Origin of the sequence: Vibrio sp. V01_P9A10T6 (assembly GCF_963877065.1) — a bacterium.
GTDB lineage: Bacteria > Pseudomonadota > Gammaproteobacteria > Enterobacterales > Vibrionaceae > Vibrio > Vibrio anguillarum.
Genome location: NZ_CAWNTB010000156.1, coordinates 1 through 108,861, shown reverse-complemented (window position 1 = coordinate 108,861; position 108,861 = coordinate 1). Strand labels below are relative to the sequence as shown.

At 45.6% G+C, this 108,861-nt stretch carries 85 protein-coding genes and 2 tRNA genes; 48 read left to right on the top strand and 39 right to left on the bottom strand.

The window, feature by feature from the left end; translation table 11 throughout:
* Together trmD and rplS are read left to right on the top strand one after the other, a co-directional pair.
* The coding region (trmD, locus tag AACQ21_RS10765) for a tRNA (guanosine(37)-N1)-methyltransferase TrmD (RefSeq protein ID WP_105977518.1) at positions 1 to 591 on the top strand (591 nt) is incomplete at its 5' end.
* A gap of 41 nt (positions 592 to 632) precedes the next feature.
* Positions 633 to 986, top strand: coding sequence for a 50S ribosomal protein L19 (rplS, locus tag AACQ21_RS10760; protein ID WP_010319525.1), 354 nt, complete (start codon positions 633 to 635; stop codon positions 984 to 986).
* A gap of 80 nt (positions 987 to 1,066) precedes the next feature.
* Here rplS and yacG read toward each other — a convergent pair whose 3' ends face one another.
* From yacG to nadC, 8 genes are all read right to left on the bottom strand, one after another.
* Positions 1,067 to 1,264 (bottom strand): DNA gyrase inhibitor YacG, encoded by a 198-nt coding sequence (yacG, locus tag AACQ21_RS10755; RefSeq protein WP_105977516.1) that lies wholly within the window; start codon positions 1,262 to 1,264, stop codon positions 1,067 to 1,069.
* Positions 1,265 to 1,353: 89 nt separating this feature from the next.
* Positions 1,354 to 2,094 carry a cell division protein ZapD gene (gene zapD / locus AACQ21_RS10750; protein ID WP_013857689.1) on the bottom strand — a complete coding sequence of 247 codons (741 nt, stop codon included), beginning with the start codon at positions 2,092 to 2,094 and terminating at the stop codon, positions 1,354 to 1,356.
* 32 nt (positions 2,095 to 2,126) lie between these two features.
* Positions 2,127 to 2,735 (bottom strand): dephospho-CoA kinase, encoded by a 609-nt coding sequence (coaE, locus tag AACQ21_RS10745; protein ID WP_105977515.1) that lies wholly within the window; start codon positions 2,733 to 2,735, stop codon positions 2,127 to 2,129.
* The gene (locus AACQ21_RS10740; protein ID WP_105977514.1) at positions 2,726 to 3,607 is read right to left on the bottom strand and encodes a prepilin peptidase; all 882 of its coding nucleotides are present in this window, start codon (positions 3,605 to 3,607) and stop codon (positions 2,726 to 2,728) included. The genes coaE and AACQ21_RS10740 overlap by 10 nt, the downstream gene beginning before the upstream one ends.
* Before the next feature lie 38 nt (positions 3,608 to 3,645).
* Positions 3,646 to 4,872 carry a type II secretion system F family protein gene (locus AACQ21_RS10735; protein ID WP_105977513.1) on the bottom strand — a complete coding sequence of 409 codons (1,227 nt, stop codon included), beginning with the start codon at positions 4,870 to 4,872 and terminating at the stop codon, positions 3,646 to 3,648.
* A gap of 42 nt (positions 4,873 to 4,914) precedes the next feature.
* Positions 4,915 to 6,603: a type IV-A pilus assembly ATPase PilB gene (pilB, locus tag AACQ21_RS10730; RefSeq protein ID WP_105977512.1), complete on the bottom strand. Its 1,689-nt coding sequence runs from the start codon at positions 6,601 to 6,603 to the stop codon at positions 4,915 to 4,917.
* A 9-nt stretch (positions 6,604 to 6,612) separates the two neighbouring features.
* Positions 6,613 to 7,050 (bottom strand): type IV pilin protein, encoded by a 438-nt coding sequence (locus AACQ21_RS10725; protein ID WP_181185596.1) that lies wholly within the window; start codon positions 7,048 to 7,050, stop codon positions 6,613 to 6,615.
* A 258-nt stretch (positions 7,051 to 7,308) separates the two neighbouring features.
* Positions 7,309 to 8,196: a carboxylating nicotinate-nucleotide diphosphorylase gene (gene nadC, locus AACQ21_RS10720; RefSeq protein ID WP_105977510.1), complete on the bottom strand. Its 888-nt coding sequence runs from the start codon at positions 8,194 to 8,196 to the stop codon at positions 7,309 to 7,311.
* A gap of 124 nt (positions 8,197 to 8,320) precedes the next feature.
* On the opposite strand from nadC, the gene ampD reads away from it, so the two are divergent.
* On the top strand, positions 8,321 to 8,872 hold the full coding sequence (gene ampD / locus AACQ21_RS10715; protein ID WP_234911145.1) for a 1,6-anhydro-N-acetylmuramyl-L-alanine amidase AmpD: 552 nt from the start codon (positions 8,321 to 8,323) through the stop codon (positions 8,870 to 8,872).
* A 21-nt stretch (positions 8,873 to 8,893) separates the two neighbouring features.
* Here ampD and fldB read toward each other — a convergent pair whose 3' ends face one another.
* The gene (gene fldB, locus AACQ21_RS10710; RefSeq protein WP_105977508.1) at positions 8,894 to 9,412 is read right to left on the bottom strand and encodes a flavodoxin FldB; all 519 of its coding nucleotides are present in this window, start codon (positions 9,410 to 9,412) and stop codon (positions 8,894 to 8,896) included.
* A 152-nt stretch (positions 9,413 to 9,564) separates the two neighbouring features.
* Here fldB and xerD point away from each other — a divergent pair, with 152 nt between their 5' ends.
* The 7 genes from xerD (at position 9,565) to lpdA (ending at position 20,580) form a co-directional block, all read left to right on the top strand.
* Positions 9,565 to 10,473 carry a site-specific tyrosine recombinase XerD gene (gene xerD, locus AACQ21_RS10705; RefSeq protein ID WP_094133217.1) on the top strand — a complete coding sequence of 303 codons (909 nt, stop codon included), beginning with the start codon at positions 9,565 to 9,567 and terminating at the stop codon, positions 10,471 to 10,473.
* 13 nt (positions 10,474 to 10,486) lie between these two features.
* On the top strand, positions 10,487 to 11,260 hold the full coding sequence (locus AACQ21_RS10700) for a thioredoxin fold domain-containing protein (RefSeq protein WP_013857678.1): 774 nt from the start codon (positions 10,487 to 10,489) through the stop codon (positions 11,258 to 11,260).
* A gap of 41 nt (positions 11,261 to 11,301) precedes the next feature.
* The gene (recJ, locus tag AACQ21_RS10695; RefSeq protein WP_105977507.1) at positions 11,302 to 13,041 is read left to right on the top strand and encodes a single-stranded-DNA-specific exonuclease RecJ; all 1,740 of its coding nucleotides are present in this window, start codon (positions 11,302 to 11,304) and stop codon (positions 13,039 to 13,041) included.
* Between the two features lie 412 nt (positions 13,042 to 13,453).
* Positions 13,454 to 14,221, top strand: coding sequence for a pyruvate dehydrogenase complex transcriptional repressor PdhR (gene pdhR, locus AACQ21_RS10690; RefSeq protein ID WP_013857676.1), 768 nt, complete (start codon positions 13,454 to 13,456; stop codon positions 14,219 to 14,221).
* Between the two features lie 53 nt (positions 14,222 to 14,274).
* Positions 14,275 to 16,950, top strand: a complete 2,676-nt coding sequence (gene aceE, locus AACQ21_RS10685) for a pyruvate dehydrogenase (acetyl-transferring), homodimeric type (protein WP_105977506.1) — start codon at positions 14,275 to 14,277, stop codon at positions 16,948 to 16,950.
* Between the two features lie 18 nt (positions 16,951 to 16,968).
* The gene (gene aceF / locus AACQ21_RS10680) at positions 16,969 to 18,852 is read left to right on the top strand and encodes a pyruvate dehydrogenase complex dihydrolipoyllysine-residue acetyltransferase (RefSeq protein WP_088731724.1); all 1,884 of its coding nucleotides are present in this window, start codon (positions 16,969 to 16,971) and stop codon (positions 18,850 to 18,852) included.
* A 300-nt stretch (positions 18,853 to 19,152) separates the two neighbouring features.
* Entirely contained in the window at positions 19,153 to 20,580 is a 1,428-nt protein-coding gene (gene lpdA / locus AACQ21_RS10675; protein WP_013857673.1) for a dihydrolipoyl dehydrogenase, read from the top strand.
* Positions 20,581 to 20,681: 101 nt separating this feature from the next.
* Here lpdA and AACQ21_RS10670 read toward each other — a convergent pair whose 3' ends face one another.
* Positions 20,682 to 21,299, bottom strand: a complete 618-nt coding sequence (locus AACQ21_RS10670) for a LuxR/HapR/OpaR family quorum-sensing transcriptional regulator (RefSeq protein WP_017043694.1) — start codon at positions 21,297 to 21,299, stop codon at positions 20,682 to 20,684.
* 371 nt (positions 21,300 to 21,670) lie between these two features.
* Between AACQ21_RS10670 and hpt the strand changes: the two genes are divergently transcribed.
* Complete coding sequence (hpt, locus tag AACQ21_RS10665; protein WP_010319544.1) at positions 21,671 to 22,201, top strand: hypoxanthine phosphoribosyltransferase; 531 nt, start codon at positions 21,671 to 21,673, stop codon at positions 22,199 to 22,201.
* A gap of 84 nt (positions 22,202 to 22,285) precedes the next feature.
* On the opposite strand, the gene can is transcribed toward hpt, so the two are convergent.
* Positions 22,286 to 22,954 carry a carbonate dehydratase gene (gene can, locus AACQ21_RS10660; RefSeq protein ID WP_013857670.1) on the bottom strand — a complete coding sequence of 223 codons (669 nt, stop codon included), beginning with the start codon at positions 22,952 to 22,954 and terminating at the stop codon, positions 22,286 to 22,288.
* A 250-nt stretch (positions 22,955 to 23,204) separates the two neighbouring features.
* Between can and AACQ21_RS10655 the strand changes: the two genes are divergently transcribed.
* The 5 genes from AACQ21_RS10655 (at position 23,205) to AACQ21_RS10635 (ending at position 30,128) form a co-directional block, all read left to right on the top strand.
* Positions 23,205 to 24,872 (top strand): SulP family inorganic anion transporter, encoded by a 1,668-nt coding sequence (locus tag AACQ21_RS10655; RefSeq protein ID WP_094133047.1) that lies wholly within the window; start codon positions 23,205 to 23,207, stop codon positions 24,870 to 24,872.
* A 140-nt stretch (positions 24,873 to 25,012) separates the two neighbouring features.
* On the top strand, positions 25,013 to 25,933 hold the full coding sequence (locus tag AACQ21_RS10650; protein ID WP_026027559.1) for an ABC transporter ATP-binding protein: 921 nt from the start codon (positions 25,013 to 25,015) through the stop codon (positions 25,931 to 25,933).
* A 5-nt stretch (positions 25,934 to 25,938) separates the two neighbouring features.
* Entirely contained in the window at positions 25,939 to 26,709 is a 771-nt protein-coding gene (locus AACQ21_RS10645) for an ABC transporter permease (protein WP_010319547.1), read from the top strand.
* A gap of 426 nt (positions 26,710 to 27,135) precedes the next feature.
* Positions 27,136 to 29,256, top strand: a complete 2,121-nt coding sequence (locus AACQ21_RS10640; RefSeq protein WP_105977505.1) for a pentapeptide repeat-containing protein — start codon at positions 27,136 to 27,138, stop codon at positions 29,254 to 29,256.
* Complete coding sequence (locus AACQ21_RS10635) at positions 29,256 to 30,128, top strand: RelA/SpoT family protein (RefSeq protein ID WP_105977504.1); 873 nt, start codon at positions 29,256 to 29,258, stop codon at positions 30,126 to 30,128. The genes AACQ21_RS10640 and AACQ21_RS10635 overlap by 1 nt, the downstream gene beginning before the upstream one ends.
* A gap of 314 nt (positions 30,129 to 30,442) precedes the next feature.
* On the opposite strand, the gene panC is transcribed toward AACQ21_RS10635, so the two are convergent.
* From panC to sfsA, 7 genes are all read right to left on the bottom strand, one after another.
* A complete protein-coding gene (panC, locus tag AACQ21_RS10630; RefSeq protein WP_010319549.1) occupies positions 30,443 to 31,324 on the bottom strand; it encodes a pantoate--beta-alanine ligase in 882 nt (293 codons plus the stop codon).
* Positions 31,325 to 31,335: 11 nt separating this feature from the next.
* Entirely contained in the window at positions 31,336 to 32,130 is a 795-nt protein-coding gene (gene panB / locus AACQ21_RS10625; protein WP_010319550.1) for a 3-methyl-2-oxobutanoate hydroxymethyltransferase, read from the bottom strand.
* Positions 32,130 to 32,636: a 2-amino-4-hydroxy-6-hydroxymethyldihydropteridine diphosphokinase gene (folK, locus tag AACQ21_RS10620; protein WP_094133041.1), complete on the bottom strand. Its 507-nt coding sequence runs from the start codon at positions 32,634 to 32,636 to the stop codon at positions 32,130 to 32,132. The genes panB and folK overlap by 1 nt, the downstream gene beginning before the upstream one ends.
* Positions 32,633 to 33,994: a polynucleotide adenylyltransferase PcnB gene (gene pcnB / locus AACQ21_RS10615; RefSeq protein ID WP_026028232.1), complete on the bottom strand. Its 1,362-nt coding sequence runs from the start codon at positions 33,992 to 33,994 to the stop codon at positions 32,633 to 32,635. The genes folK and pcnB overlap by 4 nt, the downstream gene beginning before the upstream one ends.
* 107 nt (positions 33,995 to 34,101) lie before the next feature.
* Positions 34,102 to 34,971 (bottom strand): tRNA glutamyl-Q(34) synthetase GluQRS, encoded by an 870-nt coding sequence (gene gluQRS, locus AACQ21_RS10610; protein WP_105977503.1) that lies wholly within the window; start codon positions 34,969 to 34,971, stop codon positions 34,102 to 34,104.
* Between the two features lie 92 nt (positions 34,972 to 35,063).
* Positions 35,064 to 35,510 (bottom strand): RNA polymerase-binding protein DksA, encoded by a 447-nt coding sequence (dksA, locus tag AACQ21_RS10605; RefSeq protein WP_010319554.1) that lies wholly within the window; start codon positions 35,508 to 35,510, stop codon positions 35,064 to 35,066.
* A 139-nt stretch (positions 35,511 to 35,649) separates the two neighbouring features.
* Complete coding sequence (sfsA, locus tag AACQ21_RS10600) at positions 35,650 to 36,390, bottom strand: DNA/RNA nuclease SfsA (RefSeq protein ID WP_105977502.1); 741 nt, start codon at positions 36,388 to 36,390, stop codon at positions 35,650 to 35,652.
* A gap of 55 nt (positions 36,391 to 36,445) precedes the next feature.
* On the opposite strand from sfsA, the gene hrpB reads away from it, so the two are divergent.
* From hrpB to acnB, 4 genes are all read left to right on the top strand, one after another.
* On the top strand, positions 36,446 to 38,914 hold the full coding sequence (gene hrpB / locus AACQ21_RS10595) for an ATP-dependent helicase HrpB (protein ID WP_105977501.1): 2,469 nt from the start codon (positions 36,446 to 36,448) through the stop codon (positions 38,912 to 38,914).
* Positions 38,911 to 41,259: a penicillin-binding protein 1B gene (mrcB, locus tag AACQ21_RS10590; RefSeq protein WP_105977500.1), complete on the top strand. Its 2,349-nt coding sequence runs from the start codon at positions 38,911 to 38,913 to the stop codon at positions 41,257 to 41,259. Before hrpB ends, mrcB begins: the two co-directional genes overlap by 4 nt.
* 88 nt (positions 41,260 to 41,347) lie before the next feature.
* Positions 41,348 to 43,606, top strand: coding sequence for a patatin-like phospholipase family protein (locus AACQ21_RS10585; protein WP_181185597.1), 2,259 nt, complete (start codon positions 41,348 to 41,350; stop codon positions 43,604 to 43,606).
* Positions 43,607 to 43,852: 246 nt separating this feature from the next.
* A complete protein-coding gene (gene acnB, locus AACQ21_RS10580; protein WP_105977498.1) occupies positions 43,853 to 46,450 on the top strand; it encodes a bifunctional aconitate hydratase 2/2-methylisocitrate dehydratase in 2,598 nt (865 codons plus the stop codon).
* 212 nt (positions 46,451 to 46,662) lie between these two features.
* Here the strand turns inward: acnB and AACQ21_RS10575 are convergent, their stop codons facing one another.
* From AACQ21_RS10575 to AACQ21_RS10565, 3 genes are all read right to left on the bottom strand, one after another.
* Complete coding sequence (locus tag AACQ21_RS10575) at positions 46,663 to 47,802, bottom strand: glycerate kinase (protein WP_105977497.1); 1,140 nt, start codon at positions 47,800 to 47,802, stop codon at positions 46,663 to 46,665.
* Between the two features lie 19 nt (positions 47,803 to 47,821).
* The gene (locus AACQ21_RS10570) at positions 47,822 to 49,087 is read right to left on the bottom strand and encodes a GntP family permease (protein ID WP_094163604.1); all 1,266 of its coding nucleotides are present in this window, start codon (positions 49,085 to 49,087) and stop codon (positions 47,822 to 47,824) included.
* A 133-nt stretch (positions 49,088 to 49,220) separates the two neighbouring features.
* Entirely contained in the window at positions 49,221 to 50,366 is a 1,146-nt protein-coding gene (locus AACQ21_RS10565) for a sugar diacid recognition domain-containing protein (protein WP_105977496.1), read from the bottom strand.
* Between the two features lie 81 nt (positions 50,367 to 50,447).
* Between AACQ21_RS10565 and AACQ21_RS10560 the strand changes: the two genes are divergently transcribed.
* The 6 genes from AACQ21_RS10560 to AACQ21_RS10535 all read left to right on the top strand — a co-directional run bounded on the left by AACQ21_RS10560 (position 50,448) and on the right by AACQ21_RS10535 (position 56,529).
* Positions 50,448 to 50,834: a YacL family protein gene (locus tag AACQ21_RS10560; RefSeq protein ID WP_010317535.1), complete on the top strand. Its 387-nt coding sequence runs from the start codon at positions 50,448 to 50,450 to the stop codon at positions 50,832 to 50,834.
* Between the two features lie 191 nt (positions 50,835 to 51,025).
* Positions 51,026 to 51,364 carry a P-II family nitrogen regulator gene (locus AACQ21_RS10555; RefSeq protein ID WP_010317537.1) on the top strand — a complete coding sequence of 113 codons (339 nt, stop codon included), beginning with the start codon at positions 51,026 to 51,028 and terminating at the stop codon, positions 51,362 to 51,364.
* 27 nt (positions 51,365 to 51,391) lie between these two features.
* A complete protein-coding gene (locus AACQ21_RS10550) occupies positions 51,392 to 52,621 on the top strand; it encodes an ammonium transporter (RefSeq protein WP_029189899.1) in 1,230 nt (409 codons plus the stop codon).
* Between the two features lie 140 nt (positions 52,622 to 52,761).
* Complete coding sequence (locus AACQ21_RS10545) at positions 52,762 to 53,775, top strand: Fe(3+) ABC transporter substrate-binding protein (protein WP_105977495.1); 1,014 nt, start codon at positions 52,762 to 52,764, stop codon at positions 53,773 to 53,775.
* A gap of 100 nt (positions 53,776 to 53,875) precedes the next feature.
* On the top strand, positions 53,876 to 55,501 hold the full coding sequence (locus AACQ21_RS10540; RefSeq protein WP_105977494.1) for an ABC transporter permease: 1,626 nt from the start codon (positions 53,876 to 53,878) through the stop codon (positions 55,499 to 55,501).
* Positions 55,501 to 56,529, top strand: a complete 1,029-nt coding sequence (locus AACQ21_RS10535) for an ABC transporter ATP-binding protein (RefSeq protein WP_013857649.1) — start codon at positions 55,501 to 55,503, stop codon at positions 56,527 to 56,529. Before AACQ21_RS10540 ends, AACQ21_RS10535 begins: the two co-directional genes overlap by 1 nt.
* A 106-nt stretch (positions 56,530 to 56,635) precedes the next feature.
* Here the strand turns inward: AACQ21_RS10535 and AACQ21_RS10530 are convergent, their stop codons facing one another.
* The 14 genes from AACQ21_RS10530 to hemL all read right to left on the bottom strand — a co-directional run bounded on the left by AACQ21_RS10530 (position 56,636) and on the right by hemL (position 79,270).
* The gene (locus AACQ21_RS10530; RefSeq protein ID WP_013857648.1) at positions 56,636 to 58,048 is read right to left on the bottom strand and encodes a phosphoglucomutase/phosphomannomutase family protein; all 1,413 of its coding nucleotides are present in this window, start codon (positions 58,046 to 58,048) and stop codon (positions 56,636 to 56,638) included.
* A 62-nt stretch (positions 58,049 to 58,110) separates the two neighbouring features.
* Positions 58,111 to 60,516 carry a GH36-type glycosyl hydrolase domain-containing protein gene (locus AACQ21_RS10525; protein ID WP_029189900.1) on the bottom strand — a complete coding sequence of 802 codons (2,406 nt, stop codon included), beginning with the start codon at positions 60,514 to 60,516 and terminating at the stop codon, positions 58,111 to 58,113.
* 93 nt (positions 60,517 to 60,609) lie between these two features.
* A complete protein-coding gene (locus AACQ21_RS10520) occupies positions 60,610 to 62,523 on the bottom strand; it encodes a beta-N-acetylhexosaminidase (protein WP_105977493.1) in 1,914 nt (637 codons plus the stop codon).
* A gap of 9 nt (positions 62,524 to 62,532) precedes the next feature.
* On the bottom strand, positions 62,533 to 63,408 hold the full coding sequence (locus AACQ21_RS10515) for an N-acetylglucosamine kinase (RefSeq protein WP_105977492.1): 876 nt from the start codon (positions 63,406 to 63,408) through the stop codon (positions 62,533 to 62,535).
* Positions 63,405 to 65,132, bottom strand: coding sequence for a glycoside hydrolase family 9 protein (locus AACQ21_RS10510; protein ID WP_017049769.1), 1,728 nt, complete (start codon positions 65,130 to 65,132; stop codon positions 63,405 to 63,407). Before AACQ21_RS10510 ends, AACQ21_RS10515 begins: the two co-directional genes overlap by 4 nt.
* A 148-nt stretch (positions 65,133 to 65,280) precedes the next feature.
* Entirely contained in the window at positions 65,281 to 66,273 is a 993-nt protein-coding gene (locus AACQ21_RS10505; protein WP_013857643.1) for an ABC transporter ATP-binding protein, read from the bottom strand.
* Between the two features lie 37 nt (positions 66,274 to 66,310).
* A complete protein-coding gene (locus AACQ21_RS10500) occupies positions 66,311 to 67,294 on the bottom strand; it encodes an ABC transporter ATP-binding protein (RefSeq protein ID WP_013857642.1) in 984 nt (327 codons plus the stop codon).
* A gap of 2 nt (positions 67,295 to 67,296) precedes the next feature.
* Positions 67,297 to 68,322, bottom strand: a complete 1,026-nt coding sequence (locus AACQ21_RS10495) for an ABC transporter permease (RefSeq protein WP_013857641.1) — start codon at positions 68,320 to 68,322, stop codon at positions 67,297 to 67,299.
* A gap of 2 nt (positions 68,323 to 68,324) precedes the next feature.
* On the bottom strand, positions 68,325 to 69,311 hold the full coding sequence (locus tag AACQ21_RS10490; RefSeq protein ID WP_013857640.1) for an ABC transporter permease: 987 nt from the start codon (positions 69,309 to 69,311) through the stop codon (positions 68,325 to 68,327).
* A gap of 166 nt (positions 69,312 to 69,477) precedes the next feature.
* Positions 69,478 to 71,148 carry an ABC transporter substrate-binding protein gene (locus AACQ21_RS10485; protein ID WP_013857639.1) on the bottom strand — a complete coding sequence of 557 codons (1,671 nt, stop codon included), beginning with the start codon at positions 71,146 to 71,148 and terminating at the stop codon, positions 69,478 to 69,480.
* A 744-nt stretch (positions 71,149 to 71,892) separates the two neighbouring features.
* Complete coding sequence (locus AACQ21_RS10480) at positions 71,893 to 75,285, bottom strand: response regulator (RefSeq protein WP_105977517.1); 3,393 nt, start codon at positions 75,283 to 75,285, stop codon at positions 71,893 to 71,895.
* A 199-nt stretch (positions 75,286 to 75,484) separates the two neighbouring features.
* Positions 75,485 to 76,528 carry a 16S rRNA (guanine(1207)-N(2))-methyltransferase RsmC gene (gene rsmC / locus AACQ21_RS10475; RefSeq protein ID WP_017048383.1) on the bottom strand — a complete coding sequence of 348 codons (1,044 nt, stop codon included), beginning with the start codon at positions 76,526 to 76,528 and terminating at the stop codon, positions 75,485 to 75,487.
* Between the two features lie 83 nt (positions 76,529 to 76,611).
* Complete coding sequence (locus AACQ21_RS10470) at positions 76,612 to 77,697, bottom strand: AI-2E family transporter (RefSeq protein WP_017045856.1); 1,086 nt, start codon at positions 77,695 to 77,697, stop codon at positions 76,612 to 76,614.
* A gap of 277 nt (positions 77,698 to 77,974) precedes the next feature.
* The gene (gene hemL, locus AACQ21_RS10465; protein ID WP_026028237.1) at positions 77,975 to 79,270 is read right to left on the bottom strand and encodes a glutamate-1-semialdehyde 2,1-aminomutase; all 1,296 of its coding nucleotides are present in this window, start codon (positions 79,268 to 79,270) and stop codon (positions 77,975 to 77,977) included.
* A gap of 322 nt (positions 79,271 to 79,592) precedes the next feature.
* Between hemL and erpA the strand changes: the two genes are divergently transcribed.
* The 3 genes from erpA to AACQ21_RS10450 all read left to right on the top strand — a co-directional run bounded on the left by erpA (position 79,593) and on the right by AACQ21_RS10450 (position 84,274).
* Positions 79,593 to 79,934 carry an iron-sulfur cluster insertion protein ErpA gene (erpA, locus tag AACQ21_RS10460; protein ID WP_026027518.1) on the top strand — a complete coding sequence of 114 codons (342 nt, stop codon included), beginning with the start codon at positions 79,593 to 79,595 and terminating at the stop codon, positions 79,932 to 79,934.
* 126 nt (positions 79,935 to 80,060) lie between these two features.
* Positions 80,061 to 81,167: an efflux RND transporter periplasmic adaptor subunit gene (locus tag AACQ21_RS10455; protein WP_105977491.1), complete on the top strand. Its 1,107-nt coding sequence runs from the start codon at positions 80,061 to 80,063 to the stop codon at positions 81,165 to 81,167.
* A gap of 8 nt (positions 81,168 to 81,175) precedes the next feature.
* Complete coding sequence (locus AACQ21_RS10450) at positions 81,176 to 84,274, top strand: efflux RND transporter permease subunit (protein WP_017048385.1); 3,099 nt, start codon at positions 81,176 to 81,178, stop codon at positions 84,272 to 84,274.
* Positions 84,275 to 84,325: 51 nt separating this feature from the next.
* On the opposite strand, the gene AACQ21_RS10445 is transcribed toward AACQ21_RS10450, so the two are convergent.
* Entirely contained in the window at positions 84,326 to 85,618 is a 1,293-nt protein-coding gene (locus AACQ21_RS10445; protein ID WP_017048386.1) for a peptidoglycan DD-metalloendopeptidase family protein, read from the bottom strand.
* 129 nt (positions 85,619 to 85,747) lie between these two features.
* On the opposite strand from AACQ21_RS10445, the gene tyrS reads away from it, so the two are divergent.
* Positions 85,748 to 86,935 (top strand): tyrosine--tRNA ligase, encoded by a 1,188-nt coding sequence (gene tyrS / locus AACQ21_RS10440; protein ID WP_017045386.1) that lies wholly within the window; start codon positions 85,748 to 85,750, stop codon positions 86,933 to 86,935.
* Positions 86,936 to 87,423: 488 nt separating this feature from the next.
* The gene (locus AACQ21_RS10435) at positions 87,424 to 88,269 is read left to right on the top strand and encodes a magnesium transporter (protein ID WP_064624449.1); all 846 of its coding nucleotides are present in this window, start codon (positions 87,424 to 87,426) and stop codon (positions 88,267 to 88,269) included.
* On the opposite strand, the gene dacB is transcribed toward AACQ21_RS10435, so the two are convergent.
* Positions 88,248 to 89,690 carry a serine-type D-Ala-D-Ala carboxypeptidase gene (gene dacB / locus AACQ21_RS10430; RefSeq protein ID WP_105977489.1) on the bottom strand — a complete coding sequence of 481 codons (1,443 nt, stop codon included), beginning with the start codon at positions 89,688 to 89,690 and terminating at the stop codon, positions 88,248 to 88,250. The two genes, AACQ21_RS10435 and dacB, sit on opposite strands and share 22 nt — an antisense overlap.
* A gap of 99 nt (positions 89,691 to 89,789) precedes the next feature.
* Positions 89,790 to 90,755: a porin OmpU gene (gene ompU, locus AACQ21_RS10425; RefSeq protein ID WP_105977488.1), complete on the bottom strand. Its 966-nt coding sequence runs from the start codon at positions 90,753 to 90,755 to the stop codon at positions 89,790 to 89,792.
* 557 nt (positions 90,756 to 91,312) lie between these two features.
* Here ompU and greA point away from each other — a divergent pair.
* Positions 91,313 to 91,786, top strand: coding sequence for a transcription elongation factor GreA (gene greA / locus AACQ21_RS10420; RefSeq protein WP_013857625.1), 474 nt, complete (start codon positions 91,313 to 91,315; stop codon positions 91,784 to 91,786).
* Positions 91,787 to 91,874: 88 nt separating this feature from the next.
* Here the strand turns inward: greA and yhbY are convergent, their stop codons facing one another.
* Complete coding sequence (gene yhbY, locus AACQ21_RS10415) at positions 91,875 to 92,171, bottom strand: ribosome assembly RNA-binding protein YhbY (RefSeq protein ID WP_010318529.1); 297 nt, start codon at positions 92,169 to 92,171, stop codon at positions 91,875 to 91,877.
* A 119-nt stretch (positions 92,172 to 92,290) separates the two neighbouring features.
* On the opposite strand from yhbY, the gene rlmE reads away from it, so the two are divergent.
* From rlmE to AACQ21_RS10335, 16 genes are all read left to right on the top strand, one after another.
* Positions 92,291 to 92,920: a 23S rRNA (uridine(2552)-2'-O)-methyltransferase RlmE gene (gene rlmE, locus AACQ21_RS10410; RefSeq protein WP_047690104.1), complete on the top strand. Its 630-nt coding sequence runs from the start codon at positions 92,291 to 92,293 to the stop codon at positions 92,918 to 92,920.
* A 98-nt stretch (positions 92,921 to 93,018) separates the two neighbouring features.
* Positions 93,019 to 94,968, top strand: a complete 1,950-nt coding sequence (gene ftsH / locus AACQ21_RS10405; RefSeq protein ID WP_047690106.1) for an ATP-dependent zinc metalloprotease FtsH — start codon at positions 93,019 to 93,021, stop codon at positions 94,966 to 94,968.
* A 58-nt stretch (positions 94,969 to 95,026) separates the two neighbouring features.
* Positions 95,027 to 95,857, top strand: a complete 831-nt coding sequence (folP, locus tag AACQ21_RS10400) for a dihydropteroate synthase (protein ID WP_105977487.1) — start codon at positions 95,027 to 95,029, stop codon at positions 95,855 to 95,857.
* Positions 95,858 to 95,879: 22 nt separating this feature from the next.
* Positions 95,880 to 97,220, top strand: a complete 1,341-nt coding sequence (gene glmM / locus AACQ21_RS10395; protein WP_088720912.1) for a phosphoglucosamine mutase — start codon at positions 95,880 to 95,882, stop codon at positions 97,218 to 97,220.
* A gap of 263 nt (positions 97,221 to 97,483) precedes the next feature.
* The gene (gene secG, locus AACQ21_RS10390; protein ID WP_105977486.1) at positions 97,484 to 97,819 is read left to right on the top strand and encodes a preprotein translocase subunit SecG; all 336 of its coding nucleotides are present in this window, start codon (positions 97,484 to 97,486) and stop codon (positions 97,817 to 97,819) included.
* Between the two features lie 26 nt (positions 97,820 to 97,845).
* A tRNA-Leu gene (locus tag AACQ21_RS10385) sits at positions 97,846 to 97,929 on the top strand.
* Positions 97,930 to 97,983: 54 nt separating this feature from the next.
* Positions 97,984 to 98,060, top strand: a tRNA-Met gene (locus tag AACQ21_RS10380).
* Between the two features lie 210 nt (positions 98,061 to 98,270).
* A complete protein-coding gene (gene rimP / locus AACQ21_RS10375; protein WP_013857619.1) occupies positions 98,271 to 98,726 on the top strand; it encodes a ribosome maturation factor RimP in 456 nt (151 codons plus the stop codon).
* 36 nt (positions 98,727 to 98,762) lie between these two features.
* Positions 98,763 to 100,250, top strand: coding sequence for a transcription termination factor NusA (gene nusA / locus AACQ21_RS10370; protein ID WP_013857618.1), 1,488 nt, complete (start codon positions 98,763 to 98,765; stop codon positions 100,248 to 100,250).
* A 24-nt stretch (positions 100,251 to 100,274) separates the two neighbouring features.
* Positions 100,275 to 102,989: a translation initiation factor IF-2 gene (gene infB / locus AACQ21_RS10365; RefSeq protein WP_105977485.1), complete on the top strand. Its 2,715-nt coding sequence runs from the start codon at positions 100,275 to 100,277 to the stop codon at positions 102,987 to 102,989.
* 105 nt (positions 102,990 to 103,094) lie between these two features.
* Complete coding sequence (gene rbfA, locus AACQ21_RS10360) at positions 103,095 to 103,511, top strand: 30S ribosome-binding factor RbfA (RefSeq protein ID WP_026028089.1); 417 nt, start codon at positions 103,095 to 103,097, stop codon at positions 103,509 to 103,511.
* On the top strand, positions 103,512 to 104,462 hold the full coding sequence (gene truB / locus AACQ21_RS10355; protein ID WP_105977484.1) for a tRNA pseudouridine(55) synthase TruB: 951 nt from the start codon (positions 103,512 to 103,514) through the stop codon (positions 104,460 to 104,462).
* 109 nt (positions 104,463 to 104,571) lie between these two features.
* A complete protein-coding gene (gene rpsO, locus AACQ21_RS10350) occupies positions 104,572 to 104,841 on the top strand; it encodes a 30S ribosomal protein S15 (RefSeq protein ID WP_010318921.1) in 270 nt (89 codons plus the stop codon).
* Between the two features lie 316 nt (positions 104,842 to 105,157).
* Positions 105,158 to 107,284, top strand: coding sequence for a polyribonucleotide nucleotidyltransferase (gene pnp / locus AACQ21_RS10345; RefSeq protein ID WP_010318920.1), 2,127 nt, complete (start codon positions 105,158 to 105,160; stop codon positions 107,282 to 107,284).
* 152 nt (positions 107,285 to 107,436) lie between these two features.
* Complete coding sequence (nlpI, locus tag AACQ21_RS10340; protein WP_181185595.1) at positions 107,437 to 108,357, top strand: lipoprotein NlpI; 921 nt, start codon at positions 107,437 to 107,439, stop codon at positions 108,355 to 108,357.
* 119 nt (positions 108,358 to 108,476) lie between these two features.
* The coding region (locus AACQ21_RS10335) for a MarR family winged helix-turn-helix transcriptional regulator (RefSeq protein ID WP_105977482.1) at positions 108,477 to 108,861 on the top strand (385 nt) is incomplete at its 3' end.

Genomic DNA, 108,861 nt, shown 5'->3' with positions numbered 1-108,861 from the left:
CCTTACGGTGGTGGTCCTGGAATGCTCATGATGGTTCAGCCTTTGCGCGATGCCATTCATGCAGCAAAACAAGCCGCACCGGGAAAGACGAAAGTCATTTACCTTTCTCCTCAAGGTCGAAAACTCGACCAAAAAGGAGTCGAAGAGCTGGCGACGAATGAGAACCTAGTTCTTATTTGCGGACGCTATGAAGGGGTAGATGAGCGTATCATCCAATCAGAAGTTGACGAAGAATGGTCGATTGGTGATTTTGTGATGACAGGCGGCGAACTGCCAGCCATGACGTTGATTGATTCTGTCTCTCGGTTTGTTCCGGGAGTATTAGGAGATTTCGCATCAGCAGAAGAGGATTCTTTTGCAAATGGCTTGCTAGATTGCCCGCACTATACGCGTCCTGAAGTGTTAGATGGAAAAGAAGTACCTGCGGTACTGAAATCCGGTAATCACGAGGATATTCGTCGCTGGCGGCTGAAACAGTCGTTGGGCCGAACTTGGCATAGAAGGCCAGAGCTCCTGGAAAACCTAGCTCTGACTGACGAACAGGAACTATTACTGGTTGAGTTCATCAAAGAAACTCAAATACATCAGTAACCTATTTAATTTAGTATCAGTTTATTCTAGGAATTTTTAAAATGAGTAACATCATCAAGGCTCTTGAAGAAGAGCAAATGAAACAAGGCCTACCTAAATTCGCACCAGGTGACACTGTTGTTGTTCAAGTTAAGGTAAAAGAAGGTGATCGTGAGCGTCTACAGGCTTTTGAAGGCGTTGTAATCGCAATCCGTAACCGTGGCCTACACTCTGCATTCACTGTTCGTAAGATCTCTAACGGTGAAGGTGTTGAGCGTACGTTCCAAACTCACTCTCCAGTGGTTGATAGCATTGAAGTTAAACGCCGCGGTGCAGTACGTCGTGCCAAACTGTACTACCTACGTGAGCGTTCTGGTAAGTCAGCTCGTATCAAAGAGAAACTTGCTAAGAAGTAATGCTATAAACTAGCGTTCTCATAGTAATAAACAGGGGTCGAGTAATCGACCCCTGTTTTTATATGTGTTTTATATGTGCGCTAATATTGATCTTCTGACCAACCATCACTGTCTGACATATCCGGTGCACCGGGAATACTTTTTTCCTCATCGGCCCACTCGCCAAAATCGATCATCTGACACTGTTTGGAACAAAAAGGACGATAAGGGCTCTGTTCTCCCCATTTGACATCGGCTTTGCACTGCGGGCATTTTACAATGGTAATTTTCTTTGACATAACGGACTTCAAGTAACGATGGATAGGCGTAAGTGTATTACCTAACGCAATGGAAAGTAAGAGTCAGTCGGGAATTGAAGCGGAATTGATTAACAGCAGACGGCGAGATCAAACTCGATATCGCGCCCTGTTGCTTGGCCTGATTGGAATTCGATAAACTTAATCGCGAAGCGATTTTTATGTCCTGAGATCATGGGGTATACCCCATACTCAAGTGGGATCGACAAGCGCAAGATATTGGCGTCTTCTGCATCGCTTTGATAAAAACCTAATCGTGCTAGGCGTGCTTTAAAATGGCCCGTTTCGCGGGTTAACTTCAACCAAAGTTGCAACGCATCTGATAACGGTCGCAGCGTTTCCATCCATTGGTGCGCATCTTGGGTCTTCTTTTCTATCGGAATGTGTAGCCAGTAGTGCAGCGCTGGTAGGTCGAAACAGCATGACCCGCCCGGCAAATTAAAGCGTTGGCGAATCGTGCTTAAGAAACGATCTTCTTTGAGTGATTGGCCAAAGCGTTCAGCGCTCATTAAATTACGATGCACCTCGTCGATCTCTTCAAGGAGCGATAGCAACATTTCTTGATCAACACCATCCACATTGAGCCAGCTACGGTAGTTCAAACGCTGTTTTTCAATATCTTTAGCCAACTCGCTTTTGAGTTGGATCTGTTCGAAGATTTCGAGTAAATCAAACAATGAACGAAAGAAGAGTTGGTGTTGAATACCGTCACGAAACTGAGCGGAATGCATCAACTGGTTAAGCAGCGCTTCGACTCTTAAATAGATACGAGTTTTTTCGTTCAGTGGGTGTTCAAACTTATGCGTGGTCATCTAGCTAGCCTTAGGTCCGGTCTGGGTTATTCTTACAGACTTAGGCTGCATATGGCTAGATACTTTTTGTGTAATTCTGTGATTTGAGGCAAAAGTTTTTGGTTTTCTGCGCTATTTTTAATCACATCGTCAGCGTATTGCAATCTTTGCTCACGGCTCGCTTGAGCGGCTAAGATCGAACGGACTTGTTGCTCTGATACCTTGTCTCTTGCCATAGTGCGAGCGATTTGGGTTTTTAGATCAACATCAACCACTAAGATGCGATCGACTAAGGTTTGTAGGTTATTTTCTATCAATAATGGCACAACCAATAAAGCATAAGGCGAGGTGGTTTTTGCTAAATCAGCAATCATTTTTGCACGGATCATTGGGTGAAGAAGCTGATTAAGCCAAGCCTTTTCTTGCTCATCAGCAAAGATCTTTTCTCTTAACGCGGTGCGATCCAATTGTCCATCGGGATTTAATATGGTGAGGCCAAAGTGCGCGCAAATCGCCGTTAATCCTTCACTACCTGGTTCGACGACTTCTCGAGCGATGATGTCAGCATCCACGACATCTATCGAGAAATTCTGCTGAAATAAATGAGCAACGGTGCTTTTTCCGCTGGCAATCCCGCCGGTTAAACCCACCACTAACCCCATGACGATAACCCCATAATTGAACCTAAATACCAACTCATAATATCGTTACCCCACAACAAGGTTAGCCAGCCAGCAATGGCGAGATAGGGGCCAAAAGGAAAGGCTTTGTCGATCCCTTTTTTTTGCAAGCGCAATTGAATTAGGCCAAAGACAATGCCAACCACAGATGACATGAGAATGATGATGGGCAGATATTGCCAGCCCAACCAAGCGCCGAGAGCAGCCAGCAGTTTGAAATCGCCATAACCCATTCCTTCTTTGCCTGTGACGAGTTTAAACAGCCAATAGACCGACCATAAGCTCAGATAGCCAGCAATGGCGCCGATCACCGCATCTTGCAAACTGACTGGGCTAATGTGCATCAATGATAAGCTGAGGCCCGCCCACAGCAGTGGCAGTGTCAGCTTGTCGGGTAACAGCATGGTATCGAAATCGATAAACGTCGCCGCGATGAGCACAAAAGTGAAAAACAATAGCGCTAGTGAAAAATAACTAAAACCGAAGTGGCTAGCCACGACAAAGCTCATAGTGGCGGTGAGCAGTTCAATCAAAGGATAGCGTGCACTGATCGGGCCTTGGCAACGGGAACATTTCCCTTTTAAAAAGAGCCAACTGAGTAGCGGAATATTATCAATAATACGGATTGGCGTATCACAGTGTGGGCAGCTAGAACGAGGGACACTGAGCGTGAGTTGCCCTTCCGGTGGCGCAATGTGATATTCGGGAAAGCAGTCAGCGCACTCTTGTCGCCATTCTCGCTCCATGATTTTGGGTAGACGATAAATGACCACATTGAGAAAACTCCCCACGATTAAGCCAAACAACGCTGCAAAAAGTGGAAAGAGCCAAGGGTAATAAATAAAAACTTCCATGCACAGACTCGATAATTAAAAGATTAGCAGTGCTAATACTATCCTAATACACTCATTAAGTTAAAGATGGGCAAGTACATTGCCACCACTAAACCGCCGACCACCGTACCCAAAAAGACAATGATCAATGGTTCGAGAATTTTGCCTAAGTTATCGACGGTATTATCAACTTCAAATTCGTAAATGGTGGCGACTTTATTGAGCATGTCATCCAATCGGCCTGATTCTTCACCAATCATCACCATTTGCAGCACCATTTCGGGAAAGGCTTCGGTATTACGCATCGCAATATACATTGGCATGCCAGCTGCCGTATCACGATAGACCTCATTAATCGCCGTCTCAAAATGGACATTGCCAGCGGTTTTGGCGGTGGTTTTTAAGCTGGCTAAAATCGGAATGCCTGCACTAAAACTGGTGGCGAGTGTGCGACTGAATTTAGCAATAGAGGCTTTGCCTATCACCCCGCCAAGAATGGGAAACTTTAATCCTAATCGGCTGGTTTTTAAGCGTATTAAAAAAAATTTTTGGCGTACTGCTTTCACGGCAATTGTGGTGAGGATTATGATGATGAGTACCCACAAACTGTAACTTTGCACCCAATGAGAGAGTTTCAATACTTGCTGTGTAAACCAAGGTAATTCGGCTCCGAATCCTTTGAACATGCTTTCAAACTCAGGGATCACCATAGTAAGCATTAAGTAAGAAACACCTAACGCGACCAACACCACCATGGTTGGGTAGATGAGCGCTTTAATGACTTTAGCGCGCAGTTGTTCACTTTTTTCTCGATAAGTCGCTAGCCGCTCAAACACTTCAGCCAAGTTACCTGACTGTTCACCTGTGTGAATGAGATCAACATACAAGGTATCGAAATGGGTGCTGGCGGTACGCATCGCTTTGGAAATTGGCGTTCCGGCTTCAACCCCTTTGGTGACTTGCGACAAAATGGATTTCATTTCGGCTTTGCGATGGTTATCTCCGACCAGTTTTAAGGCTTGCACGATGGGCACGCCCGTGGTCAGCATGGTCGCCAATTGGCGTGTCAGAATGGTGATGTCTCTGGCCTTCACGCGATGAGTCAAGCGGGTGATAAAAGAGACGCCCCCTTTTTTGATTTTTTTGATTTGAATGTGCTGTTCTTTAAGTTTGTCACGCACTTCCAGTTCGGTTAAAGCGAGAGTTTGGCCAGATACTTTTTTGCCCGAACTATTGATGCCTTTCCAACGATAATTTTTGAGTTCTGATTTGATTTTTGTGTTCATACAATAGAGTCACTCAATGGCTAGCTAAGAGGGATCAAAGCGTTAGAAATAGAGCACGCGTTGCAGCTCTTTGAAGCTGGTTACGCCGTTTTTGAGCTTTTCAATGCCTGATTCTTGTAGTGTCTGCATTCCGTTGGTTTTCGCGATCTGCTCTATTTGATGAATGCTTGCTTTTTGCATAATCGCTTCGGCCAGCTGTGGGTTAAACGCCATCACTTCATAAATGCCGACTCGACCTGAATAGCCCCCTGTGCATTCGTTGCAACCATGCGGGTTCGCTTCATAAATGGTTTCTGTCGCTAGCAGCTGAAAATGTTGCTGCAATTGCATTGAGGGCACGACGGCAATTTTGCAGTGCCGACAAAGGCGACGAGCCAAACGTTGGGCAATAATTAAACTGAGTGAAGAGGCTAAGTTAAACGCTTCAATTCCCATATTACTTAAGCGAATCACCGTTTCGGCGGCGGAGTTAGTATGCAAGGTAGAAAGAACTAAATGCCCGGTTTGTGCTGCTTTCACGGCGATTTCGGCAGTTTCTAAATCGCGGATTTCGCCAACCATTACAATGTCGGGATCTTGCCGTAAGAAGGAGCGTAATGCTTGCGCAAAGCCAAAGCCAATTTTTGGCTGCACTTGAACTTGGTTGATACCGGATAAGTTAATTTCTACCGGATCTTCAGCGGTGGAAATGTTCACTTCAGCAGTATTTAAAATGCGTAGCCCCGTATAGAGCGAGACGGTTTTTCCGCTACCCGTCGGGCCCGTCATTAAAATCATCCCTTGTGGTTTTTTCAGCGCAGCTAAGTAGAGTTGTTTTTGCTGGTCGTTATAACCCAACTTGTCGATATCTAAGTTAGCAGCACTGCTATCAAGTAGGCGCAGTACGATTTTTTCACCCCATAAAGTAGGGAGGCTGGAAACGCGCATATCGATGGCGGTGTCTTGATTCAACCGCAGTTTAATTCGTCCATCTTGTGGTAAGCGCCGCTCGGCAATATCGAGTTTGGATAAAATTTTAAGCCGCGCGGCAAGCCGGCGACTTAAGTTGCTTGAGGGACGCTGCGTTTCCACCAAAATACCATCACAGCGCAATCGTACTCGGTAAAGCGCTTCGTACGGTTCGAAATGGATATCGGATGCGCCTTTTCGCACCGCATCAAGCAGGATTTGGTTAATAAAACGGCTGACTGGTGCGTCATCTTGGCTGAGGTCTTCAATCGATTGAATCTCATCATCAGACAGCTTAACTAAGTTCGCCAGTTCATCTTGGCTGATCTCTTTCCCTGAAGAAGAGGATCCTTGAATTGTTCGGCCATACAAGCGCCGGATGGCTGCTTGCAGCGCTTTGTAGTCGGCTAAAACCAGTTCGACTTGTAAGCCTGTCGCGAAGCGAAAATCATCTTCCACTTGTAAATGGGTCGGGTCGGAAACCGCGATGGTCAGGGTTTGGCCATTATGGGCAATCGGCAGTGCTTGGTAACGGGTGATGAGATCACGCAAACCAAGCTGTTGGCAGAGCTGTGGGTAGTCGTAGCGGGTTAAGTCGGTGTCCGGTAAGCCAAAAAGGGTACTTAACTGCTCAGTCAGATCATGAGGATGGAAAAAATCCAAAGCGAGCAAAGCTTCTGGCACACTCGCACCAGACGCTTTGATATGTTCAATAACTGCGTGTTCTTGCGTCGGGCTCAATATCTGAGCCTGACGCAGAATCGCAGGGAGGTTGGTTAGCATTTGTATTTCTTAGCTACAACCTTTAGGTGTAGTGTCAGCAGTGACTGCGGTGGCTGAATTTTTTGTTATCGAGCACACCCATCCATTGGATGATTTGCTGTACTTAATTACTGCAGTGTTTACCGAAGAGTTGTCGAATGTGAAATTTGCACTAGCAGTGCTGACCGTTAAGTCTGCTAATGTTATGTTGCCTAAACCACTCATGGTTTCTGTTGCGCCAATATTAGGCAGACTCATACCAACATAAGTCCCATTTTCTTGATAGTGCATATCTATGTTAGTTAGTAAGCTTCTTAAAGTAGCAGCACCTGTGGCTAATTCGCTTTTAGTTACATAACTTTTATAAGCAGGAACGGCAATCGCAGAGAGTACGCCAATAATTGCCACCACAATCATCAATTCAATTAAGGTAAAACCACTTTGTTTCGTTTTCTTATTTGTGTTCATTATTTGATTTGCTCCGTTTGAACGCATAAGGATGGGCAGAGCATAAGAAGCTTGTGGGTTGGTGGGAATGAGATAAAGAGCAGTGCGCGAGCGATTTGGATTTTTTACCTGTTTAGTTGCATATATCAATCACTGAAATACGACTGACTTAAAAATGCCGTCTTGCTTTTGATACGCAAGCAATAAAAAAGGAAGCTCGTCCAGCTTCCTTAACCATTTGAAATTTTTGATCTTTATTCCAATAATTGATGTAATTAATTACTGAAAGCGCATTGAGAGATCGAGTGCTTTAATGTGCTTAGTCAGCGCGCCGACTGAGATGTAATCGACACCGGTTCGCGCGTAATCGCCAATGGTTTCTAATGTGACGTTACCAGAATTTTCTAAAGCTGCGCGGCCTGCGTTAATTGCTACCGCTTCGCGCATCATCTCAATACTAAAATTATCCAGCATAATGATGTCAGCACCCGCTTGAATCGCCTCTTCTAACTCTTGCAGGCTTTCGGTTTCGACTTCGACGGGTTTACCGGGGTTGAGCTGTTTAGCGGTGCTGATGGCTTGGGTTATACCGCCACAAGCAATGATATGATTTTCTTTAATTAAATAAGCATCAAACACGCCAATACGATGGTTAAAGCCGCCGCCACACGCGACAGCATATTTCAGTGCGCTGCGCAGGCCAGGGATAGTTTTGCGTGTATCAAGTAGTCGGCATTCGGTGCCTTCTAGCTGTTTGGCATACTGAGCAGTAATGCTGGCGCAACCTGACAAGGTTTGAATGAAGTTCATCGCATTGCGTTCACCAGTCAGCAGCGCGCGAGCTGGACCTTCAAGAGTGCACAAAATTTGGTTTGGCTTAACTTGATCACCATCTTGGACATGCCAGTCAATTTTCACTTCACCACCAAGTTGTTTGAAGACTTCCTCTGCCCATGCTTGGCCACAAAATACGCCATGTTCACGGGTGATGAGAGTCGCGCTATTACGCGCATCCGCTGGAATAAGGTTTGCGGTGATATCAGCAGTTGCATCCAAGCTGCCACCGAGATCTTCTCTGAGTGCATCGCTAACGGCACGAGTAATTTCCAATGGGAGTTGCTGTTTCAGATAATCGAGGCGTTGTTGGCTGTTGTGTGTATTTTTCATCGCAAATCTAATATGGTGTTGAACAGAGTGAGAATGATACGCTGAGTTTTACTCAAATTCAGCCACTAATCTCGCATTTCCTCTGGCTAAGGTTCATTTTTGTGTGAGTGTAAGGGGTCAACTGATGATCGATAAAAAGGGTTGGTATCAAAGCGCACGTCGAGTGCCATCGCCGTTTTATGATCAGCGAAGCGATGCGCAAGATATTTCATTGCTGGTGGTACATAATATCAGCTTGCCTCCGGGCCGGTTCGGCGGCCCATATATTGAGCAGTTTTTCACTGGCACGCTTGACCCGAATCAACACCCTTTTTTTCAAACCATCCACCAGATGCGCGTCTCGGCTCACTGCCTCATTCGGCGAGAGGGAGAAGTAGTGCAATTTGTGCCATTTAATGCCAGAGCTTGGCATGCGGGCCAGTCAAGCTTCGCTGGCCGTGCAAAATGCAATGATTATTCGATAGGGATTGAATTGGAAGGGAGCGATGAGACGGCTTATACACCTGCGCAATATCAAGCCTTAGCGACTTTGACGTGTGCATTGCAGCGGCGTTATCCGCTCATCACCAATCAACGCATTACCGGGCATCAATACATTGCACCACTACGCAAAACTGACCCCGGTTTGGTGTTTGATTGGCGTTGCTATCGAGCCTTGTTGGCAGCAAATGGCTAACAACAAATAGCGAACAACGAATTAAATCGAATCGTGATATTCCACTAAAATTTGCTCAACCCAGCATTGAATGCGTTCGTCGCTTTGCTCGTATTGCGAATCTTCATCGAGTGCGAGACCAACAAAGTGGCGGCCATCTTTCGTTAGGGCTTTTGACGCTTCAAAATGGTAGCCTTGGTTGGGCCAGTAGCCAATCAATTGAGCACCAATTTGTTTTAGCTCATCATGCAGCATCCCCATCGCATCGAGGTACCATTCGCCATAACCTTCTTGATCGCCTAAGCCGAATAATGCGACGTACTTGCCGTTTAGCGACACGCCACCGATTTGATCCCATATTGCGCTCCAATCTTCTTGGATTTCGCCAAAGTCCCAAGTTGAGATGCCCAGTATTAAAAGATCATAGTTGCTCATCAAAGAGAGTGGCGTTTCTTTCACATTGTGAATATCCACCAAATCCTCACCGATGAGCGAACGGATCTTCTCTGCTGCCATTTCGGTATAACAAGTTGTTGAGCCGTAAAAAAGACCGATCTTCATAATTTTGTGTTCGTTTTAAATCAAGAATAGTGAATTCTAACCATAAAATGACGCGCTTTGCAGCGATTATCCTGCCGATGATGTTTTTTTATGGTATTAAATCAGTGGCTCACATAACCTGAGCAACTCGATTTTCACCACAGAGGTTTGATGTGTCTGAATATATTTCTCCTGATCAAGGGGTTGTGGAACAGTTTTTAGATGCGATGTGGATGGAGCGTGGTTTAGCTGAAAACACACTCTCATCGTATCGCAATGATCTGACGAAATTGTTGCAATGGATGCAGCACAATAATTATCGCCTCGATTTTATTAGTGTCACTGGTTTGCAGCAGTACCAAACGTGGCTCGCTGATCAAGACTATAAGCAAACCTCGCGGGCGCGCATGTTGTCGGCGATTCGTCGTTTATTTCAATATCTGCACCGTGAGAAACTCCGCGGCGATGATCCGAGCGCGCTCTTAATTAGCCCTAAATTGCCACAGCGCCTGCCTAAAGATTTATCTGAGCAGCAAGTGGAAGATCTATTGAATGCTCCCGATACCAATAATCCTCTAGAATTACGTGACAGAGCGATGTTGGAACTCTTGTATGCAACAGGGCTACGGGTGACCGAATTGGTTTCACTGACCATGGAAAATATCAGTTTACGTCAAGGCGTAGTAAGAGTGATTGGTAAAGGTGGCAAAGAGCGTCTTGTACCGATGGGTGAAAATGCCGTTGATTGGATTGAAACTTTTCTTGAACAAGGGCGGTCTACTCTGCTGGGCGAACAAACGTCGGATGTGGTTTTCCCTAGCCGACGAGCAAGGCAGATGACTCGTCAAACCTTTTGGCACCGAATTAAACACTACGCAGTGATCGCACAAATCGATGTGGAAAAACTCTCTCCACACGTATTAAGGCATGCTTTTGCCACGCATCTACTCAATTACGGTGCCGATTTGCGTGTAGTGCAAATGCTGCTCGGTCATAGTGACTTATCGACCACGCAAATTTATACTCATGTTGCGACTGAGCGACTTAAACAATTACATAGCGAGCACCATCCAAGGGCTTGAAAAGGTGAATTTAATGAGCGTATTACGCCAACTGACTCTTCTTACATTGCCACTTTTTGCTGTGGCGTGTAACGCCGAAACCACAGAGCAAGTGACGTCAACGGCTGTGCAAGCGGCTGCGCTTGATAAAACGGTTTTTGAACAACGTTTTTCTAAACTCGGATTGGAAGTGCTGAGTGTTCAAGCCTCTGATATTCCGGGAGTGATTGAAGTGCAAACTTCCGGTGGCGTGCTGTTTTCTGCGCCTGACGCGAGCCATTTTATCGCCGGAACCTTGTATGAATTAGATAAGAATGGTGGTTATGTCGATGTGTTAGCCAAACGCCAAGCGCCCGTTAATGCGGCGAAGATCGCGCAGTTTGAATCGAGTATGATCGAATACAAAGCCGCTAACGAAAAATACGTGGTGACTGTTTTTACTGATATTACCTGTGGTTATTGCACTCGTTTGCATAGTCAAATGAAAGGGTATAACGACCTAGGGATCACCGTGCGCTACATGGCTTACCCGCGTCAAGGCGTTACGGGGCAGGTAGCTGATCAGATGGCCGCTATCTGGAATGCAGATGATAAAATGGCAGCGATGAATGAGGCAAAAACCAATCATAAGTTGCCAGAAGCAGGGCAGAATATTCAACAGGCTAAGCAGTTGATTACCAAACACTATCAGCTCGGGCGTGAGTTAGGCATCAACGGCACGCCTGCGATTTTCCTACCGAATGGCGAAATGGTTGGCGGTTATTTACCACCAGAGCAATTGTTGCAACGCCTTCAGCAGATTCAATAACTTTAGGAGTCGGGCTTGAGTGTTCTTGAGCCCGCTGATTTATGATTGAAATAAAACAAAGACCAGCCCCCGATCTTTCGCAACTCCCTGACACGATTCCTACACTGCTTAAACGTATCTATATCAACCGTGGTATCACGAACCTTGAACAACTCGACAAGGCCGCGAAAGCACTGCATTCCTACCAACAATTAGGTGGTATAGAGCAAGCGGTACAACTACTTTTTCACGCCATCGAGCAGCAGCAGCGCATCATAGTCGTCGGGGATTTTGATGCTGATGGCGCAACCAGTTGCGCCTTATCTGTTTTGGCGTTGCGAATGTTGGGATCGCACAATGTGGACTATCTCGTGCCTAACCGTTTTGAAGATGGTTATGGCTTAAGCCCTGAAGTGGTCGATCAAGCGATTGAGCTTGGCGCGCAGATGATCATGACGGTCGATAACGGCGTCTCCTCTATCGACGGGGTGCGTTATGCCAAGCAGCAAGGATTGACTGTCTTGGTGACCGATCACCATTTACCGGGACACGAGTTGCCAGAGGTTGATGCGATGGTGAATCCCAATTTGGCTAACTGCCCGTTTCCCTCGAAGGCATTAGCCGGCGTAGGGGTGGCTTTCTATTTGATGATGGCGTTGTGCGTGCATATGCGAAAAAATGGCTGGTTTACTCGACAAGGTACGAGTGAACCCAAGTTGATGGAGCTGATTGACTTAGTCGCACTGGGTACTGTCGCTGATGTTGTGCCGCTCGATGAAAACAACCGCATTTTAGTGCATCAAGGTTTGCAACGCATTCGCGCCGGGCATGCAAGGCCGGGTATTCAAGCTTTGATTGAGGTTGCTAAACGTGACGCGAGGCGTTTAGTTGCCTCGGATTTTGGCTTTGCGTTAGGGCCACGCATCAATGCGGCAGGGCGCTTGGATGATATGTCATTTGGCGTTGAGCTGCTAATGTGCAATGACATTCACGCTGCGCGTAGAATGGCCAGTGAGCTGGATGGCCTTAACCAAACTCGTAAAGAGATTGAAGAGGGGATGAAGCAAGAGGCGCTGGCTTTTTGTGAGCGCTTACAACTGAGTGAAAATAGCGAATTGCCGCACGGTTTAGTGCTGTTTCAACGCGATTGGCACCAAGGTGTGATTGGTATTTTAGCCTCACGTATTAAAGATAAATACCATCGCCCTGTGATTGCGTTTGCCGATGGTGGCGATGGCAGTATCAAAGGGTCATGCCGCTCTGTTGCTGGGTTACACATGCGCGATGTGCTGGATCGCATTGATACACAAAACCCCGGTTTAATCGTCAAATTTGGTGGTCACGCGATGGCGGCAGGTTTAACTATTGCCGAAAAAGAGTTTGAGCGTTTTGCTGAGCTGTTTGATCAAGCCGTACGTCGCGAGTTAGATGAAAGCGCGCTCAAGGGCGTGATTTTATCCGATGGAGAGTTAACTCCTGAAGAGTTCTCGATGCACACCGCTGAAACCTTGCGTTCCGGTGGCCCATGGGGGCAGGCGTTTCCTGAACCTCTCTTTGACGGTGAGTTCAAACTATTGCACCAAAAGCTGGTGGGAGAAAAGCATTTGAAACTGATGCTTGAGCCGTTATTCAAAGGCCACCCAACCAACATTATGATCGATGGTATCGCTTTTAATGTCGATTTAAGACGCTGGCCAGATGCGTCGGTGAAAACGGTGCGTCTTGCATATAAGCTTGATATTAATGAGTTTCGCGGCAATCAGTCACTGCAATTGATGATTGATCACCTCGAAGCGAAGTAACGGCTTGATATTTCTCTTCTTTCGATGCGTGACATGATCTTCCCTCCCCTTTAAGAGGAGGGGTAGGGTGTATCTTTTTATTGATGTTGTGTTTTTCCGAATTACACCCCCTCCCAGCCTCCCCCTAGAAGGGGGAGGAGCCAAAGAATGTTTTCTCTAGAAAGGGTAGATGACAACGAATCTTCCCCCATTTCTAGCCCATCATTTCCCCATCTGTATTCATTTTGTAATTGGTCTGACCAATAATATTGCTGTTTTAATCGACTATTGTTATCAAAGTGTTTAAGCGTGGGCTGTTCTATGATTTAGGTCAACTTTTGGCTGGACAGCTACGTTTTAATTATGTTAATTTCTGCACCAACTTGAAATTGGTATTACCAATTGACTGCAAAGAGTAGAAGAATAATAAATTATGGCTTATCAAAGGATTCGTCAGCCAAAACTCTCTGATGTAATTGAACAGGAGTTAGAAAGGCTGATAGTGGAAGGAACACTCTCTCCGGGGCAACAATTGCCTCCAGAACGAGAACTGGCAAAACAGTTCGAGGTGTCTCGTCCATCCATTCGTGAAGCCATTCAACGCCTCGAAGCCAAGCGTTTATTAACCCGCCGTCAAGGTGGAGGTACGTTTGTCAGTGAGAACATTTGGCAGAGTTTTTCTGATCCTCTGCTAAATTTATTGTCTAGCCACTCTGAAACCCAGCTCGATCTATTGGAATCGCGCCACGCGATGGAAGGTATTTCAGCTTATTTCGCAGCATTGCGTGGTACTGAGGAAGATTTTGCTCGCATTCAAGCCTGTTTGGCGAGAATTGGTGAACAACAAGCGAAAAAAGAGGTCGAAGCAGAAGCGTCTGCGGTGGTCGCGTTTTTAGTCGCTCTCACTGAAGCGGCCCACAACGTGGTGCTTTTGCATATTGTTCGCAGCCTCGCTCCTTTGCTTGAGCAAAATGTTCTACAGAATTTAAAACTATTACACCGCCGCCATGAAGTGGTGGAGAAAGTAAGTAGACACCGAGCTAATATCGTGGATGCGATCGTTTCTGGTCAGCCGGAAAAGGCGCGCGAAATGTCCCATTCTCACTTAGCTTATATCGAAGAAACATTGTTGGATTTGACCAAAGAAGAGTCTCGTCGTGAGCGTTCTTTGCGCCGAATCCAGCAGGGTAATGAGTCGTAACCTACGGCGAATTGCTTGTTTTATAGATCCAACCAATAGAAGGATAGATCGCCATGTCTGACATGAAGCATGACGTAGATGCACTGGAAACTCAGGAATGGCTAGCCGCCCTTGAGTCAGTTGTACGTGAAGAAGGTGTAGAACGCGCTCAGTTCTTACTTGAGCAAATTCTAGATAAAGCACGTCTAGACGGTGTTGATATGCCAACCGGTATTACCACCAACTACATCAACACCATTCCAGCTGCGCAAGAACCAGCATACCCAGGTGACACAACGCTTGAGCGTCGCATTCGCTCAATCATCCGTTGGAACGCGATTATGATCGTTCTACGTGCATCGAAAAAAGACCTCGATCTTGGCGGCCACATGGCGTCATTCCAGTCTTCTGCTTCGTTCTACGAAACATGTTTTAACCACTTCTTCCGTGCGCCTAATGAAAAAGATGGCGGTGACTTGGTTTATTATCAAGGTCACATCTCTCCAGGGATCTACGCACGTGCGTTCGTTGAAGGCCGCCTAACGGCTGAGCAACTTGACAACTTCCGCCAAGAAGTGGATGGCAAAGGTATTCCTTCCTACCCACACCCGAAATTGATGCCTGAATTCTGGCAATTCCCGACCGTATCTATGGGTCTGGGTCCAATTTCTGCAATCTATCAAGCGCGTTTCCTCAAATATCTTGATGGCCGTGGTATGAAAGACACTTCTGAACAGCGTGTATACGCGTTCCTAGGTGATGGCGAGATGGATGAGCCAGAATCACGCGGTGCGATTTCATTCGCCGCTCGTGAGAAGCTTGATAACCTATGTTTCCTTATCAACTGTAACTTGCAACGTCTAGACGGCCCGGTCATGGGTAACGGTAAGATCATCCAAGAACTTGAAGGCCTATTTAAAGGCGCAGGTTGGAACGTTGTTAAAGTGATTTGGGGTAACAACTGGGATTCTCTACTGGCGAAAGACACCACAGGTAAGCTGCTTCAGTTGATGAACGAAACCATCGATGGTGACTACCAAACATTTAAAGCGAAAGATGGTGCTTACGTGCGTAAACACTTCTTTGGTAAATACCCAGAAACAGCGGCGCTTGTTGCTGACATGACTGACGATCAAATTTTCGCGCTTAAGCGTGGTGGTCACGAGTCTTCTAAACTGTACGCAGCCTTTACTAATGCTCAAGACACGAAAGGCAAGCCAACCGTGATTCTGGCGAAGACCGTTAAAGGTTACGGCATGGGTGAAGCGGCAGAAGGTAAGAACATCGCTCACCAAGTGAAGAAAATGGACATGACTCACGTGCTGCAACTGCGTGATCGTCTTGGTCTACAAGATCTTCTGACGGATGAAGCTGTGAAAGAGTTGCCATACCTAACATTGGCAGAAGGCTCGAAAGAGCACGAATATTTACACGCTCGCCGTAAAGCGCTAAAAGGTTACACACCTCAACGCTTGCCTAAGTTCACTCAAGAACTTGTGATTCCAGCGGTTGAAGAGTTCAAGCCTCTGCTTGAAGAGCAAAAACGTGAAATCTCAACCACAATGGCGTTTGTCCGTGCGTTGAACATTTTGCTCAAAGATAAGAGCATTGGTAAAAATATTGTGCCAATCATTGCAGATGAAGCACGTACTTTCGGTATGGAAGGTCTGTTCCGTCAAATCGGTATCTATAACCCGCACGGTCAGAACTACACTCCTCAAGACCGCGACATCGTTTCTTACTATAAAGAAGCGACTTCAGGTCAGGTACTGCAAGAAGGGATCAACGAGCTGGGTGCTATGTCTTCATGGGTTGCTGCTGCAACTTCATACTCGACAAACGATCTGCCAATGATTCCGTTCTACATCTACTACTCTATGTTTGGTTTCCAACGCGTTGGCGACATGGCATGGATGGCAGGTGACCAACAAGCACGTGGTTTCCTATTGGGCGCTACTGCTGGCCGTACTACGCTGAACGGTGAAGGTCTACAGCACGAAGATGGTCACTCGCACATATTGGCGGCAACGGTTCCTAACTGTCTTTCTTACGATCCAACATTTGCTTACGAAGTTGCAGTCATCATGCAAGACGGTATTCGTCGCATGTATGGCGATCAAGAGAACGTGTTCTACTACCTAACGCTGATGAACGAGAACTACGCAATGCCTGAAATGCCACAAGGCTCTGAAGAAGGTATTCGTAAAGGTATTTACAAATTAGAAAGCTACGCTCCACAAGGAACGACTGGCTCTAAAGGTAAAGTTCAGTTAATGAGCTCAGGTACGATCATGAACGAAGTACGCAAAGCGGCTCAAATCTTAAGTGATGAGTACGGCGTGGCTTCAGATGTTTACTCAGTAACATCATTCAATGAAGTGACTCGTGATGGCCAAGCATGTGAGCGTTACAACATGCTTCACCCTGAAGCGCAGCCGCAAGTACCTTACATTCAAACGGTAATGGGTAGCGAGCCTGCCATCGCAGCAACTGACTACATGAAAAACTACGCTGAGCAAGCGCGTGCGTTTATCCCGGCTGAATCATACAAAGTACTAGGTACTGATGGTTTTGGTCGTTCTGATAGCCGTGAAAACCTACGTCGTCACTTCGAAGTGAACGCAGGTTACGTGGTGGTTGCCGCGCTAAGCGAACTAGCGAAACGTGGTGATGTTGAGAAATCAGTTGTGGTTGAAGCGATTAAGAAATTCAACATCGATACTGAAAAAACAAACCCGCTATACGCTTAATTAAGGTAGGAAAGAATAATGGCAATCGAAATTAATGTACCGGATATTGGTGCGGATGAGGTTGAAGTTACTGAGATTCTTGTCAGCGTTGGCGACAAGGTTGAAGAAGAGCAATCTCTTATTACTGTAGAAGGTGATAAGGCTTCTATGGAAGTACCAGCTTCTCAAGCGGGTATTGTAAAAGAAATCAAAGTAGTCGCTGGCGATAAAGTATCGACCGGTTCACTTATCATGATTTTTGAAGCAGAAGGCGCTGCGGTCGCAGCGCCAGCAGTGGAAGCTGCACCGGTTGCGGCACCTGCTGCCGCGGCTGTCGCTGAGCTTAAAGAAGTTCACGTGCCAGATATCGGCGGTGATGAAGTGGAAGTCACTGAAATCATGGTCGCAGTCGGCGATTCAATCGCAGAAGAGCAATCTCTACTGACGGTTGAAGGTGACAAAGCCTCAATGGAAGTACCTGCTCCATTTGCTGGTGTACTGAAAGAGATCAAAGTGGCCGCGGGCGATAAAGTATCGACAGGCTCACTGGTGATGATCTTTGAAGTGGCGGGTTCCGCTCCGGCGGCAGCCTCTGCTCAAGTGGCAGCACCTGTAGCTGCAGCACCAGCCGCTTCGGCAGCAAAAGAGATCCACGTACCGGATATCGGTGGTGATGAAGTCGAAGTGACGGAAATCATGGTGGCGGTTGGCGATACCGTGAGTGAAGAGCAGTCTCTTATTACCGTTGAAGGCGATAAAGCATCAATGGAAGTTCCTGCGCCGTTTGCTGGTGTTGTGAAAGAGATCAAAGTTGCAGCTGGCGATAAAGTGTCAACAGGCTCTCTTATCATGGTGTTTGAAGTTGCCGGTGCAGCGCCCGTTGCCGTAGCGGCCCCTGCGCAAGCAGCGGCTCCAGCCGCATCAGCGCCAAAAGCGGAAGCGGTAAAATCAGCTGTGGCAGCACCTGCCGAGTTTGAAGAGAACAATGAGTACTCTCACGCATCACCGGTTGTGCGCCGTATTGCGCGTGAATTTGGCGTTAACCTAGCGAAAGTCAAAGGTTCTGGCCGTAAGAGCCGCATCCTAAAAGAAGACGTGCAAAACTACGTGAAAGAAGCGCTGAAGCGTCTTGAATCGGGTTCTGCCGCAGTGGCTTCTGGTAAAGGTGATGGTGCCGCGCTTGGCTTGCTACCTTGGCCAAAAGTGGACTTCAGCAAGTTTGGTGACACAGAAGTAAAACCGCTTTCACGTATTAAGAAGATCTCTGGTGCTAACTTGCATCGTAACTGGGTGATGATCCCACACGTTACCCAATGGGATAATGCGGATATCACCGAGCTTGAGAACTTCCGTAAAGAGCAAAATGCGATTGAAGCGAAGAACGACACTGGCATGAAGATCACCCCACTGGTGTTCATCATGAAAGCGGTAGCGAAAGCACTAGAAGCATTCCCATCGTTTAACTCTTCACTTTCTGAAGATGGCGAAAGCTTGATTCTGAAGAAGTACGTGAACGTGGGTATTGCTGTTGATACGCCAAATGGTCTTGTTGTTCCTGTCTTCAAAGATGTGAACAAAAAAGGCATTTATGAGCTATCAAGAGAGCTGGCTGAAGTATCGAAGAAAGCCCGTGCAGGTAAACTGACCGCTGCAGACATGCAAGGTGGCTGTTTCACTATCTCTAGCTTAGGTGGTATCGGTGGTACAGCGTTTACGCCTATCGTTAACGCGCCAGAAGTCGGTATCCTTGGGGTATCTAAGTCTGAGTTTAAGCCAGTGTGGAACGGTAAAGAGTTCGAACCACGCCTACAACTGCCACTATCACTGTCATACGATCACCGTGTGATTGATGGTGCGGAAGGTGCGCGTTTCATCACATTCCTAAATGGCGCGCTATCAGACATTCGTCGTCTGGTTCTGTAAGCCAAGTTTAGTGAAAGAGAGGGCGGCCGTTAAAGCCGCCCTTGTTAACACGAATAATTGAACAATTGGATTATGAAGGGTTTTTTCTTAATCGAATTGTCGTCTAGCTCACAGGCTAAATGGATTTACTTTTCACACCATTAACATCTCTGTAAACTGTTGCGGTCTGAAAATAATTCGTTTTAATTCATTTGTTTTAAGTAATTGGCTCAGTCATGGGTTTAATTCATTGGATTAAACACTAAAAACAACGAGAACATCCACTCAGCCTGTTAGGGATAATGACTACAAGAGGTCAAAATGAGCAAAGAAATCAAAGCCCAAGTCGTCGTACTTGGTGCCGGTCCTGCTGGTTACTCCGCTGCATTCCGCTGTGCAGACTTAGGTCTTGAAACAGTACTTGTTGAACGCTACAGCACCCTTGGCGGTGTGTGTTTGAACGTGGGTTGTATCCCATCAAAAGCGTTGCTGCACGTTGCAAAAGTTATCGAAGAAGCGAAAGCATTGGCCCAGCACGGTATTGTGTTTGGTGAACCACAAACGGACATCGATAAAATCCGCCTTTGGAAAGAAAAAGTTATCAACCAGTTAACGGGCGGTCTTGGCGGCATGGCGAAGATGCGCAAAGTGACTGTCGTGAACGGTTTCGGCAAATTTACTGGCCCTAACGCCATTGAAGTTGAAGGTGAAGACGGCAAAACTGTGGTTAACTTTGATAACGCCATCGTTGCAGCTGGTTCTCGTCCAATTAAACTGCCATTCATTCCTCATGAAGACCCACGCATTTGGGATTCAACGGATGCACTTGAACTGAAAGAAGTTCCTGGAAAACTGTTGATCATGGGTGGTGGTATCATCGGTCTAGAAATGGCGACAGTTTACCACTCGCTAGGTTCTAAGATTGATGTGGTTGAGATGTTTGACCAACTTATCCCAGCGGCGGATAAAGACATGGTTAAAGTCTACACCAAACGTATCAAAGACAAATTTAACCTGATGCTTGAAACCAAAGTAACCGCTGTTGAAGCAAAAGAAGATGGTATCTACGTTTCAATGGAAGGCAAAAAAGCACCAGCGCAAGCTGAGCGTTATGATGCCGTTCTTGTTGCTATCGGCCGCGTACCAAACGGTAAGCTGATGGATGCTGAAAAAGCAGGTATTGAAGTGGATGAGCGCGGCTTTATCAATGTTGATAAGCAAATGCGTACTAACGTTCCTCATATCTTCGCGATCGGTGATATCGTTGGTCAACCAATGTTGGCGCACAAAGGTGTGCATGAAGGCCACGTAGCGGCAGAAGTAATTTCTGGTAAGAAGCACTACTTCGATCCTAAAGTTATCCCTTCAATTGCGTACACTGAGCCAGAAGTGGCTTGGGTTGGTAAAACTGAAAAAGAAGCCAAAGCAGAAGGCATTAACTACGAAGTCGCGACATTCCCATGGGCAGCTTCTGGCCGTGCTATCGCTTCTGATTGTGCTGACGGTATGACTAAGCTTATCTTTGATAAAGAGACTCACCGCGTGATTGGTGGCGCTATTGTTGGTACTAACGGCGGCGAACTGCTTGGTGAAATCGGTTTGGCTATCGAGATGGGTTGTGATGCAGAAGATATCGCTTTGACGATTCATGCTCACCCAACGTTACATGAATCGGTAGGCCTTGCTGCGGAAGTATTTGAAGGCACGATTACTGATCTGCCAAACGCAAAAGCGAAGAAAAAAAAGTAACTTCAACGCTGATGCGTTAAATTGCTGGTTAGTTAAATAGTAAAAACCGCTGAATTCAGCGGTTTTTTTATGCTCATAATTCAGAGACTAGGAAGTTAAGCCTAGTGATCTTTTTTATAGATGCAGAGCATGCTGAGGTAGCTTTTCACGAGTACACCCATGCTGGCTTCGTCTTGTATGCGATTTGCTTGTACAAACAGTGAGTAGAAGATACCAAGAAAGAGCGTAGCAAGATGTTCTGGCTCATGTTGATCGCACACTTCGCCACGTTCAATGGCTTTGATAAACATATTTTGTACCAAAAGTTGATTAGTACGGTTGGTGGAGACAAAAAGTGGCCACACTTCTTCGCGCGTTGAAGCGCTCCATTCAAACCATACTTTTAACCAGTGACAATCTTCAATCACAAGAGAAATCATCTTAGTGGTGATGTTGGTTAAGTTATCTTTCGCATGCAAATCAAGATCAATATTATCTGCGAGGAAGTTTGAAAACTGACGTACAACATGAGTGAGTACGTCGTCGACTAAATCTTCTCGGGTTGGAAAGTAGTTAAAGACAGTAGCGACTGAAACTTGGGCGATTTCAGCAATATCTGCGTGGCCACCTCGGCCTATTCCCCGTGTTGCAAACACTTCAAGGGCGATTTCCATCAGTTGAAGTTTGCGTTTTTGTGGTGATAAGCGAGTTCTGGGGCGTTTTTCTATCGATGTTTCCATGAGTTGTTAATCCTTGCCAATGACTGTTGAATTGAGCTTTTCGCTCTAATGATTATTTTGTTAGTTGCTTTAAAGCTTTATGAGTGTACTGCTGCATATGGTTGAGGTCAACGTTTCGAGTTTGTTTTTTGTGCGATCGTGTTAAATCCCATCAGATTCAACGTGTTTTAGTGTGGCTTTTATTGATGTGGTGTATTTGTGGTGAGCGTATCTGCGGCAGCGTAGGAGCTTTATTTCATCATATCCAGAGTTTTGCTAATTATTTAACTATCCTGTGTGGCAGTGGTACTATACGCGCCAAGCTAGTTACGCGACGCCATCATTAAACTGCGATGATCGTAGCGTGTCGCATCACCCGAAAAGAGAACAGTATGAAACATACAGTTGAAGTGATGATTTCTGAGCAAGTGGTTCAGGAACGAATTCGTGAATTAGGCAAACAAATCACAGAGCATTACCAAGGTAGTGAAGATCTGGTACTGGTGGGCTTGTTGCGCGGCTCATTTGTCTTCATGGCAGACTTAGCTCGCGCGATCGACTTAGTTCATCAAGTCGATTTTATGACCGCGTCAAGTTATGGCAACACGATGCAAAGCTCACGTGATGTGCGCATTCTGAAAGATCTGGATGATGACATTAAAGGTAAAGATGTGTTGCTGGTAGAAGACATTATTGATACGGGTAATACACTAAATAAAGTAAAAGAAATTTTGTCTTTACGTGAACCTAAATCCATTCACATTTGTACTTTACTGGATAAGCCTTCACGCCGTGAAGTACCTGTAGAGGTCAAGTGGATCGGTTTTGAAATCCCAGATGAATTTGTCGTGGGCGTAGGTATCGACTACGCGCAAAAATATCGTCACCTACCTTACATTGGTAAAGTTGTGCCGCAAGCGTAATTTTGCCAGCGATAATAGAATGCCCACTAAATAGTGGGCATTCTGTATTTTTAACTATCAGTTTTAACGGCAATTAACACGCTGTTATCGACACAGCAAGTTATGTTGCGCATTAAGAATTTTTTCCATCGCTTTTTGATAGGTGTCGTTGACTCGCTCACGTGAATCGCAGCGAACACCTAGATATTCCAAACGTCCGTCTTCAATACCGTAGACCACGCCATGCAGCTCGACATCTTGGCCGCGCTCCCATGCGTTTTGTAGTACGGTTGAGTTACCTAAATTATACACTTGCTCGGCAACGTTGATTTCGCACAATTTGTCGGCTTTATCCTGTTCTGGCATCGCATCTAAGTAGGTACGGTGTTTAAGGTATAAGTCACGCACGTGCAGTAACCAGTTGTTGATCAAGCCCAGCGGTGGGTTATCAATCGCTGCGTTGACGCCACCGCAGTCATAGTGCCCACAGATGATGATGTGCTTGACCTTCAGTACGTCAACCGCGTACTGCACCACAGAAAGGCAGTTAAGGTCAGTGTGAATCACTTGGTTTGCAACGTTGCGGTGTACAAACAGCTCACCAGAATAAAGCCCAGTCAAACGCTCGGCCGGAACTCGGCTATCAGAACAACCAATCCATAGAAAATCTGGGTCTTGCCCGCGAGCGAGTTTTGCAAAGTACTCAGGACGTTCAGCCTTAATCGATTCAGACCAACGTGAGTTATTTTCAAAAAGCTGTTTCAGTTCTGGCATCTCACTTCCCTTAAAAATAGTTCAATCGCATTAATGGTAATGCGCAAGAATAGGCCTGACTATACACAATGTTACAATTCTGTTCTCTTATAAAATGACAAAACACTCACTCATCTGACGAGTTTTCCTAGTAAAAAAATTAAACTGCTTCCATCGCTATTTGTATAGTCAACAGAGAATCAATCACACGTAAAATAATGATTAATTATTAGAATGATGATTTGTTAGAGTGAGACAACCTATTTTGAGTATGAGGAAAAGCATTGTGTTTAGAGGCCGTTTTGCCGATATCGACCTAAAAGGAGACGTCTTTGGTGGCGTCACGACCGCGATTATTTCACTGCCACTTGCCTTGGCTTTTGGTGTGGCGTCTGGTGCGGGTGCAGAAGCAGGGCTTTGGGGAGCAATATTGGTGGGGCTGTTTGCTGCCTTGTTTGGTGGTTCATCTACATTAATTTCTGAACCCACAGGGCCAATGACGGTCATTATGACGGCCATTTTAACCAGCATGGTGGCGCGTTATCCTGAAACGGGGCTTGCAGTTAGCTTCACGGTTGTCATGATGGCAGGCGCTTTTCAGATTGTACTTGGCACTTTAAAACTTGGGAAATACATCACCTTAATGCCCTATAGCGTGATCTCTGGCTTTATGTCAGGAATTGGGGTGATTTTGATTATCCTGCAGTTGTCACCGCTGCTTGGTCAGGCGGCTCCCGCTGGGGGAGTGATGGGAACGTTAACCGCGTTGCCCGAGATCATTAGCCAGATGAAGTTCAGTGAGCTCTTTCTTGGTTTGTTAACCTTAGGCATTTTATTTTTTCTCCCGGCTCAATATCGCAAACAAGTGCCCGTTCAATTGGTCGCTTTAGTCGGCGTGACGCTTGTTTCGGTACTGTTATTTGATAGCGAAGAGATCCGCCGTATTGGTGTGATCCCTGCTGGCTTACCCTCTTTTGTTATTCCAACCTTTAATGCCGAGATGTTCACCACCATGGTGATTGACGCTTTAGTACTCGGTACGCTCGGCTGCATTGATACGTTGCTCACCGCGGTAATTGGCGATTCTCTAACGCGTAAAGAGCATGATTCCGATAAAGAACTGCGAGGGCAAGGGCTGGCTAATATGATCGCGGGTTTATTGGGTGCGTTGCCGGGTGCCGGTGCAACCATGGGTACGGTGACCAATATTCAGGTCGGCGCGCGTTCTCCTCTGTCTGGTGTAGTTCGTGCCTTAGTATTAGCCTTAGTGGTGTTGGTGGCGGGAGGCTTAACCGAACCGATCCCAATGGCGGTATTGGCAGGGATTGCAGTGTATGTTGGTTTTAATATTCTTGATTGGAGCTTTATCCAACGCGCGCATAAAGTGAGTGTGCAGGGGATGGCCATCATGTATGGCGTGATGCTGTTAACTGTCTTTGTCGATTTGATTGTTGCGGTTGGCTTGGGCGTTTTTATCTCAAATATTTTGATCATAGAACGCTTGAGCCGCGAGCAAGCTCGCCAAGTGAAAGCCATTAGTGATGCTGATGAAAACGATGTGCCATTGACTGATAGCGAACGAGCTTTATTGGATCAAACCAATGGTAAGGTGCTGTTTTTTTATCTCTCAGGGCCGATGATTTTTAGTGTATCTAAAGCGATCGCTCGCCAGCACAATCACATCAGTGACTATGAAGCGATGATTTTAGATCTTACTGATGTACCTATGATTGATGTGACGGTTGGGCTTGCTTTAGAAAACGCGATTAATGATGCCTTAGATGCCCACTGCGCGGTCTACTTACTTTGCCCAAATGTGCACACCAAACAGCAACTGGAAAAGTTTCATATTTTGGATCTGGTGCCAACCGAGCAGACTTTTTCGTTTCGTTATGAAGCGCTCAATGCTGCGGTTAAGCAGGTAGCCCAAAATCGTTAAGCGTTAAGGTTGTGCAAGAATGAATTACGCAGATCGCTGGATCTGCGTTTTTTATTTTATCAATTTCTAATATTGGGTTGAAAAACGCGAGCCTTAGCAGCACATTGGATAGGTTAATATCACAAAGAGTGATCCGTCGAATGTACGCATTAGAAATAGAACAATTACGAAAAACTTACGCTGGTGGGTTTGAGGCCCTAAAAGGGGTGAGTTTACAGGTTGAAAAAGGCGATTTTTACGCACTGCTTGGGCCCAATGGGGCCGGGAAATCAACCACCATTGGCATTATCTCTTCGCTGGTCAATAAAACCTCCGGCACCGTTAAAGTGTTTGGTTTTGATATTGATAAAGATCTTGAACTGGCCAAGCAACATATTGGTTTAGTGCCGCAGGAGTTTAACTTCAACCAGTTTGAAACGGTTGAGCAAATTGTGTTGCAGCAAGCTGGGTATTACGGCGTGACGAAAGCGTTAGCGAAAGAGAGGGCAGAGAAGTACCTCTCAAAACTCGATTTGTGGGAAAAACGTAAAGAGCGAGCGCGTAATCTTTCTGGTGGTATGAAACGCCGTTTGATGATTGCTCGAGCCTTAATGCATGAGCCTAAGTTGCTGATTTTAGATGAACCCACCGCCGGTGTGGATATTGAACTGCGCCGTTCGATGTGGGAGTTCTTAACCGAAATTAACGCGCAAGGGATCACCATTATCTTAACCACGCACTATTTAGAAGAAGCGGAGATGCTGTGCCGCAATATCGGCATTATTAACCGAGGTGAGCTTATTGAAAATACCTCGATGAAGGATTTGCTGGCCAAATTACAGCTCGAAACTTTTATTTTAGATATCGCAGAGAATTCTCCGCCAGCGCCACAACTCAGTGGTGTGATCTCGCAAACCATGCTCAACGGTTCGTTACAAATTGAGTTGGAGAAAACGAAAGGGCTAAATTCAGTCTTTTCACAGTTAACAGAACAGGGAATTACGGTGCTTTCGATGCGCAATAAAGCGAACCGCCTTGAAGAGCTGTTTGTCAGCATTGTTCAACAGCAAAGCCGAGGATAATCATGATGTATCGTTTATATTGGACGGCTTTTTGCAGTTTACTGACTAAAGAAATCAACCGTTTTACGCGTATTTGGGTGCAAACCTTAGTACCGCCAGCCATCACCATGACGCTCTATTTCATTATTTTTGGCAACCTAATTGGTTCGCGTATTGGCCAGATGAACGGCTTTAGCTATATGGAATATATTGTCCCGGGCTTAATCATGATGTCGGTGATCACTAACTCATACTCGAACGTCGCCTCTTCTTTCTTTAGTGCGAAGTTTCAGAAAAACATCGAAGAGTTGTTAGTTGCGCCTGTACCTAACTATGTCATTATCGCCGGATTTGTTATGGGCGGGGTAGTGCGTGGCTTGTTGGTGGGCACGATAGTGACCCTTGTGTCGCTGTTCTTTGTTGATCTCAAGGTCGATCATTGGGGGATCATTGCGGCGACGGTTTTTCTCACCTCTGTTGTGTTCGCTTTAGGCGGCATGATTAACGCCATTTTTGCTAAAACCTTTGATGACATTTCGATTATTCCTACCTTTGTATTGACGCCATTAACCTACTTAGGTGGGGTGTTTTATTCGATCAGCCTATTGCCTGACTTTTGGCAAGCGGTATCGAAAATCAACCCAATCGTCTACATGGTTAATGCCTTCCGTTACGGTTTTCTTGGCGTGTCAGATGTGGGAATTGTTACCTCGTTCAGTGTGCTTGGTATTTTTGTCGTGGCGCTGTATGGGGTTGCGCATTATCTGGTTTCACGTGGTATCGGGCTAAGGACTTAATAGTTCCTCCCCCTTTTAGGGAGAGGCTAGGAGGGGGTTCACCCCACCCTAACCCTCCCCTTGAAGGGGAGGGAATTAGTTTTGTGGGCGTTGGGAGTAAGCCATTTATGATGATAGATGTGGTTTGCTAAAATAGTTTTTTGCCCCTTTATCACTTTGAGCAAAAGGTCATTTCCACTCTACTTATAAAAGTTTTCCCTACTAAAAGTTATCTGAGCCATCACAATCATTTTTGTACTCGGTCTACTAGTGACGGGTAAAGAGTTTGAGTTGACTCGAGCGCGATAGCCCCCAGGAAATAATCCTGTAGAAAGCTTGTAGTCACAAAATTAAAGTAAATCGTCTAATCAAAAATGCCACTAGTTGTATACAAAAGCAGTTGAGCACTATAATTCTAACCATATGAATAAAAGGGTTAATTTAGCAATGCAACTAGACAGGTCAAGAGTAAGGCAAGCTTACGAACGATACGGTTTTTTTGAGCAACCTTGCTCTGAGAAAGACGTTATGGTTTTTTCCATTCGCACGGGCCACTACCATAACGCTGACATTATACCTTTAGCTCCCTCAGTAGATGCTAGTGAAACATTTAAAGAATATCAGGAACTTGGATATGCATGCCAAACCAAGGAATACAAGTGTATAACTGAAGTTGAAACTACACTATTTAGTGGTTTTTTCAACTTAGACTCTACTCGACAGCGCTTAACTAGGGATTACAATGAATTTACGGAGTCTTTAGTTAAGATCCATTCTGATAACGCAACCTATACTTACATCAAAACTCAGTACTACGTTAATAACAAAGCAGGCACGTCGACTGTAACCCAAGAGATACTTGACCGACTTGATTCTGAAAAACCAATTTTGTTTCTTGTAGAAGCAGCCGCAGGCTTTGGTAAGACCTGTTCAGCTTACGAGCTGGTTAAAGAAATTACAAATACACGGCCCCATCAACTACCACTGTTTTCAGAACTATCGCGTAACCGTCAAGCAAAGATATTCAGATACGTATTGCTAGACGAAATTGATAGAAGCTTTCCACTATTGAGCTCTGCATTGGTTCGTTCCGAAATAAAAAGCGGAAAAGTGCCAGTAATATTGGACGGCTTCGATGAACTGTTACATGAATCAGCTACTGACGAAGGAAACAATTACGAATCAACCGAGCCAATGCTCGATACAATTAGCGAACTGCTTATTAACAAAGCTAAAGTCGTACTAACTACCAGGCGTACAGCTATTTTTGATGGCGATGAGTTCCACCAATGGATCGCCAATCACGAAAATGATTTTGAGGTCATACGTTTAAGAATTCAAGAACCTCGCGTCGAAGACTGGTTGTCTCCAGAACGGCTGGAAAGCATATGTTCCGCAGGGTTTCCGATTGAAAATCTATCGAATCCGGTGTTGTTATCATTTCTTCGTTGTATATCTGACGATGAATTTGGCGCAGTTAGTCAAGACGCTTCGAAGTTAGTTGATAAGTACTTTGATTCCATGATGGAAAGGGAACGCAAAAGACAAGATCTTATGATGACTCCTGCTGAGCAATATCAGATCCTTCGTACCATCTCTGACGATATGATTGAGTTCGACTATACAAGTGAGTCAAGAGACTACATCTATTCCTTGATATTGGAAAACAACCAACCACTTATTGAAAAGACTCGTAAGTTCTATCCGATTGATACTCGCCCTACCACAGATGAACTGGTAAACAAATTAACAAGCCATGCTTTATTAGACCGAAAAGGTAAAGACTCTCAAGGTATCGGGTTCGTAAATGAGTTTGTTCTGGGGAACTTCTGTGCCGACAACATAATTGACGACGTTTCATTGGAGTGGGATGGTGACAAGCGATTCATCGAGCCTGCAATTCAGTCTTATTTACCTCGAACTCTTGATGAAAGGAACATTCTCTGGGAGTCATTAAAGTTTGTACTAGAGTTTATTAACGGTAGCGACAAGATTAAGTATAACTTTATGCTTATCAACAAAATGTCGATGGATCTCGATGCAGAAACTGCGGAAGAATTAACACTTTGTGATGTCAAGCTTGGCGATCTCGCCAAAATTAGAGATACCGTATTTATTAGTTGTAAGTTTTCAAATTGTGACTTCACCCTATGCAACATACAGAATACTACGTTTATCAACTGTGATTTTTACCAATGTACCGTAACTGATGCTAAAGGTGCTGGTAAAGAAGATATTCACTTCGCAGGATGTACTGCTGATAATAACTTTATATCTTTGATTAATGCAGAGTTCGAGGAACTAGAGGTCGTGTCCGACAATGAGTTTGACGGATGTGAAACCTATGTCCTAGAGAAATTTTATCCTCGCGGCAGTCAGACCTTTTATAAACATAGGCCAATTAGTGCGATATGTTCTCAGAATAAATCTTACAGCCACTATGAGATTTTAAAGTCTATAGAAAAGCTTAAAAAGAAAGGCTTCTTGTCAGTCCCAGATAAGCGTTCTTTTTTGGAGATTAATATCAACTTGATTAGTGAAATTAAAGTAGCACTTGGGAGAGCATAATGAGTGACAACTATGAACAAGTGCTAGTCAAAAGACTCCAAACTGAAATAGAAAGCGAACTAGATCGACTTGGTTTATTGTTCCGTGTATTTGCAAGAGCTAAATCTCATAGTTCGATAACGCATAAAATTGAATCGAAAGGTGAAGGTTACTATTCAGCTGATGGAAAAAAGATTCAAGACTTGTTTGGGGTGCGAATAGCCCTTTATTTTCCAGATGATATCAATATTGCTCGACAGGCGCTGGAGAAGCTCTACAAGATAAACTCTGAGGAAGTAGATCCCCATAAAACTAGTTTGTTTGAAGCCGTACGGTGTAATTTTGTATTTGAACTTCCAGACAGTATTGTTGAAGATAGTCAAATACTTCGAAGCAATGGATTAGTTGATAGAACATTTGAAGTTCAATTGAGGACTATCCTGTCTGAAGGTTGGCACGAAGTAGAACACGATTTGAGATACAAGTGTCAAAAAGATTGGGAAAGTCATAGTGACTTAAGCCGTGCGCTCAATGGTATTTATGCTAGTTTAGAAACTTCAGATTGGGGGATGATGAGGCTATTTGAAGATCTAACATATAGGCATTACAAAGCAAAAGAATGGGCGCCGATGTTAAGGAACAAGTTCAGACTTCGAACAGGTAATGAGCTTAATCTAGACTTGAAGAAAATCATGGACCAAGATGACATCGGAAAACGTCTATATCGTTTGGATAGAACTGAGTTACTGCTTCAGATTCTTAAAAAGAATATTAGATTTCCACTGACAATTAACACCTTGGTATACATAGCAAACTACTACTATTTAAGAGACAGCCGAATTTGTGATATCACACCTCGAGCACTCACAAGGGCTCTAGATGAAATAGCGTAAAGATTCAAAGGTGAGTATGACCCGCTCCCTTTGCCTTATAAAAAGTTATTCATGGATTTGCTAATATGCAATGACCCGCAACTTATTTATGTCCAAAAATTAGCTAGAAATTAATCTCTATTTATTGTCATTTCATCAACCTTAGTAGTAACGAACCTCAAAAATGATCAAACTATATTGTTCTCCGACAATAGCGTTAACCTCAGTTAAATAACGATACAAAAAAGGTCGCTCCTTATGGGCGACCTTTTCAATATACGGTTTTGGAGTGAGAATGAGTCATCACTTCATCACTTCATCACTCGAAATAGCAATTACTCTTCTTCAGGGTCCGCTTTCGTTTCGGCGCTAAATTCCAACACTTGGTTGTCGATTAAGCGTACTTTACCCAGAAATGCAGACACTAAGATCACCGCTTGTGTGGTCTCATTCGAGATCAGTTGCAGCGTTTTGGCATCGCGAATAAACAGCTCATCAGGTTGTAGCCCTGCAGCGCGCAATTGGTCGCTGGCATCTTCAATGATCGAGGCGTAATCGTCGCGGCCACCACGCAGTGCACTGCTTATCCAACGCATGGTGCGAGCAAGGACAGGCGCACGTTGGCGTTCATCTAACGTCAGCAGCCCGTTACGTGAACTCATCGCTAAGCCATCCATTTCACGGACGGTAGGGACGCCGACAATCTCGATATCCATACAAAGATCGCTGACCATTTGACGGATCACCGCTAACTGTTGAAAATCTTTTTCACCAAAACAGGCAACATTCGGCTGCACTATGTTGAACAGCTTAGCGACTATGGTTGCAACGCCACGGAAATGCCCTGGTCTTGATGCGCCTTCGAGCATATGAGAAAGCCCCGGTACTTCAACAAAGGTCTGTTTTTCTAATCCTTGCGGATACATTATTTCTGGGGTTGGGGTAAAGACCAAATCAACCGCTTCCGCGTTGAGTTTGCTTAAGTCTTCATCCAGTGTTCTCGGGTAGTTATTTAAGTCATCCGCGCGGTCAAATTGCATCGGGTTAACAAAAATACTGACCACGACCACATTGCCCTCTTCACGTGCTTTACGCACTAGGGTTAAGTGGCCTTCATGTAAATTGCCCATGGTCGGTACAAAAGCGACTCGGCGGCCTTCACGCTTATACTGTTTGATCTGCTCGCGAAGAGCTGAAATGTCAGCAAAAGTTTGCATGAATATCTCCTTTAGGCGATGGTATGAGCGTCATCAGGGAAAGCGGCACTTTCTACATCTGCGATGTATTTTGCGACGGCTTTACGCATATCCCCTGTTTCAGCAAGAAAGTTTTTCGAGAATTTTGGCATGTAATTCGCCGAAATTCCGAACATATCGTGCATTACTAGAATTTGTCCATCGGTCACGTTACCTGCGCCAATGCCAATCACTGGCACATCAAGCACTTCGGTAATTCGCGCTGCTAGGCTGGCCGGTACACACTCTAATAACACAATTTGTGCGCCCGCTTCTTGGAGCGCCAACGCGTCTTTGACCATTCGGTCTGCTTTTTCTTGGTCGCGGCCTTGTACTTTATAGCCACCAAAAATATTGACCGATTGTGGTGTTAAACCAAGGTGTGCGCAAACCGGAACCGCGCGTTCAGTCAGCATTTTCACCGTTTCTACTAGCCAATCACCACCTTCGATTTTGACCATATTTGCACCCGCTTGCATCAATTTAGCGGCGCTTTCACAGGCTTGTTGTGGTGTGGCATAGCTCATAAAAGGCATATCAGCCATCAATAAACAGTTAGGGCTACCAGCACGCACGCTGCGTGTGTGGTAGGCAATCTCTTCAACGGTGACAGGTAGGGTATCTGTGTGACCTTGTAGCACCATGCCCAGAGAATCGCCCACTAATAATACAGGCATCTCTTGGCTTTCAAAAAGCTGAGCAAAGCTTGCGTCATATGCGGTGACGGTTGCAAATTTACGACCTTGTTGTTTCCATTGGATCAGATCGTTTATGGTGATTTTTTTCATTAAATGTCCTTACGAGGCGCTGGCGAGTGCCAAATACCGAGCCCGTTACGTTCGACGAGCGGTAACAGTTGATTAAGCTCAGTCCCATCAGGGAGTTGTAAACTTGGTGCAATTTCGGCGAGCGGATAGAGCACGAATTCACGTACTTTCATTCCGTAGTGAGGAATGGTCAATCGCTCGGAATCGATCACCTCATTGCCGTAAAGAAGAATATCCAGATCGAGCGTTCTTGGCCCCCAACGTTCTTCTTTGCGAACACGCCCCTGTTCTAACTCGATGCTTTGGGTACAATCGAGCAGTTCAAGTGGCGTTAAATCGGTTTCTATCGCAACCACCGCATTGATGTAATCGGGCTGGTTTTGTGGCCCCATCGGTGTACTACTGTACAAGGATGAGGCGCTTAAAAATCGAGAGTGTGGCAAACATTTCAAGGCTTCAATGGCCTGCTCAGCTTGCGCGATTGGGTCGCCTAAATTACTGCCAACAGCAATATAAACGAGAATCATGATTCTGGGCGGCTCTTTTTATTACGTGGGCTTCTGCGGCGGCGTACATTGGGTTTGTTACTTGCGCCACTTTCCAAATCATTTGCCATCGCTTGGCGCATATCCCGCCCGGCGCTTTCAAAGGTTGTCCACCAGTCAGCCAGCTTTTTCGTCTCTCCGCCTTCGATCTCGCCACGCATTTGTAGAAAATCAAAACCCGCTCGGAATTTGTTGAGCTCCATAAGGCGGAAGGCGCGTTTCCCATTGCGACGTGGTAAGCGCAACTGCAATTGCCAAATTTCGCGAATTGTCGCGGTATGACGACGAGGTATCGCGAGGGTTTTCACCACTTGGTCAAGGATGAGGTTACTCGCTTCCATGACGGCGTCGTAATAGGCGAAATTACGCTGCTGCATTAACGCATCAGCCAGTTTCACTGTCGGGTACCAGAACATGGCAGCAAACATGAAGGCTGGGTTGATGCGTTTACCTTCTTCAATACGCAGGTCGGTTGAATCTAAGACCAGATCCAACATCTGTTCTGTGTGCGAGTCGTAGTCTGGAGTGAACTCTTGAGCTATCACAGGGAACAACTGCTGGAACAGGTTGTACTCACGCATTAAGTGGTAGGTTTCTAAACCGTGGCCGGTTTGCAGCATCTTTAGCGATTCTTCGTACAAACGTGCCGCAGGAATATCTTGCAGTAAAGGAGCAAGATGTTCGATTGGGTCGGCTGTCTCTTCTTCGATATCGAAATCGAGCTTGGCCGCAAAACGAATCGCACGCAACATGCGCACTGGGTCTTCACGGTAGCGCGTTTCAGGATCGCCAATTAAGCGGATGAGCTTATCTTCTAAGTCGTCCATGCCGCCAGCATAATCATGAATGCTGTAATCACCGATGTTGTAATACATGGCGTTAATCGTAAAGTCCCGGCGTTCTGCATCTTCATCAATGGTGCCGTAGACGTTATCACGCAGTAGCATACCCGCTTCAGATTGTGCTGAGACGTTTTGGCTCGGCTCTTGATGGTGTCCACGGAAAGTCGCCACTTCCACCACGTCGCGGCCAAACATGATGTGCGCCAAGCGAAAGCGACGGCCGATCAAGCGGCAATTGCGAAACTGTTGGCGTATTTGCTCTGGTGTTGCATTAGTGGCGATATCAAAATCTTTTGGTGTCTCACCTAATAGTAGGTCGCGTACTCCACCACCGACTAAATAGGCGTCAAAACCTGCGCCATGAAGTCGGTATAGCACCTTGAGCGCATTATCGCTGATTTGCTTGCGCGAAATATTGTGTTCATCACGAGTGATAATATTTAGAGCTAAGTCTTGGTAAACGCGATTTTCGCGTGGTGTATAGTCGTTTTTATTCATGTGCATCTGGCAATAATTGGTTTTTGCCAACCTTGCTTTTGTTATTTAAAGTGCCCGTTCGGGACGATTTTGCGGCTAATCATAGCGTAAGGATAGCCTTTTGAGAATCACGGTGTGATCTCGGTCTCCCGAGGGAGTTGTTCAACGTGCCAATTCTGACTGCCCCAAAAGATAATTTCATTGATGGAAGCGTCGCTAATCTCTTGTTTTATCTCAAACCCTAAAAAGCGCATTGCCTTAAGCAAGGTAGGTTTAGGATTTTGAATATCAATGGCTGTGGCATGATTCTGTTTGGATAATTTATTGCCATTACCATCCATCGCGAGCGGCAGGTGAAGGTAGCTTACCGGAGTTTTATGTAAGCAATGATACAAGCTGATTTGTCGTCCTGTTGGTTCAATTAAATCGGCTCCCCGCACCACTTCCGTCACTCCTTGATCGATATCATCGAGCACTACGGCAAGATTATAAGCAAATAAACCGTCACGTCGCTTAATGATGAAGTCTTCCTGTGCTAATGCTTTAGGAATGTGAATTTCGCCATGTTTTTGGTCGAAAAATGACTCTACCGGTGTATCAACACGCAACCTAACCGCGCGATCTTCGGTTAATGTTGGTTTTTTATAGCGGCATGTACCGGGATAAAAGCCACCCATCTGTTTAATTTGTTTACGCGTGCAATCACAATAATAGGCTTGCCCTGATTCAAGCCAAGCCTCAATTTGCTCTTGGTATAAAGTGTGGCGCTGGCTTTGATAAACCACCTCGTCATCCCAATGCAAACCATAGGCTTCGATGGCTTCAAGTATCAGGGTGGAGGCTCCTGGCATTTCCCTTGGCGGATCTAAATCTTCGATGCGAACCAACCACTTACCTTGCTGTGATTTTGCTTGAAAGTAGCTGCCAAGTGCAGCGATCAAAGAACCAAAATGAAGTGGGCCTGAAGGTGATGGGGCAAATCGGCCAATATAGTGCATTGCGATTCATCCAAGTTACAAGTTATTTGGGTATCGAGTGAAAACAAAAAGGGAGCTTTAGCTCCCTTTTTTAACACAAACAAAAGGTAAGATTAACCTTGCATCTGTTTTTCTTTAAGTTCGGCTAGCGTTTTGCAGTCAATGCAAAGGTCCGCCGTTGGTCGAGCTTCTAAGCGACGAACGCCGATTTCCACGCCACAAGATTCACAAAAACCAAAATCATCTTCTTCAATTTTGCTTAATGTTTTTTCAATTTTCTTGATCAAGCGACGTTCACGGTCACGGTTACGCAATTCCAAGCTGAATTCTTCTTCTTGAGAAGCGCGATCAACGGGATCGGGAAAGTTTGCGGCTTCATCTTGCATATGGTGAACGGTACGTTCAACTTCTTCACGAAGTTGGTTGCGCCAAGCACTTAAAATTTTTGTAAAGTGAGTTATTTGCTCAGGTGACATATATTCTTCACCTGGCTTTTCCTGATACGGCTCAACGCCTGCAATGGCTAGGATGCCTATCGCTTTTTTCTTCAATTCTGGCATGCAGCATCTCCTACTAACACCTAGTCAGCTGCGCGAGCAGCTAATTTTAGGCGGGTATCTATAGCAAAAAGATCTATAGGAGGCAAACACTCAATCGTAAACTTATTGTCAATGTGAAGGCGCCATCAATTTTTTGTCGCTAATGGGCGAATTCTACAGTGTTAACGAGCTTGATTTCATTCCTTGAAAGTACAGCCTTGTAGCACAGTACTTCCACTCCTTCTTTTTGCGCTTGTTTCAATAATAGTGAATAGTTTGCGTCTATATGGAGTGCAGGCGAGACTTTTTCAATCCCTGAATGCAAAACAGCAAACAAAAGTACTGCTCTGCTTCCATTTTTTGCCATTTCCGTTAATTCACGCAAATGCTTTTGTCCACGCGTTGTGACGGTATCGGGGAAATAACCTTGTCCTGAATTGCAGGCGATATCGTCGAGTGGAGAGTAGCGCTCATCCAATAAGGTGACGCTTTTTACTTCTATATAGCACTTAGGTTTGGATGGTGATTTGAGCAAGATATCAATTCGGCTATTTTCTTGGCCGTAGCGCACTTCAGTTTGTAATTGCTCATATCCTTGCAGCTCTTTGATGATGCCGTTTTGAATCGCTTCTACCGCCAGCGTATTCGCCCGAGCCGTGTTGACGCAAATGCAGTGGCCTTGCTGGGTTTCAGTCAGCTCCCAACTGTGTGGGTATTTACGTTTAGGGTTGTCTGAGGTGGAGAACCAGACACGATTACCCGCCTCGGCGCAGCCCGTCATCGCGCCAGTATTGGCGCAGTGAATAGTCTTTTGTTGACCATCGGCAAACTCAATGTCGGCCAAAAAACGCTTGTAGCGTTTGAGTAAGGTCGCGGATCGAAGTGGAGGATTGAACTGCATTTATCTACTGTTTTTATGTACAATGTTGCCGCCATTTAACCATAAGGATTGCACATTGTCACAATTGCCCATTCAAGCTGTGATGCCCGAGCTGCTGGCGGGAGTACAAGCTCACCCACAGATGATTGTCAAAGCCGCTCCCGGTGCGGGTAAGTCGACCCATTTCCCGTTACAGCTATTAAAAGCGCAATTATTCACGGGTAAGATCATCATGCTTGAACCGCGTCGTTTGGCGGCGCGCAGTATTGCTTGCTATTTAGCGCAGCAATTAGGTGAGAGTGTTGGGCAAACCGTCGGCTATCGTATGCGTGGTGAGAGTAAAGTCAGCGCAGCGACGCAGCTTGAAATTGTGACAGAAGGGATCATGACACGTATGATCCAAACCGATCCTGAGTTAAGCGGAATCGATCTCTTGATCTTCGATGAGTATCACGAGCGGAGCATTCACGCGGATACGGCTCTCGCACTCAGTTTGGAAGTGCAATCAGCGCTGCGAGAAGATCTTAAAATCGTCGTAATGTCGGCAACCTTAGATCAACTGGCACTGCAGTCATTATTACCCCAAGCGCTTTATGTGCAATCTGAAGGGCGCGCTTATCCGGTTGAAGTGCGCTATGCACCGCTGCGAGCCAATGATTATCTTGTGCCGACGATGAGCAAACAGATTGAAGGCTTGATGCGAGCTGAAAGTGGCTCTCTGCTGGCTTTTTTACCTGGCGTTTCAGCCATTAAACAGCTTGAACAGCAGCTCGCACACTTAGCCGATGAGTTTGATATTTGTCCTTTATACGGGCAGTTGAGTCTACAAGCGCAGCAAAAAGCGATTGCGCCTGCAGTAGCAGGCAAACGGAAAATTGTGCTAGCGACTAATATTGCCGAAACATCGCTGACCATTGAGGGGATACGCTTAGTGGTGGATGCAGGGCTAGAGCGGATAGCGAAGTTTGATCTTAAAACGGGCATCACTCGTTTAGAGCAAGTGAAAATTGCCCAGTCATCGGCGCAGCAACGCACGGGGCGCGCCGGACGCCTAGAATCTGGCATCTGTTTGCGCCTTTACAGCGAAGCACAATATAAGCAGCAACCCCAAGTGCCGAGCGCGGAAATATTGCACAGTGACTTAGCGCCTTTGGCGATGGAGCTTGCGCAGTGGGGTGTGGTGTCGGTCAACGATTTGCCTTGGCTGGATACACCACCACCAGCAGCGATGCAGCAAGCTTGGAGTCTATTGCATACGCTTGGTTTGATGGACAGCAAACAGCAGCTCAGCGCATTGGGTAAAAAAGCGCAGTCACTCGGTGTGGAACCAAGGCTGGTGAGTATGCTGCTCAAAGCCCATGAAACGAGTGATTCAATGCTAAATACGGCGCTCGCTGTGACCGCTTTATTGGAAGAGCCTGAGCGTAATGTGCTGGATTTACAACATAGCTTAATGCGTTGGCAGCAAGCGACTCACCCTAAAACACAAAACCTACACCAGCGTGCCACGACGCTTGCGCGCGCACTCGGTGGCCAATTTCAGCTAACACAAGTAGATGAATCATTGTTGGCGTTAGTGCTGAGTTTGGCTTTTCCCGATCGCATTGCTCAGCGCCGCAGCGAGTCGCAACGGGGGCAGTTTTTACTGGCGAATGGTCACGGCGCGCAAATGCGTGACGATGAACGCCTCGCCGGCGCGCACTATTTAGTGGTGGTGGATTTAATGCGCAGCGGCTCACAAGCGAGCCAAATCTTTGTTGCGACAGAGTTGGATATGGATGCACTGCAAGCCCATTTCCCAGAGCTATTTAGTACACAAGAACGAGTCGACTGGGATGAGAAAGCGGGGAAACTGTGCGCGGAAAGGCTAACCCTGTGCGGTAAATTGGTTATTGAGCGTGAAGCGCTGCCAGAGCCTGCTCATGAAAAAATGACGCAAGCCTTGCTCAATTATGTCCGTCGCAAGGGGCTATCGGTATTACAGTGGAGCGAAGCGGCGAGCGCTTTATTAACGCGCATACGTTGCGCTGCGCAATGGCTACCGGAAGCGGCGTGGCCTGCTGTCGAGGAACAAGCGCTGCTCGATGATCTTGAAATTTGGTTAGCCCCCTATTTAGTCGGAGTAAAATCGGTCAAAGCGTTAGCGAAAGTACCGCTTTTTGATGCGCTCAATGCCTATTTAGGTTGGCCATTAAACCAAGAGATTGATCGCTGGCTTCCAACTCACCACCCGCTACCCACAGGCAATCGAGCCGCCATTCGTTATCAACTGGGCGCGGAGCCGATGCTGTCGGTCCGTATGCAGGAGATGTTTGGCGAGCAAGATTCCCCTACCATCGCTCAAGGGCGCAAAAAAGTGGTGATGGAACTGCTCTCACCTGCGCAGCGGCCTTTGCAAGTAACTCAAGATCTCGCCGGTTTCTGGCAGGGCGCTTATAAAGAAGTACAAAAAGAGATGAAAGGGCGTTACCCAAAACACGTTTGGCCTGATGATCCTGCCAACCACATAGCGACGACGAAAACTAAGCGGCAATTAGCACAATGACAACCCAGAAAAAGCCTACGGGCACTCAAAAAAATAGCGTAAAAAAACCTTCACGTCGCCCGGCCAAGAAGCCTTCAGCGCCACGCAAAGCATGGTGGAAAATTGTGTGGGGTATTGGCTGGAAACTGAGTCTTGCACTGGCCGCGGTGCTGTTGTTTGTTGGTATTTACTTAAATAGCGTGGTCAAACAACGCTTCGAAGGTCAGCTTTTTGATTTACCGACCGTCGTGTATGCGCGCATTTTGAATTTAGCTCCCGGTGATGACATCCCGCTGCAAGAGCTGCGCAATGAGCTTGATGTACTCAACTATCGCAAAGTGAACCAGCCACGCTATGCTGGCGAGTACTCTTCATCATCAAGCAAAATTGAGATCATCCGCCGCCCTTTTGAGTTTGCCGATGGCCCTGAGCCTGACCGCCATGTGATGCTCCATTTTAATGATAGCGGTTTAGTTCGTATCCAATCTCTTGAGCAAAAAGGGGATTTAGGTTACTTGCGTATTGAGCCCAAAATGCTCGGCATGCTTGAAAAAGGCAACGATGAGCAGCGGCTATTTTTACGTCGTGATCAGTTTCCTGAAGTGATGGTGGATGCGTTGCTTGCGACCGAGGATCGCTATTTTTATCAACATGATGGCATCTCTCCATTTGCGATTGCCCGTGCTTTAGTAGCTAACATTAAGGCTGGGCGCACCGTGCAAGGCGGCAGCACGTTAACTCAACAGCTGGCAAAAAATATTTTCTTATCCAGCGATCGAACCTTATGGCGTAAAGTGCGTGAAGCTTATATGGCGCTCATTATTGACTATCGCTACAGTAAAGATCGCATTTTAGAAGCCTATCTAAATGAGGTTTATTTGGGGCAAAGTGGCGGTGAGGCGATTCACGGTTTCGGCCTCGCCTCACGGCTTTATTTCGGTCAACCATTACAAGAATTGCGCATTGATCAATTAGCGTTGTTGGTGGGCATGGTTAAAGGGCCTTCTTATTATAACCCTGCGCGTTACCCTGAACGTGCTAAAGAGCGTCGCGACTTGGTTTTAAAGCTGATGATGCAGCAAGATATTTTGACGGCTAAACAGTTTGAACAAGCGGCCAGTCGACCGTTAGATGTGCAAAAGCATCCTCACATTGCCAGCCGGCAACCAGCGTATTTTCAGCAGTTAAAAATTGAACTGAAAGAGAAAGTGGGCGACGCCTTCAAAGCGGATACTGGCTTGCGCGTTTTTACCTCGCTCGATCCTGTTTCGCAAGCCAAATTGGAGCTGGCGATTGATCGACAAATTCCAGTGCTTTCCAAAACGGCGGGGAAAAACTTAGAAGCCGCAGCGATCGCTGTTGATCGAACCAGTGGTGAGATCCGTGCCATGGTTGGCGGTAAACAGACCGGTTATGACGGCTTTAACCGCGCTTTAAATGCAAGCCGTCCTATCGGCTCGTTAGTCAAACCAGCGGTCTATCTCACCGCACTCGCACAGCCAGATAAATACAACTTAGCCACCACGCTTATCGATAAACCCATCACACTCAAAGGGAACAAAGGCGAAGTGTGGTCACCGCGCAACTTTGATCGTCAGTTCCGTGGTGAAGTGCCGCTGTATCTCGCGTTAGCTAAATCACTTAATGTGCCTACGGTACAATTGGGCATGCAGCTTGGGATTGAACAAGTTTCTGACACTTTGGTGCGGCTCGGTGTCAACAAAGAGGAGATCCGTCCTGTACCGTCGATGTTTCTTGGCGCGTTCTCTCTGACGCCTTATCAAGTGGCGCAGATGTACCAAACCTTAACCAACTCGGGTAAAAAAGCGCCCTTATCGGCGCTGCGCTCGGTATTGGATTTAGAGGGCAATGTGCTCTATCAATCAATTCCCAAAGTATCCCAAGCCGTTGAGCAGCAAGCGGCGTGGCTTACAACTTATGCGATGAAGCGAGGAGTACTTGAAGGGACCGGGCGCTATCTCAATAATCAGTTCGCTTGGGCGGCATTGGCGGGGAAAACTGGTACCACTAACGATAGCCGCGACAGTTGGTTTGTCGGGGTGGATGGTCGTGAAGTCACCACGGTTTGGCTTGGCCGCGATGATAATCAGCCGATCAAACTTACGGGTTCGAGTGGTGCATTACGGGTGTACGCGGAATATTTACAACATCGGATCCCAGAAAAATTACTTCTTCCTTGGCCGCAAGGCATTACCACGATTGGCTTTAAAACCAGTGCCGAGGGTGAATTAGTCCAAGATTGTCACAACGAATTTAAACTGCCCATGTGGGATAAAAACGGCGCATTGAAACAGAGCTGTGATAAACAACCAGGACAATGGTTAAAAAATCTCTTTCAGTGGTAGCTGGGGGAGTTTATATTGAATTGATTTCAAAGGGATTTAAGGAAGAGTCGTGAAACAGTTTTTAAGTAACTTATTGTTCTTGGTATTCATGTTTCCTGCGACTTTCGCGGTGGCTGATGAGCCACAAGCTGAAAAACCTATGCTGGACAGTGCTGCGCGTCCCAAAGTTGCCGTCGTTCTTGCGGGAGGAGGGGCAAAAGGTGCAGCGCACATTGGCGTTCTCAAAGCGCTGGAAGAGATGCGCATCCCCGTTGATTTCATTACTGGTACCAGCATGGGCGCTTATGTGGGCGGCCTCTATGCCAGTGGTATGAGCGCCGATGAAATTGAAAGTTTAATTTACAGCGTGGATTGGAATGAAGGTTATCGTGACCGGGTCAACCGTAGCCAACGTCGTGTTCGGGATAAAGAGTACGAAGACCGCTATCAACTGACCACCGACCTTGGACTGCGTTGGGGGGAGATCCGCGCACCACGCGGTGTGGTGCAAGGGCAGAATATGTTGCGTATTTTGCGAGAAACGTCGGGCAATCTCTCTGAATTTCACTCCTTTGACCAACTGCCTATCCCTTATCGCGCGGTAGCCACTGATATCATTGCTCTTGAGGAAGTAGTGTTGGATCGTGGCTATTTAGTGGATGCGATGATGGCGAGTATGTCAGTACCCGGAGCACTGCCACCTTACGAAGTTAATGGTCGTTGGTTAGTCGATGGCGGTGTGACCAATAACATGCCTGTTGATGTTGCACGTGCCTTAGGGGCTGATATTGTTATCGCGATAGATATCAGTACCGATTACAAAAACCAAGAAGCTTTCACCACCTTTTTGACGGTAGCCGATCAGCTTTCCAACTATCTCGTACAAAGAAGCACTCAAAAACAAGCACGTTTATTGAATGAGCAAGATGTCTTTTTACGCCCTGATGTCGGCAGTATGGAAACCACTGAATTTGATAAAATGCCTACCGCTTATGAAAAAGGGTATGAGATTGCAATGGCGAACCAATCGGTATTGACTTCGTTGTCATTATCGAGTGCTAGTTATCAACGCTATGTGGAAGCAAAACAAGCTCGCCGCAGGGCTTTAATTTATGGCGATGATGTGCAGGTTGATGAAATCGTACTCAACAACCGCAGTCATTACAGCGATCAATTGTTAAAAAACCGTTTACATTTAAAGACAGGACAACCGCTATCAACCGAGCAGATTGAAGCGACGGTCGAAAATCTCTATGCATTGGATCGCTTTGAGTTAGTGACCTATGAATACCGAGAATTTGAAGGAAAGAACCAACTGGTCATCGATGTAAAAGAGAAATCTTGGGGGCCAAATTACCTCAATTTTCGCTTTTTCTTAGAAGATGATTTTCATACGGATAGTCAGTATGCGCTGGGTATCTCTTCCAATTTCACTAACTTAAATTCGTTTGGTTCTGAATTACGTTTCAATTTAGAAATGGGCACCGATAAGATCATCGAAGCGGAGCTTTTTTCTCCTCTGTTCTCAGGGCAAAAAGCGTTTACCTCAGCTTTGATTTCGTTTAGCAATGATAAACGTAATAAGCCAATGCAAGGGTTTGATGACACCAGTCTAGAAGCCAGTAAAGACTATTTACCGATCAGCTATTTAGAATGGATTGGAGAATTGTCGCTTGGTTATCAAGATAAATTATGGCGAGAGTTTAAGGTAGGGATCCGCTATACCGACGGGGAGGCTGAAGTCTCAAATTGGCCATCCATGGGAAATATGGATTACACCCGTGCTGGTGTGTTTGCTAACTACCGCATTGATACCTTAGATGACTTCAGCTTGCCTACCCGCGGTGTTTATCTTGATCTTGAGTATCTTGCATCGCACGATAAAGTTTCTGGTGTCTCTTCCGATCTTGAATCAAACGATACCGTGTATGAATTTTCCGGTGAACTGATCGCCGCTTACAGCTTTGGTCGCCATACTTTGGTCGGTAATCTTGATTACGGTGTGGTGCAAAGTAAAAATTCCAGTGAACCGATAAACCCTAAATCGATTGGTGGTTTCTTAAATTTATCGGGTATCCCTCGTAACAGCTTAATTGGCCAGAACAAAGCGTTCACTAGTTTAGTGTATCGTTATCGCTGGTTTGATAATGACTTTGGCCTGTTCAGTTCCCCATTTTATGTCGGTGCATCATTAGAATACGGCGGTGTATGGTCTGATCCTGATCTAAGCTTTGATACCGCCCCATTATACGGTGCGGGATCGGTGTTTGCCGGGGTTGATTCGCCGATTGGACCGATTATGTTTGCTTATGGTCGAACCGAAGATAATTTTGATTCGATATACTTGAGTATTGGCACTACCTTTTAGCGAGAATTGAGCTGAAAAGTGGGCGGTAAGTGACTCAAAAATCATAGAACTTTAGTCTTAAGTTGCTATGTTGGTCAAAATGATAAGATTTTAATTTAAAGTTAAATTTGCTATTCTTCGTCCCACAGTTTGGCCTCTCTGCCGCTGATTACATAAAAATATCTGGCAATGGAGAGCCAAGTTTCCAAGGATGTTTGCCCATCATGTCAATAATAATGGGGTAAACCGCAATGAGAGGAAAAAGTCGTGCTTGAAGCCTACCGTAAACACGTCGCAGAGCGTGCTGCCGAAGGAGTTGTTCCTAGACCCCTAAATGCTGAACAAGTCGCAGGACTTGTTGAACTGTTGAAAAATCCCCCTCAAGGTGAAGAAGCGTTCATGCTTAATCTCCTTGAAAATCGAATTCCCCCCGGTGTGGATGAGGCCGCTTATGTTAAAGCGGGCTTTTTAACCGCCATCACTAAAGGTGAGGTCTCTTCACCGTTAGTGAGCCGCGCAAAAGCTGCGCAACTACTCGGAACTATGCAAGGTGGTTATAACATCGAGCCGCTAGTTTCATTGCTTGATGATGCTGAGCTGGCACCTATTGCGGCTGATGCACTATCGCGTACTCTACTGATGTTTGATGCGTTCTATGACGTTGAAGAGAAAGCAAAAGCGGGTAATGCACATGCACAAAAAGTGCTGCAATCATGGGCAGACGCAGAATGGTTCCTTTCAAAACCGGCGCTTCAAGAGAAGATCACGCTAACCGTATTTAAAGTTACTGGCGAAACCAATACTGATGATTTGTCACCAGCGCCAGATGCATGGTCACGCCCAGATATTCCAGTGCATGCACTGGCTATGTTGAAAAATGAACGTGAAGGCATTCAACCCGATAAAGCAGGCAGCATTGGCCCTATCACTCAAATCGAAGCGCTAAAAGAGAAAGGCCATCAGCTAGTCTACGTGGGTGATGTGGTCGGTACAGGCTCGTCTCGTAAATCCGCGACTAACTCTGTTTTGTGGTTTATGGGTGACGACATCCCATTTGTGCCTAATAAACGCGCAGGTGGTTACGTGCTCGGCGGTAAAATTGCACCTATCTTCTTCAACACCATGGAAGATGCTGGCGCGTTGCCGATTGAAGTTGACGTTACCAAGCTCAACATGGGTGATGTGATTGATGTTTACCCGTTTGAAGGCAAAGTGTGTAACCATGACACTGGCGAAGTACTTGCTACGTTCAAGCTTAAAACCGATGTATTGATTGATGAAGTGCGCGCTGGCGGCCGTATTCCACTGATCGTTGGTCGTGGTTTAACGGATAAAGCACGCGAAGCACTAGGCTTAGAAGCGTCAACAGTATTTCGTCGCCCAGTTGCAGTGGCTGATACAGGCAAAGGTTATACACTGGCTCAGAAAATGGTCGGTAAAGCATGCGGCGTGACGGGTGTTCGTCCGGGGACTTACTGCGAACCTAAAATGACCACGGTTGGATCGCAAGATACCACGGGCCCGATGACACGTGATGAATTGAAAGATTTGGCGTGTCTTGGTTTCTCTGCTGACTTAGTCATGCAATCTTTCTGTCATACCTCGGCTTATCCAAAGCCTGTTGATGTGAATACCCACCATACCTTGCCTGATTTCATCATGAACCGTGGCGGTGTTTCACTGCGTCCGGGTGATGGCGTTATTCACTCATGGCTAAACCGCATGTTGTTACCTGATACCGTCGGTACTGGTGGTGACTCGCATACACGCTTCCCGCTTGGCATTTCATTCCCAGCCGGTTCTGGCTTGGTTGCTTTTGCGGCCGCAACGGGTGTGATGCCACTGGATATGCCAGAATCTGTCTTGGTGCGTTTCAAAGGTGAAATGCAGCCGGGCATCACGTTGCGCGATCTAGTGCACGCGATTCCTTATTACGGGATTAAGCAAGGCCTGCTCACGGTGGCGAAAGCGGGGAAAATTAACGAATTCTCTGGCCGTGTGCTAGAAATCGAAGGGGTTGAGCACTTAACGGTTGAGCAAGCGTTTGAACTTTCTGATGCCTCGGCAGAACGCAGTGCGGCGGGTTGTACGGTTAAATTGTCACAAGCCTCAATTGAAGAGTACCTCAACTCTAACATCACTATGTTGAAGTGGATGATCGCCGAAGGTTATGGTGACCGCCGTACTATTGAGCGTCGTATTACGGCGATGGAAGCGTGGCTAGCCAATCCTGAGTTGATGCAAGCGGATAGTGATGCAGAATACGCACATGTGATTGAGATTGATCTTGCTGAGATTAAAGAGCCGATTCTATGTGCGCCAAATGACCCAGACGATGCGCGCTTACTTTCTGATGTACAAGGTACGCCTATTGATGAAGTCTTCATAGGTTCTTGTATGACCAACATTGGTCACTTCCGTGCGGCAGGTAAATTGCTTGAGAAGTTCAATGGTCAGTTAGACACACGTTTGTGGGTTGCGCCACCGACTAAGATGGACAAAGATCAGCTTATCGAAGAGGGCTATTACGGCATCTTTGGTCGCGCTGGGGTACGCATTGAAACTCCAGGATGTTCGTTATGCATGGGTAACCAAGCGCGTGTTGCCGATAAAGCGACCGTTATGTCGACTTCGACTCGTAACTTCCCGAACCGTTTAGGGACTGGCGCGAATGTTTACCTTGCTTCGGCAGAGCTGTCGGCCGTGGGTGCCATTTTAGGCCGCATTCCGACACTGGAAGAGTACCTAGAGTACGCGAAGCAGATCAACGCAACTGCAGCTGACACCTATCGTTACCTCAACTTCCATCGTATGGCGCAATACACTAAAAAAGCAGACAGTGTGATTGTCCAGCAAGCGGTGTAAGAGCTATCCAAGCTAACCTCCTAATAAAAAAGCCACCGATTCGGTGGCTTTTTACCATTCTAGCTTCTCACTCAATGCTGAAATAGCATTAGATTAAGTTCGATTGGTGGCTGCAATGCTCCGCCAACAATGACTTGCCCCATAATTCATAACGTTGTTCTTTCAATGGAGTTAAAATGAGTGTGAACGTCATATGGTATTCAGCGAAATAGTTATTGCCTGTAAGACAAGCTAAAAACACACGCGACATTACGCGCGGTCATTTCTACATTTTGCGCCGCTTCGGCAAGGGCTGTAGGCAAGTCGACCGAGCGTGGAACGACACTGAATACCGCATCGATGCCATGTGGGTGAACAACGGCGCAGTCTGCTGACAAGCAGCCTGCAATGCCGATCACTGGCACGGAAAAACGTTTGGCAGTGCGCGCAACACCGATTGGCGTTTTACCGTGAATGGTTTGGCTATCAATGCGTCCTTCCCCAGTGATGACTAAATCGGCATCCTTTACTACATCGCTAAGGTTCACTGCATCCATCACAATTTCAATGCCAGGACGAAGGCTCGCTCCTAGTAGACCAACCAGCGCCGCACCTAAACCGCCTGCCGCGCCAGCACCCGGCATCTCTTTAACATCACGACCTAATTGCGTTTTGATGATGTTTGCATAATGCGCAAGGTTGGCATCAAGTTGCGCGACCATCTCGGGTGTCGCTCCTTTTTGTGGGCCAAAGACGTGCGAAGCGCCTTGTACGCCGCACAGTGGATTATCGACATCGCAGGCGACCTCCAGTTTGATGCGGGCTAAACGTGGGTCCAGTAGTGTGAGATCAATCGAGGCCAGTTTCGACAATTCACCGCCCCCAAAGCCTAATGGATTGCCATCTGAATCAAGCAGTTGAATGCCGAGGGCTTGCGCCATGCCGAGGCCACCATCGTTGGTTGCACTGCCACCAATGCCGATGATGATGTGTTCAACACCTTGATCGAGCACGGTTTTAATCAGCTCACCAGTACCGTAGCTGGTGGTGTTCATTGGGTTGCGTTGCTCTGGCGGCACCAGGTGTAAGCCAGATGCGGCCGCCATCTCAATGATCGCTGTTTTACCATCACCCATTAAGCCATAAAAAGCCTCGACTTGCTCACCTAGCGGCGCCGTCACCGTTGTGGTAACAATCGATCCATTAGTGGCATCAACCAGTGATTGGACCGTCCCTTCGCCGCCATCGGCCATCGGTAACTTAATGTAGTGCGCATCGGGCAACACTTGTTTGAATCCATTCTCTATCGCGGTGGCGACTTCCATTGCCGTTAGGCTCTCTTTATAAGAATCTGGAGCAATAACAATTTTCATTTTTAACACCTTAACTGCGTTAAACAAACAGACCAAATACGCCAAAAATCATCACAGAAATGAAGGCAATCACTAAACCTACTGCCGATTCATAAGGAATTAAGGTGAGACGCTCACGAATGTCCATATGTACCGCTCCGCCCGTGGCATGGAAGAAACTACCGTGTGGCATATGATCAAGTACGGTCGCACCTGAATGGATCATGGCAGCTCCTGCCAGCGCAGGTACGCCTAGCTCGAGTATAGTGGAGCTAAAGACGCTGGAGGCAACGGCTGTACCTGCGGTGGTGGAAGCGGTCGCCAGTGACATCATTGCACCTGAGATCGGTGCAAGCAGGTAAGAAGGCAAGCCAGAAGCGGTCAGTACTTCGATTAAACCGCCTTTAAGACCTGAATTGGCGATGATGCCGGCTAAAGTACCAGTACCAAGCAGCATAACCGCAACTGGAGCCATGCGTGTTAAACCTGAAACCGCGAAGTGGTTAGTGTCTGCAAATCGTCCCATCACGACCGCACCGACTAATCCGCCTAATGGTAGTGCAATTAAAGGATCCACATTGATGCCAGCGATAGGGCGTAGTGCGAGTAACACAATCGCCACTAATGGTGCGATGATCGCTGAGCTAAAGCGGGGGAGCCTAGAATGATCCACCGCAACGACTTCATTGGCGGAGACTTTACTTCCTTTATTAACTAAACGTTTGGCAATCAAGTAAGCCACAATAAGCCCGCAGATCCCAGGAATAATACCCGCCGCCATGACAGAAGTAAGTGGCACGTTAAACGCGTCGGCTGCGGCAATCGCATTAGGGTTAGGTGACATTACGTTACCCGCTTTACCGCCGCCAATCATCGCTAGCAGAATGGCCGCCTTGGAGAGATCGGCACGGCGAGCGATCGCCAGAGCGATAGGAGATACGGTGATTACTGCCACGTCGACAAACACGCCGACCGCAGTCAAAATTAAGGTTGCTAAGGCCAAGGCAAATAAAGCGCGAGTTTCTCCAACCTTTTTCACTATGGTTTCTGCAATGGAAGTGGCAGCGCCTGATTCAATCAATACACCAGCCAAAATACCTGCTGCAAGAATGCGTAGCACTGCGGTTACAATGCCTTGTGCGCCACCAATCATCAGAGCAACGGTGTCGGTCAGCGATACACCGCCGATCACGCCACCGACCAACGCGCCGATGATCATGCCATAGGCGGGTGGTACTTTTTTTAGAATGAGCGTGATAGCCACGACTAATGCGGCCAGAGCTCCGAGAGTTGAAACTTCAATCATCTTCTATATCCATATTTTTTATCAGTGATTGGCTGCAATATAGGGAGCAAAAATAAAAGAGTCTTCAGTCTATTGCACAGATTACTGGCTTTGACGCGACTTATTAATTGTGCAAATGCACAATTTTATGTTTTTATTTGAAGCAAGATAAAGCCAAATAAAGGTGAGTAATGTCATTTAACTGATTGAATTTTAAAGCGGTTACTTGCTCAATTTTTTCAAGCCTATAGCGCAAGGTATTACGGTGAATATGCAGTGTTTGGCAAGTTTGATGAACATCGCAGTTTTGCTCAAAATAATGGCGGAGGGTTTTAATTAATATTCCCTTAGTATCATACCGTTCCAGCAGGGTATAGGGGTGGCGTAACTGCTCGCGGCTCCATGGCTCATGCTGTACGCTATTGAGCAGTACAGGTAACTTATCATCTTGATAAAAGAAGACGTCCCCCTGTTTATGACGGGAGGCTTGCATCGTCAACTTGGCGGTTTGATAAGATTGAGCCAGCCCAGAGAGCGTTGGAAAATAATCACCTAGTGCAATTTTGATGGTGAATTTGCCCTCTTTTTTCACTCGCTTCAACAGTTGATTGACTCGTTTCGTTTCGGCCTCTTGTGACCAACCTTTTTCGGTGAGTGAGATGGGTTTTAAAACCACCACTTCGTTGTGATAAACTGAAATGATCCCCACCAAATTGTCCCGTTCAGGGTATTCCAGCAGATGCACTAACTGCTGTAAGTGTTCTAGCGATAAGGCGGTGTCGTTATCTGGGATCAATTTGACCACGGCAGCGATACGCGGCTGGGAAAGGTCGAGCCCTAACCGCTCGGCGATTGAATTGAGCTGTGTTTCGTTGAGAGTGGCACCTTGAATTAGTTGTAATAGCAGCTCTTCACGGTGGCGCTTATTCCACTGTACTTGTGCCATCAGTGCGGCTTGTTCAACGATAAGCTCCGCCGTCATTTTGACCAGCTCGCCATAACGGTGAACCTCCGTTGGGTTACCGGAAATTCCAACCACGCCGATCACTCGTTGTTGATAAATGATGGGGAAATTGATGCCGGGTTTAACGCCTTTTAGGTAACTGGCGGTGGCATGATCAATTTCAACCACTCGATTTTCATTGATGGCTAAAATCGCCCCTTCGTGTTTCTGGTGCAAACGAGTGGGATCACCTGAGCCAATAATGCGTCCCTTTTCATCCATTACGTTGACTGAATAAGTGATGATCTTCATCGCTCTTTCTACAATCTGGCGTGCGGTGGTTTCTGTGATCTGCATAATCTCAAGTGGTTTCGTTAGCCATAATCACCGATAATAACAAAGTTATCCGTATCCCCAAGCACCAATATCGAGAACCCGATGGACTACGAATTTAAAAAAAATACCCTAGATGGGAGCTATTACTGCTCTTTTTCGATGGGGCACGAAATTATTGGCCGTTGGCTACAAGAGGAGATTAGCAACGATCTTCCCAAAATAGATCAAGTTATTGCGCTAATGGCAGCATCGAAACGTGCATTTAATCAAGAGCAGACGCTTGAGGGGCAGGAGATCAGCGTGATGATTCTTGCCGATGAGGTCACGGTTCAGGCCAATGTTTTGACGCATGGTGAAGCGCTTGATAGTGACAGTGAGTTTGATTTTTACGATTGTGAAAGCACCGCAAGCTGCGGCATTGACGATTTTGCTTTGATGATCAAGCAGTGGTGCGAATTTGTACGTTACTCACCTGCGGACTTCACTTAGCGCTGCACAAAACTGGTGAAGATTAAACACTTCGCTTTATTTGTGGGAAAGGGTTGCACCTCATTTGTGCAACCCTTTTCTTTTTGGCATAAGAAATGGTTACAAATCTTTTAAAATCATTAAGTTAAAAAGTTGGCACGCAGCTTGGATTGTATTGATCGTAAACGGACTACTGCTTGTGAGAGGATGCAATGAAACTGATCAACGCGATAATTAAACCATTTAAGTTAGACGATGTGCGTGAAGCTTTGGCCGATGTCGGCATCGAAGGGATGACGGTTTCCGAAGTGAAAGGCTTTGGTCGCCAAAAAGGGCACACCGAGCTCTACCGAGGCGCGGAATATCAAGTCGATTTTCTGCCTAAAGTGAAATTAGAAATAGCGACACAAGCTGAAAATGTCGATCGCGTGATAGAAGCGATTATCAAAGCGGCGCACACCGGAAAAATTGGTGACGGAAAAATTTTTGTGTATGACCTCAGCCAAGCTGTGCGTATTCGTACTGGCGAAATGGACAGTGAAGCACTGTAAAGATTCAAAGGATTGGAGATAACCATTATGGAATTAGCAGCAACGGTAACAGAGCTACGTTACGCACTCGATACGTTTTTTTTCTTGATTTCGGGTGCGTTGGTGATGTGGATGGCAGCTGGCTTTGCCATGCTAGAGGCGGGTTTAGTCCGTTCTAAAAACACCACTGAAATTTTAACCAAAAACTTTTGTTTGTACGCGATTGCCTGTACCACGTATTTAGTGGTTGGTTACAACATTATGTATGTTGATAACGCAGAAGCAGGCTGGCTGCCTTCATTCGGCTCCTTGATGGGTAGCCAAGCAGAAGGCGCGGATCACTCCCTTGAATCAGACTTTTTCTTCCAAGTGGTGTTTGTGGCAACCGCGATGTCGGTGGTTTCTGGCGCTGTCGCTGAGCGAATGAAATTGTGGTCGTTCCTTATTTTTTCCGTCATTTTGACCGCATTTATTTACCCAATGGAAGGCTATTGGACTTGGGGCGGTGGCTTTCTTTCTGCTGCCGGTTTCAGTGATTTTGCCGGCTCAGGTATTGTTCACTTAGCGGGTGCATCGGCGGCGCTAGCTGGGGTCATCTTGTTGGGAGCACGTAAAGGTAAATACGGTAAAAATGGTGAAATTTACCCTATTCCGGGCTCCAACATGCCACTTGCGACTTTGGGTACATTTATCCTGTGGTTTGGCTGGTTTGGTTTTAACGGTGGTTCACAACTAATGCTGTCTGATTTTGAAAACGCAACAGCGGTTGGTCAGATTTTCCTCAACACCAATGCCGCTGCAGCAGCGGGTTCTATCGCGGCTCTATTAGTTTGTAAAACCACTTGGGGTAAAGCGGATTTAACCATGGTACTCAACGGTGCGTTGGCCGGGTTAGTGGCTATTACCGCTGATCCTCTCTCTCCATCACCACTGTATGCGGTAGCGATTGGTGCTGTAGCGGGTGTGTTGGTTGTGTTTAGCATTATTGCTCTTGATAAAGTGAAAATTGACGATCCTGTGGGCGCAATTTCAGTACATGGCGTATGTGGTTTGTTCGGTTTAATGGTTGTGCCAATCAGCAATACTGATGCGACTTTTGGCGCTCAACTACTTGGAGCCGCAGTGATTTTCGCTTGGGTATTTGGTGCAAGCCTTGTGGTTTGGGGCATCCTGAAGGCAACGATAGGCATTCGAGTTTCGGAAGAAGAAGAATTAGAAGGGATGGATATGCACGACTGTGGGGTGGGGGCCTACCCAGAATTCGTGACAATAAAGTAATATTTCCTTACAGATAACCTACCTAAAAACCTGCCGATTAAGGCAGGTTTTTTTATTGATTGAATTGTTTTTCAATCCATCATCAATATAATAACGAAACTGATAAACATTATCATTACCAATTTTAAAGGGAACTAGAAATGAAGAAACTGCTTACTCTGTCTGCGATGGCATGTAGTGTGATGGCTCCGAGCGCGATGGCGGCAGAAGAGGTCAACGTTTACTCATACCGCCAACCATTTTTGATTGAGCCGATGTTTAAAGAGTTCACTCAACAAACCGGTATCAAAGTGAATGTGAAGTTTGCGAAAGAAGGGATTGCTGAGAAATTGGTACAAGAGGGTGAGTACAGCCCTGCTGACGTGATTTTAACCTCAGAATTTAGCCGTCTTTTTGAGTTATCTGAAAAAGGTTTAGTCCAAGCGGTGGATAACAAAACCATTGAAACCAACATTCCTGCCCAGTATCGCGATAGCGAAGACGAGTGGTTTGCACTAACAGTGCGTACCCGTAGTGTCTACTCATCACGCGATCGCGTAGGCAAGCTGGGTGATGACTTCAACTACGCTGACCTCGCGAAGCCTGAATTTAAAGGCAAAATCTGTACTCGTAGTGGTAAACACCCTTACAACGTGGCGCTGGTTGCATCCATGATTGCAGAGCAAGGCGAAGCGAGCACTAAAGTTTGGCTTGAAGGTGTCAAAGCCAATTTAGCACGTAAGCCTCAAGGTAACGATCGTGACCAAGTTAAAGCGATTAAAGAAGGTTTGTGTGATGTCTCATTGGGTAATAGCTATTATTTAGGGAAAATGTTAGCTGATGAGAAGCAAAAATCATGGGCTGAAGCCGTCTACATCAACTTCCCAGGTCAGAATGCGCAAGGCACGCATGTTAACGTGAGTGGTATGGCGATGGCGAAGTACGCGCCTAACAAAGAAAACGCAGTTAAGCTGATGGAGTTTTTGACCAGCGATAAAGCACAGCACATGTACGCTGACGTCAACTTTGAATACCCAGTAAAAGCAGGTGTTGAGCGTTCTACACTAGTCGCTTCATGGGGTGATTTTAAAGCGGATCCACTGCCGCTCGAAAAAATTGCCGACAATCATGCCGCGGCAATTAAGCTGCTTGATGAAGTGAAATTTGACCTTTAATCGGTTCTAGGGGTATAACAGTGCCCCTATTCTATTGAAGGGGCATGAGATGTATTTGCAAACGCATTTATGTGTCAGTAAGCCTTATTGTAATTAGGCAATGAAAGAAAAAAATACATTATGGAAAACCAGTAGTGCCAGTGTCACTGTGCTACTGGTTTTGCCGATCTTAGCCATCTTTATTACCGCTGCGGGACAAAGTGATGAGGTTTTTTCTCATCTCATGTCAACAGTGATGCCCACCTATACCTTTAATACCGTCGTATTAACGTTCAGTGTGATGGGGCTTTCTTTGCTATTTGGCATTCCCAGTGCTTGGTTAATGGCGATGTGTAAGCTGCCTACCGAACGCATTTTACAATGGGCTTTGGTGTTACCACTTGCGATGCCCGGCTATATTATCGGTTACATCTTTACCGGTTGGTTTGACTACGCAGGCCCAGTGCAAGTGTTACTTAGAGATATTACGGGTTGGGGCGCAGGTGATTACTGGTTTCCCGACATTCGCAGTTTGGGCGGGGCAAGCATTGTGCTTGCGCTGGTGCTTTATCCATATGTTTACCTACTGTGCCGTGCAGCATTCATGGAACAAAACGTCTCCTTATTGCAATCCGCTCGTCTATTAAAATGCTCTCCGTGGCAGAGTTTTCGTCTGATTTCACTACCGCTTGCACGGCCCGCGATGGCGGTTGGCCTCTCCTTAGTGGCGATGGAAACGGTGGGAGATTTTGGTACGGTGAGTTACTTTGCCGTTAATACCCTAACGACTGCGGTGTATGACACTTGGCTCGGTTATTCTAATTTGAATGCGGCAGCGAAAATATCTGCCATCATGTTGGTGATTGTATTATTACTGCTGAGCGCAGAGCGCTATAGTCGTCGTAAACAGAAATTATTTCAAAGCCAATTTAACAGCCATGAAGATTTTCGCTATCAGTTGCAAGGGTGGAAAAAATGGGCCGCTTTGTGTTGGTGTTGGGGGCTAGTTGCGCTCGCGTTTCTTCTGCCTTTATTGCAGTTGGCCTCATTCGCTTATCATTATTTTGCGAAAAGTTGGACTTCGGAGTTCCAAGACTTTGCGATCAATAGCTTAACGGTTTCGTTGACGACAGCGCTGGTGGCGGTGTTGATTGCTTTGGTCGTGAATTTTTGCCATCGGTTGAACGCCAATGGGGTGACTTTAGCCTTTATGCGCTTGTCTTCTATGGGGTATGCGGTTCCCGGAACCGTGCTAGCGATTGGTGTGATGGTTCCGGTGCTGTTTATGGATCATTGGGTCAATGATGTTGCTAAAGCGATGCAATGGGGGCGACCGGGTCTTATCTTTTCTGGTTCGATGTTTGCTATTGTTTTTGCTTTAGTGGTGCGTTTTTCGGCCGTGGCGATTGGTAGTATAGAAAGTAGCCTCAATAAAGTCTCACCTTCTTTGGATATGGCGGCTCGAACTATGGGTTATCGATCGAACGCTATGCTGTGGCGAGTTCATCTGCCATTGATCCGCCGTGGTACGCTTATCGCTGGGTTGTTGGTGTTTATTGAGTCAATGAAAGAGCTGAATGCCGCTTTGTTATTGCGTCCGTTCAATTTCGAAACCTTGGCGACCTATGTTTATAACTACGCATCGGATGAACAATTAGAAGTGGCTGCTTTGCCTGCGATACTCTTGGTCGCGGTTGGTTTAATTCCGCTTATCGTCGTTAACCGTTCACTGGAGCAAAATCACTGATGAGTTGTGCGCTGTCTATCCATGATTTGACTTGCAAATATGAAAACCAAACGGTTTTACAATCACTGTCGCTGGAAGTCAAACAGGGAGAAATCGTCTGTTTATTAGGAGCAAGTGGTTGTGGGAAAACGACCTTATTGAAAGCTATTGCGGGTTTGCTGCCGCTTAGCTCTGGGGTGATGAGCCTTAATTGTGTGACGATTGATGATGGTCAACATTGGTTGCCACCGGAAGCGCGAAACATAGGGATGATTTTCCAAGATTATGCGCTGTTTCCTCACTTAACTGTTGCGGAAAATATCGCGTTTGGATTGCGTCAGCTCTCTCAAACCGAGCGCAAAGCGAAAGTCGAAGAGATGTTGGCATTAGTGCACTTAGCGGGGCTGGGGGATCGTTATCCTCATCAACTATCGGGTGGACAGCAGCAGCGAGTGGCGATTGCTCGCTCCTTGGCGTATAAACCGGATCTGCTACTGCTTGATGAGCCGTTTTCCAACATCGATACCCAAGTTCGCCATGAGTTGATCGGTGAAATTCGCAACATTTTTAAAAAGCAGGGTGTGACGGCTATTTTTGTGACCCATAGCCGCGAAGAAGCTTTTGCTTTTGCTGATAAAATGGCGGTAATGAATCACGGTGTGATTGAGCAATATGGCACCGCATCAGAGCTGTACTACCAACCGTCGAGTAAATTTGTGGCCGATTTCTTAGGTGGTGGAAGTTATTTAAGCGCCAAACGAATTTCAGAATGGCAATTTGAGACCGATTTAGGTGTGGTTGACGCCAAAGCTCAGCAACCCATTGAGCTTGAAGCCAAATGCGAATTACTACTGCGGCCACAACACATTCAAATTAGTGCGCAGCAAGAGAGCAAAGTCCGCGTGTTAGAGCAGCAATTTATGGGCGATCACTGCCGTTATGTGATTGATGCGTATGGCAGTAAGTTGCTGGCGAGTTCTTCACAGCCGTTGAGCGTTGGGCAAAATGTTGCAGTCAGCATTGATACGCAAGGTGTGTTGGCTTTTTAAAAAAAGCCCGGCATGACGCCGGGCAAGTGTTCTTCATCGATATACCTACAACCTCTTCATACTGTGCGGGTATAGCGACTCAAATTTGAGTCGAAGTGGGTAAAAGCTATAACGATAGAAAATCTTTCACCTGTTGAAGAACACGTTCTGCAGTGTCTTTATCCGCCATTTCAGCAAAAATGCGTAGCAATGGTTCGGTACCAGAGAAACGAGCAATAACCCAGCCGCCGTTTTTGAAGTAGACTTTGGCTCCGTCTTCGTAACTGACTTTCTCAATCTCATACTCAAATTGAGGCAACTGTTTCTCAACGTAAATTTTGTTATACAACGACTCTTTTTGTGCGGCTTTAAATTTGCAGTCACCTTCTGCGGTGTAGGCGTAACCGTATTTCGCGTAAATTTCCCCCAGTAATTCGGAGAGTTTTTTACCTGTCACGCTGATCATTTCAACCAACAAACTCGATGCAAAAACCCCATCTTTACCTTTGATGTGTCCACGAATGGTTAAACCGCCGGAGCTTTCACCACCAATCAGTGAATCATCCGCTTCCATTTGTGAGCTGATGTGTTTAAAGCCAACGGGGACTTCAAAACTTTTCTCATCGTGGTCAGCGGCAATTTTATCCAGCAGGTGGGTGGTGGCGATATTACGCACCACGGATCCTTTCCAACCCTTATATTCAAGCAGGTAGTAGTAAAGCAGGATCAGTACTTCATTAGGATGGATGAAGTTGCCTTTCTCATCAATAATACCAAGTCGGTCTGCATCACCGTCGGTACCTATCCCAATATCGTAACCTTCTGCGGCCACTAAATGTTTGAGACGATAAAGAGTCGCTGCATTAGGGGAAGGCATTAAACCGCCAAAATCGGGGTTTTTGCCATCATTGATCACATCCACATCGCAGCGGCCATTGATCAGAACCGTCTGCAATGCATTTTTCGCGACGCCAAACATAGGGTCAATCAACACACGTAGGTTGGCTTTTTTGATCGCTTCAATATCGATAAAGTTGATGATTGAATCAACAAATTCATTCATTGGGTTGATGATGACAATCGATTTATCTTGCAGCGCTTGTTCAAATTCGACGTGTTTTACATCGGCAAGCGTCAGTGACGCGATTTGTTGTTCAATCTTTTGTGTGATCACTTCATCAGCGTCTCGTCCACCTTCAATGAACACTTTGATGCCGTTGTAGTCCGCAGGGTTGTGGGATGCCGTAATACACGCCGAATAGGCGCAATTCATCTCTTTGGCCTTGAACATCACAATAGGGGTAGGAACAAACTTATCGATAAAACTTACCACCACGCCATTCGCTGCTAAGACTTGCGCAAACCAACGTGCGGCTTTGTCAGAAAGAAAGCGGCGGTCGTAGCCGATAACAAACCCGTTGTTAGCCACATTTTCGTGGTTAATGATGTTGGCAAGTGATTGAGCCACTAGACAGACGTTGTCTTTGGTAAACTCTTCACCAATAAAGGCGCGCCAGCCACCTGTACCAAATTTGATCATAATAAAATCCTTGTGGGACGAATGTTGAGCCTCAGCTCCTTCGCGCTGAGGCTCAAATCGCGTTAACCGAGAATAACCACTACATCGTTGACACTGCCTTGTGCCATGACAGGAATCACGCCTTCTACTGCTTCGCCATTCACTGTGATTGTTTTCACTCCTTTACTAACGGAGTTCGGGTTTTGCACTGTGATGTTGTAAGTCGCGCCGCGCCATTGGCGAGTTACTTCAAAACCAGGCCAATTGGTAGGAATGCATGGGTCTACGACGAGGCCATCAAAACCGACACGAACACCCAAAATGAAGTTGGTGACGGCAAAGTAGGCCCAACCAGACGTACCTGTTAACCATGGATGGTTTGCACGGCCGTGATCTTGGTGATCTCGTCCCATAATGAACTGCACGTATGAGTAAGGTTCGGCAACGCGCTTTTCAATGATGTCGTTTTGGTTATAAGGGTTTAATGCGTCGTAGAACTTCATGGCTCGATCACCACGGCCAAGCTTCGTTTCTGCAACCCATGCCCAAGGGTTTGGATGTGAGAAAATAGCGCCATTTTCTTTAACACCTTGATAAACACGAGTAACGAAACCGATATCATCATTAGGGGTAGAGAAGGAAGGTGCGTTCAGATGTAAGCCGTATTCGGAGAATAGATTCTCATCAACGGCGTCCATCGCTTTTTCACCACGCTCTTGCGACACAGCGCCCGATAAGACGGCGAGTGTGTTTGATTCAAGATGAACTCGACCTTCAGTTTGCTGAGCGGTTCCTATCTTGTCGCCATTTTTCGTCAGGCCACGGATATACCAGCCGCCTTCTTCATCCCAAAGGTGAGTTTCACAAGCTTCACGTACGTTCGCCGCCATTTCGGTATATTTCGCAACATCCTCTGCATTGTCACGGTATTTTGCAAGGTCGATAAACTCTTGCAGCGCCCAAAAGTGGAGGAAAGAAACCATAGATGATTCGCCACCACCTAAGTTCAGGCAATCGTTCCAGTCAGCGCGTAAGCCTTTGCAGATACCTGTTTGCCCTACGTATTCTGCTGAGAAGTTAAGCGCCGCCTTCATGTGTTCGTAAACCGTTGCATTGCCACCATCGGCGTAAGGGATCACTTCATCAAAGAAGGATGTTTCACCCGTTTCCATCACGTATTTACAGATGGTTGGAACGAGCCAGAGATGATCGTCAGAACACGTATCTTCAATGCCGTGGATCTTATCTTCATCACTTGGCGTTGGTACAACGGTTGGCGATTTTGATGGTTTGACATCCGCTTTTTCTGGATCAAACCAGTCAGGATCAAATAGGTGTAGGCCATAGCCTGCTTTGACTTGACCACGAAGCAGATCAACCAAGCGTTTACGGGTCATCTTCGGGTTTGCGTGCGGTACTGAAATGGCATCTTGCGCCGTATCACGGTAACCAAGGCCAGTACGACCACCCACTTCAATGAAAGAGGCAAAGCGAGACCACACCACACACGTTTCCGCTTGATAAAGCGTCCAAGTGTTTATCATGGTATCAAGGCCTTCATTCGGTGATTTTACTTGGAATTTCGCACAACGTTCATCCCAATGCGCTTTGATCCCAGCAAAAGCGGCATCGACATTAGCCAAGTCTTGGTACTTAGCACGCAAACGCGCGCCATTGCCTTTACCAATTCCCAAAATATAAGCAAAGCGAACTTCTTCACCCGGTTGGATCACAAATTGTTTGTGCAGCGAACCGCAATGGTTGTAGCAAGTTTGCGCGCTGTTCGAGCAGTGACCACGTTCTACTGCAATGGGATTGGCTTCGTCACGATACAAGCCGAGGAAGGTGTCGCGTTGTCCATCATAAGAGTCTGGATCAAACGTCGAGGCTAAGTAGTAAAAGCCTTCGAAATCATTGGTGTTGTAGTAAAGATCGTACTCAATCACACCCGCGTGATAAGCGGTACCTGCAGAGTAAAGCGACATCTGATGGTTTTGGTTATCGGATTGAATGTGACTAAAAGAGAATTCAACAAACGAAAAAGCGCTGATAGTGCGAGTCTCTGTGGAATCGTTTTTAATGACGACATCCCAAATTTCAGCATCTTCGCCTTTCGGTACAAAGAGAGTTTTAGTGGCAGTAATGCCGCTGTATTCACATTTGAATTTGGAGTAAGAGAGGCCGTGGCGGACTTCATACTTCGCTTCTTCTAAGCTTTTTGCTACGGGTTGCCAAGAAATAGACCAATAGTCGCCAGTTGCATCGTCACGTAAGTAAACATAGTGCCCCGGGCGATCAAAAGAAGCGTTCGGGCGAAATTTGGTAACACGGTTATATTCTGGTGAATTGTAAAAAGAGTAACCGCCCGCGTTATGAGAGATCACGGTGCAGAATTTTTCTGTCCCTAAGTAGTTGGTCCAAGGCGCTGGAACGTCAGGGCGTGTGATGACATATTCACGATTGTCGTTATCGAAATAGCCGTATTTCATTGTCATTTCCTTTTAAACAAACTGCGTCTTTTGCAGCCAAAAATTATGCTAGAGAAAACCAAGGAGAGGTAATGCCGACTCCAAGTGTTGTGTTTATTTCCATGGTGCTCGGTAACGGATGCCTTGCTTGTCCAACATCGGCAGATGTCCTTTGAGCCGTGACAGATAATCTTGCCAATCACGATGCACTTTATGAGTCCATCCTGCTTCAGCGAGTGCAGTTAAGCGTGGGTAAATCATGTATTCCATACGCTGTGGGTTATTGATTAATTCACACCATAAAGCGCACTGAATACCGAGAATTCGCTTACGGAGTGGATCGTTTTCGGGCACTTCGGCTAAAGGTTCATAGCGATAGGCTTTTTCTAATGGGGTAACACCTGCCCAGTCAACACCCGGTTCTTCTGGCGCATAATCTTGAGCAATATCCAGATACGTGTACTGACCGGGTTGTAAAATCACATCAAACCCTTGTTTCGCGCAGTTCAATGCCGCCGCTTCAGAAAGCCAAGAGTAGATAACGGTATCTTTACTGACCTTATTGCCATGATGTGCTTCTTCCCAGCCGACCATGCGTTTGCCAAGCGTACGCAGTTTTTGTTCGGCATAACGCAATAAGTGTCCTTGTAATTCTTTGGCCTCGGTATAGCCATTATCAGCCATCAGTTGTTGACATTTAGGGCTGTTAATCCAGACCCCATCGGGCACTTCGTCAGCACCAATATGGATAAAGGGGGATGGAAATAGCTCAGAGACTTCTTGCAAGACGATATCTAAGAACTCATACGTTCCTTCAAGGGCGGGGGAGAGGACGTTATCGTTATAATATTGAATGCTGCGATAGTGTGATTGATCCTCTTTATCGGCCAGCAGATGAGGCAGAGATTTGATCGCGGCGCGGCAATGTCCGGGAACATCAATTTCAGGGATCACTGTGATACCACGCTCTTGAGCGTATGCGATAACCTCTTTGATCTCTTGTTGTGTATAGAAACCACCGTGACGCTGCGTTAACAAGCTGTATTGAGGTTCGAGCACTTCATCAACCCCTCGCCATGCACCGATGTCGGTGAGTTGTGGCAGTGCTTTAATTTCGATACGCCATCCTTCGTCATCGGTCAAATGCCAATGGAACGTATTGAATTTGTAATGCGCTAATTGGTTAATAAGCCGTTTAACTGTCTCGATTCCATGAAAATGGCGCGCACAGTCGAGCATCATGCCTCGGTACTTAAAGCGTGGCGCATCACTGATTTTGACGCAGGGGACTAACCACGATTGATCTTGAATTTGGATCAACTGCAACAGGGTCGCGCTAGCATACATAAAGCCTTGATGGCCACTCGCCTCTAAGCGAATGCCGGTACGATCGACGTTGAGTTGATACGCGCCCTCGTCAAAGGTCGGGTTAGTGCGGTAGATAATATCAGCGCTGCCAATGGGTTTGGGCTGAAAATCAAATATACGGTTGAGTTCCTGTTGTAACCAAGTCGCAGCTTGCTCAGCGCATGTGGATTGCAAGGTAATCTGGCTCGAAGTCGTTAAGGTGCAATGCCCTGTGCCGGATTCAATCTTGTTTGGTAATGGAATGAGACTGAGGCTCGCGGCTTCTGTTGCGGGTATTTCACTGCGCTCACGATAAGGCGAGGCGAGAGCAATCGGAGTTACGATCACATCATGACGTTCGATCGGTTGCTCACCATTGCATTGAACAAAGGCGTGCTTTACGCCATCAGTGTAAAAATGGAAAGGGGCGGTTTTGATGCTAAATTCACAGTAAAAATGTGAGTTTGCAGCAAGCACGGTCATATCTGGCGTTAATGAGCAGAAACTGCCTATTTGCACTACGTTGCCATGGGTGATGCTGTCTGGCTGAATGAAGCGATCAATCACAAAATGTAACGACCAGTCTTTTAGGTCTTGATCGCTTAAGTTATGGAACGTTAAACCAAAACGGCAAAATTGCTTCTGTTCTGAGAGTACCGCAAAGTCAATTCGATAGCTCATAGTGATTCCTTAATACAAATTATGCTCGGCTTTGCCGGCAAACATAATCGCGCCTTCGATAGCGTCGAATTGAGGTTGAACAATCCACTGTTGTACTGGTGGAGAAAGCCAATACAAGATACGCTCTGCAATGCTACCCATGAGGCAGATCTGCTTGGCTCCTTTGTTATGAAGAGCGACAAGAAACATTTCGATGTCTGCCGCGGTTTGTTTGAGAAGCTCTATCGCCAGCGCATCACCTTGTTGCGCTAGAGAAAAAATAACGGGAGAGAACTGGCCATAGTCTCGTGGGAGTGCGTTTTTTGACCATTCGACAATCTGATCAACATCGTGGTTAAAATGTTGCATCACATGAGCGCTTAATAATGAAGGCTCGCCGATACCATCTGCAATGAGTAACACGCGCTGGATTAGGCGTAACCCCATGATGGCACCACTGCCTTGATCGGATATGGGAAATTCTCGGCCACCCACCACATGCTGCTGCCCAGCGTGTAAAAATAGGCCACAAGAGCCCGTTCCCGCGATCATAATTGCGCCATCGTCGCCATTATGAGCACCAATACACGCACCGTAAGCATCTGTGTTGAGCGTTAGTGAAGCAAAAGGATGTGTCTGGGACATAAACGCATGCCATGCGGATTTTTGTTCTGCGCCAGCCAGAGCAAGACCCACGTGCATCTGAGCAAAATTCTCTTTCGTCAGCCCGCTTTGGTGCGCCGCTTGAGTAATTGCATCAATGATCGCCTGCATGGCAAGTTCCACACCCAATAAAATATTGGCGCTACCGCTTTTCGCTTCACCTAACAGCGCGCCTTGCTCGTTGCGGATGCGTGCGCGACATGATGTGCCGCCTCCATCAATACCGACATAATAAAAAGTCATGATTGCCTCTCTAAGTCTGGTGTTGAGAAGTGGCAAAACTGGGTTGTGATGGCCAGCAGATACCAAGCACCATGAGGAATCCATTGCTCAGCCCAACGCCAGTTTTGCAGCATGTCATCCTTCTGTTTCGCTGGGTTAAAAGCGATATCTTCTTCATCTTCAAAACCGCCTGTAATGCCATTACACACTCCCCCTTTGGCGTTAAAAAAGCCTAAATGGGGTAGGTAGTCTGGATTGTTGCGACCGTGCCCATCGAGCATGCACATATCGTATGGATTTAATCCGATAATCCAGTTCAATGCATTTTGTGCAAAGGTGGTTAAAGGGGCATGCAGATCTGCGTTGACGAAGGCTTGGGCGCGATAAGCCATACACGCGAGCGATCCTAAACGCGCATTTTCGCCTTGCCACCAGTAGCCGGATTCATTGTCGTGAGCGACAAAAAATGCGCAGCGTTTGTCGCCATTCACAGGTTTTACATATTGGCGTGGGTAGCCAAATGGGTTACTGACTTGATGAGTGATAGTGAGCTCAAAGCGGCAAGCATTCTCAATCACTTGAACGACCGATTGTTTGCGGTGTTCTTCTGTTTCAATCTCGAGATATTCGCACAGTGCAATCACTGGTAGCCCAGCTTCGGCGGCGTGATAATAAGGACGAGTGGCATCACTATTGGCTGCCCAATAATGAGCGATGTTAGCGTCGCTGTGTTGATAAGCGCATAACCTTTGTGCCCAAAGACGACACTCAACCAGATAATTTGCTTGATGAGTTGAGCGGTAGAGCTCAACCGATGCAAGCAGAGCGCAATAGGCATCAATGATGTTCTCTTGGCCATCGTCGAGATAGCGCGTGTTATTTTCTTTTAAATGCCAGTAACCATGCTCCGCCGCTGTTAAATAGTGTTCTGAGGTGAAATCACCGTGAACATCTAAACGTGCTGCCACTGCAAGAGCGGCAATCGCAATACCTCCCCCTTGACGAAATCCGGCTTGATAATCGTCAGACTTGTGGCCGGATTGAGTGGCATAGGCGCAGATCTCTCGCTGCTTAATGTCCTTGCTCCATTTGTCAAAGACCGTTGTATAAAAGAACCCCTCGGAGTTTTGCATGCGGATCAGAAAATCAGCACCAAATAACGCCTCTTCCTTAAGGCGAGTGCGAGAAAATGCAGCAAAACTCGAGTGATGTTCTAGTTGTGCCAATCCCTTTAGCATATTCCAAACCACCATTGGGGTTTGTTGAGGGTTTAAATAGTTGGCGTAAGAAAGGTGACTCAGATACTTACTGACGTCACCGGAAGCGTCGTACCAGCCACCGTGTACATCGGCAGTGGTTGATGTACCAAGCAGTGGTACGAGCTTATCTTGCTGGTCGAAAATGCCACCACAACGTTGTGATTTGAAGTAGTGCAATACATCAGAAAACGTTTTTTTCATCAGTATCCCTTCACCAATTTCAAAAATAGGGGAGTGGGTATTTTCAAAACGCAGGTAATACTGTCCTGAAGTGGTGTATTGAGAAAAGTCGATCGTATAAAAGCTACCTAAATGCCAATGTGCGACTTTAGCTTGTGGTTCAACAACGAAAGTCGACACCGTTTGATGGCTGTTTGCACAAACAAGCAGGGCGATATCGGAAGAAACACGGAGCGTGTTACTCATTAGTATCGCCTGTTTGGGCCCTTGTGGCTCATAACCAATATGGTTAATCAGTAGCAGCATTAAACATCTCCAAGCCAGATCTTTGATTTCTCGCCAGCACTCAACCCGTCGGGGGCGTGTGCTGACTTTGTTTTATATTTTTACCTAAGGCATTGAAACCGATGAGGTTATTTCAGCGGCTTCAATACTTTAAGGTGTGCGTTAGTGATTATTCAAATAAGTAACAACGAACAAAGTGGTTATCAGACAACTGAGTCACCGCTGGAAGTTGTTCACGACATTTGTCACTTGCCTGCATGCATCGACCAGCAAAAGGGCAGCCTGTTGATACTGGAGTCCAAAGTGGAATTTCGCCTTTGTTCCCTTTGAGCTTCTCGTGTATCGATTTACTAGGATCGGGTACTGCGGAAACCAATAGTTGAGTATATGGGTGCTGAGGATCGTGAATGATCTCTTCGGTATCGCCCCATTCCACCATATGTCCGACGTACATGACGGCTAAGTCTTCGGCGATGTAGCGTGCGGTGGCGATGTCGTGCGTGATATAAAGCAGCGACATCTGCTTTTCAAACTTCATCTCTTCCATCAGGTTGAGAACACCCGCACGAATCGACACATCCAACATGGAGGTTGGTTCATCAGCCAGTACCACTTCGGCACCAACCGCGATATTACGCGCTAAGTTGACACGTTGGCGCTGTCCACCAGACAACTGGTGCGGATATTTCGCGGCTGTTTCTTTTGGTGGAATAAGGCCGACTTGTTCCAGTAAATCGTGAACGCGTTCTTCTAACTCTCTCTTATTACCTGACGTCACTTTTTTATGGATAAGCAGTGGACGAGCAATATGATGAAAAATGGTATGAGTTGGGTTGAGTGAGCCAAACGGATCTTGCCATACCATCTGGACGCCTTCGCGATAGTGCATCAGGTCACTGCGTGAAGTGATGTCTAAAATATCGCGTCCTTTGTATTCAATTACACCTGATGTTGGGGCGTACATTTTGGCAATCATTTTAGCGGTTGTTGATTTGCCAGAGCCTGATTCACCCACGACAGCCAAGCCGCGGCTTTTGAACATTTTGAACGATACGTCGTTGATCGCTCGCATCATAGGTTGTTTTAGGGTGTTACTGTTGATTGGAAAATCTTTAACTAGATTTTTCCCCTCAACCAGTAATTCACCGAAATTTTTGCTCATAATTGTCTCCAGAAATTTTTGTAATACAGCTTGTGCTCTACAGTTTCACTTGAGCAATTGGGTCACCGTAAAGGTGGCAACTGGAGAAGCGTCCAAGCTCTATTTGGCGCAAACTCGTTGGAATTTTGGTGCAAGCTTCATGTACGCGATCGCAACGAGCTTGGAAACGACAACCTTGAGGTATATCCAATAAGTTCAACGGGTTACCTGGTATTCCAGTTAACTTCGTTTTAGGGCCTGTCAGTGGAGGGAAAGAACTACCCAGCCCTTTGGTATAAGGGTGGAAAGGGCTTTCCAGAATCTGTTTAGAAGGAGCCACTTCAATTAATTCACCGGAATACATGATGCCAATCCGATCGGAGAACTCGACCATCAACGACAAATCATGGGTGATGAACAAGATAGAGAAGCCAAACTCTTCTTTCAGCGCATAGATTTTTTGCAATATTTCACGCTGGACAACCACATCAAGTGCCGTAGTCGGCTCATCCATAATGATCATTTTAGGATTGAGCGCGAGAGCAATTGCAATCACCAAGCGCTGACGCATACCCCCTGAGAATTGGTGTGGGTAATCGTTTAAGCGACTTGGGTGAATATCGACAATTTCTAACAAACCTTCAGCGCGGCGTTTAGCTTGTTCACGAGTCATGTTGGTATGGCGCATGATCACGTCACAAAATTGCTCTTCCATCGTCAATACTGGGTTCAAAGCGTTCATCGCACTTTGAAACACCATCGACATTTGGCTCCAGCGAAAGGATTGCATGCGTTCATCGCTGTATTTAATGATATTTTCACCATTAAAAATCACTTCTCCGCCAGTGATAAACGCGGGCGGCTTATGCAGACGCATCAGTGAAAATGCGATAGTTGATTTACCACAGCCAGATTCACCAGCAAGGCCAAATACTTCGCCAGGTGCAATGTCAAAACTGACGTTGCTGCATGCTCGAACATCACCTGCGTCGGTGATGTAGTCAACGCATAGGTTACGGATTGAAATAAGTGGGTTTGTCATGATTATTTATCTCCGCTCCAAAGTGCATTTTGTGGTGGCAGGTCAGGCTGACGCTCTTTCTTGTCTTGCTCTGCGAGTTTTTTCCAACGCTTCATTCCTTTGTGTGAACGCAGTTGTGGGTTGGCAATTTCATCGACCGCAAAGTTCAGTAAAGCCAAACCAGTAACGAGTAGAGTCAAAGCAATACAAGGAGCAAGCAGTTCCCACCAAGCGCCAATCAGCATAGAAGAGGACGTTTGAACGTTGTACAACATGATGCCCCAACTGATGGTGTTTGGATCGCCAAGACCAAGGAAGGAGATGGTGGCTTCCATCATGATGGCGTACATCACTGAACCGATGAAGCTAGCGCCAACGATGGAGATGAGGTTAGGTAGAATCTCAACGAAAATGATGCGCCATGATGATTCACCCAAGACTTCCGCCGCTCTGACAAATTCTTTTTCACGCAGTGCGAGGGTTTGTGAGCGTACGACCCTAGCGCCCCAAGCCCAGGAGGTGCAGCCAATGATGAGTGCAATGGTTAATGGGCCGGCCTCTCCAATAAATGCCGCGACCACGAATAAAAGAGGATATTGCGGTATCACCAGCATGATATTCATAGCGGCGGTTAGAATGTCATCGACCTTACCGCCAAAGTAACCGGCAGAAACACCAATCACAGTCGCAAGAAAACAGACGGTCATTCCTGCGCCAAAACCCACGGCGAGTGAGACTCGTGCGCCATACACCACTTGTGACCAAACATCGCGTCCCATACGAGAGGTGCCTAGCACATGATCTTCACCTTTTGAGAGCAGTAAGGTGCGGCGGTCAGTCGCCAAGTTTTCAGCAATCCAGCCATTCGGATCTGCTTTAGCGGCTTTGACGACGAACGATGGGTACTCGTGTGGATTTCCGGTACGTTTATCTGGCGCATGTTTGGTGATCAGTGGCGCAGCAAGGGCGATGAATAAAAATAGGCCCAAAATAATGACACCGACCATGGCAACGGTATTGCCGCGAATGAGTTTAATGAGATCTTTCATGATTATTTACCTCCCTTGCGTAGGCGAGGGTCTAGTACGACATAAAGCATGTCCGCCAATAGGTTAAAGAACAGCATAAAGAGCGTCATAATCAGTAGCTGCCCTTGCAGAACTTGGTAATCACGAGCGTTGATCGCATTAAATAAAACGGTACCAAGGCCAGGATAGTTAAAGATAATTTCAATGATGAGCTGACCACCGATAGCCATACCCAAAGACATTGATAGAGCGGTGACACTTGGCAATAAAGCATTACGAGCGGCGTACTGGAAAACCACGCGGTTTTCGCTGAGCCCTTTCCCTTTCGCCATCGTGATGTAGTCTTCTGCGAGCAGGTTAATCATGTTGTTACGCATGTTGACGAGAAACCCACCGATTTGTACTAGAGATGCACAGACAAGAGGCAAGAAAGCGTGGTAGGCCACATCTTTAATGAATGTCCAACTTGTCCAATCTGGCATCGTACCAGCAGTGTAGGCATAACCCGTAGGGAACCATTGCAAGCCGATAGCAAAAGTAAACATAGCGATCATCGCAATAACCACTTGCGGAACGGCTTGTATAACCAACATCCCTGGGGTAATAAACGTATCGTAACGACTGCCTCGTTTCCATGCGGCAAAAATGCCCAGTAGAGAACCGATTGAGAACGAGATCACAACCGCAGTACCCGCTAGAAATAACGACCAACCAAATGCACTACCCAGTAATTCATTGACACTTAACGGATAGAACTTAATCGACGTGCCTAATTCCCAACTTAGAATGCTTTTTAAATAGGTCAAATACTGTACGGGTAACGGACCATCAACGAAACCGAGAAGCTGTTTCATCGCTTCGATTCGTTCTGGCGTTACTTGCGTTGTTGCGTTTGCGAACATCATGGTCACTGGGTCTCCAGGCATGGCTCGCGGAATAATGAAGTTCAATGTTGCTGCAACCAGCAACGCGATAAAATAAAATGACAAACGTCTTAAAAAATAACCCATAACTCACACCTTACTCACCCAGTTTTATCCTGTACCTGGTTTCAGGTCGCTCCTAGCGAAATTTAGAGCGAAAAATCCCCTAACGACGAGCGTTATACATTTGCTAGGTATTTAGGGGATTTTATTTAGCGGCGCACGAAGTACGCCGCAAGGAATGAACTTCTACTTACTTAACTGGTTTTAGGTCCAGTACGTGTAATAGACGCTCAGGGATACCAGCCCAAATGTTTGGACGACCCTTAGGATTTTCTTCGTTCCACCAGCCGCTAAAGCGTGCTGTGTTGTATTGGTACATGTAAGCACCTGACATTACAGGGATGGTCACTTGGTTTTCAGCAATGATTTTCTGAATTCCGTGAGCGATTTCTAGCTGCTCATTTTTATCCGCTGTTTTGTAGAAGCTGTCTAGCAAAGTATCTAGCTTGTCGTTTTTGTAGAAGTGCATAGCAAAACGAGGCATACCTTCACCTTTCTGTAGTGCAGAGTTGTATGCACTGTTCCAGTATAGATGTGGATCCGCACCGTGGAAGTAGTTGGTGTAAGCGACGTCATAAGTACCTTCAAGCATTGCTTGGTTATAAACCGCAAACTCTGGAGTACGAGCACGTGCTTTGATGCCTACTTCGGCAAGCTGTTCAACGGCAAGTTGTACTGTGTTGTTGAAGTCAGTCCAGCCATTTGGTGATTGAACAAGTAGCTCAAAAGATTTACCTGATGGAGTATCAACAAAACCGTCTTTGTTCACGTCTTTGAAGCCCGCTTTAGCAAGCAGTTTTTTCGCGCCTTCAACGTTGTACGTGTTGTAGCCTTTGTACTTATTGTGGATGTTTTCATCAGACCAAGCTTGGAATGCATAACCTAAGCCTGAAGCGAAGTCATTAACGGTACCGCCGCCATAGAAAGCGATATCGATAATAGTTTGACGGTCAAGAGCCATAGAGAATGCGCGACGGAAATCAACGTTGCTTAGCGCTTCATTTTTTACTGCATCTGGGTTTTTGAAGTTAACCATAAATGCTTGTGTGCCTGATGGCGGATACCAGTAGTGGTGGCTAGGGCTTGCAGCGGCATAAGTACGGTCAATATCTGGAACGAATGAAGAGGTCCAATCGAGTTCAGAGTTAACAATTTTACCTAGCAATTGGTCATTGTTTGCAATTTGAGGTACACGCAAACAGTCAACCTCAAGGTTTGCAGCATCCCAGTAATTCGGGTTACGACATTGGATGTATAGCTGTGGAGTGAAGGTGTCGATTTCAGTAAACGGACCAGTACCTACAGGGTTTTCGTTGGTGAAAGTCGCTGGATCTTTCACATCTTTCCATACATGTTCAGCAACGATAGGAACTAACGAGATTTCATAAGGTACGTTTGAGTTAGCTTCACTTAAACGGAAACGGATTTGGTAGTCGTTCAGTTTTTCTACGCTCGTTACCCACTTGTTGATACCGCGTTGGTCGAGTTCAGGTTTATTTTTCAATAAGCCATAAGAGAACACGACATCATCCGCTGTAAATGCTTGACCATCTGACCATTTAACACCTTTACGGATATCAAAAGTAACACTCATTAGGTCATCAGACATTTTAAAGCCTTCAGCCAAACGCATAACGGGTGTATTACCATGCATTTCGTTGAAGATGACCAGTGGTTCATAGATGAAATCAGTGGTCGTACGTAGGTTTGTTGCTAGATACGGGTTAAAGTTACGTACCATTGTAGGGTAGAAATCAGGTACGATCGTTAGCTCACTGCGTGCGGCTGCTGGAGCTGAAAGGCTCGCTGCGGCGGCGATTACTGCAGCGGCTAGCGCTGTTTTTTTAATATTGGCAAGCATAGCTGTTCCTTACTATTTGCTTTCATTTCACTAATGGATATGAATGTCATCAATTGATAAACACTCTCCAAGGCCTACCTCATTGCGTGTTAACAAACCGGAGGAGTTGGTCAACATGAGTGGCCTGTAGACCTTTGGCAGGAGTAAGAAGACACCTTGGAGAGAAAATTATCAATTTGAATTCCCGTTAAAAACGTCAATTTGTAGAAAGTGACCGTTATAAACGTCAATTTACCATCTTTGGTTTGATTTTTACTCTCATTTAGGTCAGTGATCTGCCTCTCATACTCAATTCGATTAACTTATGGTTGTAAGCGCTCGCTATCTTTTTGTGCCTTTATTTTTAATGTTTTTTTGTTTTTTTTGTATCATGAGATCTTGCTCACTTATAGTTTTATCGTTAATTTTTTTACTTAAATTAATTCTGCCGAATTGTTGTGATTCGGTTCGCAATCTGGATCTTTATTCATCTTCAATTGAAAATCTGCTGGTGAAATTGCCTAGAAATCAGTTTTTACTTCTAATTTTTATCATCATTTTGCCTCTTTTTTTCTATTGAGAAGTAAGGTTTGTAATACGCAGTGAATAAGGCGCAGCAGAGTAATGGATGCTTGAGGTTAACATTGATTAAATTTAACTAGTCATCACTCTGGATGCATCAATGGGGTGGTTGTTCCGTTGATGGTCATGGAAATATAGTGATAAAAAAGCCTGCAGAGTGCAGGCTTAATGGTGTTGATGTACTTAGAGTGATGAGGTCAGTAGCTTTTGCAATTTATCGCGCTGCGCTTCGATGTGAGAGCGTTCAGGGCCGTGCTCCTGACAATGATCAAGAATGTAATCTAACGAATTAAGAACGGTACGCCAGCGAGGTGTTTTAGGCAGTGTCTCGATACGTAAGTACTTGTCTAGTGTCCGAGTCTGTAATGTGCTTCTATCGAGATACACTCGCCATAGCCCACTCTGCTCTGCAAAGGTAAACTTGCTTTGGTTACTGACCCGTTCCCAGTAATCTAAAGCACTGGTCATTGCTTCAACCAGTACTTCGCGCATTAAATCTTGCTTAGATTGACTCTCTCCCGATACTTTGTCGGCGATACGAGTGAACTCGCCACCGAGTTCTTTGAGCTGCTGCAGTTTTTCTTTATCGCCTTCAAATGCGTAACTGGATAGCGCTTCAATAGCGGTTTCAAGGTTATTGATGCGCGCTGCATTGATGTTTCCACCCACGTTAAAGATGTACATAGCCTGCAACCCAGAGCCATCCGGTAGTCGTAACACATCAGCAGACATATGTTGACGTGTATCTTCGACATAGATATCGATATTACCGCAGTAATGCTCTTGCTCGACGACTAAGTATTTAGGAGCGATGAGTTCTTCCGCATTTGAGCGCTTTAGTTGTTCTTGGCTGCGCTTAAATAACCGAGCAGCCGCTTCGTTCGCAAAGCGGATTTTATGATCGTCTCGAATGCAAATAATGGCCTCAGGGGCAGATTCAAGCTGCTCTAGTAGACGGCCTTGGGTTTCCAATAAACTGGCCTCTACCATTGCTCTATGCTTCAGCTCTTGTTGCAGTTGGTTGTTCTCAATACGTCTTTGTTCAGCTTTGCTGGCCGTTAAATGCGCCGTAATACGTGCAGCGAGCTCTTGCTTATTAAACGGCTTCGATAAGTAATCGTTCGCTCCCGCTGCAAAACCACGAACTCTATCGTCAGTTTGATTTAATGCGGTCAACATAATGATAGGTAGTTCGGCATGATCGTATGTTTCTCTTAACTTTTCACAGACTTGGTAGCCGCTTAATCCTGGCATCATAATGTCGAGCAGTAGAAGTTCCGGTTTTTCTTTTTCGACCGCGCTAATGACTTCATTGCCATCTTTAGCGGTGCGGACTTGATAGCCTTCTAAACGTAGGAAGCTGTCTAGGACACGCAGATTGACGGGTTCATCATCGGCTATCAGTAGCACTGGGCCTTCTTTATTTTCAGGCAGTGAATGCATTTCAGGCAGCTCAATGTCTGAAATGGTCGGAGATTGGAAATGGCCGGTTTCCATATAGCTTGTCGACTCAATTTCCGCTTTTGATGCTAATGGCAAGGTAAAGCTGAATGTTGTACCGACCATAGGTTGGCTACTGACATAAAGCGTTCCTTGCATCAATTCGATCAATTGACGGCTGATCGAAAGACCTAAACCAGCGCCTTGTCGATAACGACTGGCATCTTGCCCTGCTTGAATCAGTGGTTCGAAGATGTGTTCAAGTTGTTCAGCAGGAATGCCTTGCCCCGTATCGACAACTTGGACACGAATCTTGTCATCAACCACATTGGCTGAAATGACAATTTTCCCTTCAGTCGTATATTTAATGGCGTTTCCTACAAGGTTATAAAGCACTTGCTCTAATCGTTGTGGATCGGCAGAGACCCAAATACATTCATCAGGGATTTGGTTTATTACGCGAATGGGCTTTTTGTTTAGTAGATGGTTAGACAGCTCTAACACTAAGCGTGTTGCGCCGGATAGATCAACAGCACACTGTTTGATATCCAAGCTGCCATAGCGCATCTTATGGTAATCGAGTAAGTCATCGACCAAGTTTGTCAGCCGTTGTCCACTGCTGATGATTATGCCCAATTGATAACGGTGATCGGCGGTGATAGTTCCACTTGACCCAGAGATCAGTGCTTCTGCAATACCGACCATACCGTGCAGCGGTGTTCTTAATTCATGTGACGTTGTGGCTAGGAATTCATCTTTTAGTTTGTTAGCGAGATGCAACTCATCGTTCTGTTTGCGGATTAATTGAATGTTGCTTTCGAGTTCTTTATTTTGCGCTTTAATCAGCTGCATTTTTTCTCGGATTGAACGCTGCATACGCTCAAAACTCACTGCGAGTCGACCAATCTCATCTTTACGATCGGTATTGATAACATTTTCATCTAAATCCCCAGCTGAGACTTTTTCTGCCGCCCAAGTGAGCTTCAGTAGGGGAGAGGTAATAAAATTAGAGAGATAATGTGAAGCGATGACGACTAAAATAATCGCGGTTAGCATGGCGAAAATAAATAACTTCTCAAGCTGATGAACTCGCGCATAAGCCTCTTTTTCTGGTATCTCTACGACCAAGGCCCAATTGATGTTTTTGTTTGCAACAGGTGCATAGGCGGCAATGGTTTTCTCATTCAATGTATTGGTGTAAGTACCAACGGCACTCAATCCAGAAAGCGCAAGATTGATCACTTTTTGACTAGTCTCGATTTCTTGCTGCGTGTAAGAGAGTATTCGAGAATGATGATCTTGCCCGACGAGTAAAGTCCTTATTTGCGATGTCGCATTGGTGTCAGCAACGAGCTTTGTGATGCCATTGTTTGGTAGGCGGAACATGGCGTAGCTGTGCAGGTAGCCCTGTTGAATAATGGGCGCGCCAAGCCAAGCAACTGATTGCCCTTCTTGTTGTGAAAAATCAGAAATAATGACTGGTGTATATTCTTCATTGATTTTTCGTTGTTCGCCAACTTGCTGCTCTAACTGACGGAATGTTTTACCCAGATTGCTATCTTTGTATTTTCCGGTCAGTAAATTCGTCCCATAGTTGTCGTGCTTATAAACGGAATAAACGACATCACCATCGAGATCCACCAGTAAAATATCGTCAAAATCAGAACGTTTAAGCAGTTCTAAATACGCCCAATGATAGCGTTTGTGCAGTAGGCGATACCGTTCACTGCCTACATAGCTGCTCGATTGTGGCAATATTGACGTTTTTATCTGATCACCAGAGCCAGGAATATAACGCTGCTGGGCATGCTCACGAGCTTGATCAATATCCAGACCAAGTCTTTGGAACGCATTGACTAAGCCGTAAAAGCGCCCTCCACTAGCATAAGCTAACTCTGAACGGACAAACCCCATCACTTCTGATTCTTTGGCCGTGAGGTAATCGAGAACTTGCTGTTGCTTAGTGTCTCTGACTGACAATAAGTGAGACGTGCTTTGTTCTTGAAGATCTTTAGTGTGTGATTGCAGAAAAAAAATGGCAGTCACAGTTAAAGGCGTGATGCTCAAAACGAGAAAAGCCAGCATAAGAGTATTTTGCAGGCGCTTAAATTTTTGCTTACGAGAGAACCTAAACATAGAAAAAGGCATTACTTTCCGTGAGGCTTTAACGGTATGAGGTAGTCGTTAAAGTGAATGAAAAAAACAAAGAAAACCTAAAGTGACGAAATTAACGAGTTTTTTTACTTTGACAAGTAAGTCCTGTGGAAAGCGTGGTCACTAACGCAAAATTCGTAAAAATCATCCAGTTTAGTGACCAATTGAGAGTGGATTACACTTATTGTTGCGACTTTTGTAATGTTTTTTTTGCGTGGTAAATGATGAATTTGTTAGTCTTATTTAACACCTCGCAATGACCATAAGCCTGTTCAATCAGCGGGGTATATTTAAGAAAACTGTTGGCCACAATAAAAAGTTCGCCTTTCACGGTTTGATGGCTTGGTGCGTTAGCCAGTAAGGCTTCTGTCGCACTATAGCTGGTCTCTAATCCAGAGTGGAAAGGGGGGTTTGAGACGATAAATTGATAATCTTTAGCGGTATCTGAGTAGACATCAGAGGCAAATACATTCCCTGATATGTTATTTGCTATCAAGGTTGCTTTGGTTGATTCAATCGCAAGCGCGCTGATATCGCACAGTTCAATCTCGATATCTGGGTTTAATGTGGCCATTACTGTACCCAGTACACCAGCACCACAACCAAAGTCGAGAACTTTTCCTCTTAGTTTAGGCAGTGTATCGAGTAACAGTTGGCTGCCGAGGTCAAATTCGCCATGACTAAATACGCCAGGTAAACTTTTTACAATCAGTGCGTGTTGCTGATACTGCACCTGATAAGTTTTGAACCAGTCTGCAATTTGGAAGCTTGGTGGCTGCTGAGTGCATTGCCCCCAATAGAACGAACAGCGTCGAGCTGAATCATACTTTTTAACCACCCCATAAGCTGCAAACATTTTTTCAATGCTTTTTATGCCCGAGCGGTTTTCACCCACGACCACAATCTCAGTCTCTTTGCCCAGTTTGGCCAACAGCATCGCAAGCAGATATTCAGCTTCCTGCTTCGCTTTGGGCCAGTAAAGCAGAATCATGTCTGCATCGGTTTTTTGCTCAAATTGAGCGCCAAAATGACATGTAATTTGCGAATAGGATTCGAGTTGGCGGTAGTAACCATAATGAGTGGTGAACACCGAAACAGAGCGACAATGATTAGCTAACTCTACAGGAAATAAATCCTCCGCTTCTCCAGCCACTAAAAGATGTTTTCCTTCGAAATAAGCAAGCTGACGCTGGGCAATTTGACTTGGTGCGGTGTAACTGGACATAGTAGGCTCTGCGCTAAAAAAGAGGGGCAGATTCTCGCACAGTCTGCCCCTTGCTTCTAGCTTGATCGTCAGTAAGTCAAAAGTTAGCTATTATCTTGTTGATTGAGAAAACCTTTAAACTCTTCCTCATAAATATTAAACAGCACCATAGTGATGGCAAAAATGAGTGGGCCGTAAATTAACCCAATCAGGCCAAACAGCTGAATACCACCGAGCAGAGAAAAGAAGATCATTAATGTGTTCATGCCCGCGCTCCCTTGCATTAAAAAGGGCCGCAATAAATTATCAATTGAGCCAACAACTATAACGCTCCAGAGGGCCAAGAATATGCCCCATGTGCTATCTCCGGTTAGAAAGAGATAAATAGTGGCTGGAATCCATATCAGAGCAGTACCGACAACTGGAATAAACGAAGCAAACCCCATCATGGTGCCCCAAAATAACCCAGGGAAACCGGCGAGCCACATACCAAACCCACCCGCAAAGCCTTGCGCTATTGCGGTTAAAAATGACCCCATGACAGCCGATTTGGAGACTTGCTCAATTTCGCAGAGCAACCTGTCTTCTTGACTACGCGACAATGGCAGGATGTGCCTAAGAGCGCTGATGAGCTTATCGTGATCACGGAGTAGGAAAAACAACACGAACAGCATTAAGAAGAAATCCATCAAAAAACTGGTCGCATCACCCAGCACTTTTGCGCTAATACTGACCAAGTTGGTGCCAAATGAACTGGCAAATTGCCCCACTTTTTGTGCGATTTGTTGTGGCTGAATTTCATCAAAGGGCAAATATTGATTCGCAATGGCGAGTCCTTTGACAATCCAAGGATGAGCAAAGGCGGTTTGAATGCCACCATGGGTGACCCATTGGTACATGTTCTGAGAAAATACCGACCCTTGCTGCACAATAGCAGCAAAGACAAACAGCAGTGGAATCACAATAATAAACGTCAAAATAATACACGAGAGAAACGAGGCGGTATTTTTGTATTTGGGGATTTTTCGTTCGAGCCACTCATGAATGGGAAACATCAATAACGAGATGATGAAAGCCATCACAATCGAGTTGATATAAGGTGCAATCAACAGATAACAAGCAATAGCCGCAGCGACAAGTGCCGCAATGAGCACCCAGTGGCTAGAGGTGATTTTCACTTTTTCTGACACGTTGTTAATCCAACCTTGTAAAGTAATAGGGTTATAATGACTGCAAATCAGCGTGTTATCAATGAGGAACTGATGAGATGGGATGTTGTGATAATGAAAAAGGGTGTCAAAACCAGCATAAAAAAAAGTTGAAGCTACCGTGGTTTGCCATCAGCATGATGGCGTTGGTCGTTTTAGTGATTTATTACTGGCAATAATAGCTTGCTTATTGAGTCTGAAATGAATAAAGGGCTGATTTACAGCCCTTTATAATTATGATGAGTCAGCCTAATGGTGCTTATTCCGCTTGAGCTGCCATCATCGCAAAGCAGCGATCGGCCGCTTCTAATGTCGCTTCAATTTCTTTGGAACCATGCGCCAAAGAGGTAAAACTTGCTTCAAAAGCTGAAGGCGCTAAATAGACACCATGATCGAGCATCAAATGGAAGAAGCGCTTGAAACGTTCAACATCACATTTTGCGACTTCTTCATAACAGGTGACGCGTTCTTGATCGGTAAAAAAGAAGCCGAACATGCCACCAACTTGGCTGACCAGCAAAGGAATACCGTGTTTGTCTGCGAGTTCTTTGAATCCATCAGCCAATTGCTTTGTTTTGGCCGCGAGACGTTTTTCATTGCCTTCTTCTTTTAGAAGCGTCAAGCAGGCATAACCCGCAGCCATAGCCACAGGGTTACCTGATAGCGTACCAGCTTGGTACACCGGGCCCGTTGGAGCGATGTATTGCATCACATCACGGCGTCCACCAAAAGCGCCAACAGGCATACCACCGCCAATCACTTTCCCTAGCGTTGTTAAGTCTGGTTTGATGTTGTAGTAAGCCTGTGCACCACCTAGTGCAACACGAAAACCTGTCATTACTTCATCAAAGATCAGCAGAGCGCCTTCTTGGTCACAAATCTCACGTAAGCCTTCATGGAACCCTTCTACTGGTGGAATACAGTTCATATTGCCCGCGACTGGTTCGACGATAATGCAGGCTATTTGGTCTTTATTGGCCGCGAACAATTCACGTACAGATTCTAAATCATTAAAAGTGGCGGTCAGTGTATGTTTAGCAAAATCAGCAGGCACACCAGGAGAGCTTGGTTGGCCTAATGTTAAGGCGCCAGAGCCTGCTTTTACTAGCAAACTGTCCGCATGACCGTGATAGCAGCCTTCAAATTTTAAAATTTTATCGCGCCCAGTGAATCCACGAGCTAAACGAATGGCGCTCATCGTCGCTTCGGTACCGGAACTGACCATACGCAACTGTTCCATTGATGGAACCAGCTCAGAAACTAATTCTGCCATATCGATTTCCATCTCGGTCGGCGCACCAAAACTGAGACCGCGCTGCGCTGCGCCTATCACGGCTTCACGAATGACCGCGTGATTGTGGCCTAGTATCATTGGCCCCCAAGAGCCGACATAATCAATATAAGCTTTGCCATCAGCATCAAAAATCAACGGGCCGTCTGCGCGGTCGATAAAAATCGGCGAGCCACCAACTCCGTTAAAAGCACGTACAGGAGAGTTAACTCCACCGGGGATTGCACGTTGTGCCTTTTGATAAAGCTCTGCTGATTTGGTCATGGATTTATCCTCTTCTGCTTGTTCGGACCAGTTGGTGTCGCATTGTATACCCAAACTCACCAAAGACACTTTTTTTCACTCATTTTCTGAGCCCATTCACAGCCAAATAAGCGCCGTATAGTGTACAACTCACGCGACAGTGAGTGTTTTTTCAGTGCATAATGCCTCGATAGTTGGAGTTTTAGCTTAAGTGACGGTGAATACTTGAACGAATAGGTCAGGTATTAGATAATCATTGCATTATTAAAAAAGAATCACCTTTACAGGCATAAGTTAAGCATAATAAGTCTGACAGGTATTAACACGAGTGAGAGAGGCCATCGTGAGTGAAGTAAATGTACCATTGTCATTTTCTGATACTGCAGCACAACGCGTAAAAATGTTGATTGCTGAAGAAGAGAATCCAGCGCTAAAACTGCGCGTTTATATTACTGGTGGTGGTTGTAGCGGTTTTCAATATGGGTTTACCTTTGATGAAAATGTAAACGATGGCGATACCACAATAGTTAATAGTGGCGTGACATTAGTGGTTGACCCGATGAGCTTACAATATTTGATAGGTGGCATTGTCGATTACACAGAAGGCCTAGAAGGCTCTCGTTTTTTTGTCAATAATCCTAATGCAACAACAACATGCGGTTGTGGTGCATCATTTAGTGTTTAACTAAAAAAGGTTCGATGCACAATTAATCTACTGTAGCTAATTAAGCTTAATAGCCCTACGTATTTGGATGTTATGTAGGGCTTTGCCTTAACCTTAAGAAGGCAAGAACATAATAAAGGATTATTTATGCCTGATACCAAAATCAGCCGTTCATCTATTGGCCGCTTTTTTTCGCAACGACCTTGGCTACTCTCGACGATTTTTATCCTACTTCTCTGTTTTTGGTTAGGTTTTGGGGCATTGAAAGCGGAAGAGCACCGGCAAACTGCCAATGACACCATTCCTCTTGCGAAAGTTATTTACCAATCTTTTGAGGCTGAATTGACCGATAAGCATATCGATCTTTACGGTCGGACCGCACCTAATCGTCAAGCTAAAATTGGTGCTGAAATCGCAGGGAAAATTACTCAAATCTCGATAGCAAAAGGGCAGCCTGTCAATAAAGGACAACAGATCGTCTTAATTGATCAAGCTGATCTAGCGACTCAATTAGAGAGTGCGCAAGCCTTGTTCAAACTGAAACAAAAAGAATTCAGTGCCGCTGAGTCGTTAAAAAATCGAGGTTTGCAAGGCGAAGTGGCCTTTGCTTCGGCGCAAGCCGCTTTAGCGGAAGCCAGCGCTGTGCAAAGTCGTGCCCAATTGGCTTTACGTAATACGTCAGTTGTGGCTCCCTTCGATGGCATTGTTCAAGACATATTGATAGAAAAAGGCGATTTTGTCGGAGTGGGTGACCCGATGATCACCTTTATTGATCTCAGTAAATTAGTGATAGAAGCGGATGTCAGCGAACGACACATCCAAAAAATCAAACAAGACCAAATTGCTCGTGTACGTTTTATCGATGGTTCTACTGTCGATGGCAAGGTTCGTTATATTTCTCGCGTCTCATCGCCTACCACCAACACGTTTGCTATCGAAGTGGAATTAGACAATCCCAATCAAACGATCCCCGCGGGTGTGAGCGCTGAAGTGGAGATGAGTTTGGAAACACAACTGGCGGTGAAAATCACGCCGGCCATGCTTGCGCTTGATGATCAAGGAAATTTAGGTGTTAAAACTCTGCAGCAAGATCGTGTTCGCTTCATCCCCATTCAATTGGTAAAAGCGGAGCAAGATGGTGTGTGGCTAACTGGGCTAGGGGAGACGGTGGATATTATCACCGTTGGGCAAGGTTTTGTTCGAGATGGTGATCAAGTGATTGCGGTCAAGAAACCTAACCACTCAGCGCAGTAGGGGGCGCCATGTTTTCTATTATTGATGCGGCGCTATCTCGCTCGCGCACTATGTTATCGCTGCTGATTTTTATCTTGATCGCTGGCGTAGCGACCTATTTTTCGATCCCTAAAGAATCGAGCCCTGACATTACTATTCCTATTATTTATGTCTCCGTAAGTCATCAAGGCATATCACCGAGTGATGCTGAGCGCCTTATCGTGCGGCCCCTAGAGCAAGAAATGCGCTCTATTGAAGGCGTAAAAGAGATGACGTCGAATGCTTCCGAAGGGCATGCTTCTGTAGTTTTGGAATTTAACGTTGGCGTTAACCTTGATAAAGCGATGGCGGATGTGAGAGATGCGGTCAATTTGGCCGAGCCGAAGCTACCCGCAGACAGCGATGAGCCGACCGTGAACGAAGTAACATTGGCATCAGAGCAACCGGTATTATCAGTGGTGCTTTATGGCACTTTACCAGAGCGAGCTATCGTACAAATTGCAAGGCAGTTGAGAGACAAATTAGAAAGCTACCGACAAGTATTAGAAGTTGATATCGCTGGCGATCGCGAAGATATTGTTGAGATCATTGTCGATCCCCTATTGATGGAAAGTTACGGACTTGATCAAGGCGATATCTATAACTTAATCGCACTGAATAATAAAGTCGTTGCGGCGGGTTTCGTCGATACGGGCTACGGACGTTTTTCCGTAAAGGTTCCTTCAGTTTTTGAATCCTTGAAAGATGTGTTAGAGCTTCCGGTGAAGGTTGATGGTAAGCAAGTAATCACCTTTGGCGATATCGCGACCGTCAGACGAGCATTTCGAGACCCTGAAAGCTTTGCTCGTTTAGATGGCAAATCGGCGGTGGTGTTGGACGTTAAAAAGCGTGCTGGTGAAAATATCATCGAAACCGTTGAGCTGGTAAAAACGGTAATGGGAGAGGCGCAAAAACGGGAAGATTGGCCAAGTAATTTGTTGGTGAAATACACGTGGGATGAGTCGAAAGACGTTGAAATCATGCTCAACGATCTACAAAACAATATTCTGTCGGCCATTATTTTAGTCGTGATCGTGATTATCGCTATTTTGGGAATGAGGACGGCGCTGCTGGTTGGTATCTCAATACCAGGCTCATTTTTGACCGGATTACTAGTTTTGTCGGTGTTTGGGCTAACCGTCAATATTGTCGTGTTATTTGCATTAATTATGGCGGTTGGCATGCTGGTTGATGGAGCCATAGTGGTAACTGAGTTTGCTGATCGGCGCATGCAAGAAGGTGTGCCGCGTAAAGAAGCGTATCGAGATGCAGCAAAACGGATGGCATGGCCGATTACCGCATCAACCGCTACCACTTTAGCCGCTTTTGCCCCTCTGCTTTTTTGGCCGGATATCACGGGTGAGTTTATGAAATACTTGCCTCTCACGCTTATCGCTACACTGGCTGCGTCACTGATTATGGCACTGCTTTTCGTACCTGTGCTAGGAGGCTTAATTGGCCGACCGCAACATGCTTCGGCTGCCAGTCAAGCACGGATGATTGCTTTACATGAAGGTGATTTTGCCCAAGCGACGGGCATCACCAAGCTCTATTATCACACGTTGGCCATTGCGATTCGTCACCCACTTAAAATACTGTTCAGTGCGATAGTGCTCGCGATTGTGATTGGTTTTGCTTATGCCAAAGCAGGGCTCGGTGCCGAATTCTTCCCTGAGGTGGATCCGCCTTATTTCACCGTTAAAGTTCGTTCTTATGGCGATCTTTCCATCCAAGAAAAAGACACCTTAATGCGAGAAATTGAGCAGGTGATGCTTGGTCATGAGGAATTTGAGAGCGTCTATACTCGAACGGGGGGAGAGGATGAAATTGGCCAGATTCAAATTACCCCTGTTGATTGGCAATATCGCCGCACCGTCAAAGCGATTATTGAAGAGCTTAAAAGCACCACAGATCAGTTTTCAGGGGTGGAAATCGAGTATAAATTTCCAGATGCAGGGCCACCGGTTGAGCATGATCTGGTGATTGAAATGTCGGCGCGTACTCCTGAAAATCTTAATGAGGCCGCTAAAATGGTCAGAAAGTGGGCTGATAACAATCCCGCGTTGACTAATATCAGTGACACCTCAAATAAAGAAGGAATTGACTGGCGAATTGATATTCGACGTGATGATGCTTCTCGATTTTTAGCCGATGCGACATTGGTGGGTAACACAGTGCAATTTGTGACTAATGGATTAAAAATTGGTGACTACTTGCCTGATGATGCAAACGAAGAGGTCGATATTTTGGTGCGTTATCCAGAGGATAAGCGGGATATTGGTCGATTTGATCAGTTACGGGTCAACACACCCGCAGGTCTGGTGCCGATAACCAATTTTGCGCAGATAAAACCGGATCACAAACAAGATACGATCAAACGGATTGATGGTCGACGGGTTATCGATATTATGGCGGATCTAAAGGAAGGGTATAATCTGGCCCTTGAATTGCCGAAAGTTACTCAAGCATTGTCGGAATTGAATTTACCTAATGGGGTGGAGTTTAAATTACGAGGGCAAAATGAAGAGCAGGAACATTCCTCAGAATTTCTAAAAAATGCCTTTTTGATTGCGCTGGTGGTTATGGGGTTAATTCTGGTTACGCAATTTAATAGTTTTTACCAAGCATTCCTCATTTTAAGTGCAGTACTGTTTTCAACGGTCGGAGTATTTGCGGGTCTGCTGATTTTCCAAAAACCTTTCGGCATTATTATGTCAGGTATTGGGGTCATCGCCTTGGCCGGCATCGTGGTGAATAACAATATCGTATTGATAGATACTTATAACCAACTGATACGCAGAGGCTTGTCAAAACAAGAGGCAATTTTACGCACTGGTGTTCAGCGTTTAAGGCCCGTTTTATTGACCACAGTGACGACTATTTTAGGGTTATTGCCAATGGTACTGGAGATGAACATCGACTTGATTAACCAGAAAATTGAGTTTGGTGCTCCCAGCACGCAATGGTGGTCACAACTCGCCACGGCCGTTGCGGGAGGCCTTGCTTTTGCCACTGTTTTAACGTTAGTACTGACGCCTTGCTTGTTGATGTTGGGGCGTAAGGAACCACCACCTACTCTCGAAGAGTAATCTACTCAATCTTACACAATGAGGCCCACATTATTGGTGGGCCTTTTCTTATTATTTATTGGCATAGAGTAATTGGCTATAGCGTTCTAGCTTCCCAAGCCTAATTTGAGCATTGGCGATAAAGGTGGTTTTTGCTTGGCCCGTTAGGGATTTAGATTGCGGTAAAGAGACCGTTCTTGGGTTTTTGTGTACACCGTTGACCAAAAATTCATAGTGGAGATGAGGGCCGGTGACTCTTCCTGTCCCTCCTAAAGTACCAATCGTTTGTCCTTGTTTGACTCGTTGACCAGTTTTGACCATACGTCGTTGTAAGTGTAGGTATTTGGTAATGTAGGTGTTGCTGTGACGAATAAACACATAATTACCATTAAATTGGTTGTAACTTGATTTCTCAACCACACCATCGCCGGCGGCCCAAATTGGGGTACCAACTGGCGCGGCATAATCGGTTCCTCTGTGTGCGGTGACTTTTCCTGTGACGGGGTGGCGACGCACAGGATTGAAATTCGATGTCACGCGACGAAAATCGATCGGCGAGCGTAAAAAGGCCTTTTTCATGGCCCGGCCATTTTCGTCATAGTAATTGCCTGTTGCATCGTCCAATATTGCTGTGAATGTCGTACCTTGGTTGGTAAAGGCGGCGGCAATGATATTTCCGCGGCCAATTACCTCACCTTCCACCACCTTTTCTTGGAATAGCAGCTTAAATTGGTCACCTTCACGAATATCTAACGCAAAATCCACATCCCAACCAAATATACCCGCTAACTCCATGATTTGGTTTGCCGTTAAACCCGCGCTTATCCCCGCATTCCAAAAATTTGAAGTAATGATCGCTTCGGCATAGTTGTACTGGAACATCAGCTCTTTTTTATCAAACTCAGAAGTAAAGCCATCGCCCGATTTAGTGATACGAAAGGTTTCAAAGGCGCTAATAATGCGATTGAGTTGAACAAGTTCATTATTTTCATCAAAGCCAAATTGCAGTTCATCTCCTGGCTTAAGTCGTGAAAGCTGGCTGTCAATATCACGATTTGTTGCCGTGAGTTGATAGAGTAAGCGAGCCGAAAGCCCAATTCGCTGAAATAATACGGCGGCACTTTCACCCGATTTAACTTGATAAGTTTCCCAACGCAGCATGGTGGAAGGCGAGATAGATATTCCCGGAGAGAGTGCTTCTGCGTTAATGGTTAATGGATAATGGCGACCAATTTCTAGACGATTCGGATCCTGAGCGAGATCTTCAGGATTTGGCAGAAATAGCAGCGCGAAAACCATGAGTGCGCTTAAAAAGGCGATGAGGATTCGATGCACCCAAGGGAGACGAGCGAAAATTGAAAGCATATTTAGGTTCGTTTAGTAAATTATAAAGAAATTAGCCGGTTCGTTAGTCTAACTGGTTTCAAAAAGCATCGCTATTCAAGTAAGATGTTCAACTATTAAATTTTGCCAAATCTGTAGGAGTGAACAAGAATGGCGAGTATTGAAGCGGCTTTAGCTGAAATTAAACGCGGCGTTGAAGAGCTAATCCCAGAAGATGAATTGATCGCGAAACTGAAAGAAAACCGTCCACTGCGCATTAAATTAGGTGCTGATCCAACGGCTCCAGATATCCATCTTGGACATACGGTGATCCTCAATAAATTACGTGCATTTCAAGATTTGGGCCATGAAGTCACCTTTTTGATTGGTGATTTCACGGGTATGGTTGGTGACCCAAGCGGTAAAAATACCACGCGCCCACCGCTCACTCGTGACGATGTTTTGCGTAATGCTGAAACCTATAAGACACAAGTGTTTAAGATCCTCGATCCGGCTAAAACGAAAATTCAGTTTAACTCTGAATGGTTGTCTCTATTGGGTGCGGAAGGCATGATCCGTCTTGCATCGAACCAAACAGTGGCACGCATGCTAGAGCGCGATGATTTCAAAAAGCGCTACGCTAATGGTCAGCCTATTGCCATTCATGAATTCATGTATCCACTCCTACAGGGTTATGATTCAGTCGCAATGGAGACAGATGTTGAGCTTGGCGGTACTGACCAAAAATTCAACCTACTGATGGGCCGTGAACTGCAAAAAGCACATGGTCAAAAACCACAAGTTGTCTTGATGATGCCACTGCTTGTTGGTTTGGATGGCGAGAAAAAAATGTCCAAATCAGCGCACAACTACATTGGTGTCAGTGAATCGCCAAGTGAAATGTTTGGCAAAATCATGTCGATCTCTGACACATTAATGTGGAGCTACTACGAGTTGCTTTCTTTCCGTCCATTGGAAGAAGTCGCACAGTTCAAAGCTGATGTTGAAAATGGCACCAACCCACGCGATCTCAAAATCTTACTGGCGAAAGAGATCATTGCACGTTTTCACTCTAAAGAAGAGGCGGATGCGGCTGAGCAAGAGTTCATCAACCGCTTCCAAAAAGGTGCGATGCCAGAAGAGATGGCAGAATTTGAATTTGCAGCGGGTATTGCTATCACTAACCTGCTCAAAGAGGCCGGTTTAGTGGCTTCAACGTCTGATGCGATGCGAATGATCAAGCAAGGCGGTGCCAAACAAGATGGCGAAAAAATCGACGACAGCAAAAATGTACCAGCCGCGGGGACTTATGTTTACCAAGTCGGCAAGCGTAAGTTCGCACGAGTTACTGTAAAGTAAAAATCACAGTAAAGTGAACCGTCTATTCATCAAAGCGCCTAAGGGCGCTTTTTGCTGGGTCTGATCTTGGCATATTAATTAGCCATTAAATCTCCAATCTGAATGGTGGTTTTTTGTGATTGAGTATGGTTGAAATTGAAACGCATTGGATGCAAAGATCAGAGTGTATTTCGCCAAAGGCTTTGGTACAATTTGCGCACTGCTAATTGAGCAGTACTTTCGGAGATTTTTATGAACAATACCGACCATCCCCCTAGTATGAAGGGAGAAAAATAACCGCTTTCGGTATTGGCGATCTTCGCTCCTACCTTCAGTGGTAGGGCTTATCTTTTCTGATTTACTCCTCTCGATTTTTCTCCTGCTCTCTAGTTTGAGATGAAAACTTATCTGTGAATTACATTGATGAACAATGACGTCATTGCTCATGAATATATTGCATTTGGTTATCATTTCGATGGTCGTTACCTTTGCCAATCGGGAGATTCGCCATGACGGTAATGAGCAACATTTATATTGAAAATTCACCTAACTTTTCTTTGGAAGAGATTGGTGCGGCTCGTAATGCATTTTTGCAGTACGAACAGCAAAAACAGGTACATTTATTGGCAGTGATGCCTATCGAAGAGGCAGTGGCGATTTTACGTCACTGTACTATTGGTTATGTTCAGCAACTACTCAGTGAATTAGATAAAGGGGGCTATGACATTCGCGCTCGCCATTACGCTAACCAATTGGGGTTTATTTACTCAGAAGTTGAAACGGCACAAAGCTATTTAACCACTAGCGTGATTGAACATGTGAAGCAGCGTATTGGCTGGATTATTGTATTGGCACTACTTGGTATCGTATCCGGGCTGATTATTACCCAGTATGAAGATACATTGAGTCAGCTTGTGCTCTTAGCTGTGTATATGCCTGTTATTGCCGCTGCAGGTGGGAATACTGGCTCGCAAGCTGCGACGTTAGTCGTGCGCGCGTTGGCGGTTGGTGAATTACGCAAACGTCAATGGTTGCGTGTATTGTGGAAGGAGTGCCGTGTTGCGGTTTGCCTTGCGTTGGCTATCTCTGCGGTGATGGTGGCTCGCATTATGTTGTTTAGTGATGCCAACTCAACCGGAGGCTTTCCACTAGAAAACATTGCGTTTGCAATTGCGGTTGCGCTCTTTATCCAAGTCACCATTTCAACGACGATTGGCGGCTTATTACCCATTGCTGCGCGCGTTTTTAAATTAGATCCTGCGGTATTAGTTAGCCCTGTACTGGCTTCTATCGTCGATATTTCGGGTATGTGGATCTACTTTAACGTGGTGAACTATTCATTAGGACTGAGCTGACTGAACTTAACGACATCTTCAAAGAAGAGCGTCTCAAATTGAGCAATCGGGGCGGTAACACTAGTGTTATCGCCTTGATCTTGCGGATAATAATCAGTGATAAATTGAACAAATAATGTACTCGGTTTTCCTTGTTTATCTAAACCGAAGCCCGCCATGTTATGCGTTCCATAAAGCGAACCACTTTTGGCAATCAGCTGCCCTTGTATAGCTTGGCCACGCATACTACGTCGGTACTGTAAGGTACCGGATTCACCTGCTTTAGGCATGATATCAATAAGCTTAAGGGTTTGATTATTAATCCAAATGTAATTCAGCACATCCACCATATTTTGTACTGACAGGCGGTTGTTACGTGATAAACCCGAACCATCAGCCAACTGAGCTTGTGCCAAGTTGATGCCTGTTCGAGAAAAAAGGATTTGCTTGATCGCCTCGGTGCCATTACTAAAACTGCCGGGTTGAATAAAAAAATGCTGGCCAAGTGTTTTGGTTAAACTGTCAGCAATCAAATTGTCAGACTCTTTAAGCATCATTTCTAACAACGGGTACAGTGGCATAGATTGATGTGTTGCTATCAATGCACCCTTTTCTATGCTCAGTTCATCTTGCTTTACACCCAGCTTAACCTCGCCTAGCAATTCAATGCCAACTTGTTTGAGTTGCTTATAAATCATACGTGTGGCGTATAAGTTTGGGTCTTGCACGGCAAACTTTAGTGGCAGAGGTTGTGTTCGCTCGGCCAAACAGCCGTCGAGCTGGTAATGGTTCTGCTCTGAAGTACGCAGTTCTAAATCACAGCGAGCGCTCTCTTGTTCAGTCTTAGTAACACTTCTTGCGTAGCTGGTCACGTGAATGGGATAGTGCTCAGGCACATAAACCCGAGTTTTCCCGTTCGGTTGCGTATAAATAGAGGCTTGCACACAATTACCATCCAGAGTGATTGCACTTGATGGGGCGCTATAGCATACCCCCAGAATATCCCAAGGTGATCCAACCGCGCGGTCGTAACCTGAAAAGGCTGAATTATCTAACCAAAGGTTGCCTTTTATTTGTGAGATGCCCTGTTTTTTTAGCTCGCTGAGTAGCTGCTTCATATCTTGGCTGGTTAACGTAGGGTCGCCAGAGAAGTGAATAACAATGTCATCGCCATGTTGAGTTAGTTGAGTCGTGAAGCGAAATTGTTCGCCAAGCTCTAGCGTGGCGGCAAGCGCGGTGAGCATTTTTAAAGTGCTGGCAGGAGGGAAAAGCGCTTGTATGTTATTAGTATCTTGAAAAACCTGTTCAGTGGCTAAAGAGTGAACGAATAAACCCACCCGAGTACCTTGTGGCAGTGTTTGCAAAGGCGTATACGCCAAAGTCGATAAAGGAAAGAAGAACGAGAGGATGAATAAAAAAGCACTGCGGTTGAATAAGAGCATAACACGGCATTTCAGGGGGGGAATGTGCATACAGTATAGCGAGATAAAAAACGCCTGCTAGCAAGCAGGCGTTTTAAATCTATGACATTAAGCCAAGAATTAGAAGTCGTAACGTAGACCTAGTGCTAGTTCGTCTTCAGATTTAGCTTTACCTACTTTGTCTGAATCAAGTAGGTTGAAGTTGTAAGAGATGTACGAACGGAAGTTAGGTTTGAAGAAGTAAGTTGCATCAACTGCAAAGTTATCTTTTGAAGTTACATCACTTGTTTCAGCGTTGTTGTAAGTTGTTGTGAATACTGCTTGACCCATTGTGTAGGCTGCAGCTAGTTCATAACCAGTGTAATCAACGTTAGTGTCTTTTTCGCCGTCAGTGAATACACCTGCGAAGTAGAAATCAGAGATAGCGTAAGATGCAGCAAGCATATACTCGTTTTGAGTATCTTGATCAGCATAACCTGCACCTAGCTTAACGCCAGTGTCGCCGATTGCATAGATAGCCGATAGAGAGTAGCCGTCTTGACCGTTATCCACATATTTATCGTTGGTAGTATCAACTGAAGCATCAGCAAAACGATAGCTTGCTTTAACGCCTAGGTTTTCGAATTGGCCTTTATAAGCCACCATGTTGTCTACGCGGTCCGCTACAGCAATTTTGTCTGCTGCTGAGTTGCCGTGGTAAGCCATGATATCGGTAAAGTCAGTGATAACACCTAGCGCGCCGTCGTTTTTACCGTAAGTCACTTCACCGAAGTTACCGCCGATACCAGCATAAGTGTAACGGTTGTCTAGGTTATTATTTGACTTGTTTTCGCCTTGGTCGTTAGTAGTGAACTCACCTTCGTAGAAACCAACACCGTATAGGCTGTCGTTGATTGCTACTTTACCTAGGAAGTTTAGACGTACGCGTGATGCATCGTCCGCTTTGCCATCTTTAAGAGAAAGACGTGCTTCTGCGCGGCCGCCCATTTCTAGAGATGTACCGTCTTGGTTGTATAGCTCACCAGCATTTACACCAGTTACTACTGCAGCAGCTGATACTGCTAAAGCAATCAGAGTTTTGTTCATCTTATTAGTCCTAATTTACTGTCCATAAATATTTTTATTTGCGACGTCTATCTATATCGTCCTTCGAGTGCTTTTGAACATTGAGTTGCATAGGTTGGGTTTTGTAAACCTTCACTAACGTACAACCAAACGTTACTAGCATTTCGTGTTCTACTTTTTACTCTTAAGTTCCGAAATTAGTTAGTAAAATGATATAAAACAGGTTTATGAACACCGTTTTATTTCGTGTAAATAAATATCAAGTCTTTGTTTTTTATTTAGTTTATTGGTTTTTATCAACTGGTCTGAATAGTTTGTTTTTTATTTTTTTTTAGTGAGGTGGGTCGGTTTTTTGTGCGAAAACATTCGTGAAAATGAGCTTTGTGTCTGTTTTTTATCACTTTCCCCCAAACTCATTCACAGAAACCTGACAGGGGTCACGTGTGATTTAAGATGATTTAGTCACGAAGTTTGATTACACTAATTAGCAACTATGTTAATCCATGTACTACCTAACCTTTGTTGTGTTGGGTAGTTTTGTTTTGCCCAAATACGAATTTTGGCATTAGAGGTATAAAATGGAAAAAGTTCCAATGACAGTTCGTGGTGAACAATTGCTGCGCGAAGAGTTAGATAGGCTGCTAAAATTACGTCCACAAATTACCCAAGCTATTGCAACCGCACGTGAACTTGGCGACCTAAAAGAAAATGCGGAATATCACGCTGCTCGAGAAGAGCAAGGTATTTGTGAGGCTCAAATTCGTGATATTGAATATAAGCTATCTGTTGCTCAGGTGATCGATATCACTAAAATGGAAAATACAGGCAAAGTGATTTTTGGTTCAACAGTGACATTGATTGACAGTGATACTGATGAAGTGAAACGCTACCAGATTGTGGGTGAAGATGAAGCTGAGATTAAATCTGGGCGCATTTCTGTCAGCTCACCGATTGCCCGCGGTTTGATCGGTAAAATGGAAGGTGATGAGGTGATTATCGCTACTCCCGGTGGTGATAAAGATTTCGAAATCGATAAAGTTGAATACCTCTAATTCATTTCAACAACAATCAAAAAGGTCGCAGTGTGCGACCTTTTTTTGTCTGTATCCACCAGAGTCAGAGCGTCGATAACGCGACTGATTACTTACGAGGGATCTCGATTTTACGTTGCTCGGTTTGACGAAATAGTACGAGAATCTTACCAATGGTTTGTACTTTTTCTGCGCCAGTCTCACGCACGATAGCATCGATAATCAACTGCTTAGTTTCGCGATCTTCGGATGCTACTTTCACTTTGATCAGTTCGTGGTGGTTGAGGGCAATCTCGATTTCCGCTAGAACAGCCTCAGTGAGTCCATTCGCGCCCATCAGTACAACAGGTTTCAAACTGTGTGCTAGGCCTTTAAGGTGCTGCTTTTGTTTGGTGCTTAGGTTCATTATGCGGCCAATTTTATTTAATATAAGGGTTGAAAAAAGCTATTTTAACGCCATCTATCCCTGAAGACTATATTTTCTACCATACTTTCTTGGATGGAAACATTTCAGTTAGGAATCGAATGAGTAAACAGAAGCATTCGGCCAGCTCTAGTCGCTGGTTGAAAGAACATTTTGATGATAAATACGTGAATGAAGCCAAAAAGAGAGGTTATCGTTCGCGTGCTATTTTCAAAATAGAAGAGATTCAAAATAAAGATAAACTGCTTAGGCCAGGAATGACTGTTGTGGATTTAGGGGCGGCTCCCGGCGGGTGGTCTCAATATTCAGCGGGTATCGTCGGTGATAAAGGCCGAGTGATCGCGTGTGATATTTTGCCGATGGATCCTATTGTTGGCGTTGCTTTCTTACAAGGCGATTTTCGTGAAGAGGCCGTGCTGGACGCACTATTAGATCGTATACAGCCTGATATGGTTGATGTAGTGATGTCAGACATGGCACCTAACATCGCCGGAAATAATTCGGTTGATCAGCCAAGGGCAATGTATTTGGTTGAACTAGCTCTAGATATGTGTCGACAAGTTCTTACTCCAAATGGTAGTTTTGTGGTCAAGGTTTTTCAGGGAGAAGGCTTTGATGATTATGTCAAAGAAGTTCGAAACCTGTTTAAAGTCGTGAAAATAAGAAAACCAGACTCTTCGCGAGCTCGCTCAAGAGAAGTCTTTGTTGTAGCCACTGGTTACAAAGGTTAACGTTTTTGCTGTACAAGGCATAAGTTAACATATGGCTACAGGTTACAAACTGTAGTACCCTACCTTTAATTACAATTAGTTATCGCGAGGCTTACACCTTGAGTGATATGGCAAAAAATTTAATTCTGTGGCTAGTTATAGCTGTCGTTTTAATGTCGGTATTCCAGAGCTTTGGCCCTGGTGATAGTAACGGCAAAGCAGTGGATTACACCACGTTCGTACAGGAAGTTGGCCAAGGCCAGATTCAAGAAGCTCAATTTAACAATAGTGAAATTTCCTTTACTCGTAGAGGCGGTGGTACTCGCTATGTAACTTACATGCCCGTGTACGATCAAAAACTGCTTGATGATTTGATTAATCAAAACGTTAAAGTACAAGGTACACCACCAGAAGAGCAAAGTTTGCTCGGGACCATTTTTATCTCTTGGTTCCCGATGATCCTACTGATCGGTGTTTGGATATTCTTCATGCGTCAAATGCAAGGTGGCGGTGGCAAAGGTGCCATGTCATTTGGTAAGAGCAAAGCTCGTATGATGAGTGAAGAGCAGATCAAAACCACGTTCGGTGATGTGGCTGGTTGTGACGAAGCGAAAGAAGATGTGAAAGAGCTTGTGGATTACTTGCGTGATCCGAGTCGCTTCCAAAAACTGGGTGGGAAAATTCCAACGGGTGTTTTGATGGTTGGTCCTCCTGGTACAGGTAAAACATTACTGGCAAAAGCAATTGCTGGTGAGGCGAAAGTACCGTTCTTCACTATATCTGGTTCTGATTTCGTTGAAATGTTTGTCGGTGTCGGTGCATCTCGTGTACGTGACATGTTCGAGCAAGCGAAAAAGGCTTCACCTTGTATCATCTTTATTGATGAGATTGATGCGGTAGGTCGTCAACGTGGTGCTGGTGTCGGCGGCGGTCACGATGAGCGTGAGCAGACTTTAAACCAAATGTTGGTTGAAATGGATGGTTTTGAAGGCAATGAAGGCGTTATCGTCATTGCGGCAACTAACCGTCCAGACGTTTTAGACCCAGCATTGCTGCGTCCGGGGCGTTTTGACCGTCAAGTGGTGGTCGGTTTACCTGATGTTCGCGGTCGTGAACAGATCTTGAAAGTTCATATGCGTAAAGTACCTTTAGCTGGTGATGTTGAACCTTCATTGATTGCTCGCGGAACACCGGGTTTCTCTGGTGCCGATTTGGCGAACTTAGTGAACGAGGCGGCGTTATTCTCTGCTCGCGGTAACAAACGCAATGTTTCAATGGTTGAGTTTGAGTTAGCAAAAGACAAAATCATGATGGGTGCTGAACGTCGTTCGATGGTGATGTCTGAAGAAACTAAAGCATCGACAGCTTATCATGAAGCAGGACACGCCATTGTTGGTCGTTTGGTACCTGAACATGACCCTGTTTATAAAGTATCGATTATTCCACGTGGTCGAGCTTTAGGTGTGACGATGTACTTGCCTGAACAAGATCGAGTTAGCATGTCGAAGCTGCATCTTGAGTCTATGATTTCAAGCTTGTATGGCGGTCGTTTAGCGGAAGAGTTAATTTACGGCCCAGAAAACGTTTCAACTGGTGCATCAAACGATATCGAACGTGCGACAGCCATTGCTCGTAAAATGGTTACGCAATGGGGCTTTTCGGAAAAGCTTGGCCCATTGTTGTATGCAGAAGATGAAGGTGAAGTCTTCTTAGGGCGCAGCGTGACTCAAACTAAGCATGTGTCTGAAGATACTGCTAAGTTGATTGATGACGAAGTTCGTAAAATTATTGACCGCAACTATGATCGTGCGCGTAAAATCCTTGAAGATAATATGGATATTATGCATGCAATGAAAGATGCGTTGATGAAATACGAAACGATTGATGCAGGCCAAATTGATGACTTAATGGAGCGTAAAACCGAGATTCGCGAACCTGCAGGTTGGGCTGATCAAGCCAAAGCTCAAGCAGAAAAAGCGGAAGCGGAAAAAGCTCAAGAGCCAAAAGTAGAGCCAGCAGCAGAAGACGAAGTAGCCACTGAGTCCTCAGAAAAGAAAGATGCTGAGTAATCGTTAATATTCAAATTAAACCCCGAGCCTTCTCGGGGTTTTTGTGTTTTAGAGCAAAATGAAGATTCAAACCCCAACAAAGACACTTATCCTCGATCGTCCTCATGTCATGGGTATCTTGAACATGACTCCGGATTCATTTTCCGATGGTGGAAAATTTAACGCGCTAGATTTGGCACTAGAGCATGCCGATAAAATGATTGCCGCAGGTGTCAGCATTATTGATATTGGAGGGGAGTCAACTCGGCCGGGTGCTCCAGAAGTGACTCTCGATGACGAATTATCTCGTGTTATTCCTATTATTAAAGCTATCCGTGCAAAATATGACGTCTGGATTTCAATTGACACCAGTAAAGCTGAAGTGATGCGTCAGGCGGTTGAGGCTGGTGCTGACTTGATTAATGATGTTCGTGCACTGCAAGAGCCGGGGGCATTAGAGGTTGCGGCTAAAGCACAAGTGCCTGTCTGTATCATGCATATGCAAGGCCAGCCACGAACGATGCAAACCAGTCCACATTACCAAGATGTGTTAGCGGATGTTAAGCTCTTTCTAGAAGATCGAGTCGCAGCGTGCGAGCGCGTGGGGATCGCGCGTGCAAATATTATCCTCGACCCCGGTTTTGGATTTGGCAAAACCATTGAGCATAATTATTATCTGCTTGCACATCTAGATGCATTTCATCAACTAGGTTTGCCGATATTGGCTGGGATGTCTCGTAAGTCAATGATTTTTAAACTACTCAATAAAAAACCAGCTGAATGTATGGTGGCGAGCGTTACCTGTGCAGCTGTAGCTGCAATGAAAGGTGCACACATTATTCGTGTCCATGATGTGAACGAAACCATTGAAGCAATGAAAATAGTACAAACCATTATTCAAAATAGTTAACAATAATAATTAAGGAAAAATCATGTCTGACAAAAGACGTTACTTTGGTACAGATGGTGTCCGCGGTAAAGTTGGACAGTATCCTATCACTCCCGATTTCGTATTAAAACTTGGCTGGGCGGCTGGACGTGTATTGGCAAAACAAGGCACGAAAAAAGTCATTATTGGTAAAGATACGCGTATTTCAGGTTATATGCTTGAGTCGGCTCTAGAGGCGGGCTTAGCCGCTGCAGGATTAAAGGCGATTTTTACCGGACCAATGCCGACGCCAGCTGTTGCTTACCTGACTCAAACCTTTCGTGCCGAAGCGGGGATCGTTATCTCAGCGTCGCATAACCCTTATTACGATAACGGCATCAAATTCTTCTCATCCGAAGGGACTAAATTACCTGATGAAATTGAATTGGAGATCGAAGCTGAATTGGATAAACCGATTGAGTGTGTCGAGTCTGCCGAACTTGGTAAGGCTTCACGTATGGTCGACGCTGCTGGGCGGTATATCGAGTTTTGTAAAAGTACCTTTCCATCGCAATGGAATTTATCAAAGCTGAAAATCGTCGTTGACTGTGCTCATGGTGCCACCTATCACATCGCGCCTAATGTCTTTAAGGAACTTGGCGCTGAAGTGATAGCAATGGGGGTTGAGCCAGATGGTCTGAATATTAATGACGAAGTTGGAGCAACGGATGTCCGTGCGTTGCAACAGCGCGTTGTGGCAGAAAAAGCAGATTTAGGACTGGCATTTGATGGTGACGGCGATCGCTTAATTATGGTTGATGAGCTTGGCAATAAAGTGGATGGAGATCAAATTGCCTATATCATCGCCCGTGATGCCCTGCGACGTGGAGAATTAAAAGGTGGTGTTGTTGGAACGCTAATGACAAACCTTGGTATGGAAAACGGCTTAAAGCAGTTAGGTATCCCTTTTGTGCGCGCGGCGGTTGGTGACCGTTATGTGATGGAAAAATTGCTGGCAAAAGGTTGGAAAATTGGCGCAGAAAATTCAGGGCACATCATACTGCTAGACAAAGTGACTACGGGTGATGCGATTGTTGCGGCGTTGCAAGTTCTTGCTTCCGTTGTGGGCAGTGAAATGTCGCTCAATGAACTGGCTAAAGGCATGACACTTTACCCGCAGGTTTTAGAAAACGTACGTTTTAGTGGTGATTCCAACCCATTAGAAGCCGAAGCGGTAAAAGCGGCTGTAGCTGCCGTAGAAGCAGAACTTGGTAACCAAGGTCGAGTGCTCTTGCGTAAATCAGGTACTGAACCTTTATTGCGCGTGATGGTGGAAGGGGAAGATGCTGAGCTAGTAAAAAATTCAGCATTAAAGATAGCGCAAGCAGTTAAAGATAATTGCTAACCAGAAAAATAATATGAGTTAACCTAGGATTTCATGACCGTAATTCGGCTTGAAATCTTATGGTTAGCTATACATATAGGGTGTTGTTGCCCTTTTTTTAACCGCTTGAAGCATAAACTCCATTTTTTTATAAAATACTCCTTGTCAGCATGGGATGCATTCGTTAGTATTGCGTCCGCCTTCGTTGAGGAGGTCGCTAGCCTTGTTCAAGTCAGTTGATAAGAACGGCGCTGGCTCAACTATTTGGAACATAGGTGGAAGTAATGTTTACAGTTCTACTTGTGATTTACCTGTTGGCAGCGCTTGGTATCATTGGCCTAGTGTTAATTCAACAAGGTAAAGGCGCAGATATGGGAGCCTCTTTCGGTGCTGGCGCGTCAAACACTGTGTTTGGTGCTAGTGGCTCAGGAAATTTCCTAACCCGAATGACTGCAATTTTTGCAACCGTATTCTTCATTCTTAGTTTGGCATTAGGCAATTTGTCTACGCATAAAACTGAATCACAATGGATTGATCCAACTAAAGGTCAAGTGATTGAGCAAACTACGGATGCAGCGAGTGACGTTCCAGTAAAATCTGGTGACGAAATCCCGCAATAACTTATCTTAGATAAGTACAAATAATTGCCGAGATGGTGAAATTGGTAGACACACTAGCATGAGGTGCTAGCGCCTTAGGTGTGAGGGTTCGAGTCCCTCTCTCGGCACCATTATTTACAAACTTGTAAATCACTTGATAGAGCGTATAATGCTCGCAAGTCGGACGCGGGGTGGAGCAGCTTGGTAGCTCGTCGGGCTCATAACCCGAAGGTCGTCGGTTCAAATCCGGCCCCCGCAACCAATTCTTTTTGGGTTTTGGATGCAAGTTTGTGCAGTGTCAACCTCACTGCAATTGAGAATTTAGATTCTCAATCATCAGGGTCCAGCAACAAAAAACCCCGACTAATCGGGGTTTTTTGTTATCTGAGTTTCTCAAGTATGAGATTTTCAGATAGTTGCTTGGAATTTAAATTGGGCTCTGTGCCCTTTTTTTGTTTCTGGAGTGGTTTAAATGACTGGTTTAGAAAGACAACTTACTGAAATGCTTGACGCTCCAGTAGCGGCATCAGGTTATGAGTTAGTTGGATTAGAATTTATTCGTGCCGGAGAGCACTCAACATTACGCATCTATATTGATCATGAAAACGGTATTAACGTTGATGATTGCGCAGAAGTGAGCCATCAAGTGAGTGCTGTGCTCGATGTTGAAGATCCAATTTCTGTGGCTTACAACCTAGAAGTTTCTTCACCAGGTTTAGAGAGACCACTTTTTAAAGCAGCGCATTATGAACAGTTTATTGGTCACGAAGTCAGCATCGTTTTGAAAATGGGTGTCGGCAACCGTCGCAAATGGAAAGGAATTATCCATTCTATTGATGGCGAAACCGTTGCAATTAGCGTTGATGGGAAAGAAGAACTATTTGCGCTAAGCAATATTTCTAAAGCTAACCTGATCCCTAAATTTTAGTTCTCCTAGAGAAAAGAGCTTAAGAGGCTAGATTAAATGAGTAAAGAAATTTTAGCGGTAGTTGAGGCGGTTTCGAACGAGAAGGCCGTACCTCGTGAGCGTATTTTTGAGGCGCTTGAAACTGCGCTTGCCACATCAACAAAGAAGAAACATGAAATTGAAGTCGATGTACGTGTTGCTATCGACCGTAAAACGGGTGAGTTTGAAACTTTTCGCCGTTGGTTAATCGTTGAAAATGTTGAACATCCAACAAAAGAAATTTCATACGATGCAGCTAAATACGACGACGAAACAGCTGAACTTGGTCAATATATTGAAGATCAAATTGAATCAGTGACCTTTGACCGTATTACAACACAAACAGCAAAACAAGTTATCGTACAAAAAGTGCGTGAAGCTGAACGTGCGCAAATCGTCGAACAGTTTATTGATAACGAAGGTGAGTTGGTTACTGGCGTTGTTAAGAAAGTAAACCGTGATTCGGTTATTCTGGATTTAGGTAATAACGCTGAAGCGGTTATTTTACGTGATGACCAGCTACCGCGTGAAAACTTTCGTCCAGGTGACCGAGTTCGTGGTCTGCTATATGCTGTACGCCCTGAAGCGCGCGGATTCCAACTCTTCATTACTCGTTCAAAACCAGAAATGCTCGCTGAGCTATTCCGTGTAGAAGTGCCAGAAATCGGTGAAGAGCTGATTGAATTGAAAGCCGCGGCTCGTGATCCGGGTTCGCGTGCGAAAATTGCAGTCAAAACCAATGACAAACGTATTGACCCTGTGGGCGCGTGTGTCGGTATGCGTGGAGCACGTGTTCAAGCCGTATCGAGTGAGCTCGGCGGTGAGCGCATTGATATCGTTCTTTGGGATGATAACCCAGCTCAATTTGTTATCAATGCAATGGCACCAGCAGATGTTGCATCGATCATCATGGATGAAGATACGCACTCAATTGATATTGCTGTTGAAGCGGATAACCTAGCGCAAGCAATCGGTCGTAATGGTCAAAACGTACGTCTCGCTTCTCAACTGACTGGTTGGGAATTGAATGTTATGACGGTTGCTGATCTACAGAAAAAACATCAAGAAGAATCGATGGCTTCTATTGAAAACTTCATGAAGTACCTCGATATCGAGCAAGACTTCGCTGAGTTATTGGTTGAAGAAGGCTTCTCAACGCTTGAAGAAGTGGCTTATGTGCCAGTTGCTGAGCTACTTGAAGTTGACGGCCTAGATGAAGATATCATCGAAGCATTGCGTACTCGCGCGAAGAATGCGTTGACCACGATTGCGCTAGCACAAGAAGAGTCTTTTGAAGGGCTAGAGCCAGCAGAAGATCTGCTCGCACTAGAAGGTTTAGAGCGTGAAATGGCCTTTAAACTTGCAGCGAAAGGCATAGTCACATTAGAAGATCTTGCTGACCAAGGTATTGATGACCTCGAAAATATTGAAGGTCTAACAGAAGAGCGTGCAGGTCAATTGATCATGGCAGCGCGCAATATTTGTTGGTTTAGCGAAGAAGAATAATTCTCAGCAAGGGGAGAGAGCGGCATGACACAACTTACAGTTAAAGCACTGAGTGAAGAAATTGGTACGCCAGTTGACCGCTTGTTAGAACAACTTGCTGATGCAGGCATGAACAAAACGAGTTCTGATAACGTTTCTGATGATGAAAAGCATAAGCTACTGTCACATCTTAGAAAAGAGCACGGTGATACCACTGGTGACTCAGAGCCGACTCGTTTGACGTTGCAGCGAAAAACACGCAGCACATTGAGCGTCAATGCCGGCGGCGGCAAAAGTAAGAATGTTCAAGTTGAAGTGCGTAAAAAACGTACCTACGTTAAGCGCAGTGCAGTAGACGATGAAGCAGCACGTGAAGCGGAAGAAGCCGCGCAACGTGAAGCACAAGAATTAGCAGCGCGTGAAGCACAAGCAAAAGCAGAGCGCGAAGCCGAAGAAAAAGCAAAGCGTGAAGCCGAAGAAAAAGCGAAGCGTGAGGCACAAGAGAAAGCGAAGGTTGAAGCACAAACGAATGCAACAGCTAACGCGGATGAGAAAGCAAAACGTTCTGCAGTGAAACCAGAACTTTCTGCTGAAAATAAAATGAAGCAAGAAGCAGCGCGAAAAGAAGCCGAAGAGCTTAAACGTCGTCAAGAAGCCGAAGCATTACGTAAAGCTGAAGAGGAAAGTCAGCGCCAGCTAGAAATAGCACGTGAATTGGCTGAGAAGAATAAAGAGCGTTGGTCTGCTGAAGAAGAGAAAAAGGGTAGTATGGAAGAAAATACAGATTACCATGTTACGACTTCAACGTATGCACGTGAAGCCGAAGATGAAGCAGATCGCCGTGAAGAAGGTGCTAGCCGTAAATCTACGAAAGCTAATAAGAGCAAAATCTCATCTCAGGATGATAAGCAAGAGCGCGGTACGCGCCGAGGCAAAGCTCGTAAAGGTCGTATGGCTAAACCTGCATCGATGCAACATGGTTTTGATAAAACAGCGGTTGTCGCTAAGCAAGATGTTGTGATCGGTGAAACGATTGTTCTTTCTGAACTGGCAAACAAAATGTCAGTGAAAGCAACTGAAGTTATCAAAGTGATGATGAAGATGGGCGCAATGGCAACCATCAACCAAGTGATCGACCAAGAAACCGCGCAATTAGTCGCTGAAGAAATGGGTCATAAAGTTCTCATCCGCAAAGAGAATGAACTGGAAGAAGCGATCCTTTCTGACCGTGATAACAAGTTTGAAGCAGTACCTCGTGCGCCAGTTGTGACAATCATGGGTCACGTTGACCACGGTAAGACATCAACACTTGATTACATCCGTCGCACACACGTCGCATCAGGCGAGGCCGGTGGTATTACTCAGCACATTGGTGCTTACCACGTTGAAACACCAAACGGTATGATCACCTTCCTTGATACTCCTGGACACGCTGCGTTTACTTCAATGCGTGCTCGTGGTGCTCAAGCGACAGATATCGTTGTATTGGTTGTTGCAGCAGATGATGGCGTAATGCCACAAACGGTTGAAGCGATTCAACATGCGAAAGCGGCGAATGTGCCACTTATCGTTGCAGTAAACAAAATCGATAAAGATGGCGCGAACCCAGATGGCGTGAAAAATGAGCTTGCTCAACACAACATCATTCCTGAAGAGTGGGGCGGTGAGAACATGTTTGTTCACATCTCTGCGAAACAGGGAACCAATATTGAAGGCCTACTAGAAGCTATCCTACTTCAAGCTGAAGTTCTTGAGCTTCATGCTGTTAAAGATGGTATGGCGTCTGGTGTGGTAGTTGAGTCTCGTCTTGATAAAGGCCGTGGCCCTGTGGCAACTGTTCTTGTTCAATCAGGAACACTACGCAAAGGCGACATCGTACTGTGTGGTCAAGAATATGGCCGTGTTCGTGCGATGCGCGACGAAACTGGTAACGAAGTTACGGAAGCGGGCCCATCAATTCCTGTTGAAATTCTAGGTTTGTCTGGTGTTCCAGCTGCTGGTGATGAAGCAACAGTAGTTCGTGATGAGCGTAAAGCACGTGAAGTGGCAAATTATCGTCAAGGTAAATTCCGTGATGTGAAGCTTGCACGTCAGCAGAAATCTAAGCTTGAAAACATGTTCTCTAACATGACAGCGGGCGAAGTGGCTGAACTGAACGTGGTACTAAAAGCAGACGTTCAAGGTTCGGTTGAAGCCATTGCTGATTCACTGCGTAACCTTTCAACTGATGAAGTGAAAGTGAACATCGTGGGTTCTGGTGTCGGTGGTATCACAGAAACTGACGCAGTACTTGCAGCAGCTTCTAACGCTATCGTACTTGGCTTTAACGTTCGAGCTGATGCATCAGCTCGTCGCACTATCGAATCTGAAAACTTAGACCTACGTTACTACTCAATCATTTATCAATTGATTGACGAAGTAAAAGCGGCCATGAGCGGCATGCTAGCACCAGAGTTTAAGCAAGAGATCATTGGTCTTGCTCAGGTTCGTGAAGTATTTAAATCACCTAAACTAGGCGCAGTTGCTGGTTGTATGGTGACTGAAGGCGTTATCAAACGTAATAGCCCTATCCGTGTTCTACGTGATAACGTGGTTATCTACGAAGGTGAGCTTGAGTCGCTACGTCGCTTTAAAGATGACGTGCAAGAAGTGAAGAATGGCTACGAATGTGGTATCGGCGTTAAGAACTACAATGATGTTCGCGTTGGTGACCAAATCGAAGTCTTCGAAACAGTGGAAATTAAACGTACACTGGATTAATTGACTGACGTTGCTGTATTGAAATAGACAGTAATCGGTTGTTGAATACACCATGGGGGGCTGGGTTGAACCATCCCCCCATTCTTTCTATATGTGAGAAAAGATATGTCAAAAGAATTTAGCCGCACGCAGCGCGTATCCCAACAGCTGCAAAAAGAACTCGCCATGATCATACAACGTGAAGTCCGCGACTCACGCTTAGGTATGGTGACTATTTCAGAAGTCGAAGTGTCACGTGACCTTGCTTATGCAAAAGTGTTTGTGACGTTTCTATGCGTTGGTGAGCAGACCCCAGAAAGCTGCTTAGCTGCGTTAAAAGAGCATGAAGTTCATATCCGCATGATGCTTGGCAAACGTATTCGCTTACGTTTGACACCAGAAATTCGCTTTACTTATGACAATACTTTGGTTGAAGGTATGCGCATGTCCAACTTGGTGACTGAAGTGGTCAGCAATGATAAGCGCAGACAGAAAGATGCAGGGCGTGAAGATGAAGCGTCTGCAGAAGAAGGGAATGAATAGATGGCTCGTCGTCGTAAAGGTCGCCCAATTAACGGGGTAATTTTACTGGATAAGCCAACGGGTATCTCCTCGAATGATGCCTTACAAAAAGTAAAACGTATTTATTTTGCAGAAAAAGCCGGACACACTGGCGCGCTCGATCCTTTGGCAACAGGAATGTTGCCTATTTGCCTTGGTGAAGCGACAAAATTCTCTCAGTTTTTACTTGATTCAGATAAGCGTTATCGAGTCATTGCAAAACTGGGTGAGCGAACCAATACCTCTGATTCAGACGGAGAGGTAGTGGAAACACGCCCTGTCAATGTGCAATTAAATACCCTGCGAGAGTGTATCGAGCGTTTTCGTGGTGAAACCGACCAAATTCCGTCAATGTTTTCTGCACTGAAGTATCAAGGCCGTCCTCTATATGAATACGCTCGTGAAGGCATTGATATTCCGCGCGAATCTCGAAAAATCACTGTCTATGAGATTGAATTGATTCGTTTCGAAGGTGATGAAGTTGAAATGGATGTGCACTGTTCGAAAGGCACGTATATCCGTACTATCGTGGATGACTTAGGTGAAATGCTTGGTTGTGGCGCACATGTGACCATGCTGCGTCGTACTGCGGTCGCGAAGTACCCATATGAGAAGATGGTGACTTTAGAGCAACTTGATGCATTGCTGCAACAGGCGCTGCGTGATGATGTCGCACCGAAAAATGTGTTGGACTCGTTATTGATGCCAATGGACAGTGCGGTGCAAGATTTGCCGGAAGTTAACCTTATTCCTGAGTTGGCAGACATGGTACAACATGGCCAACCAGTGCAAGTGTTGGGTGTGCCACTTGATGGCACAGTGCGCATGACCATGGGTGAAGAGAAACTCTTTATCGGTGTGGGTGAAATTGACCAAGATGGTCGTGTTGCACCTAAGCGATTGGTCGTTTTTAGAGACGAAGAGTCGCTGTAAATAGCTATTGCTTAACGTTGGGGATTTCCCTATAATCCCGGCTTCGCGTAGCGGCTGAATCAGAGATTGGCTGCTACACCTTTAAACTTACTCTTATTAGGAGAGCATTATGTCTCTGAATGCAGAAACTAAAGCGGCAATCGTTGCTGAATACGCACGTGGCGAAGGCGACACTGGTTCACCAGAAGTACAAGTAGCACTACTAACTGCTTCTATCAACCACCTACAAGGTCACTTCAAAACTCACAAAGGCGATCACCACAGCCGTCGTGGTCTACTACGCATGGTTTCAAGCCGTCGTAAGCTTCTAGACTACCTAAAAGGTAAAGATTTAGGTCGTTACCAAGACCTAATCAAACGTCTTGAGCTACGTCGCTAAGATCAGTTTGTTCAGAAAAGGGGCTTTTAGCCCCTTTTTTGTTATCTAAATTTGGCACAATCTCTCCTAAGTCGCTATACTACCCGCCGTTAAAGTGTGTTGTATGTACTTTAACGCTTCATACTCATAGCATTACAGTCACCGAAGTCGGCCAGCAGGTCGCGGCTATTAAAAGTAGCGTTCAGATACCAGTGGGAGCGGCAAGCCCAACGCTTTGTTTCCCGTGATATAGAGCCTATTTTTACTAGTCGCGATTCGTAATGTCTTGAGTGTTATTTCATTCAATCTAGAGGCAACTCTAGAGCAAGGATAAACAATGTTTGATAAACCAGTAGTGAAATCATTCCAATACGGTAATCATACCGTCACTCTAGAAACCGGCGTTATCGCACGCCAAGCTACATCGGCCGTTATGGTCACTATGAACGATACCGCGGTATTCGTTTCTGTTGTTGGTAAAAAAGAAGCAGTAGAAGGTCAAGACTTCTTCCCTCTTACTGTTAACTACCAAGAGCGTACTTACGCAGCGGGTAAAATTCCAGGTGGCTTCTTCAAGCGTGAAGGTCGTCCATCAGAAGGCGAAACTTTGACTGCGCGTCTGATTGACCGCCCAATTCGTCCTCTTTTCCCTAATGCATTTAAAAATGAAGTTCAAGTCATCGCGACAGTGATGTCTGTAAACCCAGACGTTCAACCTGATATCGTGACTATGATTGGTACTTCAGCAGCACTTGCTATCTCTGGTATTCCATTCAATGGTCCTATTGGCGCGGCGCGCGTGGGTCACATTGATGGTCAATTAGTGCTTAACCCAAGCATGACCGAGCTTGCTGTATCTCGTCTTGATCTTGTGGTTGCAGGTACAGACAACGCGGTACTGATGGTTGAGTCAGAAGCGGATAACCTAACTGAAGAAGAAATGCTAGCAGCGGTTGTTTACGGCCACGACCAACAACAAGCTGTGATTAAAGCGATCAATGAATTTGCTGCTGAAGTTGCCACTCCAGCTTGGGATTGGGTTGCTCCTCAAGAGAACACAGTACTTAACAGCAAGATCGCTGAACTAGCAGAAGCTAAGCTTGTTGAAGCTTACAAAATCACTGAAAAAATGGCTCGTTACGACCGTATTCATGAAATTGCTGCTGAAGTAAACAAAGTAATTCTTGCTGAAGATCCTGAAGCAAATGCGAAAGAAATCCACACTATCTTCCACGATCTAGAGAAGACGGTTGTACGTCGTAGCATTATTGCTGGCAACCCACGTATTGACGGTCGTGAAAAAGACATGGTTCGTGCGCTAGACGTACGCACTGGTATTCTTCCTCGTACTCACGGTTCTGCACTATTTACTCGTGGTGAAACTCAGGCAATCGTAACCGCTACTCTTGGTACTCAGCGTGATGCTCAAATCATCGATGAGCTAACAGGCGAGCGTAAAGATAACTTCCTACTACACTACAACTTCCCTCCATACTGTGTAGGCGAAACTGGTTTTGTAGGCTCACCTAAGCGTCGTGAAATCGGCCACGGTAAACTGGCTAAGCGTGGTATCGCTGCCGTTATGCCTTCAGTTGAAGAGTTCCCATACACAGTTCGCGTAGTATCAGAAATCACAGAATCTAACGGTTCTTCTTCAATGGCTTCTGTATGTGGTACTTCTCTTGCTCTTATGGATGCGGGCGTGCCAATCAAATCTTCTGTTGCGGGTATCGCGATGGGTCTTGTTAAAGAAGGCGATGATTTCGTTGTTCTTTCTGACATTCTTGGTGACGAAGATCACCTAGGTGACATGGACTTTAAAGTGGCGGGTACTAACCAAGGTATCACGGCACTGCAAATGGACATTAAGATCGAAGGTATCACCAAAGAGATCATGCAAATTGCGCTAAACCAAGCACAAGGTGCACGTAAGCACATCCTTTCTGTGATGGATCAAGCGATCTCTGGTGCTCGTGCTGAGATTTCTGAATTTGCACCACGCATTTACACCATGAAGATCAGCTCTGAGAAAATCAAAGACGTGATCGGTAAAGGTGGTGCGGTGATCCGTGCTCTAACTGAAGAGACGGGCACAACCATCGAAATCGAAGATGACGGCACAATCAAGATTGCGGCAACCGATAGCGCTCAAGCTAAAGAAGCGATTCGTCGCATCGAAGAGATCACGGCTGAAGTTGAAGTTGGTGCTATCTATACTGGTAAGGTCGCTCGTCTGGCTGATTTTGGCGCGTTCGTTAACATTCTTCCTGGTAAAGATGGTCTAGTACACATTTCTCAAATCGCGGATCAACGCATCGAGAAAGTGTCTGATTACTTGAAAGAAGGCCAAGAAGTTCAAGTTAAAGTACTTGAAATCGACCGCCAAGGCCGTGTTCGTCTAAGCATGAAAGAAGCGGTAGAGAAACCAGCTGAAGAAGTTGTTGCAGCACCAACGGCTGAATAAGGCCACTTTAAGCTTGAGAAGCACGGCGCTTTAGTCGCCTTTTCAACATAAAGCATGATATAAAGGGAGCGTTATTCGCTCCCTTTTTCATGCCTAGATTAATGCGATACACCCACTTATCTTGGGCTTTGGGGTACACAGGAGTTTTATTTGTGAAATGGTTTCCAACGGCCGCATTGAGTGCTTTGATACTGATAATGTCGGGCTGCGCGTCAACTCAAAATGGCAATCAAAGTCAATGGGTATACCCTCCGATGGCAGTGCCATTGCAGTCTTCATTACAGCAACAAGTTCAGATAGCGCGTTTGACGCAACTGCTACAACGTACTGATCTGCCTGATGATGTGCGGGCCAAAATGTTTTATGAGCGTGGTAACAACTACGACAGTGTTGGGCTACGCACTTTAGCACGTTTAGATTTTGAGCAGTCACTCGCGCTTAACCCGGCGCAGCCTGATATCTTTAATTTATTAGGCGTGTATTACACGCAAGTTGCAGAGTTTGATACCGCTTATGAGGCATTTGATTCGACATTGGAACTTGAACCTGACAATTTTTACGCTGAGCGTAACAGAGCCATCGCACTTTATTACGGCGACCGTACAGAACTTGCGTTAGAAGAGATTCGCGCACATTATCAACATGATCCTAGCGATCCCTTCCGTGCATTGTGGCTATATATTATTCAAAGTGAAAGCGAGCCTTTGCAGGCACGTGTGGATCTCTTCAATCGCTATCAAGTTCGAGATGATCAATGGGGATGGCTCTTGGTTGCGTTAACGCTTAAAGAGATATCGGAAGAGCAAGCTTTTAAGATGATCTTAGAAGAAGGCAGCGGTAATGCGATACAAGCACAGCGTTTAACTGAAGTCTATTTTTATCTCGCTAAGCGTTACCAACAAGAGGGAAATTACGCGCACTCGATCGCTTTGTACAAGCTTGCGTTGTCATTTAACGTCTATGAATATGTTGAGCATCGATACGCTTATCTTGAATTGGGGAAAATTTTCCAGCAAGTAAGAGCCGACTATTTAGCTAAGGCGAAAGCAGAACAGCCAGAGTCTCAGCAATAAATACCTTGCTATATCCTTTCCCTTAAAGCCGCTGACTTTTTCAGCGGCTTTTTTGTTGCTTAACGATCTAAAGATCCATAAAATAGTTAGCCTTGATAACCATTTTGATTTGAAAAACAGTGAAACTAGAAGCTAACTTAGAAAAATTAGAGCGTTTTAGTGCCAAAATCTGGCGTCGGTATAGCAAAGCTGATCCCATTTCACAATTGAGCTTTAATGAATATGATTACCTTAAAGTGATTCAAAGCTCTTCTTTGCCACTGCGCTTAACTGATTTAGCCAATGAGATGGAAGTGAGTAAACCATCGGTATCAAATATGGTTAAAAGGCTTAAAAATAAAGGGTTGGTTCAGACGGCACAATGCCAAGATGATGCGCGTTCTTACCGAGTTTCTCTCACCGATACTGCGCGTGAGCATTTAGCGGATGAAGCGAAAGTGTACGCTGTTGTCGCAGAGCAAGTGACTAAGCATCTCTCGGAAGAAGAAGCACTGTGTTTTAATA

Bases quoted from the DNA above. Each gene is read 5' to 3' on its own strand.
- tyrS (WP_017045386.1), top strand. From the start codon at position 85,748: ATGGCGAGTATTGAAGCGGCTTTAGCTGAAATTAAACGCGGCGTTGAA.
- rimP (WP_013857619.1), top strand. From the start codon at position 98,271: ATGACTGGTTTAGAAAGACAACTTACTGAAATGCTTGACGCTCCAGTA.
- fldB (WP_105977508.1), bottom strand. From the start codon at position 9,412: ATGAAGATCGGTCTTTTTTACGGCTCAACAACTTGTTATACCGAAATG.
- panB (WP_010319550.1), bottom strand. From the start codon at position 32,130: ATGAAAAAAATCACCATAAACGATCTGATCCAATGGAAACAACAAGGT.
- pilB (WP_105977512.1), bottom strand. From the start codon at position 6,603: ATGCTAACCAACCTCCCTGCGATTCTGCGTCAGGCTCAGATATTGAGC.
- nadC (WP_105977510.1), bottom strand. From the start codon at position 8,196: ATGAAAAATACACACAACAGCCAACAACGCCTCGATTATCTGAAACAG.
- AACQ21_RS10670 (WP_017043694.1), bottom strand. From the start codon at position 21,299: ATGGAAACATCGATAGAAAAACGCCCCAGAACTCGCTTATCACCACAA.
- AACQ21_RS10495 (WP_013857641.1), bottom strand. From the start codon at position 68,322: ATGAAAGATCTCATTAAACTCATTCGCGGCAATACCGTTGCCATGGTC.
- panC (WP_010319549.1), bottom strand. From the start codon at position 31,324: ATGCAAACTTTTGCTGACATTTCAGCTCTTCGCGAGCAGATCAAACAG.
- AACQ21_RS10525 (WP_029189900.1), bottom strand. From the start codon at position 60,516: ATGAAATACGGCTATTTCGATAACGACAATCGTGAATATGTCATCACA.
- AACQ21_RS10480 (WP_105977517.1), bottom strand. From the start codon at position 75,285: ATGTTTAGGTTCTCTCGTAAGCAAAAATTTAAGCGCCTGCAAAATACT.
- ampD (WP_234911145.1), top strand. From the start codon at position 8,321: ATGATCGATAAAAAGGGTTGGTATCAAAGCGCACGTCGAGTGCCATCG.
- pnp (WP_010318920.1), top strand. From the start codon at position 105,158: ATGTTTGATAAACCAGTAGTGAAATCATTCCAATACGGTAATCATACC.
- greA (WP_013857625.1), top strand. From the start codon at position 91,313: ATGGAAAAAGTTCCAATGACAGTTCGTGGTGAACAATTGCTGCGCGAA.
- AACQ21_RS10530 (WP_013857648.1), bottom strand. From the start codon at position 58,048: ATGATCAAATTTGGTACAGGTGGCTGGCGCGCCTTTATTGGTGAAGAG.
- AACQ21_RS10700 (WP_013857678.1), top strand. From the start codon at position 10,487: ATGAGCGTATTACGCCAACTGACTCTTCTTACATTGCCACTTTTTGCT.
- aceE (WP_105977506.1), top strand. From the start codon at position 14,275: ATGTCTGACATGAAGCATGACGTAGATGCACTGGAAACTCAGGAATGG.
- AACQ21_RS10650 (WP_026027559.1), top strand. From the start codon at position 25,013: ATGTACGCATTAGAAATAGAACAATTACGAAAAACTTACGCTGGTGGG.
- AACQ21_RS10585 (WP_181185597.1), top strand. From the start codon at position 41,348: ATGTTTCCTGCGACTTTCGCGGTGGCTGATGAGCCACAAGCTGAAAAA.
- AACQ21_RS10500 (WP_013857642.1), bottom strand. From the start codon at position 67,294: ATGACAAACCCACTTATTTCAATCCGTAACCTATGCGTTGACTACATC.
- AACQ21_RS10635 (WP_105977504.1), top strand. From the start codon at position 29,256: ATGAGTGACAACTATGAACAAGTGCTAGTCAAAAGACTCCAAACTGAA.
- rplS (WP_010319525.1), top strand. From the start codon at position 633: ATGAGTAACATCATCAAGGCTCTTGAAGAAGAGCAAATGAAACAAGGC.
- mrcB (WP_105977500.1), top strand. From the start codon at position 38,911: ATGACAACCCAGAAAAAGCCTACGGGCACTCAAAAAAATAGCGTAAAA.
- AACQ21_RS10555 (WP_010317537.1), top strand. From the start codon at position 51,026: ATGAAACTGATCAACGCGATAATTAAACCATTTAAGTTAGACGATGTG.
- pcnB (WP_026028232.1), bottom strand. From the start codon at position 33,994: ATGAATAAAAACGACTATACACCACGCGAAAATCGCGTTTACCAAGAC.
- gluQRS (WP_105977503.1), bottom strand. From the start codon at position 34,971: ATGCACTATATTGGCCGATTTGCCCCATCACCTTCAGGCCCACTTCAT.
- secG (WP_105977486.1), top strand. From the start codon at position 97,484: ATGTTTACAGTTCTACTTGTGATTTACCTGTTGGCAGCGCTTGGTATC.
- aceF (WP_088731724.1), top strand. From the start codon at position 16,969: ATGGCAATCGAAATTAATGTACCGGATATTGGTGCGGATGAGGTTGAA.
- yacG (WP_105977516.1), bottom strand. From the start codon at position 1,264: ATGTCAAAGAAAATTACCATTGTAAAATGCCCGCAGTGCAAAGCCGAT.
- AACQ21_RS10725 (WP_181185596.1), bottom strand. From the start codon at position 7,050: ATGAACACAAATAAGAAAACGAAACAAAGTGGTTTTACCTTAATTGAA.
- hpt (WP_010319544.1), top strand. From the start codon at position 21,671: ATGAAACATACAGTTGAAGTGATGATTTCTGAGCAAGTGGTTCAGGAA.
- yhbY (WP_010318529.1), bottom strand. From the start codon at position 92,171: ATGAACCTAAGCACCAAACAAAAGCAGCACCTTAAAGGCCTAGCACAC.
- AACQ21_RS10485 (WP_013857639.1), bottom strand. From the start codon at position 71,148: ATGCTTGCCAATATTAAAAAAACAGCGCTAGCCGCTGCAGTAATCGCC.
- AACQ21_RS10575 (WP_105977497.1), bottom strand. From the start codon at position 47,802: ATGAAAATTGTTATTGCTCCAGATTCTTATAAAGAGAGCCTAACGGCA.
- AACQ21_RS10505 (WP_013857643.1), bottom strand. From the start codon at position 66,273: ATGAGCAAAAATTTCGGTGAATTACTGGTTGAGGGGAAAAATCTAGTT.
- AACQ21_RS10655 (WP_094133047.1), top strand. From the start codon at position 23,205: ATGAGGAAAAGCATTGTGTTTAGAGGCCGTTTTGCCGATATCGACCTA.
- AACQ21_RS10510 (WP_017049769.1), bottom strand. From the start codon at position 65,132: ATGCTGCTACTGATTAACCATATTGGTTATGAGCCACAAGGGCCCAAA.
- AACQ21_RS10450 (WP_017048385.1), top strand. From the start codon at position 81,176: ATGTTTTCTATTATTGATGCGGCGCTATCTCGCTCGCGCACTATGTTA.
- folP (WP_105977487.1), top strand. From the start codon at position 95,027: ATGAAGATTCAAACCCCAACAAAGACACTTATCCTCGATCGTCCTCAT.
- AACQ21_RS10640 (WP_105977505.1), top strand. From the start codon at position 27,136: ATGCAACTAGACAGGTCAAGAGTAAGGCAAGCTTACGAACGATACGGT.
- can (WP_013857670.1), bottom strand. From the start codon at position 22,954: ATGCCAGAACTGAAACAGCTTTTTGAAAATAACTCACGTTGGTCTGAA.
- AACQ21_RS10520 (WP_105977493.1), bottom strand. From the start codon at position 62,523: ATGAGCTATCGAATTGACTTTGCGGTACTCTCAGAACAGAAGCAATTT.
- AACQ21_RS10645 (WP_010319547.1), top strand. From the start codon at position 25,939: ATGTATCGTTTATATTGGACGGCTTTTTGCAGTTTACTGACTAAAGAA.
- dacB (WP_105977489.1), bottom strand. From the start codon at position 89,690: ATGCTCTTATTCAACCGCAGTGCTTTTTTATTCATCCTCTCGTTCTTC.
- AACQ21_RS10455 (WP_105977491.1), top strand. From the start codon at position 80,061: ATGCCTGATACCAAAATCAGCCGTTCATCTATTGGCCGCTTTTTTTCG.
- AACQ21_RS10740 (WP_105977514.1), bottom strand. From the start codon at position 3,607: ATGGAAGTTTTTATTTATTACCCTTGGCTCTTTCCACTTTTTGCAGCG.
- AACQ21_RS10565 (WP_105977496.1), bottom strand. From the start codon at position 50,366: ATGCAGATCACAGAAACCACCGCACGCCAGATTGTAGAAAGAGCGATG.
- AACQ21_RS10445 (WP_017048386.1), bottom strand. From the start codon at position 85,618: ATGCTTTCAATTTTCGCTCGTCTCCCTTGGGTGCATCGAATCCTCATC.
- hemL (WP_026028237.1), bottom strand. From the start codon at position 79,270: ATGACCAAATCAGCAGAGCTTTATCAAAAGGCACAACGTGCAATCCCC.
- AACQ21_RS10550 (WP_029189899.1), top strand. From the start codon at position 51,392: ATGGAATTAGCAGCAACGGTAACAGAGCTACGTTACGCACTCGATACG.
- AACQ21_RS10535 (WP_013857649.1), top strand. From the start codon at position 55,501: ATGAGTTGTGCGCTGTCTATCCATGATTTGACTTGCAAATATGAAAAC.
- AACQ21_RS10515 (WP_105977492.1), bottom strand. From the start codon at position 63,408: ATGACTTTTTATTATGTCGGTATTGATGGAGGCGGCACATCATGTCGC.
- ompU (WP_105977488.1), bottom strand. From the start codon at position 90,755: ATGAACAAAACTCTGATTGCTTTAGCAGTATCAGCTGCTGCAGTAGTA.
- AACQ21_RS10435 (WP_064624449.1), top strand. From the start codon at position 87,424: ATGACGGTAATGAGCAACATTTATATTGAAAATTCACCTAACTTTTCT.
- lpdA (WP_013857673.1), top strand. From the start codon at position 19,153: ATGAGCAAAGAAATCAAAGCCCAAGTCGTCGTACTTGGTGCCGGTCCT.
- sfsA (WP_105977502.1), bottom strand. From the start codon at position 36,390: ATGCAGTTCAATCCTCCACTTCGATCCGCGACCTTACTCAAACGCTAC.
- AACQ21_RS10545 (WP_105977495.1), top strand. From the start codon at position 52,762: ATGAAGAAACTGCTTACTCTGTCTGCGATGGCATGTAGTGTGATGGCT.
- rpsO (WP_010318921.1), top strand. From the start codon at position 104,572: ATGTCTCTGAATGCAGAAACTAAAGCGGCAATCGTTGCTGAATACGCA.
- glmM (WP_088720912.1), top strand. From the start codon at position 95,880: ATGTCTGACAAAAGACGTTACTTTGGTACAGATGGTGTCCGCGGTAAA.
- AACQ21_RS10560 (WP_010317535.1), top strand. From the start codon at position 50,448: ATGGACTACGAATTTAAAAAAAATACCCTAGATGGGAGCTATTACTGC.
- coaE (WP_105977515.1), bottom strand. From the start codon at position 2,735: ATGGGGTTAGTGGTGGGTTTAACCGGCGGGATTGCCAGCGGAAAAAGC.
- truB (WP_105977484.1), top strand. From the start codon at position 103,512: ATGGCTCGTCGTCGTAAAGGTCGCCCAATTAACGGGGTAATTTTACTG.
- infB (WP_105977485.1), top strand. From the start codon at position 100,275: ATGACACAACTTACAGTTAAAGCACTGAGTGAAGAAATTGGTACGCCA.
- rlmE (WP_047690104.1), top strand. From the start codon at position 92,291: ATGAGTAAACAGAAGCATTCGGCCAGCTCTAGTCGCTGGTTGAAAGAA.
- AACQ21_RS10490 (WP_013857640.1), bottom strand. From the start codon at position 69,311: ATGGGTTATTTTTTAAGACGTTTGTCATTTTATTTTATCGCGTTGCTG.
- pdhR (WP_013857676.1), top strand. From the start codon at position 13,454: ATGGCTTATCAAAGGATTCGTCAGCCAAAACTCTCTGATGTAATTGAA.
- dksA (WP_010319554.1), bottom strand. From the start codon at position 35,510: ATGCCAGAATTGAAGAAAAAAGCGATAGGCATCCTAGCCATTGCAGGC.
- AACQ21_RS10570 (WP_094163604.1), bottom strand. From the start codon at position 49,087: ATGATTGAAGTTTCAACTCTCGGAGCTCTGGCCGCATTAGTCGTGGCT.
- AACQ21_RS10540 (WP_105977494.1), top strand. From the start codon at position 53,876: ATGAAAGAAAAAAATACATTATGGAAAACCAGTAGTGCCAGTGTCACT.
- zapD (WP_013857689.1), bottom strand. From the start codon at position 2,094: ATGACCACGCATAAGTTTGAACACCCACTGAACGAAAAAACTCGTATC.
- nusA (WP_013857618.1), top strand. From the start codon at position 98,763: ATGAGTAAAGAAATTTTAGCGGTAGTTGAGGCGGTTTCGAACGAGAAG.
- rbfA (WP_026028089.1), top strand. From the start codon at position 103,095: ATGTCAAAAGAATTTAGCCGCACGCAGCGCGTATCCCAACAGCTGCAA.
- rsmC (WP_017048383.1), bottom strand. From the start codon at position 76,528: ATGTCCAGTTACACCGCACCAAGTCAAATTGCCCAGCGTCAGCTTGCT.
- recJ (WP_105977507.1), top strand. From the start codon at position 11,302: ATGATTGAAATAAAACAAAGACCAGCCCCCGATCTTTCGCAACTCCCT.
- folK (WP_094133041.1), bottom strand. From the start codon at position 32,636: ATGATTCTCGTTTATATTGCTGTTGGCAGTAATTTAGGCGACCCAATC.
- AACQ21_RS10735 (WP_105977513.1), bottom strand. From the start codon at position 4,872: ATGAACACAAAAATCAAATCAGAACTCAAAAATTATCGTTGGAAAGGC.